Origin of the sequence: Hanstruepera ponticola (genome assembly GCF_002940745.1) — a bacterium.
GTDB classification, from domain to species: Bacteria; Bacteroidota; Bacteroidia; order Flavobacteriales; family Flavobacteriaceae; genus Hanstruepera; species Hanstruepera ponticola.
This window is the reverse complement of record NZ_POTB01000003.1, coordinates 115,343-216,204: the sequence shown is the minus strand read 5'-3', so window position 1 is coordinate 216,204 and position 100,862 is coordinate 115,343. Positions and strand designations below refer to the sequence as shown.

General features: G+C 32.8%; 93 protein-coding genes and 2 tRNA genes (1 of these 95 cut by a window edge). 38 read left to right on the top strand and 57 right to left on the bottom strand.

Translation table 11 applies throughout. From position 1 onward, the window contains the following. The first annotated feature begins 243 nt into the window (after positions 1-243). From thrS to C1S72_RS13950, 5 genes are all read left to right on the top strand, one after another. Positions 244-2,181, top strand: a complete 1,938-nt coding sequence (gene thrS, locus C1S72_RS13970) for a threonine--tRNA ligase (RefSeq protein ID WP_104736350.1) — start codon at positions 244-246, stop codon at positions 2,179-2,181. 28 nt (positions 2,182-2,209) lie between these two features. Beyond that, a complete protein-coding gene (gene infC, locus C1S72_RS13965; RefSeq protein ID WP_205527099.1) occupies positions 2,210-2,764 on the top strand; it encodes a translation initiation factor IF-3 in 555 nt (184 codons plus the stop codon). A 60-nt stretch (positions 2,765-2,824) separates the two neighbouring features. Next, positions 2,825-3,022 carry a 50S ribosomal protein L35 gene (gene rpmI, locus C1S72_RS13960; RefSeq protein WP_104736348.1) on the top strand — a complete coding sequence of 66 codons (198 nt, stop codon included), beginning with the start codon at positions 2,825-2,827 and terminating at the stop codon, positions 3,020-3,022. Positions 3,023-3,111: 89 nt separating this feature from the next. Next, the gene (gene rplT / locus C1S72_RS13955) at positions 3,112-3,456 is read left to right on the top strand and encodes a 50S ribosomal protein L20 (protein WP_104736347.1); all 345 of its coding nucleotides are present in this window, start codon (positions 3,112-3,114) and stop codon (positions 3,454-3,456) included. 140 nt (positions 3,457-3,596) lie between these two features. Further along, positions 3,597-4,370, top strand: a complete 774-nt coding sequence (locus C1S72_RS13950) for a sulfite exporter TauE/SafE family protein (protein ID WP_104736346.1) — start codon at positions 3,597-3,599, stop codon at positions 4,368-4,370. Here the strand turns inward: C1S72_RS13950 and C1S72_RS13945 are convergent. The 7 genes from C1S72_RS13945 to tgt all read right to left on the bottom strand — a co-directional run bounded on the left by C1S72_RS13945 (position 4,367) and on the right by tgt (position 12,554). Further along, positions 4,367-5,551: an asparagine synthetase B gene (locus C1S72_RS13945; protein WP_104736345.1), complete on the bottom strand. Its 1,185-nt coding sequence runs from the start codon at positions 5,549-5,551 to the stop codon at positions 4,367-4,369. The genes C1S72_RS13950 and C1S72_RS13945 overlap by 4 nt on opposite strands. 136 nt (positions 5,552-5,687) lie before the next feature. Beyond that, on the bottom strand, positions 5,688-6,707 hold the full coding sequence (locus C1S72_RS13940) for an AI-2E family transporter (RefSeq protein WP_104736344.1): 1,020 nt from the start codon (positions 6,705-6,707) through the stop codon (positions 5,688-5,690). A 31-nt stretch (positions 6,708-6,738) separates the two neighbouring features. Then, on the bottom strand, positions 6,739-8,274 hold the full coding sequence (dnaB, locus tag C1S72_RS13935) for a replicative DNA helicase (RefSeq protein WP_104736343.1): 1,536 nt from the start codon (positions 8,272-8,274) through the stop codon (positions 6,739-6,741). 168 nt (positions 8,275-8,442) lie between these two features. After that, a complete protein-coding gene (locus tag C1S72_RS13930) occupies positions 8,443-9,396 on the bottom strand; it encodes an acetyl-CoA carboxylase carboxyltransferase subunit alpha (protein ID WP_104736342.1) in 954 nt (317 codons plus the stop codon). 62 nt (positions 9,397-9,458) lie between these two features. Beyond that, positions 9,459-10,355: a DMT family transporter gene (locus C1S72_RS13925; protein ID WP_104736341.1), complete on the bottom strand. Its 897-nt coding sequence runs from the start codon at positions 10,353-10,355 to the stop codon at positions 9,459-9,461. Further along, positions 10,342-11,418, bottom strand: coding sequence for an LptF/LptG family permease (locus C1S72_RS13920; RefSeq protein ID WP_104736340.1), 1,077 nt, complete (start codon positions 11,416-11,418; stop codon positions 10,342-10,344). The genes C1S72_RS13925 and C1S72_RS13920 overlap by 14 nt, the downstream gene beginning before the upstream one ends. A gap of 5 nt (positions 11,419-11,423) precedes the next feature. Then, on the bottom strand, positions 11,424-12,554 hold the full coding sequence (tgt, locus tag C1S72_RS13915; protein WP_104736339.1) for a tRNA guanosine(34) transglycosylase Tgt: 1,131 nt from the start codon (positions 12,552-12,554) through the stop codon (positions 11,424-11,426). 173 nt (positions 12,555-12,727) lie between these two features. Between tgt and C1S72_RS13910 the strand changes: the two genes are divergently transcribed. From C1S72_RS13910 to C1S72_RS13900, 3 genes are read left to right on the top strand one after another with little or no spacing between them, the layout of a single operon-like run. Then, complete coding sequence (locus tag C1S72_RS13910) at positions 12,728-13,573, top strand: transketolase (RefSeq protein WP_104736338.1); 846 nt, start codon at positions 12,728-12,730, stop codon at positions 13,571-13,573. Between the two features lie 19 nt (positions 13,574-13,592). Next, positions 13,593-14,546: a transketolase family protein gene (locus C1S72_RS13905; RefSeq protein WP_104736337.1), complete on the top strand. Its 954-nt coding sequence runs from the start codon at positions 13,593-13,595 to the stop codon at positions 14,544-14,546. Between the two features lie 47 nt (positions 14,547-14,593). Beyond that, positions 14,594-15,178 carry an outer membrane beta-barrel protein gene (locus C1S72_RS13900; protein WP_104736336.1) on the top strand — a complete coding sequence of 195 codons (585 nt, stop codon included), beginning with the start codon at positions 14,594-14,596 and terminating at the stop codon, positions 15,176-15,178. Between the two features lie 64 nt (positions 15,179-15,242). Here C1S72_RS13900 and C1S72_RS13895 read toward each other — a convergent pair whose 3' ends face one another. Continuing rightward, positions 15,243-16,292 (bottom strand): FKBP-type peptidyl-prolyl cis-trans isomerase, encoded by a 1,050-nt coding sequence (locus tag C1S72_RS13895; protein WP_104736335.1) that lies wholly within the window; start codon positions 16,290-16,292, stop codon positions 15,243-15,245. 81 nt (positions 16,293-16,373) lie between these two features. Here C1S72_RS13895 and C1S72_RS13890 point away from each other — a divergent pair, with 81 nt between their 5' ends. Both C1S72_RS13890 and C1S72_RS13885 read left to right on the top strand, forming a co-directional pair. Continuing rightward, positions 16,374-16,748: an RNA-binding S4 domain-containing protein gene (locus C1S72_RS13890; RefSeq protein WP_104736334.1), complete on the top strand. Its 375-nt coding sequence runs from the start codon at positions 16,374-16,376 to the stop codon at positions 16,746-16,748. A 47-nt stretch (positions 16,749-16,795) separates the two neighbouring features. After that, entirely contained in the window at positions 16,796-17,302 is a 507-nt protein-coding gene (locus C1S72_RS13885; RefSeq protein ID WP_104736333.1) for a phosphoribosyltransferase family protein, read from the top strand. Here the strand turns inward: C1S72_RS13885 and C1S72_RS13880 are convergent. Beyond that, a complete protein-coding gene (locus tag C1S72_RS13880) occupies positions 17,294-17,812 on the bottom strand; it encodes a shikimate kinase (protein WP_104736332.1) in 519 nt (172 codons plus the stop codon). The two genes, C1S72_RS13885 and C1S72_RS13880, sit on opposite strands and share 9 nt — an antisense overlap. A 129-nt stretch (positions 17,813-17,941) precedes the next feature. On the opposite strand from C1S72_RS13880, the gene C1S72_RS13875 reads away from it, so the two are divergent. Together C1S72_RS13875 and C1S72_RS13870 are read left to right on the top strand one after the other, a co-directional pair. Further along, positions 17,942-18,014: transfer RNA gene (locus C1S72_RS13875), tRNA-Lys, on the top strand. A gap of 55 nt (positions 18,015-18,069) precedes the next feature. Then, positions 18,070-18,155 (top strand) — tRNA-Leu (locus C1S72_RS13870). Positions 18,156-18,158: 3 nt separating this feature from the next. Here the strand turns inward: C1S72_RS13870 and C1S72_RS13865 are convergent. The 24 genes from C1S72_RS13865 to C1S72_RS13750 all read right to left on the bottom strand — a co-directional run bounded on the left by C1S72_RS13865 (position 18,159) and on the right by C1S72_RS13750 (position 46,164). Continuing rightward, complete coding sequence (locus tag C1S72_RS13865) at positions 18,159-18,734, bottom strand: TlpA family protein disulfide reductase (RefSeq protein ID WP_104736331.1); 576 nt, start codon at positions 18,732-18,734, stop codon at positions 18,159-18,161. A 217-nt stretch (positions 18,735-18,951) separates the two neighbouring features. Beyond that, positions 18,952-19,623 (bottom strand): Crp/Fnr family transcriptional regulator, encoded by a 672-nt coding sequence (locus tag C1S72_RS13860; RefSeq protein ID WP_104736330.1) that lies wholly within the window; start codon positions 19,621-19,623, stop codon positions 18,952-18,954. Positions 19,624-19,709: 86 nt separating this feature from the next. After that, complete coding sequence (locus C1S72_RS13855) at positions 19,710-22,049, bottom strand: GumC family protein (RefSeq protein ID WP_104736329.1); 2,340 nt, start codon at positions 22,047-22,049, stop codon at positions 19,710-19,712. Positions 22,050-22,052: 3 nt separating this feature from the next. Beyond that, positions 22,053-22,814 (bottom strand): polysaccharide biosynthesis/export family protein, encoded by a 762-nt coding sequence (locus C1S72_RS13850; RefSeq protein ID WP_104736328.1) that lies wholly within the window; start codon positions 22,812-22,814, stop codon positions 22,053-22,055. A 67-nt stretch (positions 22,815-22,881) separates the two neighbouring features. Then, positions 22,882-24,018, bottom strand: coding sequence for a glycosyltransferase family 4 protein (locus C1S72_RS13845; protein ID WP_104736327.1), 1,137 nt, complete (start codon positions 24,016-24,018; stop codon positions 22,882-22,884). Positions 24,019-24,120: 102 nt separating this feature from the next. Then, a complete protein-coding gene (wecB, locus tag C1S72_RS13840) occupies positions 24,121-25,212 on the bottom strand; it encodes a non-hydrolyzing UDP-N-acetylglucosamine 2-epimerase (RefSeq protein ID WP_104736326.1) in 1,092 nt (363 codons plus the stop codon). Positions 25,213-25,227: 15 nt separating this feature from the next. After that, on the bottom strand, positions 25,228-25,926 hold the full coding sequence (locus C1S72_RS13835; RefSeq protein ID WP_104736325.1) for a WecB/TagA/CpsF family glycosyltransferase: 699 nt from the start codon (positions 25,924-25,926) through the stop codon (positions 25,228-25,230). Next, the gene (locus C1S72_RS13830; RefSeq protein ID WP_230401666.1) at positions 25,923-27,089 is read right to left on the bottom strand and encodes a delta-aminolevulinic acid dehydratase; all 1,167 of its coding nucleotides are present in this window, start codon (positions 27,087-27,089) and stop codon (positions 25,923-25,925) included. Before C1S72_RS13830 ends, C1S72_RS13835 begins: the two co-directional genes overlap by 4 nt. A 22-nt stretch (positions 27,090-27,111) precedes the next feature. Beyond that, a complete protein-coding gene (locus C1S72_RS13825) occupies positions 27,112-29,250 on the bottom strand; it encodes a bi-domain-containing oxidoreductase (protein WP_104736323.1) in 2,139 nt (712 codons plus the stop codon). Continuing rightward, entirely contained in the window at positions 29,251-30,435 is a 1,185-nt protein-coding gene (locus C1S72_RS13820) for an O-antigen ligase family protein (protein WP_205527097.1), read from the bottom strand. A 38-nt stretch (positions 30,436-30,473) separates the two neighbouring features. After that, positions 30,474-30,932: an acyltransferase gene (locus tag C1S72_RS13815; RefSeq protein ID WP_104736321.1), complete on the bottom strand. Its 459-nt coding sequence runs from the start codon at positions 30,930-30,932 to the stop codon at positions 30,474-30,476. After that, entirely contained in the window at positions 30,932-32,092 is a 1,161-nt protein-coding gene (locus tag C1S72_RS13810; protein WP_104736320.1) for a glycosyltransferase family 4 protein, read from the bottom strand. The genes C1S72_RS13815 and C1S72_RS13810 overlap by 1 nt, the downstream gene beginning before the upstream one ends. Continuing rightward, positions 32,085-33,203 carry a glycosyltransferase family 4 protein gene (locus C1S72_RS13805; protein ID WP_104736319.1) on the bottom strand — a complete coding sequence of 373 codons (1,119 nt, stop codon included), beginning with the start codon at positions 33,201-33,203 and terminating at the stop codon, positions 32,085-32,087. The genes C1S72_RS13810 and C1S72_RS13805 overlap by 8 nt, the downstream gene beginning before the upstream one ends. Beyond that, the gene (locus tag C1S72_RS13800) at positions 33,203-34,900 is read right to left on the bottom strand and encodes an asparagine synthetase B family protein (protein WP_104736318.1); all 1,698 of its coding nucleotides are present in this window, start codon (positions 34,898-34,900) and stop codon (positions 33,203-33,205) included. Before C1S72_RS13800 ends, C1S72_RS13805 begins: the two co-directional genes overlap by 1 nt. Continuing rightward, the gene (locus C1S72_RS13795) at positions 34,900-35,961 is read right to left on the bottom strand and encodes a glycosyltransferase family 4 protein (RefSeq protein WP_162919998.1); all 1,062 of its coding nucleotides are present in this window, start codon (positions 35,959-35,961) and stop codon (positions 34,900-34,902) included. Before C1S72_RS13795 ends, C1S72_RS13800 begins: the two co-directional genes overlap by 1 nt. Positions 35,962-35,965: 4 nt before the next feature. Next, complete coding sequence (locus tag C1S72_RS13790) at positions 35,966-36,865, bottom strand: sulfotransferase (protein ID WP_104736316.1); 900 nt, start codon at positions 36,863-36,865, stop codon at positions 35,966-35,968. Beyond that, positions 36,852-38,033, bottom strand: coding sequence for a glycosyltransferase family 4 protein (locus C1S72_RS13785; protein ID WP_104736315.1), 1,182 nt, complete (start codon positions 38,031-38,033; stop codon positions 36,852-36,854). Before C1S72_RS13785 ends, C1S72_RS13790 begins: the two co-directional genes overlap by 14 nt. Beyond that, positions 38,033-39,172 carry a glycosyltransferase family 4 protein gene (locus tag C1S72_RS13780; RefSeq protein WP_104736314.1) on the bottom strand — a complete coding sequence of 380 codons (1,140 nt, stop codon included), beginning with the start codon at positions 39,170-39,172 and terminating at the stop codon, positions 38,033-38,035. The genes C1S72_RS13785 and C1S72_RS13780 overlap by 1 nt, the downstream gene beginning before the upstream one ends. Before the next feature lie 6 nt (positions 39,173-39,178). Next, positions 39,179-40,126, bottom strand: a complete 948-nt coding sequence (locus C1S72_RS13775; protein ID WP_162919997.1) for an SGNH/GDSL hydrolase family protein — start codon at positions 40,124-40,126, stop codon at positions 39,179-39,181. 6 nt (positions 40,127-40,132) lie between these two features. Continuing rightward, the gene (locus tag C1S72_RS13770; RefSeq protein WP_104736312.1) at positions 40,133-41,563 is read right to left on the bottom strand and encodes an MBOAT family O-acyltransferase; all 1,431 of its coding nucleotides are present in this window, start codon (positions 41,561-41,563) and stop codon (positions 40,133-40,135) included. Between the two features lie 2 nt (positions 41,564-41,565). Then, positions 41,566-42,714, bottom strand: a complete 1,149-nt coding sequence (locus C1S72_RS13765; protein WP_104736311.1) for a glycosyltransferase family 4 protein — start codon at positions 42,712-42,714, stop codon at positions 41,566-41,568. Further along, a complete protein-coding gene (locus C1S72_RS13760) occupies positions 42,711-43,703 on the bottom strand; it encodes a polysaccharide deacetylase family protein (protein ID WP_162919996.1) in 993 nt (330 codons plus the stop codon). Before C1S72_RS13760 ends, C1S72_RS13765 begins: the two co-directional genes overlap by 4 nt. Positions 43,704-43,706: 3 nt before the next feature. Beyond that, positions 43,707-44,726 carry a GNAT family N-acetyltransferase gene (locus tag C1S72_RS13755; RefSeq protein WP_104736309.1) on the bottom strand — a complete coding sequence of 340 codons (1,020 nt, stop codon included), beginning with the start codon at positions 44,724-44,726 and terminating at the stop codon, positions 43,707-43,709. Then, positions 44,710-46,164, bottom strand: a complete 1,455-nt coding sequence (locus tag C1S72_RS13750) for a lipopolysaccharide biosynthesis protein (RefSeq protein ID WP_104736308.1) — start codon at positions 46,162-46,164, stop codon at positions 44,710-44,712. The genes C1S72_RS13755 and C1S72_RS13750 overlap by 17 nt, the downstream gene beginning before the upstream one ends. A 238-nt stretch (positions 46,165-46,402) precedes the next feature. On the opposite strand from C1S72_RS13750, the gene C1S72_RS13745 reads away from it, so the two are divergent. The 5 genes from C1S72_RS13745 (at position 46,403) to C1S72_RS13725 (ending at position 53,175) form a co-directional block, all read left to right on the top strand. Continuing rightward, on the top strand, positions 46,403-49,954 hold the full coding sequence (locus C1S72_RS13745; RefSeq protein WP_162919995.1) for a T9SS type A sorting domain-containing protein: 3,552 nt from the start codon (positions 46,403-46,405) through the stop codon (positions 49,952-49,954). Positions 49,955-50,091: 137 nt separating this feature from the next. Then, positions 50,092-50,271, top strand: a complete 180-nt coding sequence (locus C1S72_RS13740; protein WP_317045767.1) for a hypothetical protein — start codon at positions 50,092-50,094, stop codon at positions 50,269-50,271. 2 nt (positions 50,272-50,273) lie between these two features. After that, positions 50,274-51,407 (top strand): phosphoenolpyruvate carboxykinase (ATP), encoded by a 1,134-nt coding sequence (locus C1S72_RS13735; RefSeq protein ID WP_104736305.1) that lies wholly within the window; start codon positions 50,274-50,276, stop codon positions 51,405-51,407. 28 nt (positions 51,408-51,435) lie between these two features. Continuing rightward, entirely contained in the window at positions 51,436-52,467 is a 1,032-nt protein-coding gene (locus tag C1S72_RS13730; RefSeq protein ID WP_104736304.1) for a nucleotidyltransferase family protein, read from the top strand. A gap of 129 nt (positions 52,468-52,596) precedes the next feature. Continuing rightward, a complete protein-coding gene (locus C1S72_RS13725) occupies positions 52,597-53,175 on the top strand; it encodes a hypothetical protein (protein WP_162919994.1) in 579 nt (192 codons plus the stop codon). A 76-nt stretch (positions 53,176-53,251) separates the two neighbouring features. On the opposite strand, the gene C1S72_RS13720 is transcribed toward C1S72_RS13725, so the two are convergent. From C1S72_RS13720 to C1S72_RS13700, 5 genes are all read right to left on the bottom strand, one after another. After that, positions 53,252-55,519, bottom strand: coding sequence for an aconitate hydratase (locus tag C1S72_RS13720; RefSeq protein ID WP_104736302.1), 2,268 nt, complete (start codon positions 55,517-55,519; stop codon positions 53,252-53,254). 203 nt (positions 55,520-55,722) lie between these two features. Beyond that, positions 55,723-56,676, bottom strand: coding sequence for an AAA family ATPase (locus C1S72_RS13715; protein ID WP_104736301.1), 954 nt, complete (start codon positions 56,674-56,676; stop codon positions 55,723-55,725). 2 nt (positions 56,677-56,678) lie between these two features. Next, positions 56,679-58,121 (bottom strand): peptidylprolyl isomerase, encoded by a 1,443-nt coding sequence (locus tag C1S72_RS13710; protein ID WP_104736300.1) that lies wholly within the window; start codon positions 58,119-58,121, stop codon positions 56,679-56,681. Then, positions 58,084-58,941: a peptidyl-prolyl cis-trans isomerase gene (locus C1S72_RS13705; protein WP_230401665.1), complete on the bottom strand. Its 858-nt coding sequence runs from the start codon at positions 58,939-58,941 to the stop codon at positions 58,084-58,086. The genes C1S72_RS13710 and C1S72_RS13705 overlap by 38 nt, the downstream gene beginning before the upstream one ends. Further along, positions 58,942-60,888 (bottom strand): peptidylprolyl isomerase, encoded by a 1,947-nt coding sequence (locus tag C1S72_RS13700; protein ID WP_104736299.1) that lies wholly within the window; start codon positions 60,886-60,888, stop codon positions 58,942-58,944. Positions 60,889-61,049: 161 nt separating this feature from the next. Between C1S72_RS13700 and C1S72_RS13695 the strand changes: the two genes are divergently transcribed. The 4 genes from C1S72_RS13695 to C1S72_RS13680 all read left to right on the top strand — a co-directional run bounded on the left by C1S72_RS13695 (position 61,050) and on the right by C1S72_RS13680 (position 65,562). Beyond that, positions 61,050-61,511, top strand: coding sequence for an SRPBCC family protein (locus tag C1S72_RS13695; protein ID WP_104736298.1), 462 nt, complete (start codon positions 61,050-61,052; stop codon positions 61,509-61,511). Between the two features lie 74 nt (positions 61,512-61,585). After that, positions 61,586-63,799 carry a RelA/SpoT family protein gene (locus tag C1S72_RS13690; RefSeq protein WP_104736297.1) on the top strand — a complete coding sequence of 738 codons (2,214 nt, stop codon included), beginning with the start codon at positions 61,586-61,588 and terminating at the stop codon, positions 63,797-63,799. 27 nt (positions 63,800-63,826) lie between these two features. Then, positions 63,827-64,279, top strand: a complete 453-nt coding sequence (locus tag C1S72_RS13685) for a Fur family transcriptional regulator (protein WP_104736296.1) — start codon at positions 63,827-63,829, stop codon at positions 64,277-64,279. Positions 64,280-64,290: 11 nt separating this feature from the next. Further along, a complete protein-coding gene (locus C1S72_RS13680) occupies positions 64,291-65,562 on the top strand; it encodes an adenylosuccinate synthase (protein WP_104736295.1) in 1,272 nt (423 codons plus the stop codon). Positions 65,563-65,673: 111 nt separating this feature from the next. Here the strand turns inward: C1S72_RS13680 and C1S72_RS13675 are convergent, their stop codons facing one another. From C1S72_RS13675 to C1S72_RS13640, 8 genes are all read right to left on the bottom strand, one after another. After that, positions 65,674-67,320, bottom strand: coding sequence for a serine hydrolase domain-containing protein (locus C1S72_RS13675; protein WP_104736294.1), 1,647 nt, complete (start codon positions 67,318-67,320; stop codon positions 65,674-65,676). 123 nt (positions 67,321-67,443) lie between these two features. Next, positions 67,444-67,962: a lipocalin-like domain-containing protein gene (locus tag C1S72_RS13670; protein WP_162919993.1), complete on the bottom strand. Its 519-nt coding sequence runs from the start codon at positions 67,960-67,962 to the stop codon at positions 67,444-67,446. A gap of 157 nt (positions 67,963-68,119) precedes the next feature. After that, positions 68,120-69,991: a PLP-dependent transferase gene (locus C1S72_RS13665; protein WP_104736362.1), complete on the bottom strand. Its 1,872-nt coding sequence runs from the start codon at positions 69,989-69,991 to the stop codon at positions 68,120-68,122. 321 nt (positions 69,992-70,312) lie between these two features. After that, positions 70,313-70,675, bottom strand: a complete 363-nt coding sequence (locus tag C1S72_RS13660; RefSeq protein ID WP_104736292.1) for a hypothetical protein — start codon at positions 70,673-70,675, stop codon at positions 70,313-70,315. 30 nt (positions 70,676-70,705) lie between these two features. Further along, positions 70,706-71,404, bottom strand: coding sequence for a hypothetical protein (locus C1S72_RS13655; RefSeq protein ID WP_162919992.1), 699 nt, complete (start codon positions 71,402-71,404; stop codon positions 70,706-70,708). A gap of 200 nt (positions 71,405-71,604) precedes the next feature. Continuing rightward, positions 71,605-72,327, bottom strand: coding sequence for a DUF6090 family protein (locus tag C1S72_RS13650; RefSeq protein WP_104736290.1), 723 nt, complete (start codon positions 72,325-72,327; stop codon positions 71,605-71,607). A gap of 217 nt (positions 72,328-72,544) precedes the next feature. Next, entirely contained in the window at positions 72,545-72,961 is a 417-nt protein-coding gene (locus C1S72_RS13645) for a hypothetical protein (protein WP_104736289.1), read from the bottom strand. A gap of 154 nt (positions 72,962-73,115) precedes the next feature. Beyond that, positions 73,116-73,538, bottom strand: coding sequence for a hypothetical protein (locus C1S72_RS13640; protein WP_104736288.1), 423 nt, complete (start codon positions 73,536-73,538; stop codon positions 73,116-73,118). A 730-nt stretch (positions 73,539-74,268) separates the two neighbouring features. Between C1S72_RS13640 and C1S72_RS13635 the strand changes: the two genes are divergently transcribed. From C1S72_RS13635 to C1S72_RS13605, 7 genes are all read left to right on the top strand, one after another. After that, a complete protein-coding gene (locus C1S72_RS13635; protein ID WP_104736287.1) occupies positions 74,269-76,107 on the top strand; it encodes an OstA-like protein in 1,839 nt (612 codons plus the stop codon). 2 nt (positions 76,108-76,109) lie between these two features. After that, positions 76,110-77,306, top strand: a complete 1,197-nt coding sequence (locus C1S72_RS13630; protein ID WP_104736286.1) for an aspartate aminotransferase family protein — start codon at positions 76,110-76,112, stop codon at positions 77,304-77,306. A gap of 127 nt (positions 77,307-77,433) precedes the next feature. Next, positions 77,434-78,822, top strand: a complete 1,389-nt coding sequence (locus tag C1S72_RS13625; RefSeq protein ID WP_104736285.1) for a tetratricopeptide repeat protein — start codon at positions 77,434-77,436, stop codon at positions 78,820-78,822. Between the two features lie 52 nt (positions 78,823-78,874). Beyond that, positions 78,875-79,885: a DUF368 domain-containing protein gene (locus C1S72_RS13620; RefSeq protein ID WP_104736284.1), complete on the top strand. Its 1,011-nt coding sequence runs from the start codon at positions 78,875-78,877 to the stop codon at positions 79,883-79,885. Beyond that, positions 79,886-80,905: a DUF368 domain-containing protein gene (locus C1S72_RS13615; RefSeq protein ID WP_104736283.1), complete on the top strand. Its 1,020-nt coding sequence runs from the start codon at positions 79,886-79,888 to the stop codon at positions 80,903-80,905. It abuts the gene before it with no gap. After that, positions 80,898-81,635 carry a shikimate dehydrogenase family protein gene (locus C1S72_RS13610; RefSeq protein ID WP_104736282.1) on the top strand — a complete coding sequence of 246 codons (738 nt, stop codon included), beginning with the start codon at positions 80,898-80,900 and terminating at the stop codon, positions 81,633-81,635. The genes C1S72_RS13615 and C1S72_RS13610 overlap by 8 nt, the downstream gene beginning before the upstream one ends. A gap of 97 nt (positions 81,636-81,732) precedes the next feature. Continuing rightward, positions 81,733-83,697, top strand: a complete 1,965-nt coding sequence (locus C1S72_RS13605; protein WP_104736281.1) for a DUF349 domain-containing protein — start codon at positions 81,733-81,735, stop codon at positions 83,695-83,697. A gap of 430 nt (positions 83,698-84,127) precedes the next feature. On the opposite strand, the gene mazG is transcribed toward C1S72_RS13605, so the two are convergent. The 5 genes from mazG to ruvX form a co-directional block, all read right to left on the bottom strand. Next, the gene (gene mazG / locus C1S72_RS13600; protein ID WP_104736280.1) at positions 84,128-84,907 is read right to left on the bottom strand and encodes a nucleoside triphosphate pyrophosphohydrolase; all 780 of its coding nucleotides are present in this window, start codon (positions 84,905-84,907) and stop codon (positions 84,128-84,130) included. A 107-nt stretch (positions 84,908-85,014) separates the two neighbouring features. Beyond that, positions 85,015-85,434 carry a DUF5606 family protein gene (locus C1S72_RS13595; protein ID WP_104736279.1) on the bottom strand — a complete coding sequence of 140 codons (420 nt, stop codon included), beginning with the start codon at positions 85,432-85,434 and terminating at the stop codon, positions 85,015-85,017. Positions 85,435-85,487: 53 nt separating this feature from the next. Beyond that, complete coding sequence (gene def, locus C1S72_RS13590) at positions 85,488-86,078, bottom strand: peptide deformylase (protein ID WP_104736278.1); 591 nt, start codon at positions 86,076-86,078, stop codon at positions 85,488-85,490. A 117-nt stretch (positions 86,079-86,195) separates the two neighbouring features. Then, entirely contained in the window at positions 86,196-86,435 is a 240-nt protein-coding gene (locus tag C1S72_RS13585) for a hypothetical protein (protein ID WP_162919991.1), read from the bottom strand. 189 nt (positions 86,436-86,624) lie between these two features. Next, entirely contained in the window at positions 86,625-87,035 is a 411-nt protein-coding gene (gene ruvX, locus C1S72_RS13580) for a Holliday junction resolvase RuvX (RefSeq protein ID WP_104736276.1), read from the bottom strand. 130 nt (positions 87,036-87,165) lie between these two features. On the opposite strand from ruvX, the gene C1S72_RS13575 reads away from it, so the two are divergent. From C1S72_RS13575 to C1S72_RS13565, 3 genes are read left to right on the top strand one after another with little or no spacing between them, the layout of a single operon-like run. Continuing rightward, positions 87,166-87,981 (top strand): 2,3,4,5-tetrahydropyridine-2,6-dicarboxylate N-succinyltransferase, encoded by an 816-nt coding sequence (locus C1S72_RS13575; RefSeq protein WP_104736275.1) that lies wholly within the window; start codon positions 87,166-87,168, stop codon positions 87,979-87,981. Then, the gene (locus C1S72_RS13570; RefSeq protein WP_104736274.1) at positions 87,982-89,040 is read left to right on the top strand and encodes a glycosyltransferase family 9 protein; all 1,059 of its coding nucleotides are present in this window, start codon (positions 87,982-87,984) and stop codon (positions 89,038-89,040) included. It abuts the gene before it with no gap. 4 nt (positions 89,041-89,044) lie between these two features. Beyond that, positions 89,045-89,815: a glycosyltransferase family 2 protein gene (locus C1S72_RS13565; RefSeq protein ID WP_104736273.1), complete on the top strand. Its 771-nt coding sequence runs from the start codon at positions 89,045-89,047 to the stop codon at positions 89,813-89,815. Here the strand turns inward: C1S72_RS13565 and C1S72_RS13560 are convergent. Further along, entirely contained in the window at positions 89,801-90,553 is a 753-nt protein-coding gene (locus C1S72_RS13560; protein WP_104736272.1) for a lipopolysaccharide kinase InaA family protein, read from the bottom strand. The two genes, C1S72_RS13565 and C1S72_RS13560, sit on opposite strands and share 15 nt — an antisense overlap. Before the next feature lie 88 nt (positions 90,554-90,641). Between C1S72_RS13560 and C1S72_RS13555 the strand changes: the two genes are divergently transcribed. Next, positions 90,642-91,718: a glycosyltransferase family 4 protein gene (locus C1S72_RS13555; protein ID WP_104736271.1), complete on the top strand. Its 1,077-nt coding sequence runs from the start codon at positions 90,642-90,644 to the stop codon at positions 91,716-91,718. Here C1S72_RS13555 and C1S72_RS13550 read toward each other — a convergent pair. Further along, positions 91,707-92,573: a hypothetical protein gene (locus C1S72_RS13550; protein ID WP_104736270.1), complete on the bottom strand. Its 867-nt coding sequence runs from the start codon at positions 92,571-92,573 to the stop codon at positions 91,707-91,709. The genes C1S72_RS13555 and C1S72_RS13550 overlap by 12 nt on opposite strands. Positions 92,574-92,641: 68 nt before the next feature. Between C1S72_RS13550 and C1S72_RS13545 the strand changes: the two genes are divergently transcribed. Beyond that, positions 92,642-93,637, top strand: coding sequence for a glycosyltransferase (locus C1S72_RS13545; RefSeq protein ID WP_104736269.1), 996 nt, complete (start codon positions 92,642-92,644; stop codon positions 93,635-93,637). On the opposite strand, the gene C1S72_RS13540 is transcribed toward C1S72_RS13545, so the two are convergent. Genes C1S72_RS13540 through C1S72_RS13525 form a run of 4 tightly spaced genes read right to left on the bottom strand, consistent with a single transcriptional unit; the run spans position 93,629 to position 97,194 of the window. Next, a complete protein-coding gene (locus C1S72_RS13540; RefSeq protein ID WP_162919990.1) occupies positions 93,629-94,675 on the bottom strand; it encodes a glycosyltransferase family 2 protein in 1,047 nt (348 codons plus the stop codon). The genes C1S72_RS13545 and C1S72_RS13540 overlap by 9 nt on opposite strands. Further along, complete coding sequence (locus tag C1S72_RS13535; protein ID WP_104736267.1) at positions 94,629-95,189, bottom strand: DapH/DapD/GlmU-related protein; 561 nt, start codon at positions 95,187-95,189, stop codon at positions 94,629-94,631. Before C1S72_RS13535 ends, C1S72_RS13540 begins: the two co-directional genes overlap by 47 nt. Positions 95,190-95,197: 8 nt before the next feature. After that, entirely contained in the window at positions 95,198-96,118 is a 921-nt protein-coding gene (locus tag C1S72_RS13530) for a hypothetical protein (protein ID WP_104736266.1), read from the bottom strand. Next, a complete protein-coding gene (locus C1S72_RS13525; protein WP_104736265.1) occupies positions 96,115-97,194 on the bottom strand; it encodes a DegT/DnrJ/EryC1/StrS family aminotransferase in 1,080 nt (359 codons plus the stop codon). The genes C1S72_RS13530 and C1S72_RS13525 overlap by 4 nt, the downstream gene beginning before the upstream one ends. An 84-nt stretch (positions 97,195-97,278) precedes the next feature. On the opposite strand from C1S72_RS13525, the gene C1S72_RS13520 reads away from it, so the two are divergent. The 5 genes in view from C1S72_RS13520 to C1S72_RS13500 are tightly spaced (at most 53 nt apart) and all read left to right on the top strand, a layout consistent with a single transcriptional unit that may run on beyond the window. Beyond that, a complete protein-coding gene (locus C1S72_RS13520; RefSeq protein WP_104736264.1) occupies positions 97,279-97,839 on the top strand; it encodes an L-threonylcarbamoyladenylate synthase in 561 nt (186 codons plus the stop codon). A 53-nt stretch (positions 97,840-97,892) separates the two neighbouring features. After that, positions 97,893-99,311 (top strand): CCA tRNA nucleotidyltransferase, encoded by a 1,419-nt coding sequence (locus C1S72_RS13515; protein WP_104736263.1) that lies wholly within the window; start codon positions 97,893-97,895, stop codon positions 99,309-99,311. Next, a complete protein-coding gene (locus C1S72_RS13510) occupies positions 99,312-99,764 on the top strand; it encodes a GNAT family N-acetyltransferase (RefSeq protein ID WP_104736262.1) in 453 nt (150 codons plus the stop codon). A 1-nt stretch (position 99,765) separates the two neighbouring features. Continuing rightward, on the top strand, positions 99,766-100,782 hold the full coding sequence (locus C1S72_RS13505) for a COX15/CtaA family protein (protein ID WP_104736261.1): 1,017 nt from the start codon (positions 99,766-99,768) through the stop codon (positions 100,780-100,782). Between the two features lie 35 nt (positions 100,783-100,817). Further along, on the top strand, positions 100,818-100,862 hold the start of the coding sequence (locus C1S72_RS13500; protein ID WP_104736260.1) for an IS1096 element passenger TnpR family protein. It continues 471 nt past the right edge of the window; only the first 45 of its 516 coding nucleotides appear in the window; its start codon is at positions 100,818-100,820; its stop codon lies beyond the right edge, outside the window.

The following is a 100,862-nucleotide window of genomic DNA, read 5'->3' as shown; positions in this document are numbered from 1 at the left end:
AATCAATAATAATCCCTGAACTTTTTCGATTACTTCACTAATGTGACGCTAACGAGGGCGCAAATATACAACCCTTTCTATCTTCTAAACAAACTTTTTTTTGCCTTTTTTATAAAGTATTTTTTAAACCCTTGTTTTCAATAAGTTGCAACTTAAAATAATTATATAATTACTCCATAGTATATATTGTATGTCAATTAATAACCTATTATCTTTGCGTCTTCAAAATATGACATATATATAATGATAGAAATTACATTACCAGATGGTAGTATAAAATCGGTTAAAAAGAATACCACTCCTATGGATGTGGCTAAATCTATAAGTGAAGGGTTGGCTAGAAATGTTATTTCGGCTAAATTCAACGACACAATAGTTGAAACTAAAACACCCTTAACCGAAAACGGCAGTCTTATATTGTATACATGGAATGACGACCAAGGTAAAAAAGCCTTCTGGCATTCATCTGCACATATACTAGCTCAAGCTATTGAAGAATTATATCCTTTAGCCAAACTATGGGTAGGACCAGCCATTGAAAATGGATTTTATTATGATATAGATTTAGGTGACGATACCATTTCGGAAAAAGACTTTAAAACTATTGAAAATAAGATGCTGGAAATAGCTCGTGGAAAACATGAGTTTAATATGCGTTCAGTAACAAAAGATGAAGCCCTATCATATTACAAAGGCAATAATGAATATAAAGTTGAATTAGTTAATGGCTTGGAAGATGGAACCATTACGTTTTGTGACCATTCTACTTTTACCGATTTATGTCGTGGTGGACATATTCCTAATACTGGAATTGTCAAAGCTGTAAAAATATTAAGTGTAGCTGGTGCCTATTGGAAAGGTGATGAAAACAACAAACAGTTAACTCGTGTTTATGGGATTTCTTTTCCAAAACAAAAAGAACTAACTGAATATTTAGAACTGCTTGAAGAGGCCAAAAAGCGTGACCATAGAAAACTTGGTAAAGAACTTGATCTGTTTACTTTTTCACAAAAGGTTGGACAAGGGCTACCATTATGGCTCCCTAAAGGTGCAGCTTTGAGAGAACGATTAGAGAATTTCTTGAAAAGTGCTCAAAAGAAAGCTGGTTATGAAATGGTTGTAACACCACATATTGGTCAAAAAGAGCTTTATGTAACATCTGGACACTACGCTAAATATGGTGAAGATAGCTTTCAACCTATTCATACTCCAAAAGAAGATGAAGAATTTTTATTAAAACCCATGAATTGCCCTCACCATTGTGAGATTTACAAAAACAACCAATGGTCCTATAAAGATTTACCGAAGCGTTTTGCTGAATTTGGAACCGTATATCGCTATGAACAGAGTGGTGAGTTGCATGGATTAACTAGAGTGCGTGGCTTCACACAAGATGACGCGCATTTATTTTGTACGCCAGATCAACTAGACAAAGAATTTAAAGATGTTATTGATTTGGTGCTTTATGTATTTGGATCACTAGGATTTGAAAATTTCACAGCTCAAGTTTCTCTGCGAGATCCTGAAAATCCAGAAAAATATATAGGTAGTGACGAAAATTGGGAAAAGGCAGAATCTGCTATTCTGAATGCAGCAAAAGATAAAGGTCTTAATTATGTTGTTGAAACTGGTGAAGCTGCCTTTTATGGTCCAAAATTAGATTTCATGGTAAAAGATGCACTAGGCAGGCAATGGCAGTTGGGAACCATTCAAGTTGATTACAACCTTCCTGAACGTTTCGATTTAACTTACAAAGGCAGTGATAATGAATTACACAGACCCGTAATGATTCACCGAGCTCCGTTTGGAAGTATGGAACGTTTTGTAGCTATCTTGCTAGAACATACGGCAGGAAATTTTCCATTATGGCTAGTTCCAGATCAAGTTATTGTACTGTCAATTAGTGAGAAATATGAAAAATACGCTAAAAAAGTTTTAAATTTGTTAGAAAATCACGAAATTCGCGCCCTAATTGACAATAGGAACGAGACGATGGGTAAAAAAATTCGGGAAGCCGAAATGAAAAAAATCCCATTTATGATAATTGTTGGTGAGAATGAAGAACAGGAGGATAAGATTTCTGTTCGTCAACATGGAGGTGAAGATCTTGGCATGATAAGTGTACTAGATTTTGCACAAATTGTTGAGAATGAAATAAATAAAAATTTAAAACAATTTTAAAAATAAGTTAAACTAAAATTATAAAGCCATAGCAATACGTAGAAGAAGACAAGCTCCAAGGCGAGTAAATCAGGAAGATCAACACAGAATCAACTCTAAAATTAGAGCAGAAAAAGTACGCTTAGTAGGTGATAATGTTGAAGTAGGAATCTATCCAACGAAACAAGCACTAACAATAGCTGATGAACAGGGTTTAGACCTTGTAGAAATTTCACCAAAAGCAGATCCACCTGTATGTAAAGTAATGGATTATAAAAAGTTTCTTTATGAGCAAAAGAAACGTGAAAAGGCTTTGAAAGCAAAAGCTTCTAAAGTAGTAGTTAAAGAAATTCGTTTTGGTCCACAAACCGATGATCACGATTACGAGTTTAAAAAGAAGCATGCTGAAAAGTTCTTAAAAGAAGGTGCTAAATTAAAAGCTTTTGTGTTCTTTAAAGGACGTTCAATTGTCTTTAAAGAACAAGGTCAAATTTTACTATTACGTCTAGCACAAGATTTAGAGGAAATTGGTAAAGTAGAGCAAATGCCGAAATTAGAAGGTAAACGTATGACCATGTTTATAGCTCCTAAAAAAACGAAATAAAAATCCTGAATAATTCAGGTTTAAAATAATAAGCGAAGTAAATTAAACTAGGAAGAAAAGATGCCTAAAATGAAAACGAAATCTAGTGCCAAAAAGAGATTTAAAATCACTGGTACTGGAAAAATTAAAAGAAAGCACGCTTTTAAAAGTCATATCTTAACAAAGAAGTCTAAAAAGCGTAAGTTAGCATTAACTCATAGTACTTTGGTACATGATCATGATGTTGACAGCATCAAAGAACAATTACGTTTAAAGTAATAACGTTCGGTTAAATTATTTATAAACCCTGGAGTTAGGCTCAATTAAAGTATCGGAAACGGTCGCCTACTACAAAAACAATTAAAATTATGCCAAGATCAGTAAATTCTGTAGCAAAAAGAGCCAGAAGAAAAAAGGTTCTTAAACAAGCAAAAGGTTACTTCGGACGTCGTAAAAACGTTTGGACAGTAGCAAAAAATGCGGTTGATAAAGCGATGCAATACTCGTATAGAGACCGTAGAAACAAAAAGAGAACATTCCGTGCCTTATGGATTACACGTATTAATGCAGGTGCCAGACAACACGGTATGTCTTATTCGCAGTTTATGGGTAAATTAAAAGCTAACAATATCGAATTAAACCGTAAGGTTTTAGCCGATTTAGCTATGAATAACCCAGAAGCATTTGCGGCAATAGTAAATAAAGTAAAGTAAGGCGTTTCGCCTATTGTAAAACATATTTCGCTTATAAAAACCGACTCTAATGAGTCGGTTTTTTTTAATCAAAAATTAAGATTTGTTTAAAAAATAATTGCCTCGAGAAACAAAAAGATAAAAACCATAACTTTACACTCATGGATTATGTTATTATTTGTTTGGTCGCTTTTGTTGCGTCAATTTTAACCTTCTTTTCCGGATTTGGGCTAGGAACTATTTTATTACCTGCCTTTTCATTATTCTTTCCTGTTGAAATCGCTATAGCTCTAACAGGTATAGTACATTTTTTCAATAATATTTATAAGCTATTTCTGGTCGGTAAAAATGCAAACAAAAATGTGCTTATTTATTTTGGAATTCCAGCAGTTATCGCTTCATTTCTTGGTGCTTATTTGCTAATAAATATAACTGATTTAACACCTTTGTATGAATATTCAATCGGTAACAAGCTGTTTATTATTACACCAGTAAAGCTCATCATAGCTATACTACTGATTGCTTTTGCTATTATTGAGCTTCTACCTTTCTTAAAAAAACTAAACTTTAAGAAAAAGCATCTACCCATTGGTGGTTTTTTAAGCGGTTTTTTTGGTGGTCTTTCAGGTCATCAAGGTGCATTAAGAAGTGCCTTCTTAATTAATGCAGGTCTGACTAAAGAAGTTTTTATCGGTTCTGCAGTTGTCATTTCAGCTTTTGTGGATTTTACTAGGATATCCATGTATTCAACACATTTTTTAGAATCTGGGCTAAATGATAATATTCCACTTATACTTTGTGCAACTATTTCAGCCATTGTTGGCGCCTATTTTGGGAATAAAATGTTGAAAAAAATTACTCTAGAATTTATCCAAAAGTTAGTAGCAGTATTACTAATTGCAATATCCATAGCTTTAGGCGTAGGATTACTTTAGGTTTTTTGCTTTTTCTTTTTAGCAGCTGGAAACAAAACATTATTTAATATCAAACGATAACCAGGAGATGTTGGATATAAATCTAATTCTGTTTTAGGATCTCCTACTCTATGTGTATAATCTTCAGGGTCATGGCCTCCATAAAATGTAAAGAACCCTTTCCCTTTAATACCATGGATATATTTGGCTTCGCCATTGGTTTTATTTTCACCCATAACTAATACATTAGATTTTATTTCATCTCTTGTAAATGCCGTCGTTTGCCCCATAAAACCTTTAACTAGAGCTGTGTGATTCTGACAAAGCATAGTTGGAATTGGATCCCATTTAGCCGAAAAATCCATGAGTGTAAAATAATCAGTCATTTTTGGAATTCTTCGTTTTTGAGTCATATCAATTGATGAAAATTCATAAACCATTGGACTTCGCTCTAAAGTAAAATCTTTGAAAGCGAAAGTTCTATTATATTCAATTTTCGATTGATAACTTGGGTCACTAGGGTCTCCATCAAACATAGGCTCACATATATCAACTCCTTCGGCCGACAAAGCAATATCAAAACTATCAGTTGCACTGCACATGGCAAACATGAAGCCGCCACCTATAACATAATCTCTTATTTTTTTTGCCACTGCTAATTTCTCTTCGGAAACCTTATCAAATCCTAATTTCGTTGCCAATGTTTCAGCTTCTTTCTTTTCTTCAATATACCAGGCTGCGGTTCGATAATTTGCATAAAATTTACCGTATTGTCCTGTGAAATCTTCGTGATGAAGGTGAAGCCAATCAAATAATAATAACCCATCTTCAAGAACCTCTTCATCGTAAATAGTTTCATAAGGAATTTCAGCGTATGTTAAAACCATAGTTACCGCATCATCCCAAGGTAGTTTACCTTTAGGTGTATAGACAGCTATTTTAGGTGCTTTTTCCAAGACCACTGCTTCCATATTTTTACTTGGACTACTAATCTCCTCTAAAATGGATTCTGCTTTGGAGTTAGAAAGCACTTCAAAGGAAACCCCTCTAATTTGACATTCTTTCTGAATGCGTTCAGAATCTGGTAGTAAAAAAGAACCTCCTCTATAATTTAATAACCATTTTACTTTTAGTTGTTGCTCAAGCGTCCAATAGGTAATTCCATAAGCTTTTAAATGATTTTTTTGAGTCTCGGCATCCATAGGAATGAGAATATAGGATGCAAACGTCTTAATAGACAGGAGCATAAATACTACAAGTAATATCTTTTTCATAATCGAAATATACTCAAAAAATATACCTTTTCAATCGTTTTAAAACAAATTTAACCTTGCATTGTTAGTGCTTACCAGATAATAAGTTGGCAATAACTTTGGTATTAGGGAATTGTTCTAACATAATTTTTAAAAAAACTGTAATAGGTATGGACATAATCAATCCTGGAACACCCCAAATATAACCCCATAGCATAAGCATTACCAGAACTGTTATAACATTTAATGAAAATGACTTACCCATAAATATAGGCTCAAGTATCGTACCGAATAGCACCTGAACACTGGTTATAGCCACGACAAAAAAGAATAATGTGCTTGTTGGGTCTAACTCGATGAATGCAAAAATTGATAGCATTACTACTGTTATTATGGAGCCAACCATTTGAACAAAATTTATTAGAAAAGCAAAAAGCCCCCAAAATATAGGGAAACTCACTCCAAATATATAACAGGCCAAACCTGTACATATTCCTGTAGCAGCACTTACCAGAAACTTAACTTTTATAAATGTAATAAGGTCTTTTTCAATTTTCACAAAAGTCTTTACGGATGTATGCTTCTGCTTAAGCACAATAGTATTTAATACTTTTTGAATGTTAATAGATTCTGCCAACCATAAGACTACAAAAAAAGCAGTCATTAAAATCATGGTTATTGTTTTGCGAATAAATTCGATAGTTACACTGATATTTTCTGTATGAATAAACTCTTTCAGAACACTTTTCTTATCCTCAATTTGAAAACCAAAAGTTTCTTGCGCAGTTAATAACAATAAATCAAACTTTTCTTCAGCCTTTACAAAAAAATCTGTTTCCGAATTTAAAATCTCACGGCTAGATATTTGAACCAGTTCAACTCCTATTTTCATTCCACCGGCAATAATTAAAACAACTATTATAATACTTACTGCTTTAGGTACCTTTTTTTTACCAAGCCATCGCATTAGCGGTAAAAACAGCAGAGCGATAAACATTGAAAAAATAAGTGGTATGAATATGAACGATAATATCTTTAATAAATAGAACACCAGTGGTATTACTATTATTAACAACAATATATTAGTGGTTCTTCTCTGTTCCATGATTTACGATTAGGGCTAGTTACAATAAAAACTAAAAAGGTACATCATTATCCTCTTCTGGCGCACCAAAAGCGTCATTTGGACTTGGAAAATTATCGGGCTTGAATGTATTATCATTTGCAGCATCATTCATTTTTGAATGAAACTCATGGTCAAATGGCGTGTCAAAATCATCCAAATTATCAAATTTACCTAAATGCCCAATAAACTTCAGTCTGATATTTTCAAGTCCACCGTTTCTGTGTTTTGCTACAATAAATTCTGCTTGACCTTCAGTTGGCGAACGTTCTTCATCATCCCATTCGTCAATTTTATAATATTCAGGTCGGTAGATAAAACTAACGATATCAGCATCTTGCTCAATAGCACCAGATTCACGTAAATCAGAAAGCAATGGACGTTTGCTACCACCTCGCGTTTCAACTGCACGAGACAGCTGCGAAAGTGCAATGACTGGCACATCTAATTCTTTTGCCAATGCTTTCAAGTTTCTTGAAATCATAGAAATTTCTTGCTCACGATTACCACCATGACTACTACCACCAGTCATCAATTGCAAGTAATCAATCATAATCAATTTAATACCATGTTGGGATGATAAACGTCTGGCTTTTGCACGTAAATCAAAAATAGATAAAGAAGGCGTATCATCTATAAACAAAGGTGCCTTTTCTAATCCTTTTACTTTAACGTTTAATTGCTCCCATTCATGCTTTTCCAATTTTCCAGTACGCAATTTTTCAGATGATAAACCTGTTTCACTAGAAATCAATCTAGTAATTAATTGTACTGAAGCCATCTCTAATGAAAAGAATGCCACTGGAATGTTTTGATCAACAGCAATATTTCTCGCCATAGATAGGGTGAGTGCTGTTTTACCCATACCTGGACGAGCTGCAACAATTATTAAATCTGAAGGTTGCCAACCAGATGTGAGCTTATCAAGTTTACCAAATCCTGTAGGAATACCACTCAAGCCTTCTTTATTGGAGATTTCTTCAATCTTCTTTTTTGCTTGAATAACTAAATCTTGAGCCGTTTCACTTGATTTTTTTATGTTTCCTTGTGTAACTTCATAAAGTTTAGATTCTGCTTTATCTAATAAATCAAAGACGTCTTTGGTTTCGTCATAGGAATCTTCAATAATTTCATTCGAAATTTTAATCAAACTACGCTGAATAAACTTCTGTAGAATTATACGTGCATGGAACTCAATATGTGCTGAAGATGAGACCTTTTGTGTCAATGAAATGAGGTAAAAATCACCTCCAGAAACTTCCAATCTTGAATTTTTCTTTAATTGGCTCGAAACGGTTAATAAGTCAATAGGCTCACTATTCTCAAATAGTTGAAATATTGCCTCAAAAATATGTTGATGGGCTTCTTTATAAAAAGCATCAGGGCTCAAAATATCAATAACCTCATCGACTCCTTTTTTATCGATCATCATTGCTCCAAGCACAACCTCTTCTAAATCAATTGCTTGAGGCGGTATTTTTCCTTTTTCAAGATTAATTAGAGTGCTTTTATCTACTTGATATCCTTTAATTTGGTTTGGTTGTTTCATGTTGACGAAAGTAGTTAAAACAACGCTATCTTAGAAGCGTCAAAGAAGTTACATTGTTAACCGTACATTAACAATCTAACTGTTAATAAGTTGATTTTATTGTTAATAAGCATAAAAAAATCTGAAATACAAAATTTCAGATTTATAGGTTGTATGATTATAGGGAAGTTACCCTTTAAAAACACCCATTTCCAAATATTTTTCCATTCTATTTGACACCAAATCTTTTGGTGATAAGTTTTTTAATTCATCATGAGTTTTCAAAATAGTATCTCTAACCGCTAAATATGTTTTTTCACGATCATTGTGAGCACCACCAAGTGGTTCTTTAATAATTTCATCAACCAGCTTCAATCGCTTCATATCTTTTGCCGTTAACTTCAGAGCATCTGCTGCTTGTTCTTTATACTCCCAACTTCTCCAAAGAATGGATGAACAGGATTCAGGTGAAATAACAGAATACCAAGTATTTTCAAGCATAAGAACTCTATCTCCTACACCTATACCCAAAGCACCTCCCGAAGCACCTTCACCAATGATAACCGTAATAATTGGTACTTTTAAGCGTGTCATTTCCAAGATATTTCTGGCAATGGCTTCACCTTGCCCACGTTCTTCGGCTTCAAGTCCTGGATAAGCACCAGGTGTATCAATTAAAGTAATAACAGGTATTCCAAACTTTTCGGCAGATTTCATTAATCTTAAAGCCTTTCTATAGCCTTCAGGATTTGCCATTCCAAAATTGCGATATTGTCTGGTTTTGGTATTATATCCTTTTTGTTGACCAACAATCATAAAACTTTGATCTCCAATTTTTCCCAAACCACCAATCATAGCTTTATCATCCTTAACGTTTCTATCACCATGTAATTCCAAAAAGGAATCACCGCAAAGCGCTTTGATATAATCTAAAGTATAAGGCCTGTTAGGGTGACGAGACATTTGTACACGCTGCCAAGGCGTTAAATTTTTATATATCTCTTTTTTGGTAGCTACTAATTTTTTTTCAATCTGTTTACAGGTCTCTGTAACATCAACATCACTTTCTTCACCAATAACCTGACATTTTTCTAGTTGCTCTTCTAATTCTTTAATAGGAAGTTCAAATTCTAAATATTCCATAGAAATTTGTAATTAAATTTTAGTTAGTGTACAAATATAAAAACTTTAATTGTCTTAAAATGTTATGAGAGTTTTCTTTTTGCTTTTTTCGTATTCTTTAAGATTCCATTAATTAAAACAACACTAATAATAACAATAGCTCCGATATAAAAATCCAAACTCATTTTTTCCTTTTCAGGGAAAATAATTATAGCTAATACAATCCCATAAATAGGTTCTAAATTATAAGTTAATACAACTGTATAAGGACTAATATATCGCATAACATACACTGAAGCAATAAAGGCATAAGCTGTGCAGATAGATGCTAAAATAAATAAGTAAATAAAATCTGAAAGATGCAAAGTAAAGAATATTTGAGAAAAACCGTTTTTAGCAAAAAACAAATAAACACTTATGAAAAGTACACCACTTATAAATTCATAAAAGGTAATTACAGTTGCTGTATGTTTCTCTAAAAATTTCCCATTTAACACAGCAAACATTGATGAAAAAAAAGCTGAAATAATGCCTAGAACAATTCCTAATAAATGTTTAAGCTCACTCTGCGTTATAATATAAACTCCTACAATTACGATTAATCCAAAAACAATTTCGTACCAAATAATTTTTCGTTTGTAAATCATAGGCTCTATCAAAGATGCAAAAAATGCACCCGTTGAAAACATGGCTAGTGCGATTGAAATGTTAGAAACCTTAATTGACCCAAAAAAAGTAATCCAATGCAATGCGATTAAAATACCTGCAAAACTTAATTTTAAAATGGATTTAAAAGGAATCTTGACGTTTGCTTTAGAAAAATAAGCATACAATCCTATAAAGACTAGAGCAAATAGCATACGATACCATACCAATGGTATAGCTTCAATTGTGATAAGTTGACCGAGAATAGCTGTAAATCCTGCAATGAACACCAGGACATGAAGGTGTAAGTAATTTTTTAGCTTATCGTTTGGCATTATACAGTAAATAAGCAGCTAAAATACCAAATAATACATTTGGAAACCACACAGCCACTAAAGGTGGAAAATCTGATTGCGATGCCAAAACTCCAAAGATTTTATCAAAAAACACAAAGACCATTGCAATACATATCCCAAAAGCTAGGTTTACTCCCATTCCACCACGACGTTTTATAGAAGAAACTGCCACCGCAATAATGGTCAAAATAAATACCGAGACAGGTAAACTCCATTTTCTGTATTGCACCAATTTATAGCGACTAATATATGATGAGCCTCGTTTTTCTTCCTTATCAATAAATTTATTTAACTCGCCATATGGAAGCGTTTCTGCAATGTATTCTACCGGAGTTAAATCTTCTAAATCAAAACTAAAAAGCATATTTTTTCTTCTAGCATTCTCAATAATATCTCCATTTTCTCCAATAGTGCGCTTTACATAAGACATTAAACGATAGGTACTATCCTTTTCTATATACCTTATGGAGTTGGCACTAATTTTATATACCAATTCGTTATCAACAATATGCTCTAAAGTGAAATTTTGTCCAAGATTTTGCTTGGCATCAAAGCTACTAACATATATGTAATCGTTATCATTTATTTGCCTGAATACATTTTGATTATCAACGGCACTTTTGTTATTCTTTAAATATTTGTAATTAAAATCATTAAACCCTTTACTAGCCATAGGTGCCAAATAGAGTCCTAACGCCAATGCCAATATTGATACGATAAGCGCACCAAACATATAAGGTCTTAAAAAACGTGAGAAAGACACTCCAGAACTTAAGAAAGCAATAACCTCGGTATTATTGGCCAATTTGGATGTAAACCAAATAACCGAAAGGAATAAAAACAGTGGAAATAATAAATGCGCAAAGTAAATAGTAAAGTCTAAAAAATATAACATAACCTCACTAAACGGCACTTTGTTTTCTAGAATTTTTCCAATTTTTTCAGCTAAATGAACTGTTATACCAATGGGAATGAATAACAGCAACATTACAAAAAATGTAAACAAATAGCGCTTTAGTATGTACCAATCTAAAATCTTCATTTTGACTACAAACGATTATCCATTTGCTTTACCATTTTATCTTTCCAAACTTTAAAATCACCAGCTAATATATGTTTTCTTGCTTCACGAACCAACCACATGTAAAACCCTAGATTATGAATGGTAGCTATCTGTTTGCCCAATAACTCATTGACCGTAAATAAATGTCTGACATAAGCTTTAGTATATTCGTTATCTACAAAGGTTATACCCATTTCATCTAAAGGTGAAAAATCATCTTTCCATTTAAGATTTTTAATGTTTATAGTGCCATGTGCTGTAAAAAGCATACCATTTCTCGCATTACGTGTAGGCATTACACAATCAAACATATCCACTCCAAGTGCAATATTTTCCAGAATATTTATTGGCGTACCAACACCCATTAAATACCTTGGTTTTTCTTCAGGAAGAATATTGGTTACCACTTCAGTCATTTCGTACATTTCTTCGGCAGGTTCTCCAACCGATAATCCTCCAATGGCATTGCCTACAGCTCCCGCGTTTGCTATATATTCTGCTGATTGTTTTCTTAAATCCTTATAAGTACTACCTTGAACAATGGGGAAAAAAGCTTGATTATAATTATACTTTAAAGGCGTTTTGTCTAAATGATTAATACACCTGTCCAACCACCTGTGAGTCATATGCATTGAGCGTTTCGCATAATTATAGTCACAAGGATATGGTGTACACTCATCAAAAGCCATGATAATATCAGCTCCAATGACCCGCTGAATTTCCATAACATTCTCTGGTGTAAATGTATGGTAACTACCGTCAATATGCGATTTGAATTTGACACCTTCTTCTTTAATTTTTCTGTTGGCTGAAAGCGAATACACTTGATAGCCTCCAGAATCGGTCAAAATATTTCGATCCCAATTCATAAATTTATGCAAACCACCAGCTTGCTCCAAAATATCAGTTTGTGGTCTTAAGTAAAGATGATAAGTGTTGCCTAAAATTATATCTGGATTTATGTCATTTTTCAGCTCTCGCTGATGAACACCTTTTACAGAAGCTACTGTTCCTACAGGCATAAAAATTGGTGTTTCAATTTTGCCGTGATCTGTTGTTATAACTCCTGCTCGGGCTTTTGACTGTAAATCTCTTCCTTTTAATTCAAATTTCATATTCAATAAATGATGAAGCGACAAAGATAATTAACTGAATAATTTAAGCGTTACAATTGTAATTAAATTAACTTATTAACAATAGCGATACCTTGTTAACAATACAAATCATTTTCTTTTATAAGCTATGATAAAAACATATTTTTGCACCCATAAAAATGTAATTACCTATCATGGCAAATATTCAACAATTAGAAGATTTAACAACCCAAGTGCGCAGAGACATTTTAAGAATGGTTCATAAAGTAAATTCTGGTCATCCAGGAGGTTCTTTAGGTTGTGCAGAATTTTTTGTAGCACTCTATAATGACATCATGGAACGTCATGATGATTTTGAAATGGACGGTATTGGCGAAGATTTATTCTTCCTTTCCAACGGTCATATTTCGCCTGTATATTATAGTGTTTTAGCTAGATCTGGATATTTTCCTGTTGAAGAATTAAATACGTTCAGAATCATAGATTCAAGACTGCAAGGTCATCCAACTACCCACGAAGGGTTACCTGGTATTCGTATTGCTTCAGGATCTTTAGGCCAAGGTATGTCAGTTGCTCTTGGTTCAGCACAAGCCAAAAAACTAAATAATGATTCACATTTAATTTACAGCTTACATGGTGATGGTGAATTACAGGAAGGACAAAACTGGGAAGCTATCATGTATGCGGCAGGAAACAATGTTGACAATATAATTGCAACCATAGATTTAAATGGACAGCAAATTGATGGACCAACAGACGTTGTATTACCATTGGGTAATGTTAAAGAAAAATTTGAAGCATTTGGATGGACTGTTATTGAAATTAATCAAGGTAATAATCTTGAAGAAATTTTAAAAGGCATGAAGGTTGCAAAATCTAAAACAGGACAAGGAAAACCTGTTTGTGTATTGCTTAAAACCGTTATGGGAAATGGCGTAGATTTTATGATGCACACCCATGCATGGCATGGTAAAGCCCCAAATGATGAGCAATTGGCGATTGGTTTGGCACAAAACGAAGAAACTTTAGGGGATTATTAATTTAGTAAGAAACAACACAATGAAAACATACACAAATACAGGAAGTAAAGACACACGTTCAGGCTTTGGAGCTGGCTTAACCGAATTAGGACAAACCAATGAAAATGTCGTTGCACTTTGCGCTGATTTAATAGGTTCACTAAAAATGGACGATTTTAAAGCCAATCACCCAGATCGTTTTTTTCAAGTTGGAATTGCTGAAGCCAATATGATTGGTCTAGCTGCAGGTTTGACAATTGGTGGTAAAATACCATTTACTGGAACTTTTGCAAACTTTTCCACAGGTCGTGTATATGACCAAATACGTCAGAGCGTTGCTTATTCAGGTAAAAATGTAAAAATCTGTGCTTCGCATGCAGGATTAACTCTTGGTGAAGATGGAGCTACTCATCAAATATTAGAAGACATTGGTCTAATGAAAATGCTACCTGGTATGGTCGTTATTAATCCTTGTGACTACAATCAAACTAAGGCAGCGACTATAGCAATAGCAGAACATAATGGGCCTGTTTATTTGCGTTTTGGCAGACCTAAAGTCGCCAATTTTACTCCAGAGAATCAAACCTTTGAAATTGGTAAAGCTCTACATTTAACAGAAGGTAGTGATGTGACTATAGTAGCCACTGGACATTTAGTTTGGGAGGCTTTAGAAGCTGCCAAAGAACTTAATGAAAAAGGTGTTTCTGCCGAAGTCATAAATATTCACACTATAAAACCACTTGATGATAAAGCTATTTTAGAATCTGTATCAAAAACTGGTTGTATTGTTACAGCTGAAGAACACAATCATCTAGGTGGTTTAGGCGAAAGTGTTGCACGAGTACTAGCAACCAACAGACCAACACCTCAAGAGTTTGTTGCCACTAATGATACATTTGGAGAATCTGGCACACCAGCCCAGTTAATGGAAAAGTACGGCCTAAATAGTGATGCCATTGTTAAGGCAGTAGAAAAAGTTATGAAACGAAAATAAAAACTTGTTTATCTCGTTTTATTTGTTGTAATCAAAAAACAACAATTATGAGATATTTAGTTTTAAGCCTTTGGGCTTGTCTTTTATTTACTAATCAGCTACACGCCCAAACAGCAAACGGTTTTGGATTTAAAGGAGGTATAAACTACAATGCTAATGGCGATTACTTTGAATCGATTAACTCCAATGCAAAAAATCCAGATAGAAATGTCGGTTTTCACTTTGGTGTATTTGGAAAAATTGGGAAACAGATTTATTTTAAACCTGAACTAGTTTATACAAGTACAAAAAGTGATTATGATAACGACAGCTTCAAAATGCAAAAGCTTGATGCGCCGCTTTTAGCTGGTATTACATTCTTTAGGCACTTAAATATATTCGCTGGTCCTTCGCTACAATATATATTGGATACAGAATTTGATGGTGTTTCAATTAGTGAAGTTGAAAACGATTTTACGGTTGGCTTAAACTTTGGTGTAGGTTTTAGCTTAAAGAAATTAGGAATTGATTTACGCTATGAACGTGGTTTCAAAGAAAATGAGGCTACTTTTCTTAACAACAATGGATTGGGAATAAGTAGAATAGATACGCGACCCGATCAGTTAATACTAAGCTTGTCTCTAATTCTATAAAAAAAAGCCGCTGTTCATTGAGGTTCTCAAAATGCAGCGGCTTTTTTAAATGAAATTTAAATATTTATTCAGGTGTTGTATTCTTATCTAAATAATCTGGCGTACCATCTCCATTAGAATCTGTAATTATAACAGTGTTCAATGTAAAAGTCCCATCATTATTATCATCTATACTATCAAATATTTCATTTGGTAAGGCATTATTATCGAAATATGATTGTGCCTCTTCTTCAGACATAAATGGTGTCATAGTATCATCTTCGTCATATGACATTAACTCAACTTCATCAATAGTTAAGTAGCCATCACCATCATCATCATTATCTATAAAATTTGGACTTAAATCACCATCTGTATCATCATCATAAACATCACCATTTTCATTCAAATCCTCTAAAAAAGAAGGAATACCATCATTATCATGATCTCTAACAACACGCTCAAACAAACTAAATGTAAAAATCAATGGTGTGTAACTATCAACACCTACTAATGGTTGGGAGAAATACCCTAAACCTGAAGGAACAAATACAGCTCCAATACCATGATTGTGATAAGAATCAGTTCCATCCCCATTATCAGTAAAACCAGTACTCGTTTTAAATTCAATTAAACCTTGTTGAAATCCTTTAACCACACCTGCTTCAAAACCAGCAGATATCAAATTAAAACCAGTTGCAGATACCGCACTATCAAAAACATACCCAGTTGTCAAACTACCTTCATAAGTTACAAATGCTTGGTCACAAAAATGAACAACATTACCCAAACCTTCTCTTACATTTAAATAATACAGTTTGTAGTCGATATTTCTATCTGTCACAGTTTTAAAATCAACCATGTCAATCAATGGTGTTTTACTGGGATCCTCACTTAAAGGAGTGAATTCAATTTGAAAAGAATCGTTAGCAAGACTATATGGGTCAGAAAAATCGAAATCTTCATAATTAAAAAAGTGTGTACTAAGAAATTCTTCAATTTCCGCTAAATCCTCTTCATAAACAACTCCCCTATCTCTTTCGGGAATTGTATCTATACCATCGTCATCATCATTACAGCCTGAAAAGATTACAAAACCTAATAATAACAATACCGTTAATTCTCTTAATTTCATTATTGCTTATTTTTGTGGAGCAAGATACAATTTTTAAATAATTTTGTGCAATAACATTAACGTAGTTTTTAGACTAATTTTATGCGAATAGATAAGTATTTATGGTGTGTTAGGTATTATAAAACAAGGTCACTTGCAACAACCGCGTGTAAAAAAGGGCATGTAAGGGTAAATGATGAAATTGTAAAACCTAGCCGAGATGTTTATCCTACAGATAAAATTCAATTACGTAAAGATCAAATTAATTATACACTAACCATTAATGACATACCTCCCAATCGTGTTGGTGCAAAACTAGTAGATATTTATAGAACTGATACCACACCAAAAGAAGCATTTGCAGCGAATGAATTATTGAAATATTCAAAAGATTATTATAGAAAAAAAGGCTCTGGAAGGCCTACAAAAAAAGACAGGCGTGATATTGATGACTTTACTGAAGAAATTGATAGCTAAACACTATATTTTGAGATTTCTATTTTATCTTTGAAAAAATACTAAAAATGAAACCTAGTATCAAGAATACCATATTAGATCATGACGACATTGTGAATAAGATAAGGCGAATTGCCTATCAAATTTATGAGAGCAATGTAGATGAAACAGAAGTGATTTTGGCAGGAATAGATTCGAATGGTTATATTTTGGCGAAGAAATTAAAAACAATATTAACAAAAATATCTCCCATTAATATTATTCTTTGCCGTGTGGAAATTGATAAAAAAAATCCTAGAAACGTAATTAAAACATCTATAAACGCTGAAGATTACAAAAATAAATCAGTGGTACTAATTGATGATGTCCTTAATTCAGGAACAACTTTGGTATATGGTGTAAAACATTTTCTTGATGTACCTTTAAAACGGTTTAAAACAGCTGTATTAGTTAACAGAAACCATAAAAAATATCCTGTAAAAGCTGATTTCAAAGGGATTTCGCTTTCTACTTCTTTACATGAGCATATTGACGTCATATTAAAAGCTAAACCGTACGAGGCTTTTTTAAAATAACTTTAAAATAATGTTTTCAATTATTTCATTTGGCTCACCATTAGCATCAATGGTTACATCAGCCTTGTTATAAAAATCTTTTCGCTCAAATAGGTGTTTACCAATAAACTCGAGCAACTCATCATTTGAATTTATAAATTTCAACAACGGCCGGTTATGCTTCTCATCAAATAATCGTTTTGATAGTTCTTGTATTGATACTTGTAGATAAATACTTTTAGAACTTTGGCTATTTGAAATCAACTCCATGTTATTTGCATAGCAAGGTGTTCCTCCACCTAGAGCAATTACTGCATTGAGATTCGATTTAATAAGTTCCTTTAAGCATGCATTTTCTAACTTCCTGAAATATATTTCCCCTTTCGAATTAAAAATCTGCTCAATAGTTCTCCCCTCTTTCTTTTCAATAAAATCGTCCAAATCTACAAATGGTATTTCAAGTACCTTACTCAATTTTTGTCCAACATAAGACTTCCCACTACCCATATAACCAAGCAAAAAAATATTCATAAACCTGTTTGAAATTGATTATTAACACACTAACAAAGCAAGCAACAAAAAAACAAAAATTTATCTAAAAAAAGTATTGTTTTATTAATTAAACATTTTATATTTGCACCCTCATTAGAGAAAACAAATGACCGGGTAGCTCAGTTGGTAGAGCATCTCCCTTTTAAGGAGAGGGTCCTGGGTTCGAGCCCCAGCCCGGTCACAAAAAAAGTTAAGCGAATGCTTAACTTTTTTTTTATTTTTGACTTAATTATTAAGCGCACGTGGCGGAATTGGTAGACGCGCTAGCTTGAGGGGCTAGTGACCGCTTTTGGTCGTGGAAGTTCGAGTCTTCTCGTGCGCACAATTACAATGGGTATTCTGATTTCAGAAGCTCATCCAGTAAGTTTCTTACGGTGTCACTATTCCAATTTGCAGCACCATTCTTTTCGATTCTTATTTTTCCATATTTATCAATAATGTACGTTTGTGGAATGCTATTAGAACTCAAAACTTTTGGAGCCACCGTAAGTGTATTATAGTAATTCAAATTGAATTGATTATCAGACAAAAACTGCTTCACTTTATTGGAGTTTTCATTTGAAACTAAAAGGAATACAACCTCTTCATTATAATCTTGATAGAGCGCATCAATACTTGGCATTTCAGCTATACAAGGCGGGCACCAAGTAGCCCAAAAATTTAAAAACACGACCTTGCCTTTTACATCTTTAAAATTTAAAATATTACCATCTTGATCTACCAACTCCCATTGATAATCTGAAAGCTGTTTTTGCGCTGATTCTTCCGTTTTAGAAGGACTTATCAGAGCAAACCCTTTTTGTATAAAAACTTGAATTGGCTGTCTGGTTTGCGGAATAATTAATAATAGAATTACTACTAGAAATATAACATTACTTAATTTTATTTTGGAAGTCTTCATCAAATAAATTATGATTTTATTACGAAACTATACTTTTCAACTTAACAGCACAACATTAATATTTATTATCTGCGGACTAGACTTTCTTCAACGAGTACGCCTAAAATCAAAAATAAAGAAGCAGGCGTTTCGATAAACAGTATATTACATTTTTTATGTTTTCAAAGAAAGGAACTTCATTATCCTGCACATCTAAAAAAAAAATCAGCTAAAATAATTAAACAGCTTTTTTTAAAATTCTAATTTCTTTTCTAGAAAATTGAAGATAATTTTCTTCTTTTAGTTCTTTAAACAAAGTATTTAAAGTAGGTCTAGATGTACCTATTAGGGACGCCATGTCCTTTTGAGTATAAGGATGCTTGATAATATGATCTCCTGTTTTATCACAATTATAACCATACTCGGTACATAATTCATCTAAAAACTCCATCAAACGTGTTTTCGTATCCTTAAACAGTAATAATTGTAAACGTCTTTCAAGTTTTTTGAATTTAACACCTATGAACTTATATATTTTGAAACTAAACGTTTGATTTTTCCGCATAAGGTCATGCATGATTTCTACACCTATCTGACAAATGGAAGTTGAATTGTCAATAGATTGAGCAAATTCATCACGTTTAGATTCACCAAGTATTGCTTTTTCACCAAATAACTCTCCTCGGGTCAAAATTGCCTTTACAACTTCAGCTCCATTTTCATTATAATAACCAATTTTCACCTTCCCTTTCTCTATTAGATATATCTTATTGGCAGCGTCTTGTTCAAAGTAAATGTAATCCTTCTTCCTATAAGCATCAAAATCATGATTACTTTTGTAATCTTTAAATTTATGCGGACACAACACTTTAAAAAGATTCACATCTTCAAAAAACCATAGTGAGTTCATTACAATATAAATAGTTTTAACAATGGTCGGTAAACCAAAGAAAAACTTACAATGTCATTTTAAAAAAGAAACTTAAAAAACAGAATTTAACTTACATCACTGTAGCCATAACCATAGCCATAATTGTAGCCATAGCCTCGCGACTTACTAGTCCCAACACTATTTACAACATAAGCCATATTTTTTAATTTACCAGAATCATTCAACTCTTTAGAAAATTCTAATAAATTCTTTTCAGTGTAATTTGCTTTAACAATATAAACATGAGTATCCGATAAATGCGAAATTAACATAGTATCAGTCACCAAAATTGTTGGAGCCGTATCAACTATAATATAATCATACAGATCTTTGGCCTCATTGATAAGATCATCAAAACGACCGTTAGTTAGCAAATGTGCAGGATTTGGAGGAATAGCACCAGACAAAAGAACATCATGTGTTTTATGATTCTTAAACCCTTTTAACAATAATGTTTTCCAATCTAAACTATAATCAAACAAATAATTTGATAAACCTTTAGCATTTTTATCTTTTGTTGAATAGGTATGAATTTGTGGATTTCTTAAATCTGCACCAATTAAAAGCACTTTTTTATTTAAACTTGATAGTGCCAATGATAAATTAATACTGACATACGTTTTACCTTCACCTTTTATGGTAGATGTACAAAAAATAACATGCCCTTTATTATTTTCTTTTTTAGGCAATACATAACGCACATTTGAGCTTAAAATTCTGAAAGATTCAGCTAAAATAGATCGGTCATTTGGGTTCTCAAAAATTAGGTGTTCTTTATCTTGAACTTCAGGTATTTGTCCAATTATAGGTACATTCTTCACAGTTTTTTCAATATCTTTTTTATCATGAACTTTGGTATCTAACATGAAAATCAAATAAAGTACACCAAATGGCAGCAATAATCCAGCCAACAATGCCGCAGCATAAATCACATTTGACTTAGGTGATATTGGGCTTGAACTTGACAGAGCATTTTCTACAACTTTTACAGAGGGCTCTGTTACTGCTAAATTAATTCCAGCTTCTTCTTGTTTTTGTAATAACAATAAGTAAAGACTTTCTTTTATTTTTTGTTGCCTATCTATCTCTCTCAATAATTTTTCCTTTTCAGGAATACTACCAACCTCACCTCTAAACTTCAAATTTCGTGCATCCAATTGTTTCCTTGAAACTTCTAGTTGATTTTTGTAAGTTCTTAAAGATTGGTTAATGTTGGATTTCAACCCCATGATTGTAGATTGTAATTGTTTAACCATTGGATTATTAATCCCTCCACTTGCACTATATTTCTCGTATTCAAATACTGCGGTATTATACTCACCAATCAACTCATTGATACTATTATTTTCTATTCCAATATTTGAAGGAAGCAAACCTCTATCATCGTCATCTCTAGTTAAGCCCTGTTCAACCAAACGCGATAGAGCTATTTGATTTTCAATTTTAAATAATTCTTCTTCGGATTGTGTTCTTTTTTGTAAACCTAATTCAGCATCGCTTGGGAGAAAAACTAAATTATTATCCTGTTTAAATTCTTTCTTCTCTATTTCAATGGTATCAAGTTCTTTGGCTAAATCAACAAATCTTTCCTCAATAAAATTGAGTGTATTTCTAAATACCTGTTGCCGGTCTTTTATTCCGTCTTGATTAAAAACACTCACCAAAGAATCAAGTACTTTTTCAGACCATTCCGTACTTTCAGATTTCATTGTTAATTTCAGTAAGTCACTTTGCTCACCAACTGGATCTATTTTTACTTTAGATTTTAATCTTAGTGTTGTGGGCTTAATTGGTGATAATCTCACAACATATTTTTTATCCTCAATTTGAGCTAAATCTTTTTTATTAAATAGGGTTATATCAAAGGGAAGTCCATGTTCTTTTCCAAAAGAATTATGATTCTCAAACACAAACTCCTTCCCATGTTTTAAATCAATAACTTCAAAATTATTTTTATTAACCAAAATTTCATATTGATAACTACCAAATATACTATCTGGCTTTATATGTTGTTCAAAGTGAAAAGGCAATTGGGCAATTCTGGAAATTTGAATTTGTCCTTCTTCTTGAAAAGTAGTATTCAATTTTAACTTTCTAACTACCTGCTCAATTATTGGATAAGATGTGAGAATTTCTATTTCATTTTCAAGATTGATATTAGATCGTTTAAAAACAAAAGCTGAGGTTGGCAATTCCAATCCGTCTGACTCATCAAGAATTTTAATTTTAGTACTAGTCTCATATATTCTAGGAGAATATCTTAAATACACATAAGCAATGGTCATTGATAATGCCAGAGCAAAAACAAACCAAGGCCAATGCCTTAAATATTTCTTTATCTCATGCTTGATATCAACATGACTGTCATCTTGCTGAAAATAAGAGTTTATAGGATTGTTTTCCATTTATTATCTAGTTACAAGAATAATGACACTTAAAATAACCGATGTTAACCCTAATAAAGTTCCAATATCACCCACATATCCTGCCGAAGTAACTTTTGGAGGGTTTTGATTAACAACAATAACATCATTGGGTTTAACAAAGTAAAAAGGGCTTTCTAACCAACTTGATGATGTTAAATCTAAATGTGTCACTTTACGTACTCCATCAACCTCTCTCATGACCAAAACATCATCTCTTTTCCCTCTTATGGTCAAGTCGCCTGCAAAACCTATGGCTTGAAGCAAAGTAATACTTTCTTCTGTAAAAGAATAAGTTCCTGGACTATTGACTTCACCAAGCACCGTAACCTTGGCGTTTAAAATACGAATGGTTACAGATGGTTGCACCAAGTGTCCTTCATCTGTTAGTTTTTTTCTAATATGCTCTTCTAATTGCGCTGTAGTCATTCCCTCAACAGAAATGGCACCAAGATTTGGGAAATCAATTGTCTTATCTTTTGAAACTAAATAACCTTCTAGCTTCATGATTTCCAGAGAATTTTGACGCATGTCTCCTTGAAAATTTCTATTGTAGGGTTTAGCTGTTTCAGGTACTAAAGCACCAACGGATATTTTTAAAATATCATTAGGTTGAATTGTAATATCTTGATATGATACAGGACTATTATTATAGTCATCAACATCTTGAAGATAAAATATTTCTTTTTTAGAAACACAGGAGCTTAAAAAAAAAGTAACTAGAATTACAGATAAAAAAATTCTCATAAAGAAAGCGTTCCATTATAAAGACAAATATAGTAGCAATTGTTACAACTACAAAAGCAATTGTGCTTTAAATGGTCTTCTTTTTAAGTGAAGGTTTAGCTTTTAAAATTTCAATTTTTAATAGTTTTTTTTGGGCCAAAAACGGAATTGTATACAATAACGAACCATAAATTAGAAGCGCAATAATCTGTGTATTTAAATTCAATTTAATTAAATTAATTGCTATGGCAAAAACACATAAATTAATTGAAACTATTATAAAAGTTGTGGCTTTGTGGCTAAATCCAGCTTTTAAAAAAAGATGATGGATGTGATTTCTATCAGGCATAAATGGATTTGTCTTCAATTTAAAAACCCTGATTATAACTACCCTTAATGTATCAATAAGCGGATAAAATAAAATAGCCAAAGCTATGGCAGGAGATGTTTTATGAATTACTGATGATTCATTAAGTTGAGCATTGTTGATAAAACTAACGACAAAAAAGGCAATTAAAAATCCAATAATCATTGATCCAGTGTCTCCCATAAAAAGCTTATTCTTTTTGGAGAAATTCAATCTTAAGAATGCTATTAAAGAACCCATAACGGCAATAGCTAATGTAGCTAAACTGTAATTTTCACTATTAATAAAAATAAATAATAAAATACCACTAGCACCAAGCGCCACAGTACCAGCCAATCCATCAACACCATCTATTAAATTGTAAGCATTTATTATTAGAATATATACAAACAATGTAAAGCTGATAGACACCCAGTATGGTAAAGTCTGAATATCAAGAATGTTAGAGAAGCTTATAATTCTGTTGTCAGTAAAAACGATAACAAGTAAAGCCGCGAGAAGTTGGCCTATGAATTTTTTTCGTGGTGAAAGAACTGTTAAATCATCTTTTAAACCTAGAAAAAAAAGAATTGTCAGTGATCCCATAACTAGTAATAAAGTACTAGAATGTAATATCGCACCCGTAATAGTGATTACTAAAGCCATGCTAATATAAATACCAATGCCACCAAGTGTTGGGACACTTTTTGTGTGTGCGCTTCTGCTTCCAGGAACATCAACCAACCCTTTTTTTTGTGCTACATATAATATGGTTGGGAAAGTGGTGTAAGCTATATAAAATGCTAAAACCCCTGCAAAAAGCAGCCATGGAAACAAGTAATCTCCAGGGTTGAATGAGTCAAGTAATTCTTTTAACATATTTACATCAGAATAATTATATTGCAAATATCGTTAATATCTTCGATTATGTTGTGCTGTTTTCGATAACTTATTGTCTTTTTTACAATTTCTTAAACTACATCAATTCAAATTCAATAAGTGTTTTATTATCCTTTCTGCTGTGTGTCCATCCCATAACGGAATGTCTTTTGATTGCTTCCAGTTTCCAGAAAATAGTTTATTTAAATATGGAGCAATATTACTTGGATTAGTCCCTACCAACTCATTAGTACCTAGAGTTATAGTTTCTGGACGTTCAGTATTATCCCGCAAGGTCATACATGGCACATTCATAATAGACGCTTCTTCAGTAATTCCACCGGAATCTGTAATGACTGCTTTAGCATTTTTAACCAAGAAATTGAATTCTAAATAGCTTAACGGACTTATTGTATGCAATCGATTATGACTAATATCTAATCTTTCAAGAATCTTGGCTGTTCTGGGATGAACAGGAAACACAATTGGTATGTTGCCAGAATGTTTCATAATCTCATCAATCATAGACTTTAATTGATTTTCTTCATCAACGTTTGCAGGCCGATGCAAAGTCATTACAATGTATTCTTTTGTTTTCAATGACAATTCATTCCATACTACAGGCTTCTTGAAATTTGGCATTTGTTTCAAAAGAGTATCAATCATGGTATTGCCAACAAAAAATATTTGTTCATCCTTCACACCACTTTTCTTTAGATAATCATTCGCAGTATCTGAAGTTGTAAAAAAATAATTTGATATACTATCTGTTACCAATCTATTGATTTCTTCAGGCATTGTCCAGTCATTTGAACGAATACCTCCTTCCACATGAGCAACTTCTGTGTGTAACTTTTGAGCCACTAAAGCGCATGCCATAGTTGAAGTTACATCGCCAACTACCAAAACCAAATCTGTTGGATTTGCAAGTAACTCCTTTTCAAATGCTATCAAAATGTTAGCTGTCTGTACTGCCTGACTTCCACCACTACATTCTAAATTAACATGCGGTTCTGGAATTTGTAACTGTTCAAAAAAATCACCTGACATATTTTTGTCATAATGCTGACCCGTATGTACTAATCTGTAATCAATTGCATTACCTCTATTTTTAGCATTTTCTATTTCATGGATAATAGGCGCAATCTTCATAAAATTAGGCCTAGCACCAGCAATGATTGTAATATTGTACATATGTTTTATATAGGTTTAGTACTTATTTAGATGCAAATTAACAAAGAATTTAACCAAATGTATTTGTCTTTTAATTCTTGAAGGTTGATTAATCAATCTATAGGTCCATTCCAAATTGTTTTTAACCCACCAATCTGGTGCTCGTTTAACGTGTCCAGTATAAACATCAAAACTTCCTCCAAGACCTTGATAAACTGCTGGATGTTTTTTTTGGATGCGCTCCATTAATAATTCCTGTTTAGGCGAACCCATGGCTACAAAAACAATGTCAGGTTTGAGCTTTACTATGTCCGCTATTAACTCATCCTCTTCTGCTTCAGTTTTTAGATAACCATTTCTGTAATTACAGATGTTGATTCCAGGAAAATCTCGCTTTATTTTTTCAATAGTATCTTCAATAACATCTTGTTTACCACCAACAAGATAAAAGGATTTATCCTTATAAAATTCTTGAATTATATCTAGCCATAGTTCGCAACCTGGAATTTTCACAACCTCTTTATGGCCTTTTTTATGTAATGCCCAAACGGCTCCAATACCATCCGGATAACCAAGATTTCTATTTATTAAATCACGGCTTTCATTAGTTGCATGTAATATTTTTTCAGCATTAACAGCTATCATAATTTTTTTATGAGCCATTGCATATTGCATCAATTCCTTTCGAGAATTGGGAGCAAAAGTTTTTACACCATTCAGAGTTTCGGTAATCATTTGATATCAGAAATCATTTCTAAATTATAATGAGCCATCGCATTAAACATAAAAGCATTACTCCATCGCATATACGATATTTTGGAGCTCATTCCTTTTTTTAATTGGTAGTAAAAATAGCCTTTTTTGTGCTGCATATTTTCAATAGTCCAATTTAAAACCTTTTCTAAAAGATTATAATTATTCTGAAAAACACCTAATTTAGAACAAGTTACTATTATTTGTGCTGGACAATGAATATCAATGGGGTATGTTTTATTATGATAATACTTTGGCATTCCGTTTTCTTCAAAAAAATTAACGGTATAATAGTCCATCCCTTTATCTATAAATTTCTGAAAGGATACATCACCCGTATTTTGCTGATATGTTTTTATAGCATCCAAGTTGAAACCTGTATGAAAACTATCTATCCATGACTGAATAGGCAATAACCCATAAATCCAAGAACCATCTTTGTTTTGTAAATCACAAGCAGTTGAAACTGCCTCTCTAGCCAGTGTTAAATGCTTTTCGTTTTTAGTGTATTTATAAGAATAACTCAAAATTTTAGCACCTAAAAGAGAGGCATTGATTACTGTATTATTACCGTCTTGAACACTATATGAGAATAGAAATCCATTGCCTTTTGGTGTTCTAGATAAATCGTTAAGCACGAATTCAGCTGCTGTCAAAGTTTCTTTCAGTACAGCTTCATTTTTAGTTATTTCAAAACTCTTTAAAAGTGCCTCAACACAAAAGGCAGTAGCAACAACAGTAGGCGTGTTTTTTTTAAATAGAAATAATCTTCTGGCTTGCCAATCAAAATTATAGCCCCAACATGCGCCTGAATAGCCTTCAGATTTCATATCTAAAAGCAACAGTGTTAAACTGTTAATCTGATTTAGAATAGTGTCTGGGCAACCAAATGTTTTATCACCATTTAATGAAGCTTCATACAACTTACAATACCCAAGTAAAAATAGTGCCACACCTTTGGCGTTGTGCTCCTTAGGTACTAATAGCAATTTTCTGAAATTAATTGGACTTCTTTTAAAACCTTGAATCCAAGCTAAACGTGCCAAATCCCAATGCTTCAATGGTAATACCTGAAACACTTTAGAGTTAAGACCATCATAAGGATCCCAGCCTTTAAAGTTTTCTGCTTCACAATAGGCTTTCAATTTTAAAAAACTTTCTTGAAATTTAGATGTCAACCTGCTCTCCTCCACGTTTTATAGATTCAATAATTCCGAAACAAGTTTTAGTTACAGCAACTACTTCGCTAAAAGGAATTGGCGCTTTTCCATCCTTAATTAAACCATTGATAAAGGACTCTACCATCTCCTTTTGACCTTTATTTTGATTCAATAATTTTTTCTTTTTAGGCTTACCTTTTCCATACAATTTCAATTCTTTAAAATCATTAAGAACACCTGAAAAGCCAGCTGAAAACACTTCAATATATTCTTTAGATAATGATTTTGAACCATTTGAATAATAAGCAATTACTCCTGTAGAACCATTTTCAAATTGAAGCAATACATTAAGCGTATCATTTAACTGGTTGGCATCTGGTATGGCCGTTGCCGAAACCTTGATTGGTAAACTTCCGTTAATATAAGTTAGGTAGTCTACAAAGTGACAAACCTCACCATGAATACGACCACCACCTATTTCCGTATCCTGTATCCAATTATCTTTAGGTATAGCTCCTGCATTAATTCGGTAAATCATGGATACGGGATTATTACCCAAAGATTTCTTAAGCTTTTCTGTAAGCGGTGAAAAGCGACGGTTAAAACCAATCATAACGGATTTATCAGAAGCTTCTTTCAATTCAATAATCTTTTCCAATTCCTCTTCTTTTAGGCACAAAGGTTTTTCAACGAATACATGCTTATTAGCTTGTAAGGATTTTATAACATAAGGCCCATGTGAATCATGGCGTGTAGCAATAAAAACTGTATTGGTTTTATCGTTTAAAACATCTGCTTCCTCACTGGCGCAAAACTGAAATTTAAACTTTTCAGCAACGCGTTTTGAAGTCGTACCCGAATTGGTTAAAACTCCAACCCTTCCAACAATGGAATCGTCTGGAATATTTGGTAATAAATTCCCTTGAGCATAACTTCCGGCACCAATAAAGGAAATATTTAATCTACCTAACGCTTTAGCATCATTTGTCTTGATTGATGCTTTAGAAGGCACTTTGGAAGCATCATACTTTAAGGCAATACCAGTAAAAGGTTCAGATTTCTCAACTACCAAGTCAAAAGCTTGTTTGGCGTTATCAAAATCAAAATCGTGAGTTGTTAAATAATCAATATTAATTTTATTCGCTACCAGAAGTGATTGAAATGCTTCCATGTTGCGTTTTTCAGTCCACCTGACATACGCAACAGGATAATCGATACCTTTTTCTTCATAATTTAAATCGTAACGTCCTGGCCCATAAGAACAGGCCATTTTCAGTTCCAATTCTTTACGATACCAGAATGGATCGCGATCAAATCCAGTTGGCACAGCACCTAAAACAACTACTTTGCCTTTTTTACGCGCTATAGCACCAGCAAAATTTATGGGATCCATACTTGAGGTAGCAGCAGCAATAATTACGGCATCTGCTCCTATACCATTGGTAGCGTTTAAAATTTGTTCTTCAATACCAGGAGCGTTTCGGATTAATCCGACATCAACAGCACCAGATGCAATAGCTTGTTTAACGGCAGATTCAGCGACATCAACGCCAATTACTGTGACACCTGAAGCCTTCAAAATTAATGCTGCTAATTGCCCTAGCAAGCCTAAACCAATAACGACACAAGATTCCCCAAGACGCAAATCTGCTTGGCGCACACCTTGCATAGAAATGGCTCCTAAAGTATTATATGCAGCATTTTTTAAATCAGCTGAAGGTTGCAACTTCACACACAAATTTACAGGCACTGAAACAATTTCAGCATGGTTAGCATAACCTGCACCAGCACACGCTACTCTATCACCTGTTTCAAATCCAGTAACACCTTCGCCTACCTCAATAACTTCACCAGCGCAGCTATATCCCAAAGGTGAGTAGGCATCCAATTTCTTCATTACAGCTCTGTAGGTTTGAATAGGTCCTTGCTTTACGAAAGTATCAATAACTTGTTTAACTTGTTGCGGTCGTTCTTTAGCTTTGCCTAACAAGCTTTTTCTGGCAGCTTGCACTGTAGAACCTTCTGTTCCTGCACTTATAATTGAATAGTGGTTTTTAACAATGATCATTCCTTTTCCTAATTGTGGATAAGGAACTTCCTGAATAACCATATCACCAGAACCAAGCTTTTGTGTGAGTTGTTGCATTTAAATTTTCTTAATAAATAAATCGTTTCTTAATAATAATAGCCCAATAAATCCCCATACCAAAATATTATAATAGTAATAAACACCTGGAACCAGCCCTATACAATCAATCATATACATTCCGAAGAACATGAGGGCGAATACCCGAACGTTTTTATGAATTTTAAAAACTTTTTTTAGCATTGAGAATACAAAAGTAACCAATAATATCAAGCCTATTATACCGTTTGCAAGTAAAACCCTTAAAAATTCATTATGAACTGGTCTCACTAAACCGTCTCCCATCCATTGAAAAAAAACAGTCTGCCTCGTGGTCCAAAATTCCCAGGCACCTTCCCAAATATAACCTCTTCCTGCCAAGGTATAACGTGCATCTTTTACCTCACCTGAATCATAGCCTATTTCCTTGCTGAACAATTGCTCTAAATTATCATAAAAGGTATCGCCAAATACTAGAAAAATTACTGACATACCTATAACCAAAGAGAAACCTTGGCTTAATTTTGATTTGGAAAACAATAACAATAAAACAATCCATAGACCAATTATTCCAACAGCTGCTTTACTAAAAACCAAGTAAATTGAGAAAAAGGCTCCCATACTAATTAAAACCATAAAGATTTTTAGTAAAAGAGAATTCCTTTTGAAAATTGTAGTATGAATAAGTACAGCCATTAAAGTCATCAAACCGTAAAAACGTACAGGAAATGCGTCATGGTAAAACCCTACATAACGTATCAATCCTACGGTTTCTCTTTGCTGAAAAATTACGCCTGTTTGAAACTGATAAATACTCACCAATATTGGGAATATCCCACATATCATTATCGCCAACAATAACTTTTTAAGCCTGGCTTGATCTGTAACCACCATGGGGATCAAAAAAAAACCTAAATAAGCATTAACACTTAAAAAAACATGCTCTATTGCTCCAAACGGTTTTTCAATAAAACCCCATACCAATCCAAAAGCCATGGCTAAAAAATAAATATTTGCTAACCGTAACCAACTTGTAGGAAATTGTTTTCTCTTTTTTAAAACATCAAAAAATAAAACTGGAACCAACACTCCTTGAAGAGATAAAATTGATAGTGGTCCCACTTTAAATTCCCAAAATGCATCAATTATTGATTTTGTTGCAGCAATTATGATTAGAGCTGCAAAAACACCCTTCTGAAGTCTCACAATTACAATTGTGATTAAAATAAGAAGCGCTATTAATATCATTCTACGGATTTGTGCTTTTTAGGCAATGACTTATATGGCTTTGGTATTTCTTTTAGAATTTTAATTGGGTTTCCAGCCGCAACAACACCTTCAGGAATATCCTTATTAACTACGGATCCAGCTCCAATTATAGCATGATTTCCAATAGTGACATTTCGCATAACAACGGTATTTACACCTATAAACACATGATCTCCAATAGTAACGTATCCTGTTCCTGTATCTTCATTATTAAGTACATGTGCAGCACCATCGTGAGATAAAATATAACAACCATGAGTAATTAAACAATTGTCACCAATAATTACTTTGCCTCGCCTAACATCAATTTTAGCACCTAAACTAATCATAGTGTTTTTGCCAATTTGAGCACCTGAAGCCCTTAAAAATGACATGTGGAAAAACCGAAGTAAGTTACCCAATAGATGTATCATTTTTCTAATAAATGTCTTCATTACGCTAATACCTTTAAAATAATTGCTTTAAAATCTTCTGAAATAGTATCGATTGAAAATCGTGATACTACATGCGATCTATTGGTCAAACCTATCTGTATCCGTGCCACTTCATCTTGAAGCATTGTTTTTAAAGCATTTTTTAAACCGTCCAATTCACCTGGCACAAACGAATAACCGTGCACTGTATTTTCAAAAACTTCACGATGTGCACCCACAGGCGTAAATACGGCTGGTTTACCAATTGCCATTGCCTCCAATAATGACCTAGAGAAGCCTTCAGAATAGGATGCCGTTAAAAAAATATCAGATGACTGTAAATGCTCCATTTTATTATTTCCGCTTATAATTCCTAAATTGATGTAATTATCCTTAAATTCTGAATTTAATATCGTATTTTCAACTTCAAAAGGATCCTCATAAGCTATTTTTTCTCCCGTAAACTGATTATAAAATACACCGCGTTCGCCTTTTCTAATATTTCCCGCAAAGTAAAATTTAGCAAACGGAAAATCACTACAAATGTCAGGAATTATCTTCAATATATCAGTATAACCTTTGGCCTTTGTCATGTGGCCCATCACTAGAATTTTTCCTTTTTCAATTGGTATTTCAGAATTTGGCGAAAACTCTTCAATGTCCATGGCCTGATAAAGTACAGCCATTTTATTTAAAGGAATATATGGTGCGAACTGGTCTTTTAAATATGCTGCTTGAACAATACCACAGTCTACTTTTTTTAGACTAAATCCGACAACTCTTTTTACAATACTATTAAATTCTTTGAAGTTTAATTTAAAATGACTTCCTCTTAAATGAATAATAACTTTAGCACCAAATAGCTTACTTAACAAAATAGTCCAAACATCCCTTCCTAACCAACCTATTTGAGTTGGTGTAATGGGGTAATAAACACAATTAGGATTTTTTGAAATGAGTAATTTCAATAGTTTTGAAAAGAATATAAAGAAATTAGAAAGCATGGATAAATCTAGCTTTCCTTTTTTGGTATTATCTTTTCTAAAGTTGGTTTTTAAGAACTGTATATCGAATTCAGAATTTAATGATTCTGATTCCAAGAATTGTTGCATACTTAATTCAGGACCTGAATATGGTGGTGGTGTTGGGCCTATAAATAGTATTTTTGGCTTTTTAGTCATACTGAAGACTTAACTTAAATTGATTAACCCAGTTTTTTACAGCTAAATATTCACCTTTTACTTTAGCGTTTTCACAAAACTCTTCTAACATGTTTCTATTTAGTAGTAGTTTTTTTAAGATCGAAATGTTAGTATTTATGTCATCGTCTAAAACGTAACCGTTAATACCTGAATCAATATAATCCAATTCTGGGGCATGGCTTGGTCCATTGAGCGTAATATAAGGCCGTCCATACGCAAAAGCATGATTAATTGACAACCCTGAATGTCCTGGAATAAACACTAAAGTTGTTTTTTTCATAATTGGTGCTATATCTACCTCATTGACTAATGTACCATGCCATGTAATATCCAAATCCGTTTCAGCTGCTTTTTTTATGAGAGAATTTTCTGGGCCATCACCAATAATATCCAAAGTAAGGTTTGGGATATGACTCTTTAACTCCTTGTAGTAAGACATTAAATCTTGAATGCGTTTTGTAGCAATCAACCTTCCTATAAAAAGAATATTAGGTTTATTTTCTGGTGGAAGTTGAAAAATATAATTTTCATCAATTTCATTGGTGTCAATCGTATTATTAGCCCAAAAAGCTTTTGAAGGTTCAATCAAATTATTCTGTAGAGCCCATTTACAACTCTGTTCTGTATAGAAAACAACCCTATCCAATTTTCTATAATAAAATTTAGTTAGAAGTCTATCTAGGTATGAAATCTTACCATTTCCAGACTTTAATATGGGATGGTTGTAAGAAAATAACTTTGTTTTTGAAGATTTTGATTTTAATAAATTAGCATAGAGAAATAATAACAAATTTTTCTTTTCAGCAGGAATCAATATCCAATCATATCTATTAAAATATACTTTCAAAGATTCTCTCACCAATTTAGATGTGCCAAATTTTTTTTTTAGTACATTTAATTTTTTGTGTTGAAATACCCAATCCTCATCAATTTGGGCGTCTCCCATTGCCTCCCTTCCGGCTCCTGAAAGTATAGTTAAATCTATATCAACTTCTTTTGCTAAATGATTTAAAAAACGTGCCTTATAATGATTAAGGTTTGGTGATAGCCATAATATTTTTAATGTGGTATTTGTACTGCGGCTATTCATCACTTTAACATATTTGTTTTCCAGATATGAAATGGTATTAAACGCTCGGTATCTATAGATTTATCAGGAACAGCATTAACTAAATATTGGTATGAGTCACTTTCCTTAATCTGTTGAACTTGTTCTTTTATAAAGCTTTTTCCTACTTCAGAGTTTTTTAAATAACTAAATGAATTCTGAAGTCCAATTTTTGATAAATTCCAGTAACCATCATCTATTTTCAATTTTGCTGCTTTCCTTAAAACCATTTTCGTTGTTCTACCATTAAGCTTTTGACTTACTGGAATCTCCAATGCCAATTTAACCAATTTATCCGACCAAAATTGCGGATTAGACACAATATTGTGCTTCAATTGTAACTCATAGGGTGTATGAAAGAAAAACGTAGGTGTATAATACACACTAAAAAAAGAGAAGAACAGCCACTTATCCTTTTCGCTTGAAAAAACCTTTAACTCTTCAGGTATAGCAATATCATTCAGGAGTTTTTCAAATTCATAATCATAAATTAACTCATTTGGTAATTTGCGCTCTCCATAAAAAGGAAAATTGTTGTTGAATTTTAGGAAATAGAATCTCAATTTACTTCCTATGGGATGCCGAACCAATTTCAACATTTTAGCGAGTAACTTATGGACATTTACGTTTTTGGCTGTTGCATATAAATTCAAAATTTTCTTGAGTTGCAAGTATTTATTCATGCCAAGAAACAAACGGTCTGCTCCATCGCCATCAAACATAATATCTACGCCATCTTGATGTGCTTCTTTATATATGAAATTTAAGATAGAATTATTAAAACCAATAGGAAAACTAGAATGCTGACTAACTTCAAGATAATTGGATATAATATCTTCTGGGCTTAAAATGATTTTTTTAGTCGTAAAATTTAAGCGGTTTGATAGATAATCAACACGATCAAATTCATTATAGTCATTTTTAAAACCCAACGTATAAGCTCTAAAAGTCTTTCCACATTCATGAATTTTTTGAGCTAAATATCCAGAGTCTACACCACCACTTAAAGCAATTCCAATATTTTTATTACTTGCTAAAACGTTTTTTGTAGAATCAAACAAATAATTGTCAAGCGTTTGAATATTTGTGTCAATAGTTGCCGTATTAGAGGTTAAATTTTTATAAAACTCAAAATAACTTCGGACGGTTAATTGATCATTTTTTAGAATAAGCTGCTTCCCTCCAGCTAATGATTTTAAACCATTTATTAATGTATAATCAAAGGACGTAAATCCGAAATTGTAATGAAATAGTAATCCTTCATTGTTAATTTCAAAGCTTTTCATCCCAGTTGCTTTCAACAACAACTCCAAAGAACTGGAAAAATAAAAGATTCCATTTTTTCTCAGATAAAACAAAGGAATTTTGGAATAATGATCCGTGTAGATCTCTATAACCTGTTCATGAAAATCTACGCAAACAAATTTATGATCGGCATCTTTTGGCTTAAATTTATCTAATTCAAAATCTTCCTTTAATTTAAGTCCACCAGTCCATAAAAACCTATTTTTTGAAACAAAATACTTAACCTGATTTTCAGTTTCACCATGAGTGACAAATATTTTAAAAAACGAACTATTTATAGTTTCTTTTAGATTTACTTCAGCTGTAGGATACTTTTCAACACCTAAACCAACAATTCCTAAAAAACCTGGGATTATCTGTTCTTTACTATTCATTATACTGCTTCAAATAATTCAAAATACACCTTACTATAGTTTTCTGCCATATGATTTAATGTATATTTTTGTGTGTAAAGGTTTTTTAACTCCATTTCAATAATCTCCTTTTTTTCAGGATGCTCCTTCCAATATAATACTGCTTCAGCCATTTCGCTAACATTATTTACAAGTAGTCGTGAAAATTGATTTTCAAATATTTCAGTAGGTCCACCCGAATCATGATATGATAATACCAAGGTTTGACTCATCATGGCTTCCAAAACAACTAAACCGAAAGGCTCCATATCAGTAGTCATAAGATATATATCTGAAGAGGCTATAAGATCATAAGCATCTTTACGATAACCTAAAAAGAAAACAGTTTTGTTTAATAGATTTCCTGCTTGTTTTTTAAGATTTTCCATTTCATTACCATCACCAATTATTTGCAATTTAATTGATGTGTCTTTGTATAATTCATGCATTAATTCAATAGCCAAATGAACTCTTTTTTTTGGTATTAGGCGTGCAGCGATGGTTAAAATGAATTTTTCGTTTTTTATAATGTTTGGCTCATGATATTTCAATCCGTTATAAATAACAATCTGACTTTTGTTTTTTATGTCTAAATCTTTTTGAATCCATTTTGAAATAAAAATAACTTTATCCACAAACTTTTCTAAAAAGTTTTTACCAACAATTCGTTTTTGAATTAAATGTTTGAAATTAGATTTAATATTGGCTTTTTGCAACGTACCATGTTCAGTGTAGACTATTTTTTTATTAGAAAACATAGACGCCAATTGAATAAATGTAAATGGTCCATGAAAATGAATGATATCATAATCCTTAAATAGTGATAGAACTTTTTTAAATTTTAGTATAGGATTTTGATTATTAAATTTAATAATATTTACGTTTTGAGGCAATGACTCTGAAAGCAAATCTATAGTTTTGGTTGCCAATATATGGTTCTCAACAGTACCCATTGCATTTAACGATGAGGTTAATTCCAATGTTAGTTTTTGAATACCACCATAGGATTGTAAATTAACTATATGAATGATTTTTGGCTTCAACACTTTAGCTTGAAAAGTTTTTAATTATTTTATTGATTTCAACAAGTTTTTCATTGGAAAAATATTCAGTGTCTTTTTTATTTTGATTGTATACTTTTATTTCTTTCAAATCATTTGAAAAATCATATTCTTTCAGGTTTCCTACATTAATAATTTTATTTAGCGTTTGCAAAGGGTTTTCGACAAATTCTTCATAATGTATTTCACTATATTTTGGTTTTAATTTTCTGACTTCCATTTCTGCAACTTGATCAATTTTACACAATTGAAATACGGTTATTAACGCTGGGTCCGTTTTAATGGATTCAGCAAATTCCAATTCTTTGTCAGAATAAGCCCCATACCACCACAGCTTATTATAACCTCGTTTTTTCCAAAAGTTAACTTTTAGAAATGAATTTAAAGTTGGTATTTTATTTCGTTTTAAACTTATAATAATAGCATCTGGAAACAGCTGTAATAGAAATGAAATTCGAGGTGCTCCATTAATTTTCATTACCAAGCGCTCTTTATTTTGATAAGCAACCATTTTGCTAAAATAATTTCTTATAAAATCTATTCGCTCTTGGCTTATTTTAGTATCTAATAAAAAATCTCTCGAAAAATCAATGTCTTCACCGGTTAAGTAATTCCACATGCCAAAATTTTCTCCTGGTATAAAATGGTATTTGTTTAAAAACCCTGTTTTATTAAGTTGTTTTTTTTGGCCAAACTTTCGCCAAAGTTTATTGTCAAATATATTTCTAGCTAAATTAATTACTGGGTATTTATAAAATTTTTGCTGATAGTTTGACGGATAGGCTAAACTAGGATGTCTGCACACAAGTTCATAAATAATGGTTGTTCCTGTTCTTCCTGATCCAATAAATATGATAGGTTGCTGTATGTTTTTATAATTCTTCAATTCGTACGCTTGTTTTGTTTTGCTTTAAAACACTTAAAAAGTGTTCTGTCATTATTTCTATAGTATGATGGTTCATAGCGAAAGTTTTGGTATTATTTGCAAGAATTTCATACTCATTAAAGTCTGATAAAATTTTCTCTATACATTTTGCAGCCTCGCTAACATCGTTACACACATAACCAAGATTATTCGATGCAATAACATTACTTGGGTCAGCTCCAAAAACCAATGTTGGCAAACCACGTAACCACGCTTGTATATAGGTGTTTGAGAACCCTTCAGATTTAGATGTGTTAACCAATAGCGAAGCTTTGTCAAAATAGCTCAAGGATTCTTCAAATGATAATTGACCCGTAACCTGCAAACCATCCGGTTTATTTTTCAAAATAGAATTAACATATGCCCTATCACTATGGCTTCCAATCATAATAAACTTATAATCTCTTTCAATTAAAGCATTTGCTAATTCAACGAATAGTTGTGGTCGTTTATTCAGTCCGAAATTACCACACCATATAATTGTTTTTTTAAAAAAATTAGTTTGCGGTTCAAAATGGGATTTAGGAGTTGGATGTCCAGAAATCATTCTTTCGGATTTCATATCAAACTCATTCTCTAAAATTTTGGACTGTTTGATATTTTGAGTAAATGCTATATCTACTTGCTTCATTCCCTTATTTCGAAACCAATCCATGATTTGTGCATTTTTCAAAAACACATGATACTTTATTTTTCCAACTTTATCAACTGTGTTATTCTTTTTAAACTTTAATACGTGATAGTTTTTATAAGGCGATAAGTTATCTGTACATATCCAAATAAATTTACACGAATTGTTTTTGCAATATTTCCCAATTACATAACTTACGTTTGAGGATAATCTTTGGACTATGATTTCTGGCTGCAACCTTTTAAGGATATAATCATATTTATTTTGGTCCATCCAATGGAATTTACCTGAAGGTTTTAACCAATGGATTTGCACATTGTTCTTTACCTCATGAGAATTTACCTTACTAGCAGAAGTAGTTTGACACACGTAGGAAACTTTAAAGCCTCTTTCAGCTAAAGCTTGAGATAGATAATTCGCTTGCACCTCTGCACCACCGCCTCTTTCCGATATATGCCAAGGCATTATAAAAGTTATATTATTAGTGTTCTTATTCATTAGTGGGTGTGCTCGAATAAATCTATATATGCTTTAATTATACTTTGATTAGCAAATTTTTCTTGAGCAAATTGTGTAGCATTGTTGCTCATTACCTCTATTTCATTCTGATTATTAATTAATTCCTGTATTTTCGTTACTAGGGCTTCTAAATCACCATGTGCACAAAAACCAATTTTATAATCTTGCATCCAATTATTGGGGTCATGATGTAGAGACAAAACAATGGCTCCACTTAACCAACTTTGAATATAAGCATTTGGCAACCCATCGGCATCTGGCCTACTTGTGTTTATGTAAATTTTAGCGTTTTGATAATATTTAAATGAATTTTCAAACTCAATCTTCCCTGGCATTGAAATATCAAATTTAGAGGCTAGGTCTATAATACTCTTTTCGTAACTTTTATTAACTGATCCTCCAGCCAGAATCGCTTTCCAATCTTTTAAATCAACTTTCTGGATTAATTTAATAAACAATTCGGGCTGTTTCGCTGGTGAAAGATTTGCCAACCACAAAATTTCATTTTTTTTTGATGTATCATTCTGAATTGGTAAAAAATAACTCGGCAAAATAATTCCATCCTTTTTTAAATACCTTTTAGTAGTTTCTTGCTGATTGACAGATTGATTAACAATATAATCAGGCATTAACATCCCTTTATTAATATAAATATCTTCGTAAAATTTGAAAGGCAAAAGTGCAACTTTGTAAAATAGTGATTTGTTTTTGCCTTTCAATCTTTTTATATTTTTCCAAAATTCAGCACTATCTTCTCCATTGGTTCCCCAAACGTAAGGTATATTATGAGCATTAGAGTATTTTCCAGCAACATATTGCAAGACATTTCTACCACGTGTATAAATTGCATCTGGCTTTAGTGCATTGAGTTTTTCTTGATAGACTAGCATTAATTTTTTCCATTCCAACAAACCCTGTTCTTTTTGAATCCAATAGAAATGAATACCGTTTGATAATTCGTACTTTGGTTTACTTCTCTCTTTTGTAGCACAAATATAATGTACATCCAATCCATATTCACTGAATGCAACAGCTAAATTATGAAGCTGTACAAACGTACCATTTACTGGACTGGTCTTATCAAACAAATATGAGTTTGCTAAAATAGCTAGTTTCATATTACTTTAATTATTCTTTAATATTTCTAAAAAATCTTTAGCAAATGTCTGTGAAAACAACTTTGCTCCCTTTACGTTTAGATGTGTCGCATTGCTAAACAAACTAATATCATCATTTCCGTACCATTTAGAATAATCTAAAAAATGCATATTGCTATGGTTTAAAGCCAAATCATTTAAACGTTCTATAATTTTATTTTTTCCATTTATTAAGGAATCGGTAACCTTGTGTTCTGGTGTATATACTAATATTAACTGCTTTTCTTTTTCGGCTGCCAATTTTGCCTCATACTCAATAAAGTTCATGCCTTTGTTAATATCATCATCAGATATAACTTTAGACTCTACGGTAATAGTACCATTCCATATATTTTTAAATCCAGTGAATCCTTTATATTTATAATACTCATCATAACTTGGATTCACAAAATTCAATTTTAATCCTTTAAGAAAATAGTTGTAGTAACCATGAAATTTATACATTGGTAAGTATTGATCTTTCCACAAATCTGGTTGAATCTTGGATAGGTTAGACTGCACGTACTGATTATTTAAAAATGGATAAAACTTATATTTCCTAAAAACACCATCTGTTCTTTTTGAAAATTCTAATGATCCAACAACATGAACAATATATTCTGTATCACTCACATTGTTTAAAGCTTGTTCCCACAACACTCTTTGCATGTTAAAATCCGCACCTGACAATCCGACTACTCTTGTGCTTATTCCTGTTATTTTTTGAATTTCACTAACATCAAAGTGATTCCATGCACGAGATGATCCTACAATTAAAACTTCATCATCTATTTCATTGTTGAATAGTAAATGTAAATCCTTATAATCATCATCCCGTAACTTATTTAATCCATTTAGCGCCATTTGGTCTAGTGCGTAAAAAATTACTATGACCAACATGAGAAAAACCAATGATTTTAACAAAAATGTTCTCATAGCAGGTTAAAATTGGAAATAAATGAATGAATTAGCCTCATTTGGCATAAATAATATTATTAATAACAGTATTGACAAGTAAACTAATTGCCTAAATAATACTGGGTATCCCTCTAAAATTGCTAAAGGGTGTGCCCTTTTCCGACCAATCCATTCAACTAAAATCAAAATAACAGATAAACATAGTATAACGATTGGATAACGCAAAATCCCTTCATTACCATTTACTATTTGATATAAATAATTCATACTGTCTCCCAATGTTTCAGCCCTAAAAAATACCCAAGCAAACGTTGTCAATACAAACGTAGAAATTATCCCTAAAAACTCTCTTAATGATGGCAAACTAGAATTAACAGCTACAATATCCAAATATGTTCTATTCTTATTCATCAATATAAGCGGTAAAAAAAACAAGGCGTTAAGAAATCCCCAAATTATAAAGGTCCAATTTGCTCCATGCCAAAAACCACTAACCAAAAAAATCACAAATACATTTCTGATTTTCATTACAGTACCTCCTTTACTACCACCAAGTGGGATATATACATAGTCTCTAAACCATGTTGATAATGATATGTGCCAACGTCTCCAAAATTCGGCTATATCCCGAGAAAAATAAGGGTATGCAAAATTTTGCATAAGGTTAAAACCAAATAATTTTGCAGTTCCGATAGCAATATCTGAATATCCAGAAAAATCACCATAAATTTGAAAGGCAAATAGTAACATGCCAAAAATTAGCGTTATAAAACTAAAGTCTTCAGGAGCATCAAACACTTGATTTACAAAAAGCGCACAATTATCGGCAATAACCATTTTTTTAAAAAATCCCCATAATATTTGTCTCATTCCATCAACTGCATAATCATATCGAAATTTCCTTTTAACTTGAAATTGCGGTAATAGATTTTTAGCACGTTCAATTGGGCCAGCAACTAATTGAGGAAAGAAGCTTACATAAGCAAAAAATTGAACAATATTATTAGTAGGATTGATTTTTCTTCTGTAAACATCAATAGTATAGCTCATGGTTTGAAACGTATAAAAACTTATACCTACTGGTAGGATAATCTGCAAAGAGGATAAATGCATGGTAATTCCAATAGATTCAAACGCTAATTTAAAATTCTCAATAAAAAAATTACTGTACTTAAAATACCCTAAAAGACCAATATTGACAATTACACTCAATGCCAAAAGAAGCTTTCTTTTATTTATTGTTTTTGATTTATCAATTTGTAATCCAACATTATAATCAACTAGTGAGCTAAAAGCTATTAAAGTCAAAAAACGCCAGTCCCACCAACCATAAAAAATGTAACTTATAATTAACAAAAATAAATTCTGCCAATTCAATTTTCTATTGAAAGCAAACCAATAAAGCAAGAATACTATTGGTAAAAATATTAAGTATTCAAATGAATTAAATAACATACTTAAACTACTGATTTATAAACAGCTCTTGTTTGAACTGCTATATTTGTCCATGTAAGTTGGGATACAGATTTTTTAATATCAGTTTTAATTGTTTTTAAATATTCTCTTTCCTCGTATAGATGCATGATTAGGTCAGCCAATTCACCTGGAGTTTCTTTCGTCATAATCCAACCTGTTTTATTCTTTTCGATAACATCAGAAACACCATGTTTCTGCCCAATAATTATTGGCAAGCCACAAGCTAGTGCATCTGTGGCTGCACCACTAAAAGCTTCAACATAAGATGTAGTAATATATAGGTCCGATGACCTGTACCAATTTATTAGATCAGCATATGGTGGGTTCAAATTATCTGCATTAGATTTAGGAATTCTACCAGGTAAAACAATCTTATCTGTAACATCATATTTAGAAGCTAATTCAGCTAGATTGGTCTCTGGACCAACACATACACATTTGATTTTTTTTACGGCCTTTAATTTTTGTAATGCTTGAAATAGTAAATCCATCCTTTTTACAGAACTATTTCTACCTACTGATATTAATACAAAATCCTCTTCTGACAAATTATGACTCGGTCTCTGGTTGATAAAATTTATCTCTTTAATTTTATCAATTAAGATTCCATTGTGTATGACTTCAATTTTATTCGGGTCTGCTCCCAAATCAACCATGTTTTGCTTATTTATTTGACTTACAGCAATTAATTTGTCTGAATTCTTAATAGTATATTTTAATTTTTTCATTAAATCTGGGTAAAGCTGTGCACCATAATCAATCTCTTCAACCACCTGAACATCAGCGCCTCTTGAATGCGCGATAACTGGCAAACCTTTAGTTTTTCCCAATTTAACCGCAGTAAAACCTCCGCCATGCAGCATGGGCCCATGAAGCACATTTACTTTTTCTTCGTTAATCATTTTTAAGCGATTTTGTTTTAAGAGCCAAGGCGTAAAACGCCAAAAACTCTTTGACCGATAACAATTATAGGGATATTCAAAATCTTTTGGTACTTCTGGTAATGTTGCACAAGCTACTGAAGCAGTTACATCATTCAAGTTATTTAGACTTAAAACTAAATTATGGACGGCGTACTCCATACCGCCAAGTCTCGGATAATGATTATTCATAATAAATCCAACTCTCATGAGGTATAATGCTTATTAATTTCAGACATACCAATTAAAGAAACATCCATTTCTTTTGTTAACCATTCTAAATAAGAATCCAATCTATTAATAATTTTATTCATGTTTTCTAGCGTCATACTATATGGACTCATACCTAATTCAAATTCATTACTATGAAACATCATACATAAAAAAACATTCTTTTCATTAGAAAGCTTTAAGAAATCTTGCGTTAATACTTTCATTTCCTCAACATTAGAGTAAGTAGGTCTTAACCATTTTGGCTTAGAAAACCTTGTAGTATAATTGAATAAAATATGCTGGTAAGATGTATTTAGTTTTATTTTTCTTTTTATTGATAAAGGAACTTTTGATAGCGTTCTATTCATTAACGAAACTGGCACCTGTAGTATACGCATGTCCCCTTCTTTTCTAAAATCTTTATAAGATGGATAGTAAGGCTGGTAGGGTGATCCAAAAAAATTAACAGAATTACCATTTTTGTTATTCCATTGTAAATCTGGTGTTACTGAACTATCCACAGTATATCCTAAATCCTCTAAAAATCTCAACGAATACTTACTTATCCCAAAACGACCTGCTCTAAATGACAGCGGTTGATAACCAAATGTGTCACTAAATAATGTGGTTAAATTTTTAAGTTTTTCCTTTTCAATATCGGGCTTAAAATCACTTTGGTAGTGCTTAGTATTATCAGCATTAAAATTTGCTTCTGGTTCAATAAATTCTGAATGTAAATGTGTTCCTAACTCAACCTTATTTCCAAAGCTTTTAAAAATCTCAACAGATTTTGAATCTTGAATAACTTCAGGGCTTAACAAATAGGTTGCTTTAACATTATATTTCTCAAATATAGGTTGCAAGTTTTTCACAACCCCATTATAAATATTAATAAAGGATAATGGCTGTTTAACTCTCCATTTAGCACCTTTATCACATTCAGTATCTATGGTAACTGACAAGTATATTTTTTTACTTTTGCTCAAAATCTATTCGTTTTTGTCTATACGCATATAGTGCATATTTTTTAAGTCACTATCTAAAAACAGTTTATTTTCTCCCACATACTTCAATAAGGTCTTTATATTATGCTGTGAAAGATTAAAGCCATTCTCATTAAAAACACTTTTGGTTTCATCAAAATTATTTCTGATTACATTGATGTGCTTTACTCCTTTGTTACGCCAGGCTAAATCAACAATATATTGTAGTAACTTATTCATGTGATGGCTATGACCTTTGGTAAATAAAAAGTCTACTATGTAAATTTTGCTAGTACTCAATTGTAAAACTGTCGCAGCTCTCAAAACCTGATCTTCATCATAAGTTCCCAATATAGTATATTCACCTTCCGGTTTATCTAAACGCCATTTTAAGTGTGAAAGTGATTTATCAAAATAAATATCAAATTTTCCCTTATTTGAATTTATGAAAGCATGATAATCTACTAAATCAATTTCTTTAACCGATGTCTTACTTCCATTTATTTTCAACCCTTTGATTTTATAGATGATACTATTAACAATGTTGATTGGTTTAAGAAGATTATGGCCAAATCGTATTCGTTTTTGAGCTTTAAAGGTGGAGAAAAAATCCTGATAGCCTAATTTCATTAATGCTCTCCTTGATTTCTCATTTCCAGTACTGTAAACAAAACTGACGTCAATAGTTTTGGAATGTGATACGCATTTATTAAGCATCCGTTCAAAAATGCCATAACGTCTGTAATCTTTATGTGTTGCTCCATCACATAACAATGCAAATCTCAAGTCTTTTCCAGAAACAACTATTTTATTCACAATCATTTGTATGGTCGCAACGCATAACTTCTTATCATAAATACAAAATGTGTATTCCTCTACTTCGTATTCTTTATCAAGATTATGTTTCCATCTGTAATATTCAGTTGATTTACTAAAATTACTCTGTAAAAGTTCCAAAAACATTGAAACTTCTTTTTTAGAACTTTTATCTAATAATTGAATAATATAATTACTTTCTTTTTCCAATCCTCTCTTTTTTAAATAATCGTATTCTATTTAATAAATCCATGAATAATAGTTTCTCGAAAAAATACAATAGCACAACAAACAATAATAAACCAATTACTAATTGTATTGAAAGTGCAATTGGAGAAATAATTTCTATAAAATTGATGCTATAAACACATACAAAAATAATGATTGACATGATTATTGCCGATTTGACAGCTAACAAGGCACCGTTTTTGTAATCAATAATACGATTAAAGTAATAAGCTGTATAAATCCAACCGAATAAGGCACCTAGCAAATAACCAGTTATCAATCCGTAAATACCATAATCCTGCATTAAAAAATACATTATTGGCAACGAACACACCACCTCAACAATTGTTGATATAAAGATAACTCGTGACTTTCCTTTTGCTATAATGGCACTTCTTAAGATATGTGAGAGACCTCTTAACAACCCTACTACTGCTAAAATCATTAAGTAATTACCTGCCTCCTGCCACTTTGTGCCATAAAAAGTTGGTATTAAATTATTACTAATAGCCATTAACATGACCATAAAAGGAATAAAAAGAATGGAGGTTAAGTTAAGTGCTTTAATATAATTACTTCTAAACTTTTCAACTTGGTATTGAAGCTTTGAAAACCCAGGGGTAAGAACACTTGTCAATACCGACTGGATTTTAGTAGCAGGTACTATAGCTAAATTATAGGCTATATTAAATAATCCCATAATTTCTTTACCTAAATAACGACCGGTTAAAAGACCAATCATATTTTCAGCAAAAAAATACACGATATGAGCACCAAGCATATTAATCCCGAAGTTAAAAAATGGTTTTATACCTTTAAATTCCGGTTTAGAAGGCAACCATTTTCCAAAATAAAATGATAACGCTCCAAAAATGATTCTTTGAATTATCAATCGCCAAACCAACGACCAAACACCAAAACCATAAAATGCCATAATTATCGCAATGATATTGGATATAACCATTGAAGATATTTCAGCTATTGAGAACCCTTTAAAATCCATTCGCTTTTTCAAAAGAATGTTAGGAAATTGAAACGTTTGTAACAGTATAACAAATCCTAAAACTTGAATAATAGGCTTTAATCCGGGTTCTTCAAAAAATGACGCAGCAAAACCAGATCCGAAAACAACAATAGCCGTTAAGAGAGTATTTAAAGCAAGTTGAATATAAAATATAGCAGAAATTTGGCCTTTAGTAATTTCTTGACTTTGAATAATAGCTGCACCAAAACCAATACTTGTTAATGCCTTCACAAAACGATTAACAATTAGTGCCATGGCAACCAAACCAAAATCACCTCTTGTTAATAAACGAGCCAGCACTATGGTAAACACAATCTGAAGAACTTGTTGTGCTATATCTGCACTACCTCTCCAAGCCAATCCACTAAAAACTTGTTTTTTTAATGTTTTTTGCAATGTGGTTACTAATGATTTTTAGTTAGTGAGAAACTCAAATTCGAAATTTGACACAAATATATTTCATTTATTCATTCAACAACACCCATTCATCGATAATATTATGCTCTTTCACAACTATTCTTAACGTTATTTAAATCTGGCTTTAATTAGTTACGTACTTTTATTACCTTTGAGTATTAAATTGCCTATGGTGAAGGTTTACCTCATCATTAATAGGATATTAATAAAAGCTATTATGAAAAAAATCTACTATTTATTATCTACATTACTTTTAACTTGTTTTTGTTACAGTCAATCAGTAATTGTAACAATTGATAGGGAAAACGGTCCTGGACCTACTGCTACTGGAAATGTGGGCACCATCTCTTCAATGGGTTTAACAAGAGGTTCAGGCATAGAACAAGCAGGCACACCTGATTTTGCTTCGAGACTATGGAATGCGAATAACAGACCTCAAGCTCAAGCCAATAATGAATACATTCAATGGTCAGTTACTGCAAGTGCTAACAACAGTATAAATATTAATCAAATTGAATTTAAATTAAGACGTACCGCTGATGGTCCAGCAAATTTTAGATTGTACTACAGTACCAATAATTTTGCGACTAATGGAATTCCGGTTAGCAGTAACACTAGCCTTCCGGCGGAAACAGATACCACCTACAGTTACAGTGGTTTAAATATAGTCTCTGGAACTGGACAAACCATCACTTTTAGACTCTATGCGTGGAATGCATCTGATACTAGTGGTTTTTTAAGATTTAGGTCAACTATTTTTTGGGCAGATTACGGTATAGACTTCCCTGGTATACGCCTTTTTGGGAATGTTATTGTTACTACTCCCAACAGTATAGAATCCAATATTGTTACTTCAGCAGTTTTCAACCCTGCTGACAATATTAATTACCAATTGTATAATACTACATCTGGCCTTACAACGTCCAACTCGATTAAGATTGGAGAATTTGTGATTCAAGATGGTGGTGATGACCTAAATGACCCTGATACTTTACCAACAATTTTAGAGGATTTGGAATTTAATATTGGTGGTTATGAAAATCTAGCCGCTTTAGCTGTTTTTGATGGCCTAACAAATGTTGGTGAAACAACTATCAATAGTGATACGGCATCGTTTACAGGTCTTAATGGAGGTAGCGGTATTAGTACTCCAGATAATAGCTCAAAAACCTTCAGTGTGTACGCTACTTTTAATAGTACAGTAACAGACAACGACCAAATACAACTTGCTATAACTGCTGCCTTGGCAGATGCAACTAACGGATCCTCATTTTTTCAATTTGATGCAGGAGGTGCTGTCACACCAATTGATGGAGACGATAATAGAATTGAAGTGACGGCTTCAGAAATAATATATGTTCAACAGCCTTCAGATGTTAATCAATTTGAAGTAATGGCTCCATACCCAGCAATCAATGCCATTGATTCAAATGGTAATTTGGATGTTGATTTTAATGATATAATCAGTGTCACAGCTACGGGACCTTTAGATCCTCCTTTAATTTCTTACAGTATAATTAATGGTATTGGTGTTTTTGATACCATAGCATTTTCTGACCAAGCTACAGGAGTTACATTATTAGCAACCCCAACAGTATTGCCAGCTATAATTAGCGATACATTTAATATTCTAGGTCCTATAGTTACAATAGCTATTCAAGATTTTGACATGTCATCTCCTGAATGGACATATACTAGTGATGTAGCATTTTTTGATAATGGTTGGGGGATAGATGGCTATTTTGGACCTATTGATATCGACAGTGCTGCACCTCTAGATTACCAATTATTTTCCAATAATATTTTAGGTGAAAATGACTTAGATGATGAGGGTGACAATGGTACAGTTGATTTTGCGACAATTACATTTGATGATATAGACATAAGTATGTTTGATAATGTGCAAGTTCGTTTTGATTGGCAAGTTATTGGTTATGCAAATTCAACTGATGATGCCAAATATGAAATTTTCTATGATGATGTTGGGCAAGGAGAAGTATATTTATTAGATGGTTTTGTAGATTTTGAGAACGATTCTGGTTCTGTGTTAGTTAATGTTCCTGACAGCGTAGATACAGTAAGCTTAGTGCTCAAGATAAGAGATGATGGAACAAATGCCTATTCTGGCTTCGACAACTTTAAAGTAGTTAGTGTTTTTGATGGTCTTATTTATGCCAATAATTCCTGGACACCATATGCTCCATCTGACGTTACAGGCCTTGAAAATGCGTATGTAAGAGATGGTAACTACATTGTAGGAACAGATATTGAACTAGACAATTTGTTTATTGAAGCTGGTGCTATTGTGAATGTTTCTGAAGGACAATCCATTCTAGTCAATAACAATATTTACAATGGAGGCCTTTTACAATTAAACTCAATTTCAACAAGCTTTTCCAGTTTAATTGTTGATGGTGAATCTTATGGAACAGTAAGATATAGTCGATATACAAATCAAAATGCTGCTTCTGGAGGTAATGATTTGGTTTCTTCACCTGTTACAGGGCAAACGTTTAGTGATTTTGCTGTAGAAAATATCAACTTATATGAAAATCCGACCAACCCAACAGAAAAATTATTCGGGCCTTTTGATAAAGTTACAGGTTTATACTTAACTTATGATACAGCTATCCCTGCTGAAGCAGCCGTAGTTCTTGAACCAGGAATTGGTTACAGAGCTGCAACTAGCGATGGTAGTAATTTAGATTTTACTGGAACAATAACAACAGGATCTCTAGATGTTCCAATTGTTATAGCAGGACCTAATAACCCTGAATGGAACCTAATTGGAAACCCATACCCATCTTACTTATCATTATCTGATTTTTTAGCTATTAACAATTCATTATTCGATACTGAAAGTTCTGGAATATATGGATACGATGGTAATGCTTCTGATGGCTGGACTATTTGGAATCAAGCATACTCTGATGCCAATCCAGGGGCAGTACTTACTCCTGGTCAAGGATTTTTTGTTGCATCAGCTGTGGCAAGTGGAACGGTGTCCTTTACACCCGATATGCGATTAAATGGAAATTCAGATGATTTCATACCCGGAAGACTATCTAATCCAGAACCAATTGAACATTTAAAAATCCAACTTTCAAGTAATAACCAATCCTACAATACCGATTTTTACTTTACAGACAACGCTACTTTAGGTTTGGATTCGGGTTATGATGCTAGTATCTTTGGTGGTGTTGCACCAAGTTTTTCAATTTACTCACATTTATTAGAGGAGAATGTTGAACGCGACTATGCTATTCAGTCATTAGGATATTCAGATTTTTCAGATGTAACAATTCCGTTGGGAATTAACGCTAATCAAAATCAAGAAATTACTATATCAATTGTAGAATCTACATTACCAGAAAGCGTTGATGTATATTTAGATGATACAGTTGCCAATACGGCCACTTTATTGAATAATGAAGACTACACTATCACGCCTTCAGTGGATTTAAATGGAACAGGTCGTTTCTTTTTAAGGTTTTCTGATGCTTCTTTATCAACCGATGAGTTTATTGATAGTAACAATATTCAAATTTTTGCAACTATCAATCCTAAAAGTTTGTTTGTTAAAGGAACTTTGGATAGTCCAACGGTCATTAAAATTTATGACATGCAAGGACGGTTAGTATTGAATACTAATTTGAATACTTCTAGCAACTATAATCAAATTGACCTGTCTAATTTACTTTCAGGAGTTTACAGCGTTTCATTATCAAACAAAACTCTATCAAAAACAGAAAAAATAATTATTAAATAATTATATGTCAGCACATTAATTAATGTAAACAATTTATTATGTAAATTAATGTGCTGATTGTTTAATTAAAAACTATTAAGCTCGTATAATTTATTTATTTTTGAAATGATTTATATATTTGTAACATGAACAAAAAAATGTCCAAAAACCAAATAACACGTAAAGAAGCGTTAAAAAAGATGGGGAAATACGCAGCTATTACTGCAGTGGGTACATTTTTAATTTTAAGCCCCAAAAAAGCACATGCCACATCACCTCCTGATCCAGGTGGAGGATTTGGTAGAGAAAGTAATCCTGAAGATTTATTTGAAGAATAATTTTGAATAATTATATAGCTCCTGAACTAGTTAAAACAATAAATGGAGTCAATATTTTATGGTTTGAAAGTTCAAACAAATATATTTTGATGGATGATACTAACCTATCTCTATTAAATTACTTTTTAGATAGTTCAAATAGGCAAGAATTTACAAAACGTCTTACCAAATCACTCTTTATATCCGAAGAAACCTCATATAGTGTTTATGAGGATTTAAAACAGCTTTTATTACAATGTAACAGCCTTCCAAACGAAGCATTAAAGTCTGAAATTCCACTTGAAACATTTCAATTTACTGAAACAGTTACTTATCAAATAAAAAACAAACTATTAGAAGTTTGTTTTAGCAATGACTTAATTAAACAATTAATCCATCCACAGTTTAAACACCTTGAACACAAAACCACACAAAAGGCTGACTTTACATTTCATGTAGCATCCAAAGATAATTTACTGTATTTATTTACTAATAGAATTCATTGTGAACCATTTAAAAAGTCTGACACCCACTTACTTCAAGGTAAATTTGCCATGGAATTACTTTGTTTAATAACCAACAGACATGAAGACGACTGGTTAGGTACATTCCATGCATCCACAATTTCTAATGATAAAGAAGCAGTAATGCTGCTTGGTGAATCTGGTAAAGGAAAAAGCACGCTGTCGGCTATATTAATGCACAATGGCTTTAATCTTATTGCTGATGACTTCACACCAGTCTTAGCCAAAACCCAATCTATTTATGCTTATCCCTCTGCCATATCCATTAAAGAAGGATCGTTTAAGGTTATAGAAAATTATATAGATGACTTTAACGATATTAAAGCAATTAAAAACCATACAACTAAAGGAAAAATTAAATACATCACGCCGTTAAACAAACTAGGCTTAAATAATATACCTTGCTACAAAATGGTACTAGTTAATTACCAAAAAGATGTACCTACTACTATTGAAAAAGCACCTATTGAATCAGTCTTAGAAACATTGATTCCAGATTCTTGGCTTTCACCTAAAACCGAAAATGCTAAACTTTTTTTAAATTGGCTAGAAAAAATCACTTTTTACAAACTCACTTATTCCAATAATAACGAAGTTATTGATATATTTAAAAATGAGTTACTTACTAATTAGTATCCGTTTATAGAACACGTTTATTTTTATGGCATCATTACACGAAACGTATAAATACATTGCTGATATTATTAGTTTTAAAAGTGATTTAGCTCAACTACAAGATAATATAACTTCCAAAAGGATAGACTGGAGCGATATTGTTAAAGTTGCGAGTGATCATTTGGTTTTAACAACAGTTTATTGTCGCTTAAAAGACAAGTCTCTATTACAATATCTTCCAGAAGACCTTAAAGATTATTTAACTGAATTAACAACCATAAATAGAAACAGAAATGACGTCCTCCTAGAAGACATTACAGAAATCTCTAAATTATTTTCTACAAATCATATTAACCATGTTTTTTTAAAAGGTGCTGCATTAATCATATCTGGTTATTACGAAGACTCTGGTGAACGCATGATAGGAGATATTGATATTTTAGTTGAAAGGTCTCAAGTTAACCTAGCTAAAAAGCTTCTTATCACAATGGACTATCTTCCTGGCGACATACTATTGAGCGAAAAATATCAAGACAAACGACATATTCCAAGACTTGTAAACAAAATAAAACTAGCTCCTATTGAAATTCATACTGAACTACTAAAGAAAAAACACCTTAACAAATTAAGTTCAAAGGATGTTTTAATTAAAAAACAGTATGTTAATGGAGTTTTTGTGCCTCATGCTAGCCATCTTTTGAATCATTGCATATTAAGTTTTCAAATTAATGATAATGGTAATTACTTCAACTCTATACATTTAAAAAACATCTATGATAGTTTAGTAATAACAAAAAAGCATCAAAGTCTAGCAATTCAATTGCATGACAATGCCTATCAAAAATTTTTCCTTTTTAGTTCAATATATTTTCAAGATATTCAAAAGCCCAATCAAACTCTTAAAAACAAAATACTATCAATATGCTTTGTTCTCAATACACAGAATAATACCATAGGCTTAATTAATACTCATTTCTTAAAAAACATCTTAAATATGAAAGTATTAATAAATAGATTTTTATTGTTTTTAAAGGATAAAAATTATAGAGCGGATTTAATACAATCGTTAAAGCAATGAAGTTTTTGTTTATTTCTTATTGTAGAATGTTATCTAAAGAGAGCTTTGCTAGAAATTCATTTTTATTATCCGAAATTTAATTTGATAATGTTTTAATTAATCTTATTTTTACTCTTAAATACATAATTTATGAATAAATATGTTTTTATAGGATTCTTTTTTATATCCTCATTAATGTCTTCTCAATCTATCAATTTGGACACAGATGTTCCATGGACTATTGGGGTTGGTGTGAACATTGTTGATAACGATGGTTTTAGATTTGATGATCCATTTGATGCAGATAATTGGAATTTTAAAAATCCTTTATCAATAAATGTTGAAAGAAAATGGCGTGATTTTTTTTCTACTAATCTTGCAATTACACTGAATAAGCTTACAAAAGATAATAAGCAAAACAACGGTTATTTAACAGAATCTAGTAATTTGTTTGCTGTTGATTTAACAGGACGTTTCATATTTGATCAATATATATGGGAACAAAACCCTAGGATAGATCCTTTTGAAGGTTACGTTCTTGCTGGATTTGGCTATACATCAGTATTAAGCAAAGACAGTATGATGTTTGATGTTGGTTTAGGTTTTAACTTTTGGTTGTATGAAGATATAGGTATTAGATTACAAACTATGGGTAAATTTGGATTCAATGACTATCAATATCTAAAGAATTATATTCAACACACTGCAGAATTTATTATTAGGTTCTAACTAAATATAAGGTTTAAATAAAAAAAGCTCTTGACATTTTTCAAGAGCTTTTTTTTTGTGAATTAGTTACTACTTATTATGACGCTGCATTTTCTTTTTTAATTAAGTTCAATGCAGAACCTTCATTATACCAATCTATTTGAGCTTGATTGTAAGTATGATTTGCTTTAATAACATCTTTAGTCCCATCAGCATGTACAAATTCAATGGTTAATGGTTTATCAGGTGAAAAAGTATCTAAATCCAAGAAATTAATGGTATCATCCTCTTGAATTAAGTCATAATCACTTTCATTAGCAAAAGTTAAGCCTAACATTCCTTGCTTCTTCAAATTGGTTTCATGAATCCTTGCAAATGACTTAACTATAACCGCAGCGACACCCAAATGTCTAGGCTCCATAGCTGCATGCTCACGAGAAGAACCCTCTCCATAATTATGATCTCCTACAACTACCGAATATATACCTTTTGCTTTGTATTGACGAGCCACATCTGGAACGCCTTCATAATCTCCTGTGAATTGATTTTTTATAAAATTCGTTTTCTTATTAAAAGCATTAACAGCTCCAATTAGCATGTTATTAGATATATTGTCTAAATGCCCTCTGAATCGCAACCATGGTCCTGCCATTGAAATATGATCCGTTGTACATTTGCCAAACGCCTTGATTAATAACTTAGCTCCTTTTATTTCATTCCCAATAGGCTCAAAAGGTGTTAAAAGTTGTAAACGTTCAGAAGTTGGGCTTACGCTTACTTCAACATGGCTACCATCAGCAACTGGTTCAACATAACCAGCATCTTCAACATCAAAACCAAGAGGTGGTAACTCAATACCTTTAGGCTCATCAAGCTTAACTTCTTGTCCTTCCTCATTGATTAATGTGTCATTCATGGGATCAAAGTCCAAACGACCTGAAATTGCTATTGCAGCAACCATTTCTGGTGAACCTACAAACGCATGCGTATTGGGGTTTCCATCTGCACGTTTTGAGAAATTTCTGTTAAAAGAATGAACAATGGTATTCTTTTCCTCACCTTTTAAATCACTTCTATCCCACTGTCCAATACAAGGTCCACAGGCATTTGTAAATATAGTAGCATCTAAATCTTCAAATATCTTTAATATACCATCACGTTCAGCAGTAAACCTAATTTGCTCTGAACCTGGATTGATTCCAAAATCAGACTTCGCCTTTATTTTTTTATCAACGGCTTGTTTAGCAATAGACGCTGCACGCGTTAAATCTTCATAAGATGAATTGGTACAAGAACCTATTAAACCCCAATCAACTTTTATAGGCCAATCATGTTTTCTGGCTTTAGCTCCCAACTCTCCAACAGGCGTGGCTAAATCAGGCGTAAATGGTCCGTTTAAATGTGGGCGTAATGTGTCTAAATCGATTTCAATCACTTGGTCAAAGTACTCTTCCGGATTTGCATAAACGGCGTCATCACCAGTTAAATATTCTCTTATTTTATTGGCTTCATCAGCAATTTCACTCCTATCTGTCGCTCGCAAATAACGCTCCATAGAATCATCATAACCAAAAGTAGAGGTAGTAGCACCAATCTCGGCACCCATGTTACAAATTGTTCCTTTTCCCGTACAGGAAAGATTTTTAGCTCCTGGTCCAAAATATTCAACAATAGCTCCAGTACCACCCTTTACAGTAAGGATACCTGCTACTTTTAAAATCACATCCTTGGCAGAGGTCCAACCATTGAGCTTACCAGTTAATTTAACACCAATAAGTTTTGGGAATTTTAATTCCCAAGCCATACCAGCCATCACATCAACTGCATCAGCTCCTCCAACTCCTATGGCAACCATTCCTAAACCACCAGCATTTACTGTATGAGAATCAGTACCAATCATCATACCTCCAGGAAATGCATAATTCTCTAAAACTACTTGATGAATAATTCCTGCTCCTGGTTTCCAAAAACCAATACCATATTTATTAGAAACAGATGCTAAAAAATCAAATACTTCATTACTGGTTTCATTAGCGCGTTTTAAATCGGCAGCAGCACCTTGTTTTGCTTGAATTAAATGGTCACAATGAACCGTAGTTGGAACGGCTACTTTAGATTTTCCAGCTTGCATAAATTGCAATAATGCCATTTGTGCAGTAGCATCTTGACAAGCAATGCGATCTGGAGCAAAGTCTACGTAATCTTTACCTCTTACAAAGGCTTTTGTAGGATTTCCATCCCATAAATGTGAGTATAAAATCTTTTCAGAGAGTGTTAAAGGTTTACCTACAATGTCACGCGCTTTATCAACACGCTCTGCCATATTAGCGTAAACTTTTTTAATCATATCTACATCGAATGCCATAAATATCTATTTTAGGTTTGATTAATTTTTTTGAGTTTGGCAAAATTACAAATTTTAATAGACATTTAAAAATAATGTAATGAACTCCTTGTTTTAATGAGAATTATTCAATTTTAGCAAACGAAAACAAGTACAATTTATTAAAAACACATTTTTAGTGCTAAAAAAATAATAAATTAACAATAATTAAAAAATGAAAGAGACTAAAACAAGTCTTTTATAATTTGCTCTTCAGAAATACCTTCAGCTTCAGCTTTGTAGTTTTTTATAATTCTATGTTTAAAAATAGAATTGGCAACTGCTTGAACATTTTCAATATCTGGTGAAAACTTTCCATTAATTGCTGCATGAGTTTTTGCAGCAAGTATTAAATTTTGTGAGGCTCTTGGCCCTGCTCCCCAATCAATATAATTTTTAACCAACTCTGTTGCTTGCGGACTGTTAGGACGTGTTTTACCTGTCATTCTAACAGCATATTCAATAACATTATCAGCTACAGGAATGCGTCTTATTAAATGTTGAATATCTATAATTTCTTGAGCAGTAAATAGAGCATTTACTTTATTCTCAATATCTGTAGTAGTAGATTTAACGACTTGTACTTCTTCTTCAAAAGTCGGATAATCCAAATTAACAGCAAACATAAAACGGTCCAACTGGGCTTCTGGTAATGGATAGGTTCCTTCTTGTTCTATTGGGTTTTGAGTTGCTAAAACAAAATATGGTAAACTTAACTTATAATGATGACCAGCTACAGTTACTGCTCTTTCTTGCATAGCTTCCAATAAGGCAGCTTGAGTTTTAGGTGGCGTTCTATTAATTTCATCAGCCAAAATAATATTTGAAAAAATAGGTCCTTTTATAAATTTAAAGTTCCTGTTTTCATCCAATATTTCACTTCCTAATATATCACTTGGCATTAAATCTGGCGTAAATTGAATACGCTTAAAATCCAACCCTAAAGCTTGCGATATAGTGTTAACCATTAGGGTTTTGGCTAATCCAGGAACACCAATCAACAACGCATGTCCTCCAGAAAATATAGCAATTAAAATTTGATTTACCACCTCATCTTGACCAATAATTACTTTAGCAATTTCAGTTTTTAATGATTGATATTTTTTTACAAATCCCTCAATAGCAGCTACATCTGACATATTTAATTTTTTAACCAGTTTCCAGTAAATTCACAATCTCTATACTCGCCATTAATCTTAATGTAAGTATCCATTATTTTTTCTTCTTGCCATTTATCAATTGCCCGAAAACGTTTTTCATTTAACGCTAAATCCTTAATCTTCAAATAATCTCTTGAATAGTCTGCAACATGCTCATCAACACGATCACTTACTTTTAAAATTTGAAATTTTACATTACCAGTTTGACCACGATCCGTTTGTACCAAGCTAAGCTCACCTTCCTTTAAGTCTTGAATTTGACCATATAATTCTGGATCCATTTTCGTAAGCTCAAAATTATAGTCTTGAGTCACTGGATTAATCAAAAATCCTCCTTCACTCCTAGTTTCCTTTTCGTCACTAGACTCTCTAGCTGCATCCTCGAAACTGATGTCACCATCTACAATTCGTTGTCTTATTTTTACTAATTTTTCACGGGCTTCTTTTACAGCATCATCAGAAACCTTGGGTATTAACAGAATATGACGAACATCATATTCTTGTCCTCTTACTTTTTCTAAATAAATGATATGATACCCAAAATCTGTTTCGAATGGGTCAGAGATTTCTCCTTCTTGTAATGAAAAGGCTACTTCTCGAAATTCCTTTACCATTCTTGGCTGTTTTCTATTAAGCGTGTACAACCCACCTTGAGGTATAGACGCCTTATCATCTGAATACAAGACAACTTTAGACCTAAAACTAGCACCATTATCAAGAACATCTGCCTTGAACTGTTTTAATTGATTTATAACACGTTGTTTTTCTTCTTCTGAAACTTGAGGTTCTATAACGATTCGTGAAACCTTGAGTTCAGTGCCAAATGTTGGACGCTCGTCTTTTGGTATTTTATTAAAAAACTGTCTAACTTCTTCTGGTGTGACTTCAATTTCATCAATAATTTTGCTCTGCATTTCACTGGCTAGCTTATTACTTTTATTGATTTCATACATCTCATCCCTAAAGCTTTTTTCATCAGGTTTGTTATAAAACTCTAATAACTCCTCCATAGATTTACCTGATTGAGCTAAAAATTGCTGAATTTGATAATCTACATTTGAACGAATTTCAGCGTCTGAAACCTCAATACTATCCTGAATGGCATGATGAGCATAAAGCTTATCTTCCAACAACTTACCAAATAATTGACATCTGGTTACGCCTTCTAATGATGCTCCTTGTGCCTTAAGCTGTATTATGGTTCTATCAATATCAGAATCCAAAACTACATAGTCACCAACTACTGCAGCCACACCATCTAATTTTTGAGCACCTTCAGTAAGCACACTATCAACCTTTTTTTCAGGCTCCTTGACGTCATCTTCAATTATCTCTTGAGCTACCAAAACACTTGGAAGTATTATAGCTGCAAGAAACAAAAAGGTTTTAGTTATAAATTTCAAATTGTTTATTTTTAATAGCATCCTTTGTTATGTCTTTTTCTAATTCTTTTATGAGTTCTAATTTTCGCTTGTTTATGACTATTTGGTCAATGGTAGGTTTTACATATTCAAGCGGTGCCAAACTATTTCTTTCTAGCACATCTTTAATTTGCATCAAATATAATCCTAATGAATCTTTGAGTTGTATAAAATTAGATTTTTTTAACAATTCATTTTTATTTTCGGTAGTTACGGCTGGTATTTTTTTTATTGCTTGAGTTACCTTAATCCAAATGGAGTCATTCAATGAATAGGATTTAAATTGAATGGCAATAGAATCCAACTCCTTTTTGTCAGCTTCATCAAATCGTGTGAATTTGGTTTTTAAGTCTGGTAACTCAAACCTGTTCTCGTCAATATTAATGTACCTAAACTTTATAAGGTCTTCATTTAACTTAAATATGTCCTTATTTTCATTGTAATATGCTTCTGCTTCCTGCCAAGTTACCACTGTATCTAAATTCCTAGTCACTAATGCTTCAAGATAAGCCGTTGAATACAATTCATTCTTGTATTGTTGGGCTAAATCATCAAATCGTTTTAGTTTGTTGTCATTCAAATTTCGTTTAGCGCCATCTACAAGCAATTGCTCCGCTGCCCACTGATTGATAAAATTTGTTGCTCTAATAATACTGTCCTCTTCCGATATATTCTCTGTAAAAAGATGCTGCATATCCTCATGGTAAAGATAAACATCATTAACACGAGCAATGGGCTTTCGTTCATCTTCTTGTTTATAGAAATAATTACAAGAAGAAAAACAAATTACAGTCAATACAAACAGTAACAGATATCTTTTCAACTATTGATTTTTTATTTGATTTTTCACGTTCTCAAGAACCAATTCATTAATAACCACTGGATATTTCGCTTTGAGTACCTTAATCCAATTGGCTTCTTTATAAACTTGATAATCACTCATTATTTGCCCCTTTGCTTCCTCATATGCTTTTGGTTCTTTTGGCAAAACAGCATTTACTTTGGCCACAATATAGGCATCATTATGATTGTAAATTTTTGAAACACCAGTATGAAACTCAAAATCTTTTGGTAATGCCTGATGCTCTATATCCATAATTCCTGAAGTAAAAATAACATTCACGGTATCATCAGTATTCAAAGCTTTTTTAATGGCATCATCTGTTTCGCCATTTTCCAACATTTTTTTTACCTTCTTAATCGTGCTTTTGTTTGCCGATGATGCAACGGTAGCATCAACACGCTCATTCCAATGATAACTATCTTTGTTTTCGTTGAAGTATTTCTGTAATCCTATTGAATCGGATTTTGAAGCATTCCATATTTCCGTTTCCATTAAGTCAAACAACAACAGGCCATCTCTATACTCTGCCAAAATATGTGCAAAATCCTCATTCTCATTTTCAAGATTGTCTTCTTGATATTGTAATAAATTCATATTCAAGAAATCCTTGTATTGTTCTTCAACTAGAATATCTAATGGTTTTTTAGGGATGGATTTTCTTTGGCTTTTTATTAAATATTGCCCAAAATCGTCATAGGTAAGTATTAAATTATCAATCTTAACCAACTCTTTATCTTTATTAAAGTCCTCCGGTAACAACCATTTTCCAACAAAATAATCATTAGTCATTATAGTGGTAAAATAAGTTAATGCTGGCTGCTTGTAAGTGACTTTATAACGCTCCATCAAATTATTCACAAGTGAGGTATTAATCAACTGTGATCTTGAATCCTTCTTGACTTTCGCTTCCAATTCAGGCTTCATTTCTTCAAAAGACCCCACACTTTTCATATCGTGTAACTTAATAATATGCCAACCAAATTCCGTTTTAAAAGGCTGTGATACATCACCAATACTCTCGAGACTAAAGGCTTGTTCTTCAAATTCAGTTGAACTCAATTGCCCGCCACTAAAAGGCGCTAACTTACCTCCATTCTTTGCTGAACTCTTATCATCAGAAAATTGTTTAGCCAATGATTCAAATGACTCACCTTGCTCCAACTTGTTGTATATGTCATTAATTCGCGTTTGTGCAGCATTCTCATCACCATCATTAATACTAACCATAATGTGCGCTACGGTACGTTCACCTCTAGCTTTTCTGACATCATTAACTATGACAATATGATAACCAAATCGGGTTTTAAACGGCATGGATATATCCCCTACTGCTGTGTTGTAAGCAGCTGTTTCAAAAGGGTAAACCATTTTAAATCCGGTAAAGTACCCTAGGTTTTCAGCATAAATGGTTTGACCATTGTGAATATCCTTTTTCACCTCATCAAACCCTTCCATCGCAACACGATCCCTAAATTTCATCAATTGATTGTACGCTGCCAAAGTATCTTCGGGACTAGCATTCTCATTCAAACGTATTAAAATATGATCGGCATTAACCTCGTTAGAAACTCTGTCATATGCTTCAGCAACTAGCTCTTCGGTTACTTCAGAATCTGTTAAGTAATTTTTGGCCAATTGCTTTTTGTAATTGTTCAACTCTCTAACATACGATGGCTTGCTGTCCAATCCTTGCTCTTTAGCTTCTTTTAATTTAAGTTTATAATTGACAAACAATTTTAAATACTCATCAACATTCTTTTGAGATTCATCTTTAACTAGATCCAAATTCTTATTGAATATTCTAATAAATTCAGAAGCATAAACGGGTTCTTCAGCTACTGTAAACAAAATGTCTTTCTCAACGGTTTGAGCTTGTAAACTTCCCAAACAAAACACCAAAATTAAAGCGTAAATATATCTAGCCATAAGTCGTTATTGATTTTTATCAATTCATGCAAAAATAGTAATAATAGCCTTTAAAACAAGTTGTAATGACAAACGCTTTTTAAAGTTTTTTAGTATCGCTATAAAATGGCTTTATAGAATTTAAAAATACCGTATCTTTATTACTCAAATTGTGATACCATATGAAATATACCACAGAGATAATAGTGAATGTACCTCTCAAGGAATTCATCAAAAAATTAGACAACCCTGAAAACATGAAACACTGGCAACGAGGCTTAATTGATTATGATCATATTTCAGGTACACCAGGAGAAATAGGTTCAAAAATGAGATTAATCTACAAAATGGGAAAACGTGAAATGGAATTAATTGAAACCATCACATTTCAGGACTTTCCGCATGCGTTTCATGTAACTTATGATACAAAGGGCATGCACAATTTGCAGGAAAATTTTTTCGAAGAGATTGATGAGAACAGAACCAAATGGACGTCTAAAAGCGAGTTTTTACCAACCAACTTCATGTTGAGAATGATGACACTCATTATGCCAAGCGCCTTTAAGAAACAGTCTAAAAAGTATCTTGAAGATTTTAAGAATTTTGCAGAAAAAGGTGTTTCAGTCGCTCAAAAAAATAAATAAAAAAGCCTTCAATCCCCATCTTTTTTTTAACCAAAAACAATTGTTGGTTAACTTTCTTTTAGTATTTTTAATATATGACAGAAATTGATATTGAAAAGGAAAATGCAGCTATAGCTAAAGCCTACAAAGAACTTTTAAGTGTAAGCTATAGAACACTTACGGCAAAAGACAAAAAGCAAATACGTAAGGCATTTGATGTTGCTGTTGACGCCCACAAAGACCAACGCAGAAAGTCTGGTGAAGCTTACATATTCCACCCTATTGCAGTTGCAAAAATCGTGGCTCAAGAAATTGGATTGGACGCCACATCTATCACCGCAGCATTATTGCATGATGTTGTTGAAGACAATGATGATTACACATTAAAAGATATTGAACGCATGTTTGGCGAGACTGTAGCCAAAATTGTTGATGGGTTAACAAAAATTTCTTCGCTTAAAAAAGACATGGACGTATCCATGCAAGCAGAGAATTTCAGAAAAATGCTCCTCACGTTAAATGATGATGTTCGCGTAATTATAATCAAAATTGCGGACAGACTTCATAACATGCAAACAATGGATTCCATGCGGTCTGACAAGCAAGTAAAAATTGCTTCTGAAACCCTTTACATTTACGCGCCATTGGCACACAGAATTGGCTTGTATAATATTAAAACTGAACTAGAGGATTTAGGCTTAAAATACACTGAACCAGAAGTGTACTATGATATTTTAAACAAAATAAAGGAAACCAAAGAAGATCAGGATAATTACATAAAAGAATTTAGCAAGGTCATTTCTACCTCTTTAGACAAAGAGCATTTAGATTATGAAATTAAAGGACGCCCAAAATCCATTTTTTCCATTCGAAGAAAAATGATGAACCAAGGTGTCAGCTTTGATGAAGTCTATGATAAGTTTGCTGTTAGAATTATATACAAAAGTGATCCCGAGAATGAAAAGTTCTTGGCTTGGAAGATTTACTCCATTGTAACGGACCATTTCAGACCCAATCCCATCAGATTACGTGATTGGATTTCATCGCCTAAATCAACAGGCTATGAAGCCTTACATATTACAGTTGTCGGTCCAAAAGGCCGATGGGTTGAAGTCCAAATTAGAAGTGAGCGCATGAATGAAATCGCCGAGAAAGGATATGCTGCTCATTACAAATATAAAGAAGGTAGTGATTCTGAAGACAGTATTGATATTTGGATTGCCAAATTACAAGATTCACTTGAAAATCCGGATATAGATGCCGTAGATTTTGTAGAGCAATTTAAGCTCAACCTCTATTCAAAAGAAATATTTGTATTTACCCCAAAAGGCGACTTAAAATCCTTACCCAAAGGTGCTACACCATTAGATTTTGCCTTTAGTATCCATACCGAAGTAGGTATGAAAACACGTGGTGCCAAAGTAAATGGCAAACTAGTGCCTTTGAGTCACGAACTTAAAAGTGGTGACCGTGTGGATATTTTAACTGCTGAAAACGCAAAACCCAATCCAAACTGGTTGGACTATGCAACTACGGCAAGAGCTCGTAGCAAAATAAAATCCGCTTTAAAAGAAGACAAAAAAGAAGTTGCCGAAGAAGGGAAGGAAATATTACGCCGTAAACTAAAGCAACTAAAAATTTCATTAGATGAAAGATCAGTCAATGAAATGGTCAACCATTTTAAACTAAAAACCAGTTTAGACTTGTTTTATCGAGTAGGTGTTGGTTCCATTGATAATACCATGCTTAAGGAATTTGCTTCGTCCAGAAGCAATGCCCTAATGAGCTACATTAAAAATAAAATATCACGAAAGCCTTCAATACCAAAAGAAGAACTGGATAAAGAAGAAATCACGTCAAAATATGACTTATTGGTATTTGGCAAGGAAGAGGAAAAACTGGATTATAAATTTGCTAACTGCTGCAACCCTATTCCTGGCGATCCTGTTTTTGGTTTTTTAACCATCAATGACGGACTTAAAGTGCATAAAAAAAATTGTCCCAATGCCGTGAGCTTACAATCTAACTATGCTTATAGAATTATGCAGGCAAAATGGATTGATTCTTCGCAGCAGGAATTTGCAGCTCAAATAAAATTATCTGGAATAGACAATCTAGGCTTGGTAAATAATATCACAAAAGTCATTTCATCCAATATGCACGTAAATATGAAAAGCATCAGTTTTGAAAGTGATGATGGTATTTTTTCCGGTAAAATTAACGTGGTCGTTAAGAACAATAATATGCTTAAAAAACTCATGGATAACCTAAAAAAAATTAATGGTATAGATAAAGTGACTAGAGTTTAAAAATAAGTGTAAATTTGCAGCGAAATTATGAGTGTAAAAACCGATACAAAAAATCAGGAGATAGTAAAAAACGTGTTCACTACCTTTTTAACTGAAAAAGGTCACAGAAAAACACCTGAACGTTACGCTATTCTTCAAGAAATTTATAACAGCGACGAGCATTTTGATATTGAATCTTTATATCTCAATATGAAGAACAAAAAATATCGCGTAAGTCGTGCCACCCTCTATAACACAATAGAATTACTTTTGGAATGTGGCTTGGTGCGCAAACATCAGTTTGGCCAAAATCAGGCACATTACGAAAAATCATATTTTGATAAACAACATGACCACGTGATTTTAACAGATACTGGTGAAGTCATAGAATTTTGCGATCCCAGAATTCAGTCTATCAAAAAAACCATTGAAGAGGTTTTTGATATCGAAATTAAAAATCACTCACTCTACTTTTACGGCAACCGAAAATCAACTAAATAATAAATTACAACATGGCAGTAGATTTACTACTAGGATTACAATGGGGAGATGAAGGCAAAGGAAAAATTGTCGATGTACTAACCTCCAAATACAATATTATTGCACGTTTTCAAGGCGGTCCAAATGCTGGACACACACTTGTTTTTAATGGTATGAAACACGTGTTACATACAATACCTTCAGGGATTTTTCATGAAGATGCTGTTAATTTAGTTGGTAATGGTGTGGTTATAGATCCCGTTATTTTCAAAAAAGAACTGGACAAACTGGCCGAACAAAACGTAGATTATAAAAAATCACTATACATATCTAGAAAAGCACATATTATATTACCAACCCATCGGTTATTAGATGCGGCTAGTGAAACGGCCAAAGGTAAAGCTAAAATTGGCTCTACCTTAAAAGGTATTGGCCCAACGTATATGGACAAAACAGGCAGAAATGGTATTCGTGTTGGTGATCTAGAACTCGCAGACTGGAAAGATAAATACCGTGCTTTAGCCAATAAGCATGAAGCCATGATTAACTTTTACAATGTGGAAATCCAGTATGACCTTAAAGAATTGGAAAACGAATTCTTTGAAGCTGTTAAAGTTTTAAAATCCCTAAAATTAATCGATTCTGAAGAATATATCTTTCAAGCTCAAAAAGAGGGTAAAACCATTTTGGCAGAAGGCGCTCAAGGATCACTTTTAGATATTGACTTTGGAACCTATCCATTTGTAACATCCAGTAATACAACAGCAGCTGGAGCCTGCACTGGTTTAGGAGTTGCTCCAAACAAAATTGGTGATGTGTTTGGTATTTTTAAAGCTTATACAACACGTGTAGGTTCAGGACCTTTCCCTACTGAATTATTTGACAAAGATGGTGAAACTATGGCTAAAGTTGGTCATGAATTTGGAGCTACAACTGGAAGACCACGTCGCTGTGGCTGGTTGGATTTGGTAGCTTTAAAATATGCTTGTCAAGTAAACGGTGTCACCCAGTTAATGATGATGAAAGCCGATGTGTTATCAGGTTTTAAATCACTTAAAGTTTGTACTGCATATAAATACAAAGGCGAAACCATTACGCACTTGCCATACAACATTGAACCAGAAAATGTAGAACCAATCTACACCGATTTTAAAGGTTGGGCTGCCGATTTAACTGAAATGTCTGAAGCTTCACAAATGCCAGATGAGTTAAACACCTATATAGCATTTTTGGAAAAAGAATTGGATACACCTATTACGATTGTTTCAGTAGGACCTGATAGAAAGCAGACTATTTTTAGGTAAGCTTTCTTGCTATCAAAATAGTATGGATATCACATGAGGTTTATAAAATTCTAAATGGAACTTTAGTAGTTTCGATTTAGTAATTAAATAAGTATTTATTTTAAGCAATAACTATTTCCGCTTAAAATAAACATTTAGTGTTCGTCCACTATAAATACTAAACCCTGAAATGTTCTGATTGCTGTCACGAACAAATTTGATGTTATAAGACCAATCCGTTTTAAATAAATCTCGCGTAAGTGGTTCCAAAGGAATCTCTCCAAGCCAACGATGCTTAATGGTTAGTTTTCCGTCTGTTACTGTTAGATGATATAGTGTTTCCAACTCTTCGCTCCAATAATCGCCTTCATATCCTTTTAAATCTGTTACTGTTGGCTGCCAACTATCAACCTTCGTGAAGATTTCCCTTGAATTATCAGTAAATGTTAAGGTAGCGTTCCCATTAGCTTCTTTGTTTAAAACAAGCTGACTATCCCAACCGTTTACATAAAATGTATTTTCAGATAGTGGCATAAGTTTAGAATCTCCATTAATAGTTAGTGAATCTTGAACCATACCTATTTCCAAAGTTCTATTAAAATTAGACGACACGTAAAGTCCTCTCAATGGTTCTAACAATGCTTTAGCTAAATCAACCGATTTAACTTCTTCTTTATCCTCATGTGTCATAAACTTACCTAAAAGTAAATCGGCAATTTTTGAGGTTGCCAACCAACCTTTTCCGCCATAATTAGAAATAGTAATAATGCCCAAATCCTGTTCTGGATAATAACTTAATTGCGTTGCAAAAGCCTCATGACCACCTGTATGTCTGTATCGCTTTAATCCGTTATAACTGCTATTACCTATGCCAAGTGCATATTCTGAATCAGAGCCATCATTTAAAATAAACGGTTCAAGAAATAGTTTATTTACAGCTTTACCACCAATGGTTGCAGTTCGATAATTATTAACCCATTTAACTAAATCATCAATACTGGAATACACCTCTGCTGCACCAAAAATAGCACGATTACTTTCTTGGTTTATATAACCTTGTTCCGGATCAAAAACATAGGATTCAGCCGCGTTGGTAATTACTTCACCTACATAACTCTCTATTTGAGTATCGTTCATCCCTAATGGCTTCAGCATATTATTTTCAACCCAGGTATCTGCTTTCTCACTAGTCACTTTTTCAAAAACTTCTGCCAATATAACCCAGGCAGTGCTGTTGTACGTCCAGTTGGAACCTGGAACAAATTCTAGTTCTGGTTGCTTTCTAACAACGTTTAGGCATTCGGCTCTACTCAATCTATCTACACCTACAATTCTTCCAGCAAGGTTTGACATGGTGTAGGCCTCTCGATACCCACTGGTATGCGTAAGCAAATGCCTTAATGTGACTACATGCTCAAATTCCGGCCAATCTTTCAGATATTTTCCAACAGGATCGTCAATATTCAAATCACCTTTTACATGCAACATAGCAAAAGCATAGCCAAGAAACTGTTTACTTACAGAGCCAACATTATAAACCATTTTAGGATTGTTAGCCATACCATAAGACAGATTGGCTAATCCGTAGCCTTTACTAAAAATGAGTTTGCCATTTTGAACAATACCAATAACCAATCCTGGTGTGGTGTCATTTACTTGAGTTGGAACAAGTGCGTCAATTTTAGCTTCAATTGTTTTAGAATCTAGTACCTGACTAGTACTCTGTATTGAAAAGAGGATACTGAAACTGATTAAAACGTAAACAAAGAGTTTTTTCATGGTTGGTTAGTTTAGTTCATAACATGAGCATGACAATGACAATGAAGCCCTATTATAAAATGAGTCTGTAATTTACTAAATATAATCTGAAGATATTATGATAATCAGTTGATTATAAACATTCTAATTCCGATCGTTGAGACGCAGCCATTTTAGTCTGGTCTTCGGGTATGTATTGGTAACGGGGTTCAAAATCAAAGTATCGCCTTTAAAGCTGTAATTTCTTTTAGCAACTGTTCCCCACATATGCTGAAAGTTCACCGATTCAATATGATGTTCTATGATTTTAAGGCTATCATTTACTCGGTATTTACCAAAATACACAAAGTTATCTGCCAGATGTCTTAAATCTTCTTTGGTAAGGCTATCCAAACCGCCTGTTCCTTTAAACTCATAATCTTCGTAATGTTCTGTGACATGGTGAACTCCCATACCTCCTAGCCCATCATAAATTATAAACCCTTGTCTGTTTTTATAATGACCTTGCCGTGGCTCCCACTTTGTTGTAGAATCTTTCTGAACCTCAACAATATCCAAAGTCCATCTACCTGTAAACTTATCAAAATCCGATAGTTCTTGATTGTTTTTACATGAAACAAAAAGAGCTGTTAAAATGATGAGTACTAAAATGTGTTTCTGCATGTGCATACTGATTACTAGCAATCCTAATATATAACTATTTTTCTAACACTTCGCTATATACGTTTTGTTTGTTATATGAAATAGTAAAAACCATAAACTCATTTACACGCTCATTTTCTAAAATCTCAATATTTTTATAATTATAAGTAAGGTTTTGCTACATACTGACCTTACCTGTTCCCAACTTAAACGTTTTAATAAATTCTAAAAACACTTTTTTGTGACGCTCCAAATCCATATCAGGAGAGATGGCTACACGAGCAATATAATCTTTATCACCTTCTTTAGTAGTTCCTTGTGTAGAGGTTGCTGGTATAGTCCAATAACATCCTTTGAGCTGCCCATAACTCACACAATATTTACTTTCTTCTGGTATTTCACTAATCATTAAATTGATTAACTTCAAGTTCAGGTTTCGCTTATATGATTCCCGTTCTTCATCAGTATTTCCCTTTGTAGGTAGATCTAATGAAAATACAGACGGCGTAAACCCTTGTTCAGCCAACACTTCAGAAACAAAATTAATTTTTGCATCTGGCAACGTATTTTTTATAAAATTCACAAATTCTCTAGTATTGTGATAAGCAGCTTCAATTCTTTTATTCATAGAAGGCATTTGGTTTGCCAATATTTCATACTGGAGATCTGTAGCCTCATTATCGCAGAGTTGTAAATGTTTAGCAATTTTACCTAATAAGGTGTCCGCTTTTTTATTAACTACACAATAGCCAGCAGTACATTTTCCACCACTTGGAAATTTTGATCCACTCACATAAGAAATAGCCTTAACTGCAGATAGACTGTCTGCATCACCTAAAAAGGGCGTGTTTGGGCAAAACGTTTGATCCAAAATAAAAACAGGTGCTATAGCTGTCTCTCCATTAGTTGTTTGGCGCTCTTTACTTAATACCGCTTGTAGCTTAACAAGATCAGGTACCTCAACACGTGGATTAGTAGGTATTTCTGCAATAATATATGGCACGGCATTTTCAATGGCTAGCCTATCTAAAATCACGTCCAGACTGTCAGCCATATCATGACCACTATCAACAAGTAAATCCACAATTTCAACGTTTTCCTTACAAGCAGCAACACGTCTTGCCTGATCATTGGTACCACCATAACAATTAGGTGGAACAATAATTTTTATGTCTTGATTGGGGTGTTCATCCAAGGCGTGGTCAATAAGTCCCATAACTATGGCATATTGTATAGATAATCCACTAGATGCAACCAACGCATTTGTGCGTGTTCCAGTTATTTCCTTAATAGTATTTATTACTTGCAACTTGTTTGTCTTTACATCACCTTTTTGTGTACTTTCAGGAGTATGCATGACTAGCAATTTTAAAGCTTTCATGCAGTTTGCTGGAGTCATCGCTATAGTCTCACGCCTGCGTACATGTTGAACTTTTGAAATATAATGGGCGTTTTTTGCATGATTTACCAATAAAACACTTCCCAGTTCATTATGCATATTGACAAAAAAGTCAACAGATGCATTCATATCAAAATCACATAAGGTATCAGACTCCGAAATAAAAACGGTACTGCCATCAAAGGCATCAACATCAGACACCTGCTCAACCTGCTTTAGCTCAAAATTAAAGCCATACACGTTTTGTAGTAAATCACTATCAAGAAAATCTGGTAAATCACCAATGTAATTAAATTGTGTCCGCTTGTTAGTCAATAAATTTTCCCGCAATACCGCTATAACAGGCATACTTTTAGATGAAAAACAAATTACCTGATCAGCAGTAACCTCATGCATTTTGGCAATAGTCCATTCCAACACGCATGATAGCGGATGTCCTAATCTAATATAGTCATAAGCCGTAGGCAATTGTTCCAGCGACTTTGTATGAGTATTAGTATTCTCAAACAGCAATTCAAACTGTCTCAAAAATTCAACTTTAGCCAGTTCTTCATCATAAATATCTAGCCTGTGTGTGGTAAGTTTTAGCCAATCAGCCGGCATGTTTTTCAATACCGCTTTAATAAAAGTTTGCATCTTTACGTGCTCCATAGCGTCTATCATTTTAAGGTTGGCAAGATACATTAATTGTATTTATTTTATAAACTTTCCCTTGTTTCCCTCTGAAAGCAAACCATGCCAATTTTCCCAATTAATGGTCTTGAGAAGTCAGCTTACCTAAAAACTTAAAGAGTAATTAATGAGACTTAAAAATAACAAGGCAAAACGGTTTTGTATATGATTACTGACGTGTTTAAACACCTAATTTAGCAAATACAAATCGAATGGAATCGAAAAGTGCGAACTTTGCATAGTAATTTTAGAAAGTAAGCAAGAGTCAGTAATTACTTAAAGCCATTGTTAGCAAAAGTTTTAGTCAATTTTTTTATTTATAAACTCCCGAACTAATTTACAATTAGAGATTAGGGTTTCGGTTAAATCAAATATAAAACTGTTAAGTCCGTCTTCTGAAAATGTATCGTAATATTTGTTTATCTTTTTATGGTTTTCCGAAAGAATTTTGACATAAGTGTCTTGAATCAATTTGTCGTTCAGCTCTTTAAAATTAAATGAATTCAATTCATTACATGCCATTTCAGACATAGACATCAGTACTTTTGCTTTCTTTTTATCAATTTTTAAAACTTCATTATTATTTTGAGATGAAACTGTTCCAAATCCCACCAATAATATCAGAATTAAAGTAGAAAAGACTTTTAATTTTATCGCTTTCATATTTTGCTAACATGTTTGTAAATACTTTCATTATTTAAGGACTTTTATTTCTGAATCAATTTGCTCTATTACACTTGCAGACATTATATTAAATTCCTTAAATCGTTCAATTGATCTTGTCTGCCTATAAGCTATCTCTGTACATACAGCATAAAATTCCATATCTTCAATCATATTACTATAATTCATAGGGACATAAGGCCAAGGCATCTTTGAAGTGTAGTCTCTATAAAAGTATTTCTTTTGTATAGGAACAATCATGTTTTCAAATAAAATATGTATCCTCTCCATTTCGGCAATATCCAACATATCCATTTCTACATCGAATAGGTTAACAATAGTTTGCCTCAAATCTCTATTCGAAATCAAATCAAGATTTTGACTTTTTAAATTTTCATAAGACGCGTACGAGAAGTCAGGATCCCAAATACCTAAAAAATTTGAAAAATACTGAATCATACTTTCTTCGTATGGAGTTTTTTGTTCAAAAAATTTAATGACTTGTAAATTATTATTTTTCAATTGATTAACTACTCTAATCCCTTCATTTAAGTTATTGATGTTTGTCTCTATATCTTCTTTCAAGGCAATTAGTACCTGAACCTCTTTTTGAACAAGTTTTCTTTGTTCATTCCAATTATTAACTTGTAAAGCCAATAATATACCGATCATTACTAACACAATTTCTCCGATTGCATATTTAAAATACTTACCAGTTTTATTTTCCATAAGTAAGTTTTGTCTAATTTTTCTAAAGAATTTTATCATTGGTTAGCGGTTAGTTATATTGAAGCACAACGTGTTCATATATGATTTAAACGACTGAAAATTCGCAGGATTTTTCGTCGTTGCAAATCAGTTCTTTAAAGATAGAATTTTTATTTGATGTTCATATTATAGCATGAATTATGCACATTGTTGAGCTTTCGTTATTTTTTAATGGAATTCACTTCTCCATTGATGTCGGTCAGCATCTTATCTATTTCCATTTCCAATGTTTTGTAATTTTCAACAATGTAATTTGCTCTACCTCTCATAGTTCTTACAATATTCTCGAATTGGACATCATCTAATAATCTTGGGTCAATTTCTTTAGAACCTGACTTATAATAAAAATACTTTAAATAAAGAGGTTCGAGCCAGGTGTCTCCATATTCAATTAATCGCTTTTCGTCTTCTTTTACGTCCTCTACCATTGCTGGCCATTTAGAAAGCTGCATCCGCAAAGAATCATTTTTAATAATGTTTAGATTTCCAGAACTCATTAGGTTATTCAATGCCCCATTTGAAGGGTCAAAGGTCGAATAACCGTGTAATTTTTTTGTATGATTGAAAACTTTAATCAGGTCCACATCCTTTTTTGTTAAACTCAAAATGGCTATTATGCTATCGCCGTTATTGGCCAAATCACTTGCTTGTTTTATATTGCTACTCAACTCTTCCTTGTTATATAAAAAATCAGATTTTAATTCATTGAGAAATTTTTGCTCATAATTGGATTCTTTACGGCTTTCATTCCAATTGTTAATCTGTAGTGCAATCAAAATTCCAATAACAACTAATACAATTTCTCCAATGGCATATTTCAAATACTTTCCAGTTTTTCCTTCTGAAAGTAAGTCTTGTCTAATTTTTCTAAAGAATTTTATCACTGGTTAGCGGTTGGTTATAATGAAGCACAACGGTCAGGTATAACCTGTAGTTACGGGTTAAAGTACGCAAACTTTTCGGTTTAGCACTGAAGTTAACCATTCCAAGTAGATTCTAGCCTGTGTTGAGCGCAGTCGAAGTATAGTCGAATCCGCCGACTAGAGCGAAGCGACTGGCGAAGCAATTCGCGGTTATACATTGTTGGCAACTGGCTTTTTATTATTCATTCAGAGAATTCAATTTCACTAAATAATCTGTTTCAATTTTCTCACTCACTTTTCGTAAAACAGCTTCATATTTGTAATCAATATTCGAGTTTGACGGAATTGCAAGAACCCCATATTTGTCAGTCCCAATTTTCCAATATTTATTCAGCCAAACTATCGAATCAACTCTCTTTTGCACTTTCTCAATTCCCCGTAAGAAATAAGTCGAATCTGTTTTATGGTCAATCCGAGCGATTAATTCATTTCCTTCAGGATATTTTTCGATTTGGTAGTTCCCAAGACGATAGATTTTCCCAACAAGAGAATCATTTTCATAAATTTCAAAAGTTCCAGTTTTGATTCCGTTATTTTTCTGACTGCATGCAATTGTACATAGTAGAATTAAGGCAAATGTTATTTTCTTTATCATTCTATTCAGCTTGTTGCCAATGTTTATGTATAAGAATAGTTGCTGGTTTGTATGCGAGGATTTTCCGCATGAAAATCAGATGTAGCAAACACGTACTTTTCTTTGGTTAATCACTAAATTAATCATTTTTTATACACAGTGTTGAAAACAGTTTTTATTTTACAAACTCTAATCCGTTTTTGGTTTTTTTAAATTTGGCATCTTTTTTACTAATAATTGTATCATAGTTATTGAAGTCTCCTAAAACCCTTGACATTTCAATAATCTTAACTGATTTATTTTCTTTTAAAAAAACAAAGAGGTTTATAGTGTCATCGGTCGTAATCCGATTTAATGATATATTAGATAAATTTAGACTTAACTCATCTTCAAGTAGGTCAATGTCTGTATAGGGTCTTAAAACTATGATTGAATCCCAATCCTCGTCAGTCGTTGATAAGTCAATCATGACCAAGTCATTATTCTTCAATTGTTCCTCAAAGGCATTTGAATAAAATCGGTCATTTTTTAATTGATTCATGCCATCACCACATGATGATCCGAGAACAAAAAAAAGTAATAGAACTATGTTTTTCATAATTGTTTACAACGTGTGTATAACAATACTAGTAGTGTTATATTTATTATACATACACCAAAAAAGTGTGCTTTTGCATCCAATTTGGGTGTAATTGTTTACTAGTAATTTTATAAACACACTCAAAACTAAACATTTTCGTTCAATTGTCACATACGTACTTGTACGTAGTTTTTAGGTGAATTTTCCTTAAGGTCTGCGTCAGGTGTTAGTAAGGTCTCCTTAAGGTCTCCTTCAGGTCAAACCGTGAAAATTCCTACAAAAAAGCCAAGCAAAGACAATTGCTATCAAGCCTAATTCGGGTTCCACTAGGTGCTCCTTGCGGTTTCCTTCGGGTCTCCTTCGGATATACTTCGGATATGCTTCGGGTTGGCTATCGAAAAATCCTACAAAACATTCAAGCGATTGGCCATTGCAAAAAGTGAATAACTTACAACAAAACAATCTGTAATGTAAACCTATCGCTTGAAAGCAAATAACCCTGAACGTTGTCATGCCACACTTCATGTGGAATCCATTACGCAATAATTAGAAATTTATTGAATGTTAAAATCGAAGATGCAACGGAGTTAATCAAGTTCAGCAAGACAAGATGGTTGATATTGCTAGATGTGAGAAACATTCAAAATGGAATCTGTTTCAACCTAGCAACCAATCATTTCTATTAAAAAATTCCTAATGCCACACGCCACACCAATATTATCATTATTTTTGAACCAAAATCTAGCGTTTGAAATTAAACCGAAACATAGTTACTGCCCTACTGGTAATCTTACTCTGGCAATTTGGCTTGCAAGCCCAAGACCAAAAGCGCATTGAAATTGTGTATGGTGGCTTTTTAGAGTTTAAAGAAGGTGAAGCTCCAGGGCTAAAGGTTATGACCCGTGACGACTCGGGTCAGGTACACGTCATACATGAAGGTGTTGATATGTGGTGCGACCAGGCCAACCTATACAGCAACGAAAACTTTGTTGAAGCCTATGGCAATGTACGTATGAAACAAGGCGACACCATTAACATGAACGCCAAATACGTGGAGTATAGTGGCAAAACCAAACTGGCTTTTGCCAGTGGTGATGTGGTACTTACTGAACCCAACTCCAGGCTAACCACAGACACCTTGTATTTTGACCGCGTAAAACAACAGTCCTTTTACAAAAGTGGTGGTCGTGTGGTACGTGACTCATCAGGAACCATCACTAGTAACATTGGGCGCTATTATATGAATAGCAAAAAGTACCAGTTTGTACAAGATGTGGTGCTTGTAAACCCAGATTATACAATCAATACCAATCAATTAGATTTTTATTCCGAAACTGGACATGCTTATTTGTTTGGACCGTCAACCATAGTCACTTCCGAAAGTAAAACCTACTGCGAACGTGGCTTTTATGACACAGAAAACAAAACAGGCTACGGAATGAAAAACACCAAGATAAATTATGATTATCGGGTGTTTGAAGGTGATAGCATGTATTTTGATAACAACCGCAACTTTGCTTCGGCAACCAATAACATTAAAGTTACCGATACCACTAACAAAAGCGTCATAAAAGGGCATTACGCCGAAATATATAAAGCCAAAGACTCGGTGTTTATCACCAAACGTGCTTTAGCTATAACGGTTCAGGAGAACGATTCTATTTATATGCATGCCGATACCTTAATGGTTACAGGCAAACCCGAAAAACGCATTACTCGAGCCTTTAGGAATGCTAAATTTTATAAGTCCGATATGAGTGGTAAAGCCGACTCGGTACATGTAAATCATGCCACTGGACTCACACAACTCATCAACCTTTCCCGCTTATCATCTCAAGATGCCTTTGCCAAACGTCGAGATCCAGTAATCTGGAATTTGGAAAATCAAATGACTGGCGATACCATTCAGATAAAATCAAATCCGGAAACCGAGAAACTAGACTCCCTTTTTGTATTTGAAAATGCCTTTATAGTTAGTAAAGACACCCTAAGTGAGAATGGTTACAATCAAATAAAGGGTAAGACACTTGTAGGCTTATTTGATGACCAAAACAATCTCAAGCAAGTAGATATCGATAAAAATGCCGAGTCTATTTTCTATGCGCGTAACGAAAATAACGAACTGTTTGGGATAGACAAAGCACGTTCTGGAAGTATTTCGGTGTTTTTTGAGGAAGGTACCATTTCACAATTTATACGCTATAAGCAACCCGATGCCGTGACCACACCAGAATCACAGTTTCCAGAAAATGGACGATTATTACGTGGTTTTGTTTGGCGTGATGACGAACGTCCAAAAAGTGTAGAGGACTTATTTAGCGATGACCCACCACTAGAGCTACCCGTTATAAAAGGACTAGACGCCTACGTGCCGCAAGAGGAGTTTTTTGATGATGCCATGATGGAACGTGTTGAAAAAGCCGATGAGGATAAGAAAGGCAAATCACAGCCTAATAAAAACGCCAAGCCCTTAAACAACAAAAAGCCTACAAAGGCTTCCAGAAATATTCCTGAAGATGTATTGGAAAGGCGCGCTAAAAATAAAGAAGAAACCAATAAGCCTATGCTAGGAAAAGAGGATAACTAATTGTGAAAAACGATTTTTTCAAATACCAAGCACAAACCTCTCCGCATCCATTAGCTATGGAAATATCCCATGCCGAAGGTTCTTATATTTATGACACAAACAACAAAGCCTATTTAGATTTTGTAGCTGGTGTTTCAGCCTGCACACTTGGCCATAGGCATCCCAAAGTTGTTTCAGCAATCAAAGAACAATTAGATAAGTACTTGCATGTCATGGTTTATGGTGAATACATCCAAAAACCTGCAGTAGATCTTACCAAATTATTGGCAAATCATTTACCTGATAATTTAGAAAAAACCTATTTAACCAATTCCGGAACGGAAGCTGTTGAAGGCGCTATAAAATTAGCTAAACGTGCTACTGGAAGAAGTGAAATTATTGCTGCTAAACAGGCCTACCATGGCAATACTATGGGAGCCATGAGTGTTATGGGTTATGAAGAACGCAAGCAAGCTTACAGACCACTCATACCTGATGTAAAATTTATTGGATTTAATAATCCCGATGATATTCAAAACATTACAACCAAAACAGCCTGTGTGATTTTAGAAACCATTCAAGGTGGCGCTGGTTTTATTGAACCTAAAGACAATTATTTACAGCAAGTTCGCAAGCAGTGTGATGCTGTAGGTGCGTTGTTAATACTTGATGAAATTCAACCAGGTATGGGTAGAACAGGAACCTTATTTGCCTATGAACATTACAATTGTATTCCGGATATATTGGTTACTGGCAAAGGATTAGGTGGTGGCATGCCTATTGGTGCCTTTACGGCTTCTCACGAATTAATGTCATTATTGGAAGACAATCCAAAACTAGGACACATCACCACATTTGGTGGTCACCCTGTTATTGCTGCAGCGGCTTTGGCAACACTAACAGAAGTTGTAGAAAGTAACTTAATGAAGCAAACTTTGGAAAAGGAACGAATCATTAGAAAACATCTAAATCATCCGCTTATAAATGACATTCGTGGAAAAGGATTGATGCTCGCTGCTATAACACCATCTGCTGAAATTACCAACCAAGTCATATTAACAGCACAGGAACAAGGTCTCATACTATTTTGGTTATTGTTTGAGCCAGCTGCTATTCGTATCACACCGCCTTTAACAATTTCAAATGAGGAGTTAATTGCTGGCTGTAAGATTATAACTACTATTTTAGATAACATCCAAAAATCAAATTCAAGCCTCTGACAATCAGCAATCAAACCTATTTTACAGCTTGACTGTTGATTACTTTGTTAAAAACATTTAACTATTCTGCCTTAAACATGAACATAGAACCTTACATTTATTCAAGGAAAACCATATAAATGTGCTTATGGAGCTACGTCCCAACGACAACAACAATTTACCACTCACCCGATTCGAATCCATGCTAAAAACAAACCACGTTTTGTTTTTTGATTCAGAAGAATTTGAAAATATCATTCACCACTACCTCAACCAAGGAAAGATAGCTTTAGCAAAAAAAGCTATTAAATTAGGACTCTCACAGCATCCTACTTCCACCAACTTAAAATTGTTTAAGGTAGAGATTTATGTGTTTGAGAATAATCTGGATAAAGCGGATGCCTTAATCAATGAGTTGTATATTATAGAACCTCAAAATGAGGAAATTTATATTCAAAAGGCCAATATCCTCTCAAAAAGGGATAACCATGAAATGGCTATTAAAGTCCTTAAAAAGTCTTTAAATCTCACAGAAGATGTGGTTGATATTTATTCTTTAATTGGAATGGAATATCTGTTTTTAGATAAGTTTGAAGAAGCAAAAAACTATTTTATGAAATGTTTGGAAGCTGATTTACAAGATTATTCAGCGCTACACAACATGATTTATTGCTTTGAGTTTTTAGGACAACATGACGAAGCTATTTCTTATTTAAACACCTTTTTAGATAACAATCCTTATTGTGAAGTGGCTTGGCATCAGTTAGGCAAACAATACTTTGAATTGAAAGACTATAATAAGGCTCTAGCCGCTTTTGATTTTGCCATCATTTCTGACGACACGTTTATTGGTGCTTATCTTGAAAAGGGCAAAGTACTTGAAAAATTAAAGAGCTACCAAGATGCCATAGAAACTTACAGTATTACATTGCAATTAGATGATCCCACATCATTTGCTTTGCTGCGTATGGGTACGTGTTATGAAAAGCTAAAGAATTTTGATTTAGCCGTTCAATATTATAAAAAGACCGTACAGGAAGATCCGCTTTTAGATAAAGGTTGGATTGCTATCACAAAATTCTATATCAAAAAAAGAAATTACAAAAAGTCACTGTACTACATAAATAAAGCCATAAATATTGATTCTGAAAATGTGCTTTACTGGAAATTATATGCGCAAATAAATGAGCGTCTTTCCTTTTTAGAAGAAGCTGAACGTGGCTATAAAAAAGCATTGGAATTAGGGAATTACGAATTGAACACGTGGCTAACAAGAGGCGATATTTTATTAAAAATAGGAGAACATGAAGCTGCCGTTTACAACTTTTTACAGGCAGCAGAGTTTTATCCGGAAAATGCCGAGATAGAATTTAGATTAGCAGGCTTATACTATACCATGCACGAAACCGAAAAAGGTTCTTACCACTTAAAAAACGGACTTCGTTTTAATCCAGAATATGCTTTAATCATTGAGGAATTGTTTCCAAATGTGTATAGTAAAAACCAAGTTAAAACCATTTTAAAAGCAAAATTATAAGTTATACGTCTAACTTAAATTAATTACCTTTGATTTTTATATAAAAGTCAAAATGCAGAGACGTTTTTCAGATTATTTATTGATTTCATTGAAAGGGTTAGCTATGGGTGCTGCCGATGCCGTTCCTGGTGTTTCTGGTGGTACGATTGCCTTTATTTCAGGGATTTACGAAGAACTCATCAATACCATAAGTGGTATTAATCTAGATTTGTTTAAAAAACTTCGGTCTGAAGGATTTACATCTTTTTGGCAGGCATTAAACGGTAACTTTTTAATGGCTTTGCTTATAGGAATTATTGTGAGTTTTGTATCATTTATGAGGCTGGCTAAATACCTAATTGAGTATCACCCTGTTTTAATCTGGTCATTCTTTTTTGGGTTGATTATTGCCAGCATTTATTTTGTTGGTAAACAAATAACCAAGTGGAATTTAGCAACTGTAACCACACTAATTATAGGAAGCATCATTGCTTATTATATTACACTTTTGCCATCATCGGCTAATAATGAATCGTCCTTATTCTTATTTATTGCAGGAGCCATTGCCATTTGTGCGATGATTCTACCAGGTATTTCAGGATCGTTTATTTTAGTAATTTTAGGTGCGTATAAGACTTTAAGCGATGCGCTTCATGATTTTGATTTTAAACGTATCTTTATATTTGCATCTGGTGCTTTGGTTGGTTTGTTAAGCTTTAGCCATATTTTAAAATGGTTGTTTAAACACTATCACAATATCACATTGGCTTTATTAACAGGTTTTATTTTTGGATCCTTGAATAAAATTTGGCCTTGGAAAATGACAGAGACCGTCATGGAAAAAGCCAGTGGAAAAATCCTGCCCTTTTCTGAAGTTTCAGATTTGAACAATTTAACGTTGTACCAACAACAAGTAGTAGATTTTGAATCTTATAAAGTAGTTGCTGAAAAAAGTGTGTCTGCATTAACTTATTCTGAATTAAACAATAATATAGACTCACAATGGCCCTTGGCTGTTGTTCTCATGATTGTTGGGTTTTCAACTATTTTTATATTAGAACGCCTTGGTAAAAAACCAAAATAAATGGAAAGCACCAGAACATTCTCCGATAAGGTTTTCCTAGTTTTAAAAGGATTGGGAATGGGAGCCGCCAATAAAGTTCCTGGTGTTTCTGGTGGTGTTGTAGCCTTTGTTGCTGGCTTCTACGAAGAATTTATTTACTCACTTCAAAAAGTCAATAAAAAAGCATTCAAACTTTTAATTAATGGGCGTTATAAGAGTTTTTATCAATACATAAACGGTCGTTTTTTGGGCTTACTATTTCTAGGAATGGTTGTCAGTTATTTTAGTGTATCAAAAATTTTAGATTACCTCATTGAAAACTACGAATTGTATGTTTGGAGCGTCTTTTTTGGTATGATAATAGGCTCAATTTATTATATCAGCAAAGATTTTGATGACTGGAACTATAAAACTTACACCGCACTTGCCATAGGAATAACTCTTGGAATTAGCATCAGTTTTTTGGATCCAGCTACTGAAAATGACAACCTATGGTTTGTTTTCTTTTGTGGTATGATAAGTGTTTCAGGGATGACTCTACCTGGCTTTTCAGGTTCTTTTATTCTTATCCTGTTGGGTAATTATGTTTTACTACTCGTTGATTCCGTGAATGCTCTGTATGACACTTTTATGGATGTTTTTAGCGGTGATTTTTCGTTTTTAGACAATTATGAGCGTATGAGAATGTTAAAAGTCCTAGCTATTTTCACCATAGGTTCAGTGGTAGGATTGGTAACTTTTTCTCATGCCTTAAGCTATATTTTAAAACACTATAAAAGTATTACTATTTCGTCTATTATAGGTTTTATTGTTGGTTCATTAGGTGTCGTTTGGCCCTGGAAAAAAACCATTTATAAAATTAATTCTGATGGTGCTTACCTGTTTGATAGTTCAGGAAGTAAAATCATTGAAAACTACAAACGTTATATTCCTGAATTACATACTGAAACCTATTATGCTTGTGCCTACATCATTTTAGGAATTATTATTGTTCTAGCGCTTGAAGTTTACGGACAAAAAACTAGAAAGAAGCATGCATAAATATGGTTTAATTGGTAAAAACATTTCATATTCTTTTTCAAAACACTTTTTTGAAGAAAAATTCAATAACGACGGTATTACTAATGCCAGCTATGAGAACTTTGATATTAATAACATTGAGAAATTTCCTGATATCATTAATAACAATTCAGAAATAAAAGGACTTAATGTAACCATTCCCTATAAAGAAAGCATTATTCCCTATTTAGATTCCTTAAGTAAAAATGCTAAAAAGATTGGCGCAGTTAACACTATAAAAATAAGTAAAAAAGGCAAACTAAAAGGCTATAATACAGACTGGTATGGCTTTAAAAAATCCATTTCAAAACATTTAAAACCCAAGCATAAGCGTGCATTAATATTAGGGACTGGAGGTGCTAGTAAAGCTATTGCATTCACTTTAAAAAAACTGAATATAGATTATCAGTTTGTTTCAAGAAAACCCTCAAAAAGAGGTCAGTTAACCTATAAAGCATTAACCGAAAATATAATTAGTACACACCAAATTATTATTAACTGTACTCCTCTAGGAACCTTTCCCAATGTTGAAGCCTATCCACCAATTCCATATACAGCACTCACTAAAGATCATATTCTATTTGATCTGATTTACAATCCAACACAAACCCGATTTTTAGAATTGGGAGTTACTCATAATGCCAAAACCCTTAATGGTTCAAAAATGCTAAAGCATCAAGCTCTCAAAGCTTGGGATATTTGGAACAGGTAAGCTTTATTATTAAATATCAATCAACCTTTTGTAAATATTGCAGTTGTTGTTATCTTTAACACTTTAGTAATAGATAAGAACCATAACATTTAGTAAAATGTCAGAGCACGATAACCTGCAAGAAGCAGACGGAAAGAAAGCCACAGAATCAACACCAGAAAAGGCAGAAAAGATAACTTCAGAAGATCAATCTGAAACCAATTCTAAAGAATCAATAGAAACTCCAGAAACAGCGGTAGAGCATGATGCTGTAGATGAAAATGATGAGGAGAAGGTTTTAAATGAGATCGAGGAATCTAATGCTGAAGATGCCGAAGATGAAGGCAACAAAGACCGACACCAAATAGAGCATAAAGAATATGATAAAATGTCTCTTGAGGCATTGACAGAAGAGCTAGAAAAACTTGTAAAAAGTGAAAAGGTTCAAGCTATTAAATCGCATGTTGAAAATATACGTTCTGAATTTAAGTCTAAATTTCATTCATTACTAGAAGAGAAAAAAGAAGAATTTTTGAATGATGGTGGTAATGAGATTGACTTCTATTACTCCAGCCCTATCCAGAAACAATTTAAGGAAACTTACAAAGAATACCGTAGTAATCTCAATGCACACTATAAAAATATTGAGAGAAATCTTAAAGACAATTTAGCCAATAGATTGGAAATAATTGAAGATATTAAAGGGCTTTTCAATGTTGAAGAAAACATCAACACAACCTATAAACACTTTAAAGAACTTCAAGACCGTTGGAAAAATGCAGGTCCTATTCCAAGAGATAAGTACAACAATGCTTGGAATAGTTATCATCATCATGTTGAAATGTTCTATGATTTCTTGCATCTAAATAGAGATTTACGCGATTTAGATTTTAAGCATAATCTGGAACAAAAAGTTAAAATTATTGAGCGTGCCGAAGAATTAGCTGAAGATGATGACCACAACAGAGCTTTCAGGGAACTTCAAGCATTACACAAAATGTGGAAAGAAGAATTGGGACCCGTTGGAAAAGAACATCGTGAAGAGATTTGGGAACGTTTCAAGGCCGCTACCAAAAAGATAAATGATAAACGTCAAGCTTATTTTGCTGAATTGGATAAGGTTTATGAAAAAAACCTTGAAATCAAACATGAAATCATAGCAAAAATAGAAGCCATAGCTGATAAAGGAGCAAACTCCCACAATGCTTGGCAAAATAACATCAAAGAAGTTGAAACTTTAAGAAATGAATTTTTTGGAGCTGGCAAAGTTCCTATTAAGGTGAATGAAGCTACTTGGGCAAAATTTAAAGATGCCGTAAGAACGTTTAATAGAAACAAAAACGCCTTTTACAAAGATTTAAAAAAGTCGCAATACGAAAACCTTCAGAAGAAGTTAGACTTGATAAAAATTGCAGAAGACAACAAGGACAGTGATGATTTTGACACCACGACTCCCTTGATGAAGAAAATTCAAAGTGATTGGAAAAAGATTGGTCACGTTCCGCGAAAAAACAGTGATAAAATTTGGAAACAATTTAAAACAGCCTGTAATCACTATTTTGATAAGTTACATGCCGCCAAAGATGCTGCTAATGCCGAAGGTAATGAGGCTTATGCTGAAAAAATAAAATTGTTGGATGAATTAAAAGGTTTATCCTTATCTGGTGACAAAAAAACAGATTTAGAAGCCGTTAAAACTTTTATCTCTAAATGGAAAGAGGCTGGTAATGTACCACCACATAAACGTTATATTGAAGGTAAACTCAATAAAGCACTAGATGCCACATTTAAAAAACTCAAATTGAATTCCAAAGAAGCTGAACTCATAAAATTTGATACTAAATTAGATGTGCTCAATAACGCAAGTGATTCAAGGCATTTAGATAATGAGCGATCATTTATACGTAAGAAAATAAAAGACGTAAAAGCTGAATTAAATCAGCTTGAAAATAATCTACAGTTTTTTAGTAATGTTAATGATGATAACCCACTTGTTCAAGATGTGCATAAAAATATTGAAAAACACAAACAAGAACTTGAACTCTGGAAAACAAAATTAGATAAGATTAAAGAGCTTTATTAAGCAACCATAATCAAACAAAAAACGAAATCCCGCTTGATAGTTTTAACACTACAAGCGGGATTTCAGTTCTAACTAAACTAACTAAATGGTTGCTTTTCCCAACTATATACAACCAACTTTACCAAAATGACACTTGAGAAGAATCTCTATGATTATGCTATTAATCTACTTATGAAACGTGTCATTTATCATATATACGAACAGAATTAATTTTTGGATGTTTTTAAGTAAAAAATTATATTTTTTTTACTTCTTCCGCTTTGAAATATTTGAAAATCACAAGATTTTCTAATTACTTATTTTGGTAATCGCTTCGCTTCTTCCCTTTTGAAATATTTGAAAATCACAAGATTTTCTAATTACTTATTTTGGTAATCGCTTCGCTTCTTCCCTTTTGAAATATTTGAAAATCACAAGATTTTCTAATTACTTATTTTGGTAATCGCTTCGCTTCTTCCCAAAATATATCCATTTCAGACAGAGTCATATCTTTTAAATTTTTATTTAACTCTTTAGCTTTTGATTCTAAATATTGAAAGCGTTTTGAAAACTTTTTATTAGTACGCTCCAATGCATTTTCAGGATTAATATTTAAAAATCTAGCATAGTTCACCATTGAGAACATAACATCTCCAAACTCATTTTCAATATTATTTCTATGGCCTTTTTTTACTTCCTCTTGCAATTCATTCAATTCCTCCTCTACTTTTTCCCATACTTGATTGGGTTCTTCCCAATCAAAACCAACACCCGCTACTTTATCTTGTATCCTGTTTGCTTTAACTAGTGCCGGCAAACTGTTTGGCACACCTTCTAGCACGCTTTTTTTGCCTTCTTTGAGTTTTAAATTCTCCCAGTTTCGTTTAACGTCTTCTTCGTTTTCAACTTTAACATCACCATAAATATGTGGGTGCCTACTGACTAGTTTATCACAAATACTGTGGCACACATCAGCAATATCAAAATCATTAGTTTCACTACCAATTTTTGAATAAAAAACAATATGCAATAAGACGTCACCTAGCTCCTTTTTTACTTCTTGTAGATCATTATCTAAAATAGCATCTCCTAGCTCATAAGTCTCTTCAATAGTTAAATGCCTTAAGCTTTCCATGGTTTGTTTTTTATCCCAAGGGCATTGCTCCCTGAGTTCATCCATGATGGTTAATAATCTGTCAAAGGCTTTAAGCTGATTGGCTCTTGAATTCATGCTTTTAAATTTTTCTAAAATTACAATTAAAATAGTATTGCTAATTGATAATAAACAAAAAAATCCAGCGTGTTGCTGGATTCTAATATTATCTATAATAAATACTTTTACTCTTCTTCTTCTGAAGTAACAACTACTTCTTCAAAATCTAGCATATCATTTTTTTGAAGTAAGTTATACCACTGTATTATTTTTTTAATATCACTAGCATAAACGCGATCTTCATCATAGTCAGGTAACACTTCGAAAAAGTACTCTTCCAATTTATCTTTATTTTCTTTATGACTAACCGCAGTCTCACCACCATTTTCCTTTTCTTTTATAAGAGTAAAAACTTCACGCAACGGTTTTTCTTCAGTAAGCGTATAAATAGCTATTTCGCTTAAAATACTTACATTATGATGTATACCAACAGACATACGCTTTCTATCAATCATCGATTCTGCAATAAACCCACTACGTGTTTGGGCAATCATCTTATACAATCCTGGTTTACCTGCTATTGACAATACTTTATCTAAACTCATATTATTTTTTTAAAGAGGGCAAATATCTTTTGTTTGCAATTGTTATACAAATATTATCGTTTCTTTTTTTGGTTTGGAAAACGCATTTTATAATCAACACTTATTTTACCTTTTGAAATATTAGAAAGCTTTCCTTTTATTAAGCGCTTCTTCAAACTAGATAACTTATCAGTAAACAAAATACCTTCAATATGATCGTATTCATGTTGGATAACTCTTGCAACTAACCCTTCAAAGGTTTCTGTATGTTTTTCAAAGTTTTCATCGTAATATTCAATAGTAATTTTAGGCTTTCTAAAAACATCTTCCCTAACGTCAGGTATACTTAAACACCCTTCATTAAAAGCCCACTCATCTCCGGTTTCTTCAATAATTTGAGCATTAATAAAGGTACGCTTGAAATCTTTCAAGTATGCTTGTTCATCCTCATCCAAACCAGTATCTTCAGCAAAAGCTGATGTATCAACCAAAAACAAGCGAATATCTAATCCTATTTGTGGTGCAGCGAGTCCAACTCCATAAGCATTATACATAGTTTCATACATGTTATCCAAAAGCCCTTGAAGATTAGGGTAATCTTTTGTGATGTCTTTTCCTTTTTTCTTTAAAACAGGATCGCCATAGGCGACTATAGGTAATACCATTCTCAAAAATTTCTTTTATTGGTCGCAAAAATACAATACTTATAACGTAAATACATAAAAAAACTCCTTTAAATAAAGGAGTTTCAAAATATTATGTATATGGTTATACTTGGTATATTAACAAGCAATACGTTTTTCTTTAATTATAAACAGACCAGCTTCACCTTTAAGCTTAAGACTGATTTTAGTATTAAGTATATCTTTCTTTTTAGCAGCTACTTCTTTAGTAGTTGAAGCTTTTTCAGTTTTAATAACTTCTACCTTCAATTCTGGCTTTTGAGTTTCAACATTTGATTGAGCTTGAACTCCAGAGAAACTTAAGGCGAAGAATAAAAATATAAATAAAAACTGTTTCATTGTCTTATTGTTTATTAATTGAGACATGACAAATATATATATCAACAAAAGCTGAAACAGAAATTATTTGATGAAAACAGGCGAAAAATCGATGATAAGACAAAACCGTGCATTTCATCGATAAACGTACTGTTTTTAAACCTTTACAGCGTGCATTTCATCGATAATGCATTTTTTAGTAGTCAAAACCTATTTAGAATACAGGTAATTTTGAAGTATGAGAGTAGCACTTATTTCATCAATCAAAGCCTTATTTTGACGTTTCTTTTTGGACAATCCACTATCTAACATAGTTTGAAATGCCATTTTTGACGTAAAGCGCTCATCTACACGCTCTATAGGTATGTCTGGTATAACATTTTGAAGTTTTTTTAGGAAAGGAATAATTAAGGCTTCGCTTTCTGATGCTTCATTGTTCATTTGTTTAGGCTCACCTACCAAGAATAAATCTACCTGCTCCTTTTGAACATAATCTTTTAAGAAGTTTATTAAATCTTTGGTATCAACTGTCGTAAGACCAGAAGCTATTATTTGTAACTCATCGGTAATAGCGATACCTGTTCTCTTTTTCCCATAATCTATAGCTAGAAGTCTTCCCATATTATGCAAAATTACAATTTAAAACTAGCATAAAAAACTCCTGTTTCAAATACATTTTAGTTCATTCTTTTTATTAAAATCAAATACTAAGGGTATATTTGTAATTCATTTCTAATTAGTTCTCGATTTCATGAAACAACTTCAACAGATTATAGAAAACGCTTGGGAAGATCGTTCCTTATTAAGCAATAGAGTTACCATTGATAGCATAAGAAGTGTTATTGATTTAATTGATGCCGGAACCCTAAGAGTTGCAGAACCTACCGAATCTGGATGGCAGGTAAATGAATGGGTGAAAAAGGCCGTGGTATTATATTTTCCTATACAAAAAATGGAAACCTTTGAAGTAGGCATTTTTGAATACCATGATAAAATACCTTTAAAAACCGGTTATCAAGAAAAAGGCATCAGAGTTGTTCCTCATGCCGTTGCGCGTCATGGTGCTTACATTTCAAAAGGGGTTATTATGATGCCAAGCTATGTGAATATTGGTGCATATGTTGATGAAGGCACTATGGTTGACACATGGGCAACTGTTGGCAGTTGTGCTCAAATTGGTAAAAATGTACATCTATCTGGTGGTGTTGGTATTGGAGGTGTTCTGGAGCCGTTGCAAGCAGCTCCTGTTATTATTGAAGATAATGCCTTTATTGGCTCAAGGTGTATTGTAGTTGAAGGTGTAAAAGTTGAGAAAGAAGCCGTTTTAGGTGCCAATGTAGTCCTTACGGCATCCACGAAAATAATTGACGTAACTGGTGATGAACCAATTGAAACCAAAGGTGTTGTACCAGCAAGGTCTGTGGTTATTCCTGGAAGCTATACCAAATCTTTTCCGGCAGGTGATTATAATGTACCTTGTGCTTTAATCATTGGTAAGCGAAAGGAAAGTACCAATAAAAAAACATCCTTAAATGATGCGCTTCGGGAATATGATGTAGCTGTTTAAATGAAAATTCTTGTTATACAACAAAAAATGATAGGTGATGTGCTTACAAGCAGCATTCTGTTTGAAGCCTTGCGTGAAAAGTATCCAAATGCTAAATTGGATTACTTAATAAACACACATACTTATCCCGTTGTAGAAAACAATCCTTTTGTTGATAATTTTGTGTTCTTAACAAAAACAGAAGAAAACAGCAAGATAGCACTTTATAAGTTTGCAAAACATATAAAAAATCTTAATTACGATGTGGTTGTTGATGTTTATTCTAAAATATCAAGTAATCTTATAACCCATTTATCTGGTGCTAAAACAAAAATATCCTATCACAAATGGTATTCAGCATTCATATATCACTTTAATATTAAACGGCTTACAACAACAAATTTAGATTGTGGTTTAGCCATAGTTAACCGTATGCAACTTTTAGAGCCTTTAAAGATATCTTTTAAAGAGATTAAGCCTAAAATATACCTGACCAATCAAGAGCTTGAAAACAGTAAATCATTTTTATTAAATAATGGTATTGACTTTAATAAGCCTTTGTTTATGATTAGTGTTTTAGGCAGTGGTCACAACAAAACATATCCATTTGATTATATGGCGCAGGTTATTGACCAAATAGCGGAAACAACAAACGGTCAAATTCTGTTCAATTATATCCCAAATCAAGAAACTGACGCCAAAGCCATTTATGAAAAATGTAAACTAACTACCCAAAAACTAATTTACTTTGATGTATTTGGAAAAAGCCTACGAGAGTTTCTAGCACTAACTGCCCATTGTGATGCCGTAATTGGTAACGAAGGTGGTGCCATAAACATGGCTAAAGCACTACATGTTAAAACTTTTACTATTTTTTCACCTTGGATTGACAAAGACACTTGGAATTTATTTGAAGAAAAAGGCTTCCATGAGTCGGTTCATTTAAAAGATTTTGAACCGAAAACTTACATAAACAAATCTGAAAAAGCTCTGAAACCACAAGCAGAAAAGTTATATACGAAATTTAAACCTGCTTTTTTTAAAGAACAACTTAATGTGTTTTTAAAGCAAATTAATTAGTAATATGTCAAAAATTTCTGCTTTAATAATTACTTACAACGAAGCAATACATATTGATGCACTAGTTAATAATTTGGATTTTACAGATGAAATAATTGTAGTTGATAGTTTTAGCAATGATGGTACTTTTGAGAAATTACAAGATTATGAGCATGTAACTGTCTATCAACATAGATTTAAAAATTTCTCAAATCAAAAGAATTTTGCTTTGAGTAAAGCTAGCCATGAATGGGTTTTGTTTTTAGATGCTGATGAACGATTAACTGAAAGTTTACGAGCAGAAATAATTCATAAAATGGCCAATACTAGTCAAAACATTGTGGCTTATTATGGATTTTTTCAATATTACTTTGGTGATAAACCCATCCGGTTTAGCGGATTCCAAAGTGCCAAATCATTTCGGTTGTTTAAGAAATCGGTTTGTAAATATGATGAGAATAGACCTGTTCATGAACGATTAATAGTTGATGGTAATACTAGCGTACTTAATAACAAAATTTTGCACTATAGTTTTAGAGATTACGAACACTACAAAGATAAGATGACACAGTATGCTAAACTGAAAGCAGCGCAACTTCATGAAAATGGTAAAAAAGTTAATCTTTTGGTGAAGTATGTAAAGATAGCATACCGCTTTTTTAACCATTACATCATGCGACTAGGTGTTTTGGATGGCAAGATTGGTTATCAAATATCAAAATTAAACGCTTATGAAGTCAAAAAGCGTTATGATGAACTGGCACGTTTAAATAAACTCACCCTATCTAAAAAGTAATTTCTTTTTTAAAGCTTTCTTTCGTTTTATTTTGTCTTGGAAAGCATTAATATACTGCCATAGTTTGGAATAAAATTCCCCATAAGAAACACCATAAAGTTTTGCATACTCATCACTCATTACTTTTACCAAACTATCTTGGATGGTTAAACGTGATAAGTTTTTTATTCGAGCTTGTAAATCCATCGGTTCAAAACGCATTCTGTTCAAATCAACTAAATAGAATTTATAAACACCATTATCTATCTGAATTAATGTATTGCCAGGCGAATGATCCAAAAAATTTATCCCTTTTTCATGTAACTCAAACGTGAATCTAGTAAAAGCACGCAATATGTCTTCATGATTGGGATAATTTAGATCTGTAGTTAATTCTCTATAAGTTAAGTCATATGTCAAGTGCTCACTGATATAATAACTTTTTTTAAAAAGAACAGGCGTCTTGAATTCATAATAAGCAATAGGTTGAGGCGTTCCAACATTTAAATTATTAAGCTTGTTTGCGTATTCAAAGGATCTTTGCGCCTTACTTTTCCTAAAAAACTTATACGCTAATTGGTTGATAGCATTAGGAATTTTAAACGATTTGATATTAATAGTCTGACCGTTTAAATCAAATAATTTTAATGAATTGCGGTCCTGATTTCCAAAGTTTTTACCAGAATTATCGAAGTTTTTTATGAATGAAGTCAATTGCTGCTCATCCTCTTTAAAAGCTTTGTTTATTGCGTAATTCATGATGCAATATTACAATATAATTTCGTTTTAATTGTCAATATAATTAGCCGTTATTAGCTATTTTATCTAATTTGCAAAAAAGTTTTTAATGCACAGCATTTGTTTAGAATCACATAATATTGACAACCTTTACTTTGGGTTTGGTCAGTTTAATTATAATTTAATTAAGGCTTTGGCGTCACAAAGTGACATTTTGGAAGCCATGGAATTAGATTTAACACTCATTACCAAACAACCAGATGAACAAAAAGCAGTATTCGGAAATAATTTCAATTATATAAAATACCATTCCTTACTGCGTAAGCAACCTTTCAGAATCAGAAAAAAATTTGATCTATGGCATTCACTTAATCAAAATACCAAAGTTGAGCCGTTTTATAAAATTCCTTATCTATTGACAGTTCATGATGTAAATTTTATGGAAGAACTTGAAGGTAAGAAATTAAAAAAAAGGCAAAAGCTTTTCAACAAAAAACTAAAAAGATGCCATGCTATCACCTACATTTCTAATTATGCTAAAGAAATGACGCACAAATACTTTTCTATTCCAGAGGTTGATGAATATGTAATTTATAATGGAAGCCCTGAAAAAATAACAGTTCCCGAAGATTACAAACCTCAATTTGACCCAGAAGACCTCTTCTTATTTACCATTGGTGAAGTGCTAGAAAAAAAGAACTTTCATACACTTGTTGAAATGATGGTTCATTTACCAGAATTAAAACTTATAATCTCTGGTAAAAACACAACAGATTATGCTAATTTTATTAGGAATGAAATTGCAAGACTAAAACTTGATAGACGCGTATTTCTGACTGGTAAAATAAGTGAATTTGATAAAGCTTATTATCTTGAAAACTGTTATGCATTTTGCTTTCCTTCGCTACGTGAAGGATTTGGAATCCCACCAATTGAAGCAATGAATTATGGCAAGCCGGTTTTTCTCTCCAATAAAAGTTCATTACCTGAAGTAGGCGGTGAACAAGCTTTTTACTGGGATAATTTTGACTCTAGTTATATGGCAAAAATATTTAGAAATGGCATGGACCTATATAGTTCTCAATCAGAAAATTTCAAAGAAAGTTTAATGGCTCATGCTCATTCATACTCTTGGGAAAAAACAGCCAATGCCTACTTGGATGTTTATAAGACCTTACTTAAATAAGTGCTTAAAATATTGTCCGAAATTCTTCTTGGCAATATACATTTTTGAAGGCATTACAGACTCAAGGTTAATGTTTTTTCTAATTTCATCTATTGTTTCGCCTTCACAAAACTCAAGAGACTTCCACTTTTCTGGTTCAATATAAAAAAAGTCTTCTCTGCTTTTATAATTTGATTTATTAGTAGTACGCCATTTCTCGAGAAAGGCATTTTTATCATGTACTTCAATATTATGTCCCCAATTATCCAATTTTAGTTCTAATTCCTCTTCATCTCTTGCGATACTTTCATGAAGTAAAATATTTTGAGTATATACTATTCTTTTTCTAGTGTTACGAGCCACTTTATAATTCGGATAATTGGTTGCCATGATGCCTCTTGTGGGCTCCTTTACGTATAAAACACCTTTATCGGTATATTTATATAAGTTAATCAAATAAGCTGCTATTTGAATATTCTTTTCTTCAGGGTTATCCAAATAACTGTCATAACGTCTTAAGTCTTTTACATACTTACCAAAATCTACAAAGTATTCATCACTATCAACTTGAACTAACCAATTCCCAATACCCATTTTTAGAGAAAGCATATGACGCTCCCTATTATCATTTTCTATAGCTATTAAAGTAGAATCATAGAAATCATCCTTGTATAATTCAATTTTATTATCAACATCAAATTCCTTAAGCCATTGAAAAAAATTTGGATCAACATCAAAAACTTCACCAGACCATGTTCTATTTTTATGATCCATAGCAACAAAAATGGCATCTGCATCTTGGTATACAGGTGGTATAGATTTTTTTAGTTTTTCGTAATCATAAGAAAGTAGAAAACCGACGTGAATTTTTTTCATGTAATATTTTTTACAAATATAGTTTAAGACATAGAAATAACTACTTTTGTCTTATAAATTCTAGCAAAATGCCAGTTCTTACCGTAATAATGCCTGTATATAATGGTGAAAGGTTTATAAAAGAATCCATTGACAGCGTATTAAATCAAACTTTTAGCGACTTTAAACTGTTGGTACTAAACGACAATTCCACTGATAACACAGCAGCTATTTTAGAAAGCTATGAAAGACAGGATGAGCGTGTTGCTGTAATTACCAAAACTAAAAATGAAGGTCCTGCAAACTTAAGAAATGAGGGCATAGAAAAATCTAAAACCGAGTTTATTGCCTTATTAGATGCTGATGATATTGCACAACCATCTCGTTTTGAAAAACAATTTGATTTTTTAAATAAAAATCCAGATAAAGGTGTTTGTGGTACTTGGTTTACTTTTTTTGGTGAAAAGAAAAATAAAACGGTTAAACACGCAGTGACTCATGATGAGCTAAAAGTTCAGTTCTTACATAGTTGTGGTATTGGAAATCCAACAGTGATGTTTAGAAAATCAGCACTTGGTGATTTAAGGTTTGAGCACCAATACGTACCTGCCGAAGACTATGGTCTTTGGAGCCAATTACTAGCGAGAACCAAATTTCATAATCTACCAGAATCGTTATTATTATATCGTTGGCACGATAGTAATATTAGTCAAACAAAAGTAGAGAACTTAAGGAAATCAGAGCGTTTAATAAAAATTAAACAGTTAGAACATTTAGATATTTCATCAAACAATCCAGATATTGATTATTATTTAAATGCTGTTAGCTTAAAAAGAAAACAGTCAGCCGATTCTTTGATTAAAACTATTAAAGCCTCACATGAACTACTTGAATTAAATAACACTAAACAATACTATAATCCCGAAATTTTCAAACAGCACATTACAAGAACAATTGTAAGAAGCATTAGAAATACCAAACAAAAAGATATGTCTTTATATAGGTTTGTAAAAAACGAATCGCGCTACTTTAATTTCATGTCTAGTCTGGATAAAGTCACACTGCTGATAAAAAGCCTATTTTAAAAATCTTAATTTAATAAGACGCCTATAATATTTGAATTTATTTTTCATGTCAGCATTCTTAAAATAATCGGACATAAAATCAAGATGTTCTTTGCTTAAGTCTTCTCCTGCATATTTTAATTTCAAAATTTCAAATGCAGCGGCATTACCCAAGGACCTCAATACTTTTTTGATATTTTGTGTTTTTGATTCGGGTACTAAATCTGTTACTTCTTTTAGATTTTTATATGAAGAATAATTCTTAAACAGGTTAGACTTTAGTGAATAAACACCACCTTCATGTACGCGATAAACAGCACTTATAAAATTTAAAAACACTCCATAACTGTCTTTTAACAAAAGGATATATAATGAATTATCTTTAAATCTTTTTAAGGAAAAAAGTGTTTCAAAATCCAATGCACTTTTTCTAAATAAAGCCGTTAATGTATATGTGCAGTAAGGTCTGAATATATTATGGTAATCCAGCTTTATTTCTTTTTGGTCAAATTTAAAGTCTGTATCTCCAAAGCTATTTCCATTAAAAATCTTATAGTCGGTCCAAGTGATATTACAATCACCCTTTAATTCCATAAAATCTACTTGCTTTTGCAGTTTATTAGAGTCAATCCAATAATCATCGCCTTCACAAAAAGCTATATATTTCCCATTTGAAGAAATTAAGTTGTAGAAATAATTAAATTTCCCAGTAGGAGCTCCATTAACTTTTATATTATTTTCCCTGTGATGAAAAAATAATCTAATTTTTTCAGGATACTTGTCCGCGTATTCAATACAGATTTTTCTTGTATTATCATTCGAAGCATCTTCACCCAGTAATATTTCATAATCAAAATCAACAACCTGATTTATTAAACTGTCTAAACATTCTCCAATATATGGTTCATGATTGTAGGTTTGTACACAAATTGAAACAAGTGGTTTTTTAGCTACTTGGTTTTTGTAAACTTCAACTTTCTTTTTTTGATATTTACTTAAAAACGCCTCACTACTAGTTACCATCATCAGTTTTTCTGTAGAATTTAGCCGGACTACCATACCAAATTTCATCAGCCGGAACATCATGTCTTACTTGGGAACAGGCTCCAATCTCAACATTTTCACCAATAGTTACAGCTGGCATGATAACCACGTTTGCTCCAAATTTACTGTTACGCTTTAAAACACCTGTTTTTTTCTTATCATTTTCGTTTAAATTAGGCGTGTCAGTTACAACAAAGCCATATTTCATTATTACATCATCTTCAACAATTGTATTTGCAGATAAGGTACACCTACTACCCATAGAAACACGGTTTCCTAATTGGCAATTATCTCTTATTTCACAATAAGAAGTAAAACTACAATTATCTCCAACTACAGCATTTTTCCCAACTTTGGTATAGGTTCCAATTTTGGTATTTGATCCAATTTTTGAATTTTCAAGTATCATGGCATAATTTTCAATAACGGTATTATCACCAATTTGGACGCCATCTTCAATCACACAGAACGCTCCGATTTTAACATTTTGCCCTATTTTGGCTTTTTTAGAAATAACTGATGTACTCATTTTTATTCTTATTTTTTATGTGGACTTGGTACGCCCTTTGGTTTATTTAAGTAATTTTTTGACTGAATAATTTTTGCTGGAATTCCAGCTAATGTGGTGAACTCATCACTAAAATTTTTGTTCACCATGGCGCCAGCACCAACAATGGTATTATTTGGGACAAAAATATTAGAGGAAATAATTGAAGCACTTCCTAAAAAACTTCTATCTCCAACTACAGCATTTCCAGCCAAACTAACATTATTTGCCATATGAACATTCTCGCCAACTTGAGCTCCATGTCCTATTTTAGTTCCGTGTGCAATTACAGTTCCATTTCCTATTAAAGTTGTTTCAGATAATGATCCCCGGACAATAGTAACATCAGTTGCAATATGGCAATTTGATTCAATTAGTACATTTCCTATTTGTGGTTGTTTTACCCTTTTTCCTTTTTCATCCCAAATCCAAGCTAATCCTGCAGCACCAATGCAACTATGACTATCTATAAAAACACTCTCTTGTATTTGTGTATTTTCATATATAACAACATGACTTTTTAGAGTAACGTTATTTCCTATCTCACATTTTTCTAAAACACAATAGGGACCTATACTAACATTCTCTCCTATTGTTGTTTCCGGATGAATAATAGCCGTAGGATGAATAATAGCTGATTCCAACTTTACAAGCATAGAGCATATTCTATAATGCACCAACTGCGGATTCTCAACTATAATGAGTGTATTCTTTGAATCTGTCTTTTTGTTAGTAATGATAATGCTATCCTCAATTGCTGGAACATTATCGGAATCATTAACAAAGTACAAACCGTTTTTTATGAGTTTTTTTAAGCTAGCTGCTTTATAATCCAATTGGTAATTAGGATTATGCAACTCATAATTGATTTCATTACTGTTTAAAAATTCCAAAATAGATTCTAAATTCATGAAATGGTCTTTAAAATAATGCTCGAAATTCTATTAACTTCTGAAATAGTCAAATCAAAAAACAAAGGTAAACATAATATTCTTTTAGAAATAGATTCGGCTATTGGCATTTGCTCGCCTTTTAAATAGCCTACTGTATTTAAAGATGGATAAAAATAGCGTCTAGGAAATATTCCTTCTTTATTTAATTGTTCAATTACTTTTAAAACCAGTTCTTCAGATTCAAAAACTACAGGAAAATATGCACAATTATAATCAGTGTTTTCTGTAATTTTTTGAAATTTTAATAAACTATTGCTTTTGAGGTTTGAAAGATAGGATTCATACAAAAGTTTCCTTTTACTGAAAATAGAATCCATGTAAGGAAAAACAGCTAAACCCATAGCTGCTTGTAGTTCACTCATTTTGGCATTAATCCCAATCCCATGAAAATCTTCGGGTCCATTGTGTCCAAAATTATGATGATAGTATAACTTGTCATATAAATCTTTATCAGTTGTCATCATAGCACCGCCTTCACCAGTATGGAAAATTTTGGTAGCATGAAAACTACAAGTACTCACATCACCAAAATTAAAAATACTCTTTCCTTTGTAATTAACTCCAAAACAATGAGCTGCATCATAAATAACTTTCAAATTATGCTTTTTGGCTATTACTTCAATTTTATCAACTTCACATGGATTTCCAAAAACATGTGTTGCGAGAATAGCACTTGTCTTATTCGTGATTTTTTCTTCAATTTTTGATACATCAATATTGAATGATTCTGAATCAATATCAACAAAAACTGGTTTGCAATTCTCCCACGCAATCGTTGAAGCTGTTGCAATGTAACTAAATGGAGTCGTAATAATTTCTCCTGAAAGTCCTAAAGCTTTTATGGCTATTTGTAATGGAAGTGTTCCATTAGTAGTAGCTATAATATTTGAAATCTTATAAGTCGTTTTTATCTTATCTTCAAGTTCTAAAACCAATGCTCCTCTATTAGTTATCCAGTGTTTGTCCCAAGCGGATTTTAATATATTATGATATTCCTTTTGCTTTGGCAAAAAAGCTTTAGTTACATGAATCATTTATATAATTTAGATTAGATTTTAGTTGACATAAATACAAATATAACTGTTTGTTATTGCTTACCAATTATTATTTTTGCCAATATGACGCAAGAGCTAAAGCATTCTTTAAACGTTTTAAAAAAGCATGGGTTGCTTTTATATCCTACTGACACCATTTGGGGAATAGGTTGTGATGCGACAAATAAAGAGGCTGTAGCAAAAGTTTATAAACTAAAGCAGCGTGAAGAAAGCAAAGCACTTATTTGTTTGGTTTCTGATATAGAGACACTTAAAACTTACGTTCATGATATTCCAGAAACGGTGTTGGAGTTGCTTTTTCAAGCCAAAAGACCAACAACCATTATTTACAACAACCCCATTTTATTAGCTAATAACTTAATCGCTAATGATAATACCATTGCCATTAGGTTGGTTAGTGATGGATTTGCCCATGAACTTATAAAGGAGTTCAAAAAACCCATAGTCTCGACATCTGCAAACATCAGTGGCATGCCTGCTCCAAAATCCTTCAAAGAAATACATCCAGACATTTTAAAAGGTGTGGACTATGTTGTAAATTTGCACGATGAAAAAACAGATGCCAGACCATCAACTATTGTTAAGTTGAATTTGGATGGCAAAATAGAGGTTATCAGAGAATAAATATCTAATTCCCAATTACTGAAAAATCTTAATACGAGTTAGTTTTGAGCTAAATGAATTACAAAAAAGCGTTAGAACATCCCATTTTTAAAATCATTTCAGAAACTACTGAAACACTTCAGATTGACAGCTATGTTATTGGAGGCTATGTACGAGATTATATTCTAAAACGAAATCAGCATAAAGACATTGATATCGTTGCAGTTGGTAGCGGCATTGAATTAGCCAAAGCCGTTGCAAAAAATTTGCCTAATTCACCTAAAGTTCAAGTTTTTAAAACCTATGGTACAGCCATGCTGCGTTATGAAGATATTGAAGTTGAGTTTGTTGGTGCTCGCAAAGAATCTTACAGGGAAGATAGCAGAAATCCTATTGTTGAAAATGGTACACTTGAAGATGATCAAAACAGGAGAGATTTCACAATTAATGCACTAGCCTTAAGTCTCAACAAGGCTGATTTTGGGCATTTATTGGATCCTTTTGATGGCGTTCAAGATTTAAATAATAAAATAATACGTACACCTCTAAATCCTGATATAACCTATAGTGATGATCCACTGCGCATGATGCGTGCCATTCGCTTTGCTACACAATTAAATTTCACAATTGAAACTGATTCTCTTGATGCCATTTCAAGAAATAGTGAACGCATAAAAATCATTACCAACGAACGTATTGTTGTTGAACTTAATAAAATTCTGGAATCAAAAAAACCATCGAAAGGATTTTTATTACTAGAAAAAACGGGTTTATTAAAACATATTCTTCCTGAATTAAACGCTTTAAAAGGAATTGATGAAATTGAAGGTCAGCGTCATAAAGATAATTTTTATCATACACTTGAGGTAGTTGATAATATTTCAGAGAATACTGACAATCTTTGGCTTCGTTGGGCAGCTTTACTGCATGATATTGGTAAAGCACCCACTAAAAAATTTGACAAAAAAGTAGGTTGGACCTTTCATGCCCATGAATTTGAAGGTTCAAAAATGGTATATCGTTTATTCAAACGACTTAAAATGCCTCTGAATGACAAAATGAAGTTTGTACAAAAGATGGTTTATATGAGTTCAAGACCTATTGTTTTAGCAAATGATATTGTTACAGATTCTGCTGTTAGACGCCTAATATTTGATGCTGGCGATTATGTAGATGATTTGATGACGCTATGTGAAGCTGATATTACAACCAAGAATCCAAAGAAGTTTGAAAAGTATCATAACAATTTTAAAATTGTTCGTGAAAAAATTGTTGAAGTTGAAGAGCGTGATCGGGTGAGAAATTTTCAACCTCCAATTTCGGGTGAAGAAATCATGAAAACCTTCAATTTAAAACCTTCTCGGGAAATAGGTATTATTAAAGAATCTATAAAAGAAGCCATTCTGGAGGGAGAAATTCCTAACGAGTATCAAGCAGCTTACAACCTCATGCTAAAGGAAGGTGAAAGACTTGGTTTAAAAGTGACTAATTAAATGGTAATAGTTAGCCGAACAAATTCTGAAAATGCAGATTTTAAACTTCTTGTTAAAGAACTGGATGCTTACTTAAAAATTACTGATGGTGACGAACATGATTTTTACAATCAGTTTAACAATATTAATGTATTAAAACATGTGGTCATTGCTTACCAAGATTTGAAACCAATTGGATGTGGTGCTTTCAAGGTATTTGGTAGTCGTTCAATTGAAATTAAACGCATGTATACCAAACCTGAATTCAGAAAATCTGGTGTTGCTGCAAAAATTTTATTTGAACTAGAAAAGTGGAGCAAAGAATTGGATTATGATACTGCTATTTTAGAAACAGGTAAACGACAAATTGAAGCAGTGACTTTTTATAAAAAGAATGGCTATTATATTGTTCCTAACTATGGTCAATATATAGGAATGGATAATAGTCTTTGCTTTAAAAAAGAATTTAAATAATATGAAAAAGGATAACAAAAAAGTTATTTATTGGCTGCTAACAGGATGCTTACTCATCTTTATCATGGTTGTTGTTGGTGGCATTACCAGGCTAACACATTCAGGATTGTCCATATCAAACTACAAACTCATTTCGGGTACCATTCCACCTATGAATGAGGTCGAATGGCAAGAGGCATTTGATTTGTACAAACAATATCCTGAATACCAAAAACTCAACAATCATTTTATATTAGAAGATTTTAAAGACATTTATTTCTGGGAATGGCTACATCGTGTTATCGGTAGATTTATAGGTATCGTTTTCTTTATACCTTTTCTGTACTTTTTATTTACCAAACAACTTTCAAAACCAACAATTAAAAAATCGATTGTTTTAATGGCTTTGGGTAGTTTTCAAGGTTTTTTAGGATGGTACATGGTAAAGAGTGGATTGGTTGACAATCCTGATGTTAGTCATTATAGATTAGCAGCACATTTAACTACTGCATTTATAACATTTGCTTATACTTTTTGGGTTGCTCTAGATTTAATGTTTCCTAATAAAAAAGAAGTCAATATCAAGTTTAGAAATCTCATAAGATTAGGAATGCTTGTCTTACTAATCCAAATTATTTACGGTGCATTTGTTGCAGGTCTGGATGCTGGTTTTATTCACAACGTTTGGCCATTTATGAATGAAGGCAAACTGATTCATGAAACCGTTTATATTGAACAAAATCCAGTTATCAAAAACTTCTTTGAAGGCAAAAGTGGTGTTCAATTTATTCACCGTACATTAGCCTATGTAGTATTTACCTTTATTTTGATTATCTGGTTTAAGGCAAAAAAAATGTCGCTTACGTCGTATCAACTTAAAGGTGTTAACGCATTATTCATATTAGTTGGTCTACAATTTCTATTAGGCGTTTTGACCTTAATCTATGCGGTTCCCGTTTGGTTAGGTGTTACCCATCAAATAGGTGCTTTTTTCCTTTTAACTGCTATGACCTTTACCCTTCATCGCTTTAGTAAATAACTAAAATTAGTTACATTTGCACCAGAAATTAATCTATGATATACCGATTTAGAATAATATTGGATAATGATACTGAAGAT

Bases quoted from the DNA above. Each gene is read 5' to 3' on its own strand.
- C1S72_RS13775 (WP_162919997.1), bottom strand. From the start codon at position 40,126: ATGAGAACATTTTTGTTAAAATCATTGGTTTTTCTCATGTTGGTCATA.
- C1S72_RS13505 (WP_104736261.1), top strand. From the start codon at position 99,766: ATGAAAAAGGATAACAAAAAAGTTATTTATTGGCTGCTAACAGGATGC.
- C1S72_RS13850 (WP_104736328.1), bottom strand. From the start codon at position 22,814: ATGAGAATTTTTTTATCTGTAATTCTAGTTACTTTTTTTTTAAGCTCC.
- C1S72_RS13545 (WP_104736269.1), top strand. From the start codon at position 92,642: ATGCCAGTTCTTACCGTAATAATGCCTGTATATAATGGTGAAAGGTTT.
- C1S72_RS13660 (WP_104736292.1), bottom strand. From the start codon at position 70,675: ATGAAAGCGATAAAATTAAAAGTCTTTTCTACTTTAATTCTGATATTA.
- C1S72_RS13765 (WP_104736311.1), bottom strand. From the start codon at position 42,714: ATGAGAGTTGGATTTATTATGAATAATCATTATCCGAGACTTGGCGGT.
- C1S72_RS13555 (WP_104736271.1), top strand. From the start codon at position 90,642: ATGCACAGCATTTGTTTAGAATCACATAATATTGACAACCTTTACTTT.
- C1S72_RS13770 (WP_104736312.1), bottom strand. From the start codon at position 41,563: ATGTTATTTAATTCATTTGAATACTTAATATTTTTACCAATAGTATTC.
- C1S72_RS13815 (WP_104736321.1), bottom strand. From the start codon at position 30,932: ATGAAGACATTTATTAGAAAAATGATACATCTATTGGGTAACTTACTT.
- C1S72_RS13670 (WP_162919993.1), bottom strand. From the start codon at position 67,962: ATGCAGAAACACATTTTAGTACTCATCATTTTAACAGCTCTTTTTGTT.
- C1S72_RS13620 (WP_104736284.1), top strand. From the start codon at position 78,875: ATGCAGAGACGTTTTTCAGATTATTTATTGATTTCATTGAAAGGGTTA.
- C1S72_RS13890 (WP_104736334.1), top strand. From the start codon at position 16,374: ATGCGAATAGATAAGTATTTATGGTGTGTTAGGTATTATAAAACAAGG.
- C1S72_RS13900 (WP_104736336.1), top strand. From the start codon at position 14,594: ATGAGATATTTAGTTTTAAGCCTTTGGGCTTGTCTTTTATTTACTAAT.
- ruvX (WP_104736276.1), bottom strand. From the start codon at position 87,035: ATGGGAAGACTTCTAGCTATAGATTATGGGAAAAAGAGAACAGGTATC.
- C1S72_RS13645 (WP_104736289.1), bottom strand. From the start codon at position 72,961: ATGATAAAGAAAATAACATTTGCCTTAATTCTACTATGTACAATTGCA.
- def (WP_104736278.1), bottom strand. From the start codon at position 86,078: ATGGTATTACCTATAGTCGCCTATGGCGATCCTGTTTTAAAGAAAAAA.
- C1S72_RS13825 (WP_104736323.1), bottom strand. From the start codon at position 29,250: ATGCAACAACTCACACAAAAGCTTGGTTCTGGTGATATGGTTATTCAG.
- C1S72_RS13520 (WP_104736264.1), top strand. From the start codon at position 97,279: ATGACGCAAGAGCTAAAGCATTCTTTAAACGTTTTAAAAAAGCATGGG.
- C1S72_RS13805 (WP_104736319.1), bottom strand. From the start codon at position 33,203: ATGAATAGCCGCAGTACAAATACCACATTAAAAATATTATGGCTATCA.
- C1S72_RS13800 (WP_104736318.1), bottom strand. From the start codon at position 34,900: ATGAATAGTAAAGAACAGATAATCCCAGGTTTTTTAGGAATTGTTGGT.
- C1S72_RS13835 (WP_104736325.1), bottom strand. From the start codon at position 25,926: ATGATTACCGAAACTCTGAATGGTGTAAAAACTTTTGCTCCCAATTCT.
- C1S72_RS13720 (WP_104736302.1), bottom strand. From the start codon at position 55,519: ATGGCATTCGATGTAGATATGATTAAAAAAGTTTACGCTAATATGGCA.
- dnaB (WP_104736343.1), bottom strand. From the start codon at position 8,274: ATGAAACAACCAAACCAAATTAAAGGATATCAAGTAGATAAAAGCACT.
- C1S72_RS13695 (WP_104736298.1), top strand. From the start codon at position 61,050: ATGAAATATACCACAGAGATAATAGTGAATGTACCTCTCAAGGAATTC.
- C1S72_RS13575 (WP_104736275.1), top strand. From the start codon at position 87,166: ATGAAACAACTTCAACAGATTATAGAAAACGCTTGGGAAGATCGTTCC.
- C1S72_RS13910 (WP_104736338.1), top strand. From the start codon at position 12,728: ATGGCAAATATTCAACAATTAGAAGATTTAACAACCCAAGTGCGCAGA.
- C1S72_RS13565 (WP_104736273.1), top strand. From the start codon at position 89,045: ATGTCAAAAATTTCTGCTTTAATAATTACTTACAACGAAGCAATACAT.
- C1S72_RS13625 (WP_104736285.1), top strand. From the start codon at position 77,434: ATGGAGCTACGTCCCAACGACAACAACAATTTACCACTCACCCGATTC.
- tgt (WP_104736339.1), bottom strand. From the start codon at position 12,554: ATGAAATTTGAATTAAAAGGAAGAGATTTACAGTCAAAAGCCCGAGCA.
- C1S72_RS13780 (WP_104736314.1), bottom strand. From the start codon at position 39,172: ATGAAACTAGCTATTTTAGCAAACTCATATTTGTTTGATAAGACCAGT.
- C1S72_RS13605 (WP_104736281.1), top strand. From the start codon at position 81,733: ATGTCAGAGCACGATAACCTGCAAGAAGCAGACGGAAAGAAAGCCACA.
- C1S72_RS13515 (WP_104736263.1), top strand. From the start codon at position 97,893: ATGAATTACAAAAAAGCGTTAGAACATCCCATTTTTAAAATCATTTCA.
- mazG (WP_104736280.1), bottom strand. From the start codon at position 84,907: ATGAATTCAAGAGCCAATCAGCTTAAAGCCTTTGACAGATTATTAACC.
- C1S72_RS13690 (WP_104736297.1), top strand. From the start codon at position 61,586: ATGACAGAAATTGATATTGAAAAGGAAAATGCAGCTATAGCTAAAGCC.
- C1S72_RS13810 (WP_104736320.1), bottom strand. From the start codon at position 32,092: ATGACTAAAAAGCCAAAAATACTATTTATAGGCCCAACACCACCACCA.
- C1S72_RS13510 (WP_104736262.1), top strand. From the start codon at position 99,312: ATGGTAATAGTTAGCCGAACAAATTCTGAAAATGCAGATTTTAAACTT.
- C1S72_RS13895 (WP_104736335.1), bottom strand. From the start codon at position 16,292: ATGAAATTAAGAGAATTAACGGTATTGTTATTATTAGGTTTTGTAATC.
- C1S72_RS13560 (WP_104736272.1), bottom strand. From the start codon at position 90,553: ATGAATTACGCAATAAACAAAGCTTTTAAAGAGGATGAGCAGCAATTG.
- C1S72_RS13710 (WP_104736300.1), bottom strand. From the start codon at position 58,121: ATGCTATTAAAAATAAACAATTTGAAATTTATAACTAAAACCTTTTTG.
- C1S72_RS13885 (WP_104736333.1), top strand. From the start codon at position 16,796: ATGAAACCTAGTATCAAGAATACCATATTAGATCATGACGACATTGTG.
- rpmI (WP_104736348.1), top strand. From the start codon at position 2,825: ATGCCTAAAATGAAAACGAAATCTAGTGCCAAAAAGAGATTTAAAATC.
- C1S72_RS13540 (WP_162919990.1), bottom strand. From the start codon at position 94,675: ATGGTAGTCCGGCTAAATTCTACAGAAAAACTGATGATGGTAACTAGT.
- C1S72_RS13950 (WP_104736346.1), top strand. From the start codon at position 3,597: ATGGATTATGTTATTATTTGTTTGGTCGCTTTTGTTGCGTCAATTTTA.
- C1S72_RS13860 (WP_104736330.1), bottom strand. From the start codon at position 19,623: ATGAACTCACTATGGTTTTTTGAAGATGTGAATCTTTTTAAAGTGTTG.
- C1S72_RS13785 (WP_104736315.1), bottom strand. From the start codon at position 38,033: ATGAATAAGAACACTAATAATATAACTTTTATAATGCCTTGGCATATA.
- C1S72_RS13855 (WP_104736329.1), bottom strand. From the start codon at position 22,049: ATGGAAAACAATCCTATAAACTCTTATTTTCAGCAAGATGACAGTCAT.
- C1S72_RS13585 (WP_162919991.1), bottom strand. From the start codon at position 86,435: ATGAAACAGTTTTTATTTATATTTTTATTCTTCGCCTTAAGTTTCTCT.
- C1S72_RS13925 (WP_104736341.1), bottom strand. From the start codon at position 10,355: ATGCCAAACGATAAGCTAAAAAATTACTTACACCTTCATGTCCTGGTG.
- C1S72_RS13685 (WP_104736296.1), top strand. From the start codon at position 63,827: ATGAGTGTAAAAACCGATACAAAAAATCAGGAGATAGTAAAAAACGTG.
- C1S72_RS13740 (WP_317045767.1), top strand. From the start codon at position 50,092: ATGTCCAAAAACCAAATAACACGTAAAGAAGCGTTAAAAAAGATGGGG.
- C1S72_RS13725 (WP_162919994.1), top strand. From the start codon at position 52,597: ATGAATAAATATGTTTTTATAGGATTCTTTTTTATATCCTCATTAATG.
- C1S72_RS13655 (WP_162919992.1), bottom strand. From the start codon at position 71,404: ATGGAAAATAAAACTGGTAAGTATTTTAAATATGCAATCGGAGAAATT.
- C1S72_RS13615 (WP_104736283.1), top strand. From the start codon at position 79,886: ATGGAAAGCACCAGAACATTCTCCGATAAGGTTTTCCTAGTTTTAAAA.
- C1S72_RS13930 (WP_104736342.1), bottom strand. From the start codon at position 9,396: ATGGAATATTTAGAATTTGAACTTCCTATTAAAGAATTAGAAGAGCAA.
- C1S72_RS13680 (WP_104736295.1), top strand. From the start codon at position 64,291: ATGGCAGTAGATTTACTACTAGGATTACAATGGGGAGATGAAGGCAAA.
- C1S72_RS13715 (WP_104736301.1), bottom strand. From the start codon at position 56,676: ATGTCAGATGTAGCTGCTATTGAGGGATTTGTAAAAAAATATCAATCA.
- C1S72_RS13940 (WP_104736344.1), bottom strand. From the start codon at position 6,707: ATGGAACAGAGAAGAACCACTAATATATTGTTGTTAATAATAGTAATA.
- wecB (WP_104736326.1), bottom strand. From the start codon at position 25,212: ATGTACAATATTACAATCATTGCTGGTGCTAGGCCTAATTTTATGAAG.
- C1S72_RS13640 (WP_104736288.1), bottom strand. From the start codon at position 73,538: ATGAAAAACATAGTTCTATTACTTTTTTTTGTTCTCGGATCATCATGT.
- C1S72_RS13745 (WP_162919995.1), top strand. From the start codon at position 46,403: ATGAAAAAAATCTACTATTTATTATCTACATTACTTTTAACTTGTTTT.
- C1S72_RS13595 (WP_104736279.1), bottom strand. From the start codon at position 85,434: ATGAGTTTAGATAAAGTATTGTCAATAGCAGGTAAACCAGGATTGTAT.
- C1S72_RS13525 (WP_104736265.1), bottom strand. From the start codon at position 97,194: ATGATTCATGTAACTAAAGCTTTTTTGCCAAAGCAAAAGGAATATCAT.
- C1S72_RS13730 (WP_104736304.1), top strand. From the start codon at position 51,436: ATGGCATCATTACACGAAACGTATAAATACATTGCTGATATTATTAGT.
- C1S72_RS13570 (WP_104736274.1), top strand. From the start codon at position 87,982: ATGAAAATTCTTGTTATACAACAAAAAATGATAGGTGATGTGCTTACA.
- C1S72_RS13610 (WP_104736282.1), top strand. From the start codon at position 80,898: ATGCATAAATATGGTTTAATTGGTAAAAACATTTCATATTCTTTTTCA.
- rplT (WP_104736347.1), top strand. From the start codon at position 3,112: ATGCCAAGATCAGTAAATTCTGTAGCAAAAAGAGCCAGAAGAAAAAAG.
- C1S72_RS13530 (WP_104736266.1), bottom strand. From the start codon at position 96,118: ATGAATTTAGAATCTATTTTGGAATTTTTAAACAGTAATGAAATCAAT.
- C1S72_RS13550 (WP_104736270.1), bottom strand. From the start codon at position 92,573: ATGAAAAAAATTCACGTCGGTTTTCTACTTTCTTATGATTACGAAAAA.
- C1S72_RS13905 (WP_104736337.1), top strand. From the start codon at position 13,593: ATGAAAACATACACAAATACAGGAAGTAAAGACACACGTTCAGGCTTT.
- C1S72_RS13535 (WP_104736267.1), bottom strand. From the start codon at position 95,189: ATGAGTACATCAGTTATTTCTAAAAAAGCCAAAATAGGGCAAAATGTT.
- C1S72_RS13920 (WP_104736340.1), bottom strand. From the start codon at position 11,418: ATGAAGATTTTAGATTGGTACATACTAAAGCGCTATTTGTTTACATTT.
- C1S72_RS13675 (WP_104736294.1), bottom strand. From the start codon at position 67,320: ATGAAAAAACTCTTTGTTTACGTTTTAATCAGTTTCAGTATCCTCTTT.
- C1S72_RS13845 (WP_104736327.1), bottom strand. From the start codon at position 24,018: ATGTTAAAAGAATTACTTGACTCATTCAACCCTGGAGATTACTTGTTT.
- C1S72_RS13700 (WP_104736299.1), bottom strand. From the start codon at position 60,888: ATGGCTAGATATATTTACGCTTTAATTTTGGTGTTTTGTTTGGGAAGT.
- C1S72_RS13865 (WP_104736331.1), bottom strand. From the start codon at position 18,734: ATGAAGACTTCCAAAATAAAATTAAGTAATGTTATATTTCTAGTAGTA.
- C1S72_RS13665 (WP_104736362.1), bottom strand. From the start codon at position 69,991: ATGGAGCACGTAAAGATGCAAACTTTTATTAAAGCGGTATTGAAAAAC.
- thrS (WP_104736350.1), top strand. From the start codon at position 244: ATGATAGAAATTACATTACCAGATGGTAGTATAAAATCGGTTAAAAAG.
- C1S72_RS13880 (WP_104736332.1), bottom strand. From the start codon at position 17,812: ATGAATATTTTTTTGCTTGGTTATATGGGTAGTGGGAAGTCTTATGTT.
- C1S72_RS13945 (WP_104736345.1), bottom strand. From the start codon at position 5,551: ATGGATGCCGAGACTCAAAAAAATCATTTAAAAGCTTATGGAATTACC.